The organism is Marinomonas spartinae (assembly GCF_016461715.1).
GTDB lineage: Bacteria > Pseudomonadota > Gammaproteobacteria > Pseudomonadales > Marinomonadaceae > Marinomonas > Marinomonas spartinae_A.
The window spans coordinates 1-115,343 of record NZ_JAEMUI010000016.1 but is presented as its reverse complement, the minus strand read 5'-3'; the positions used below and the strand labels follow the sequence as shown (position 1 = coordinate 115,343).

The 115,343-nt window shown below is 43.2% G+C and carries 110 protein-coding genes and 1 riboswitch (1 of these 111 running past the window's edge); of the genes, 37 read left to right on the top strand and 73 right to left on the bottom strand.

What is annotated here, in order from left to right; all coding sequences use genetic code 11:
• The 4 genes from hemL to JHD45_RS15285 all read right to left on the bottom strand — a co-directional run.
• On the bottom strand, nt 1-810 hold the 5' portion of the coding sequence (gene hemL / locus JHD45_RS15300) for a glutamate-1-semialdehyde 2,1-aminomutase (RefSeq protein ID WP_199477378.1). Its footprint begins 474 nt before the window's first position; the window shows 810 of its 1,284 coding nt (coding positions 1-810); it begins with the start codon at nt 808-810; its stop codon lies off the left edge, out of view.
• Nucleotides 811-875: 65 nt separating this feature from the next.
• Nucleotides 876-1,298, bottom strand: coding sequence for a protoporphyrinogen oxidase HemJ (gene hemJ / locus JHD45_RS15295; RefSeq protein ID WP_199477377.1), 423 nt, complete (start codon nt 1,296-1,298; stop codon nt 876-878).
• A gap of 1 nt (nt 1,299) precedes the next feature.
• Nucleotides 1,300-2,976, bottom strand: coding sequence for a chloride channel protein (locus JHD45_RS15290; protein ID WP_233407862.1), 1,677 nt, complete (start codon nt 2,974-2,976; stop codon nt 1,300-1,302).
• Nucleotides 2,977-3,103: 127 nt separating this feature from the next.
• A complete protein-coding gene (locus tag JHD45_RS15285; RefSeq protein WP_199477376.1) occupies nt 3,104-3,535 on the bottom strand; it encodes an Lrp/AsnC family transcriptional regulator in 432 nt (143 codons plus the stop codon).
• A gap of 179 nt (nt 3,536-3,714) precedes the next feature.
• On the opposite strand from JHD45_RS15285, the gene yjeH reads away from it, so the two are divergent.
• Complete coding sequence (gene yjeH / locus JHD45_RS15280; RefSeq protein WP_199477375.1) at nt 3,715-4,989, top strand: L-methionine/branched-chain amino acid transporter; 1,275 nt, start codon at nt 3,715-3,717, stop codon at nt 4,987-4,989.
• A gap of 65 nt (nt 4,990-5,054) precedes the next feature.
• Nucleotides 5,055-5,567, top strand: coding sequence for an S-ribosylhomocysteine lyase (gene luxS / locus JHD45_RS15275; RefSeq protein WP_199477374.1), 513 nt, complete (start codon nt 5,055-5,057; stop codon nt 5,565-5,567).
• Nucleotides 5,568-5,778: 211 nt separating this feature from the next.
• Here the strand turns inward: luxS and JHD45_RS15270 are convergent, their stop codons facing one another.
• The 3 genes from JHD45_RS15270 to JHD45_RS15260 all read right to left on the bottom strand — a co-directional run bounded on the left by JHD45_RS15270 (nt 5,779) and on the right by JHD45_RS15260 (nt 7,974).
• The gene (locus JHD45_RS15270; protein ID WP_199477373.1) at nt 5,779-6,414 is read right to left on the bottom strand and encodes a hypothetical protein; all 636 of its coding nucleotides are present in this window, start codon (nt 6,412-6,414) and stop codon (nt 5,779-5,781) included.
• A 107-nt stretch (nt 6,415-6,521) separates the two neighbouring features.
• Entirely contained in the window at nt 6,522-7,157 is a 636-nt protein-coding gene (locus tag JHD45_RS15265) for a LysE family translocator (RefSeq protein WP_233407861.1), read from the bottom strand.
• A gap of 181 nt (nt 7,158-7,338) precedes the next feature.
• On the bottom strand, nt 7,339-7,974 hold the full coding sequence (locus JHD45_RS15260; RefSeq protein WP_199477372.1) for a LysE family translocator: 636 nt from the start codon (nt 7,972-7,974) through the stop codon (nt 7,339-7,341).
• 402 nt (nt 7,975-8,376) lie between these two features.
• Between JHD45_RS15260 and JHD45_RS15255 the strand changes: the two genes are divergently transcribed.
• Complete coding sequence (locus JHD45_RS15255; protein ID WP_199477371.1) at nt 8,377-9,252, top strand: DMT family transporter; 876 nt, start codon at nt 8,377-8,379, stop codon at nt 9,250-9,252.
• 12 nt (nt 9,253-9,264) lie between these two features.
• On the opposite strand, the gene JHD45_RS15250 is transcribed toward JHD45_RS15255, so the two are convergent.
• From JHD45_RS15250 to JHD45_RS15240, 3 genes are all read right to left on the bottom strand, one after another.
• Nucleotides 9,265-9,720: an Lrp/AsnC family transcriptional regulator gene (locus tag JHD45_RS15250; RefSeq protein ID WP_233407860.1), complete on the bottom strand. Its 456-nt coding sequence runs from the start codon at nt 9,718-9,720 to the stop codon at nt 9,265-9,267.
• A gap of 110 nt (nt 9,721-9,830) precedes the next feature.
• Complete coding sequence (gene ilvN / locus JHD45_RS15245) at nt 9,831-10,322, bottom strand: acetolactate synthase small subunit (protein WP_067018597.1); 492 nt, start codon at nt 10,320-10,322, stop codon at nt 9,831-9,833.
• Between the two features lies 1 nt (nt 10,323).
• Nucleotides 10,324-12,036, bottom strand: coding sequence for an acetolactate synthase 3 large subunit (locus tag JHD45_RS15240; protein ID WP_199477384.1), 1,713 nt, complete (start codon nt 12,034-12,036; stop codon nt 10,324-10,326).
• 450 nt (nt 12,037-12,486) lie between these two features.
• On the opposite strand from JHD45_RS15240, the gene JHD45_RS15235 reads away from it, so the two are divergent.
• Nucleotides 12,487-12,747 (top strand): hypothetical protein, encoded by a 261-nt coding sequence (locus JHD45_RS15235; RefSeq protein WP_199477370.1) that lies wholly within the window; start codon nt 12,487-12,489, stop codon nt 12,745-12,747.
• A gap of 92 nt (nt 12,748-12,839) precedes the next feature.
• Nucleotides 12,840-13,916, top strand: a complete 1,077-nt coding sequence (gene queG / locus JHD45_RS15230) for a tRNA epoxyqueuosine(34) reductase QueG (protein ID WP_199477369.1) — start codon at nt 12,840-12,842, stop codon at nt 13,914-13,916.
• Nucleotides 13,917-13,963: 47 nt separating this feature from the next.
• Here queG and JHD45_RS22560 read toward each other — a convergent pair whose 3' ends face one another.
• The gene (locus JHD45_RS22560; protein WP_199477368.1) at nt 13,964-15,262 is read right to left on the bottom strand and encodes a GGDEF domain-containing protein; all 1,299 of its coding nucleotides are present in this window, start codon (nt 15,260-15,262) and stop codon (nt 13,964-13,966) included.
• 248 nt (nt 15,263-15,510) lie between these two features.
• A complete protein-coding gene (locus JHD45_RS15220) occupies nt 15,511-16,371 on the bottom strand; it encodes an acyl-CoA thioesterase (RefSeq protein WP_199477367.1) in 861 nt (286 codons plus the stop codon).
• A 191-nt stretch (nt 16,372-16,562) separates the two neighbouring features.
• On the opposite strand from JHD45_RS15220, the gene moaA reads away from it, so the two are divergent.
• From moaA to JHD45_RS15200, 4 genes are all read left to right on the top strand, one after another.
• Complete coding sequence (gene moaA / locus JHD45_RS15215; protein WP_199477366.1) at nt 16,563-17,558, top strand: GTP 3',8-cyclase MoaA; 996 nt, start codon at nt 16,563-16,565, stop codon at nt 17,556-17,558.
• Between the two features lie 13 nt (nt 17,559-17,571).
• Nucleotides 17,572-18,111 carry a molybdenum cofactor biosynthesis protein B gene (gene moaB, locus JHD45_RS15210; RefSeq protein WP_199477365.1) on the top strand — a complete coding sequence of 180 codons (540 nt, stop codon included), beginning with the start codon at nt 17,572-17,574 and terminating at the stop codon, nt 18,109-18,111.
• Between the two features lie 5 nt (nt 18,112-18,116).
• Nucleotides 18,117-19,322 (top strand): molybdopterin molybdotransferase MoeA, encoded by a 1,206-nt coding sequence (locus tag JHD45_RS15205; RefSeq protein ID WP_199477364.1) that lies wholly within the window; start codon nt 18,117-18,119, stop codon nt 19,320-19,322.
• 138 nt (nt 19,323-19,460) lie between these two features.
• On the top strand, nt 19,461-19,898 hold the full coding sequence (locus JHD45_RS15200) for a HepT-like ribonuclease domain-containing protein (protein WP_199477363.1): 438 nt from the start codon (nt 19,461-19,463) through the stop codon (nt 19,896-19,898).
• 24 nt (nt 19,899-19,922) lie between these two features.
• Here the strand turns inward: JHD45_RS15200 and JHD45_RS15195 are convergent, their stop codons facing one another.
• Both JHD45_RS15195 and serB read right to left on the bottom strand, forming a co-directional pair.
• Nucleotides 19,923-20,843: a LysR family transcriptional regulator gene (locus tag JHD45_RS15195; RefSeq protein ID WP_199477362.1), complete on the bottom strand. Its 921-nt coding sequence runs from the start codon at nt 20,841-20,843 to the stop codon at nt 19,923-19,925.
• Nucleotides 20,844-20,897: 54 nt separating this feature from the next.
• Nucleotides 20,898-21,818, bottom strand: a complete 921-nt coding sequence (serB, locus tag JHD45_RS15190) for a phosphoserine phosphatase SerB (protein ID WP_199477361.1) — start codon at nt 21,816-21,818, stop codon at nt 20,898-20,900.
• A 228-nt stretch (nt 21,819-22,046) separates the two neighbouring features.
• Between serB and JHD45_RS15185 the strand changes: the two genes are divergently transcribed.
• Nucleotides 22,047-23,492, top strand: a complete 1,446-nt coding sequence (locus JHD45_RS15185; protein WP_199477360.1) for an AhpA/YtjB family protein — start codon at nt 22,047-22,049, stop codon at nt 23,490-23,492.
• Between the two features lie 128 nt (nt 23,493-23,620).
• Here the strand turns inward: JHD45_RS15185 and JHD45_RS15180 are convergent, their stop codons facing one another.
• The 8 genes from JHD45_RS15180 to JHD45_RS15145 all read right to left on the bottom strand — a co-directional run bounded on the left by JHD45_RS15180 (nt 23,621) and on the right by JHD45_RS15145 (nt 33,504).
• Nucleotides 23,621-24,724 (bottom strand): MJ1255/VC2487 family glycosyltransferase, encoded by a 1,104-nt coding sequence (locus tag JHD45_RS15180; protein WP_199477359.1) that lies wholly within the window; start codon nt 24,722-24,724, stop codon nt 23,621-23,623.
• Nucleotides 24,721-25,236 carry a phosphatase PAP2 family protein gene (locus JHD45_RS15175; RefSeq protein ID WP_199477358.1) on the bottom strand — a complete coding sequence of 172 codons (516 nt, stop codon included), beginning with the start codon at nt 25,234-25,236 and terminating at the stop codon, nt 24,721-24,723. Before JHD45_RS15175 ends, JHD45_RS15180 begins: the two co-directional genes overlap by 4 nt.
• Before the next feature lie 189 nt (nt 25,237-25,425).
• Nucleotides 25,426-26,394: a phospholipase A gene (locus JHD45_RS15170; protein ID WP_199477357.1), complete on the bottom strand. Its 969-nt coding sequence runs from the start codon at nt 26,392-26,394 to the stop codon at nt 25,426-25,428.
• 53 nt (nt 26,395-26,447) lie between these two features.
• Nucleotides 26,448-26,783, bottom strand: coding sequence for a 5-carboxymethyl-2-hydroxymuconate Delta-isomerase (locus tag JHD45_RS15165; protein ID WP_199477356.1), 336 nt, complete (start codon nt 26,781-26,783; stop codon nt 26,448-26,450).
• 99 nt (nt 26,784-26,882) lie between these two features.
• The gene (locus tag JHD45_RS15160) at nt 26,883-27,818 is read right to left on the bottom strand and encodes a 2-hydroxyacid dehydrogenase (protein WP_199477355.1); all 936 of its coding nucleotides are present in this window, start codon (nt 27,816-27,818) and stop codon (nt 26,883-26,885) included.
• Nucleotides 27,819-27,962: 144 nt separating this feature from the next.
• Entirely contained in the window at nt 27,963-29,534 is a 1,572-nt protein-coding gene (locus JHD45_RS15155) for an FMN-binding glutamate synthase family protein (protein ID WP_199477354.1), read from the bottom strand.
• Nucleotides 29,535-29,699: 165 nt separating this feature from the next.
• Nucleotides 29,700-32,096 carry a putative bifunctional diguanylate cyclase/phosphodiesterase gene (locus JHD45_RS15150; protein ID WP_199477353.1) on the bottom strand — a complete coding sequence of 799 codons (2,397 nt, stop codon included), beginning with the start codon at nt 32,094-32,096 and terminating at the stop codon, nt 29,700-29,702.
• Between the two features lie 205 nt (nt 32,097-32,301).
• The gene (locus tag JHD45_RS15145) at nt 32,302-33,504 is read right to left on the bottom strand and encodes an MFS transporter (protein WP_199477352.1); all 1,203 of its coding nucleotides are present in this window, start codon (nt 33,502-33,504) and stop codon (nt 32,302-32,304) included.
• Between the two features lie 101 nt (nt 33,505-33,605).
• Here JHD45_RS15145 and JHD45_RS15140 point away from each other — a divergent pair, with 101 nt between their 5' ends.
• Nucleotides 33,606-34,484, top strand: a complete 879-nt coding sequence (locus JHD45_RS15140; protein WP_199477351.1) for a LysR family transcriptional regulator — start codon at nt 33,606-33,608, stop codon at nt 34,482-34,484.
• Between the two features lie 105 nt (nt 34,485-34,589).
• On the opposite strand, the gene JHD45_RS15135 is transcribed toward JHD45_RS15140, so the two are convergent.
• The 3 genes from JHD45_RS15135 to yegD form a co-directional block, all read right to left on the bottom strand.
• Entirely contained in the window at nt 34,590-35,264 is a 675-nt protein-coding gene (locus JHD45_RS15135) for an energy-coupling factor ABC transporter permease (protein WP_199477350.1), read from the bottom strand.
• Nucleotides 35,265-35,339: 75 nt separating this feature from the next.
• A riboswitch (cobalamin riboswitch) is annotated at nt 35,340-35,535 on the bottom strand.
• Between the two features lie 96 nt (nt 35,536-35,631).
• Nucleotides 35,632-36,693 carry an FUSC family protein gene (locus JHD45_RS15130; RefSeq protein ID WP_199477349.1) on the bottom strand — a complete coding sequence of 354 codons (1,062 nt, stop codon included), beginning with the start codon at nt 36,691-36,693 and terminating at the stop codon, nt 35,632-35,634.
• 137 nt (nt 36,694-36,830) lie between these two features.
• Nucleotides 36,831-38,195, bottom strand: a complete 1,365-nt coding sequence (yegD, locus tag JHD45_RS15125) for a molecular chaperone (RefSeq protein WP_199477348.1) — start codon at nt 38,193-38,195, stop codon at nt 36,831-36,833.
• A gap of 494 nt (nt 38,196-38,689) precedes the next feature.
• On the opposite strand from yegD, the gene JHD45_RS15120 reads away from it, so the two are divergent.
• Nucleotides 38,690-40,606, top strand: coding sequence for a methyl-accepting chemotaxis protein (locus tag JHD45_RS15120; RefSeq protein WP_199477347.1), 1,917 nt, complete (start codon nt 38,690-38,692; stop codon nt 40,604-40,606).
• Between the two features lie 90 nt (nt 40,607-40,696).
• Here JHD45_RS15120 and JHD45_RS15115 read toward each other — a convergent pair whose 3' ends face one another.
• On the bottom strand, nt 40,697-41,275 hold the full coding sequence (locus tag JHD45_RS15115; protein ID WP_199477346.1) for an NnrU family protein: 579 nt from the start codon (nt 41,273-41,275) through the stop codon (nt 40,697-40,699).
• A 554-nt stretch (nt 41,276-41,829) separates the two neighbouring features.
• Between JHD45_RS15115 and JHD45_RS15110 the strand changes: the two genes are divergently transcribed.
• From JHD45_RS15110 to JHD45_RS15090, 5 genes are all read left to right on the top strand, one after another.
• On the top strand, nt 41,830-43,302 hold the full coding sequence (locus tag JHD45_RS15110) for a diguanylate cyclase (RefSeq protein WP_199477345.1): 1,473 nt from the start codon (nt 41,830-41,832) through the stop codon (nt 43,300-43,302).
• Between the two features lie 222 nt (nt 43,303-43,524).
• Nucleotides 43,525-44,622 carry a carboxynorspermidine decarboxylase gene (gene nspC, locus JHD45_RS15105; RefSeq protein WP_199477344.1) on the top strand — a complete coding sequence of 366 codons (1,098 nt, stop codon included), beginning with the start codon at nt 43,525-43,527 and terminating at the stop codon, nt 44,620-44,622.
• A 59-nt stretch (nt 44,623-44,681) separates the two neighbouring features.
• Nucleotides 44,682-45,920, top strand: coding sequence for a saccharopine dehydrogenase family protein (locus tag JHD45_RS15100; RefSeq protein WP_199477343.1), 1,239 nt, complete (start codon nt 44,682-44,684; stop codon nt 45,918-45,920).
• 429 nt (nt 45,921-46,349) lie between these two features.
• Nucleotides 46,350-47,117: a phosphatase PAP2 family protein gene (locus JHD45_RS15095; RefSeq protein WP_199477342.1), complete on the top strand. Its 768-nt coding sequence runs from the start codon at nt 46,350-46,352 to the stop codon at nt 47,115-47,117.
• A gap of 258 nt (nt 47,118-47,375) precedes the next feature.
• Nucleotides 47,376-48,650: a hypothetical protein gene (locus tag JHD45_RS15090; protein WP_199477341.1), complete on the top strand. Its 1,275-nt coding sequence runs from the start codon at nt 47,376-47,378 to the stop codon at nt 48,648-48,650.
• A 49-nt stretch (nt 48,651-48,699) separates the two neighbouring features.
• Here the strand turns inward: JHD45_RS15090 and JHD45_RS15085 are convergent, their stop codons facing one another.
• Complete coding sequence (locus JHD45_RS15085) at nt 48,700-49,080, bottom strand: VOC family protein (protein ID WP_199477340.1); 381 nt, start codon at nt 49,078-49,080, stop codon at nt 48,700-48,702.
• A 282-nt stretch (nt 49,081-49,362) separates the two neighbouring features.
• Between JHD45_RS15085 and JHD45_RS15080 the strand changes: the two genes are divergently transcribed.
• From JHD45_RS15080 to JHD45_RS15065, 4 genes are all read left to right on the top strand, one after another.
• Nucleotides 49,363-50,634: a response regulator gene (locus tag JHD45_RS15080; protein ID WP_199477339.1), complete on the top strand. Its 1,272-nt coding sequence runs from the start codon at nt 49,363-49,365 to the stop codon at nt 50,632-50,634.
• 119 nt (nt 50,635-50,753) lie between these two features.
• Nucleotides 50,754-51,986: a tetratricopeptide repeat protein gene (locus JHD45_RS15075; RefSeq protein ID WP_199477338.1), complete on the top strand. Its 1,233-nt coding sequence runs from the start codon at nt 50,754-50,756 to the stop codon at nt 51,984-51,986.
• Nucleotides 51,987-52,104: 118 nt separating this feature from the next.
• The gene (locus JHD45_RS15070; protein WP_199477337.1) at nt 52,105-53,073 is read left to right on the top strand and encodes a serine/threonine protein kinase; all 969 of its coding nucleotides are present in this window, start codon (nt 52,105-52,107) and stop codon (nt 53,071-53,073) included.
• Complete coding sequence (locus JHD45_RS15065; protein WP_199477336.1) at nt 53,070-55,079, top strand: RecQ family ATP-dependent DNA helicase; 2,010 nt, start codon at nt 53,070-53,072, stop codon at nt 55,077-55,079. The genes JHD45_RS15070 and JHD45_RS15065 overlap by 4 nt, the downstream gene beginning before the upstream one ends.
• 49 nt (nt 55,080-55,128) lie before the next feature.
• On the opposite strand, the gene JHD45_RS15060 is transcribed toward JHD45_RS15065, so the two are convergent.
• The 5 genes from JHD45_RS15060 to JHD45_RS15040 all read right to left on the bottom strand — a co-directional run bounded on the left by JHD45_RS15060 (nt 55,129) and on the right by JHD45_RS15040 (nt 58,148).
• Nucleotides 55,129-56,253, bottom strand: coding sequence for a glycosyltransferase family 4 protein (locus JHD45_RS15060; RefSeq protein ID WP_199477335.1), 1,125 nt, complete (start codon nt 56,251-56,253; stop codon nt 55,129-55,131).
• 120 nt (nt 56,254-56,373) lie between these two features.
• Nucleotides 56,374-56,757, bottom strand: coding sequence for a VOC family protein (locus tag JHD45_RS15055; RefSeq protein WP_199477334.1), 384 nt, complete (start codon nt 56,755-56,757; stop codon nt 56,374-56,376).
• Between the two features lie 97 nt (nt 56,758-56,854).
• A complete protein-coding gene (locus tag JHD45_RS15050; protein WP_199477333.1) occupies nt 56,855-57,133 on the bottom strand; it encodes a GIY-YIG nuclease family protein in 279 nt (92 codons plus the stop codon).
• A gap of 125 nt (nt 57,134-57,258) precedes the next feature.
• The gene (locus JHD45_RS15045) at nt 57,259-57,921 is read right to left on the bottom strand and encodes a LysE family translocator (protein ID WP_199477332.1); all 663 of its coding nucleotides are present in this window, start codon (nt 57,919-57,921) and stop codon (nt 57,259-57,261) included.
• Complete coding sequence (locus tag JHD45_RS15040; RefSeq protein WP_199477331.1) at nt 57,921-58,148, bottom strand: DUF1127 domain-containing protein; 228 nt, start codon at nt 58,146-58,148, stop codon at nt 57,921-57,923. Before JHD45_RS15040 ends, JHD45_RS15045 begins: the two co-directional genes overlap by 1 nt.
• 209 nt (nt 58,149-58,357) lie before the next feature.
• Here JHD45_RS15040 and JHD45_RS15035 point away from each other — a divergent pair, with 209 nt between their 5' ends.
• Together JHD45_RS15035 and JHD45_RS15030 are read left to right on the top strand one after the other, a co-directional pair.
• Nucleotides 58,358-59,791 (top strand): PLP-dependent aminotransferase family protein, encoded by a 1,434-nt coding sequence (locus JHD45_RS15035; RefSeq protein WP_199477330.1) that lies wholly within the window; start codon nt 58,358-58,360, stop codon nt 59,789-59,791.
• Nucleotides 59,792-60,030: 239 nt separating this feature from the next.
• Nucleotides 60,031-61,929, top strand: coding sequence for a HAMP domain-containing methyl-accepting chemotaxis protein (locus tag JHD45_RS15030; protein WP_199477329.1), 1,899 nt, complete (start codon nt 60,031-60,033; stop codon nt 61,927-61,929).
• Nucleotides 61,930-62,056: 127 nt separating this feature from the next.
• Here JHD45_RS15030 and JHD45_RS15025 read toward each other — a convergent pair whose 3' ends face one another.
• On the bottom strand, nt 62,057-62,563 hold the full coding sequence (locus JHD45_RS15025) for a Spy/CpxP family protein refolding chaperone (protein WP_199477328.1): 507 nt from the start codon (nt 62,561-62,563) through the stop codon (nt 62,057-62,059).
• A gap of 195 nt (nt 62,564-62,758) precedes the next feature.
• On the opposite strand from JHD45_RS15025, the gene JHD45_RS15020 reads away from it, so the two are divergent.
• Together JHD45_RS15020 and cpxA are read left to right on the top strand one after the other, a co-directional pair.
• The gene (locus JHD45_RS15020) at nt 62,759-63,463 is read left to right on the top strand and encodes a response regulator (RefSeq protein WP_199477327.1); all 705 of its coding nucleotides are present in this window, start codon (nt 62,759-62,761) and stop codon (nt 63,461-63,463) included.
• Nucleotides 63,460-64,923 carry an envelope stress sensor histidine kinase CpxA gene (cpxA, locus tag JHD45_RS15015; RefSeq protein WP_233407858.1) on the top strand — a complete coding sequence of 488 codons (1,464 nt, stop codon included), beginning with the start codon at nt 63,460-63,462 and terminating at the stop codon, nt 64,921-64,923. Before JHD45_RS15020 ends, cpxA begins: the two co-directional genes overlap by 4 nt.
• 69 nt (nt 64,924-64,992) lie before the next feature.
• Here cpxA and JHD45_RS15010 read toward each other — a convergent pair whose 3' ends face one another.
• From JHD45_RS15010 to JHD45_RS15000, 3 genes are all read right to left on the bottom strand, one after another.
• Nucleotides 64,993-66,330, bottom strand: coding sequence for a PIG-L family deacetylase (locus JHD45_RS15010; protein ID WP_199477326.1), 1,338 nt, complete (start codon nt 66,328-66,330; stop codon nt 64,993-64,995).
• Nucleotides 66,331-66,364: 34 nt separating this feature from the next.
• Nucleotides 66,365-67,555, bottom strand: coding sequence for a glycosyltransferase (locus JHD45_RS15005; protein WP_199477325.1), 1,191 nt, complete (start codon nt 67,553-67,555; stop codon nt 66,365-66,367).
• Between the two features lie 232 nt (nt 67,556-67,787).
• The gene (locus JHD45_RS15000; RefSeq protein ID WP_199477324.1) at nt 67,788-69,170 is read right to left on the bottom strand and encodes an amino acid permease; all 1,383 of its coding nucleotides are present in this window, start codon (nt 69,168-69,170) and stop codon (nt 67,788-67,790) included.
• An 881-nt stretch (nt 69,171-70,051) separates the two neighbouring features.
• On the opposite strand from JHD45_RS15000, the gene JHD45_RS14995 reads away from it, so the two are divergent.
• Entirely contained in the window at nt 70,052-71,887 is a 1,836-nt protein-coding gene (locus tag JHD45_RS14995; protein ID WP_199477323.1) for an ABC transporter ATP-binding protein, read from the top strand.
• A gap of 243 nt (nt 71,888-72,130) precedes the next feature.
• On the top strand, nt 72,131-72,784 hold the full coding sequence (locus tag JHD45_RS14990) for a peroxiredoxin (protein ID WP_199477322.1): 654 nt from the start codon (nt 72,131-72,133) through the stop codon (nt 72,782-72,784).
• Between the two features lie 92 nt (nt 72,785-72,876).
• On the opposite strand, the gene JHD45_RS14985 is transcribed toward JHD45_RS14990, so the two are convergent.
• The 7 genes from JHD45_RS14985 to JHD45_RS14955 form a co-directional block, all read right to left on the bottom strand.
• Nucleotides 72,877-73,365, bottom strand: a complete 489-nt coding sequence (locus JHD45_RS14985) for an AAA family ATPase (protein WP_199477321.1) — start codon at nt 73,363-73,365, stop codon at nt 72,877-72,879.
• A gap of 121 nt (nt 73,366-73,486) precedes the next feature.
• Nucleotides 73,487-74,338 carry a DUF2076 domain-containing protein gene (locus tag JHD45_RS14980; protein WP_199477320.1) on the bottom strand — a complete coding sequence of 284 codons (852 nt, stop codon included), beginning with the start codon at nt 74,336-74,338 and terminating at the stop codon, nt 73,487-73,489.
• 129 nt (nt 74,339-74,467) lie between these two features.
• Nucleotides 74,468-75,370 (bottom strand): LysR family transcriptional regulator, encoded by a 903-nt coding sequence (locus JHD45_RS14975; protein ID WP_199477319.1) that lies wholly within the window; start codon nt 75,368-75,370, stop codon nt 74,468-74,470.
• Between the two features lie 50 nt (nt 75,371-75,420).
• Nucleotides 75,421-76,161: a LutC/YkgG family protein gene (locus JHD45_RS14970; RefSeq protein WP_199477318.1), complete on the bottom strand. Its 741-nt coding sequence runs from the start codon at nt 76,159-76,161 to the stop codon at nt 75,421-75,423.
• Nucleotides 76,154-77,611 carry a LutB/LldF family L-lactate oxidation iron-sulfur protein gene (locus JHD45_RS14965; RefSeq protein ID WP_199477317.1) on the bottom strand — a complete coding sequence of 486 codons (1,458 nt, stop codon included), beginning with the start codon at nt 77,609-77,611 and terminating at the stop codon, nt 76,154-76,156. The genes JHD45_RS14970 and JHD45_RS14965 overlap by 8 nt, the downstream gene beginning before the upstream one ends.
• 17 nt (nt 77,612-77,628) lie before the next feature.
• Complete coding sequence (locus JHD45_RS14960) at nt 77,629-78,348, bottom strand: (Fe-S)-binding protein (protein ID WP_199477316.1); 720 nt, start codon at nt 78,346-78,348, stop codon at nt 77,629-77,631.
• A 281-nt stretch (nt 78,349-78,629) separates the two neighbouring features.
• A complete protein-coding gene (locus JHD45_RS14955) occupies nt 78,630-79,658 on the bottom strand; it encodes an ABC transporter substrate-binding protein (RefSeq protein WP_199477315.1) in 1,029 nt (342 codons plus the stop codon).
• A gap of 463 nt (nt 79,659-80,121) precedes the next feature.
• On the opposite strand from JHD45_RS14955, the gene JHD45_RS14950 reads away from it, so the two are divergent.
• The 3 genes from JHD45_RS14950 (at nt 80,122) to JHD45_RS14940 (ending at nt 84,439) form a co-directional block, all read left to right on the top strand.
• A complete protein-coding gene (locus tag JHD45_RS14950; protein ID WP_199477314.1) occupies nt 80,122-80,583 on the top strand; it encodes an Lrp/AsnC family transcriptional regulator in 462 nt (153 codons plus the stop codon).
• 74 nt (nt 80,584-80,657) lie between these two features.
• Nucleotides 80,658-82,382, top strand: a complete 1,725-nt coding sequence (locus JHD45_RS14945) for an aminotransferase class V-fold PLP-dependent enzyme (protein WP_233407857.1) — start codon at nt 80,658-80,660, stop codon at nt 82,380-82,382.
• A 278-nt stretch (nt 82,383-82,660) separates the two neighbouring features.
• Entirely contained in the window at nt 82,661-84,439 is a 1,779-nt protein-coding gene (locus JHD45_RS14940) for a sensor domain-containing diguanylate cyclase (protein ID WP_199477313.1), read from the top strand.
• 19 nt (nt 84,440-84,458) lie between these two features.
• On the opposite strand, the gene JHD45_RS14935 is transcribed toward JHD45_RS14940, so the two are convergent.
• Nucleotides 84,459-84,926, bottom strand: a complete 468-nt coding sequence (locus JHD45_RS14935; protein WP_199477312.1) for an MOSC domain-containing protein — start codon at nt 84,924-84,926, stop codon at nt 84,459-84,461.
• 246 nt (nt 84,927-85,172) lie between these two features.
• Here JHD45_RS14935 and JHD45_RS14930 point away from each other — a divergent pair, with 246 nt between their 5' ends.
• The 5 genes from JHD45_RS14930 to JHD45_RS14910 all read left to right on the top strand — a co-directional run bounded on the left by JHD45_RS14930 (nt 85,173) and on the right by JHD45_RS14910 (nt 89,044).
• The gene (locus JHD45_RS14930; protein WP_199477311.1) at nt 85,173-85,433 is read left to right on the top strand and encodes a DUF4212 domain-containing protein; all 261 of its coding nucleotides are present in this window, start codon (nt 85,173-85,175) and stop codon (nt 85,431-85,433) included.
• Between the two features lie 4 nt (nt 85,434-85,437).
• Nucleotides 85,438-87,204 (top strand): sodium:solute symporter family protein, encoded by a 1,767-nt coding sequence (locus JHD45_RS14925; protein WP_199477310.1) that lies wholly within the window; start codon nt 85,438-85,440, stop codon nt 87,202-87,204.
• A 148-nt stretch (nt 87,205-87,352) separates the two neighbouring features.
• The gene (locus tag JHD45_RS14920) at nt 87,353-87,868 is read left to right on the top strand and encodes a hypothetical protein (protein WP_199477309.1); all 516 of its coding nucleotides are present in this window, start codon (nt 87,353-87,355) and stop codon (nt 87,866-87,868) included.
• Nucleotides 87,869-87,905: 37 nt separating this feature from the next.
• A complete protein-coding gene (gene bluB, locus JHD45_RS14915; protein ID WP_199477308.1) occupies nt 87,906-88,562 on the top strand; it encodes a 5,6-dimethylbenzimidazole synthase in 657 nt (218 codons plus the stop codon).
• Nucleotides 88,563-88,843: 281 nt separating this feature from the next.
• Nucleotides 88,844-89,044 (top strand): hypothetical protein, encoded by a 201-nt coding sequence (locus tag JHD45_RS14910; RefSeq protein WP_199477307.1) that lies wholly within the window; start codon nt 88,844-88,846, stop codon nt 89,042-89,044.
• A gap of 225 nt (nt 89,045-89,269) precedes the next feature.
• Here JHD45_RS14910 and JHD45_RS14905 read toward each other — a convergent pair whose 3' ends face one another.
• The 6 genes from JHD45_RS14905 to JHD45_RS14880 all read right to left on the bottom strand — a co-directional run bounded on the left by JHD45_RS14905 (nt 89,270) and on the right by JHD45_RS14880 (nt 92,431).
• Nucleotides 89,270-89,761, bottom strand: a complete 492-nt coding sequence (locus tag JHD45_RS14905) for a DUF962 domain-containing protein (protein ID WP_199477306.1) — start codon at nt 89,759-89,761, stop codon at nt 89,270-89,272.
• Nucleotides 89,762-89,840: 79 nt separating this feature from the next.
• The gene (locus tag JHD45_RS14900) at nt 89,841-90,077 is read right to left on the bottom strand and encodes a glutaredoxin domain-containing protein (RefSeq protein WP_199477305.1); all 237 of its coding nucleotides are present in this window, start codon (nt 90,075-90,077) and stop codon (nt 89,841-89,843) included.
• 159 nt (nt 90,078-90,236) lie between these two features.
• Nucleotides 90,237-90,827, bottom strand: coding sequence for a uracil-DNA glycosylase family protein (locus JHD45_RS14895; protein ID WP_325097306.1), 591 nt, complete (start codon nt 90,825-90,827; stop codon nt 90,237-90,239).
• A gap of 4 nt (nt 90,828-90,831) precedes the next feature.
• Entirely contained in the window at nt 90,832-91,347 is a 516-nt protein-coding gene (locus JHD45_RS14890; protein ID WP_199477304.1) for a GNAT family N-acetyltransferase, read from the bottom strand.
• A 57-nt stretch (nt 91,348-91,404) separates the two neighbouring features.
• Nucleotides 91,405-91,854 (bottom strand): GNAT family N-acetyltransferase, encoded by a 450-nt coding sequence (locus JHD45_RS14885; RefSeq protein WP_199477303.1) that lies wholly within the window; start codon nt 91,852-91,854, stop codon nt 91,405-91,407.
• 163 nt (nt 91,855-92,017) lie between these two features.
• Nucleotides 92,018-92,431 carry a hypothetical protein gene (locus tag JHD45_RS14880; RefSeq protein ID WP_199477302.1) on the bottom strand — a complete coding sequence of 138 codons (414 nt, stop codon included), beginning with the start codon at nt 92,429-92,431 and terminating at the stop codon, nt 92,018-92,020.
• A 222-nt stretch (nt 92,432-92,653) separates the two neighbouring features.
• Between JHD45_RS14880 and JHD45_RS14875 the strand changes: the two genes are divergently transcribed.
• Nucleotides 92,654-93,505 carry an AraC family transcriptional regulator gene (locus JHD45_RS14875; protein ID WP_199477301.1) on the top strand — a complete coding sequence of 284 codons (852 nt, stop codon included), beginning with the start codon at nt 92,654-92,656 and terminating at the stop codon, nt 93,503-93,505.
• A 95-nt stretch (nt 93,506-93,600) separates the two neighbouring features.
• Here the strand turns inward: JHD45_RS14875 and JHD45_RS14870 are convergent, their stop codons facing one another.
• The 20 genes from JHD45_RS14870 to JHD45_RS14775 form a co-directional block, all read right to left on the bottom strand.
• A complete protein-coding gene (locus tag JHD45_RS14870; RefSeq protein WP_199477300.1) occupies nt 93,601-94,083 on the bottom strand; it encodes an FKBP-type peptidyl-prolyl cis-trans isomerase in 483 nt (160 codons plus the stop codon).
• 268 nt (nt 94,084-94,351) lie between these two features.
• Nucleotides 94,352-94,717: a DOPA 4,5-dioxygenase family protein gene (locus JHD45_RS14865; RefSeq protein ID WP_199477299.1), complete on the bottom strand. Its 366-nt coding sequence runs from the start codon at nt 94,715-94,717 to the stop codon at nt 94,352-94,354.
• Between the two features lie 144 nt (nt 94,718-94,861).
• Complete coding sequence (locus tag JHD45_RS14860) at nt 94,862-95,497, bottom strand: TetR family transcriptional regulator C-terminal domain-containing protein (protein WP_199477298.1); 636 nt, start codon at nt 95,495-95,497, stop codon at nt 94,862-94,864.
• A gap of 131 nt (nt 95,498-95,628) precedes the next feature.
• Nucleotides 95,629-96,102 (bottom strand): HugZ family protein, encoded by a 474-nt coding sequence (locus JHD45_RS14855; RefSeq protein ID WP_199477297.1) that lies wholly within the window; start codon nt 96,100-96,102, stop codon nt 95,629-95,631.
• A 209-nt stretch (nt 96,103-96,311) separates the two neighbouring features.
• Entirely contained in the window at nt 96,312-96,683 is a 372-nt protein-coding gene (locus JHD45_RS14850) for a DUF2750 domain-containing protein (protein WP_199477296.1), read from the bottom strand.
• Nucleotides 96,684-96,782: 99 nt separating this feature from the next.
• Nucleotides 96,783-97,472, bottom strand: a complete 690-nt coding sequence (locus tag JHD45_RS14845; protein WP_199477295.1) for a pseudouridine synthase — start codon at nt 97,470-97,472, stop codon at nt 96,783-96,785.
• Between the two features lie 32 nt (nt 97,473-97,504).
• Nucleotides 97,505-98,035, bottom strand: a complete 531-nt coding sequence (locus JHD45_RS14840) for a GNAT family N-acetyltransferase (protein WP_199477294.1) — start codon at nt 98,033-98,035, stop codon at nt 97,505-97,507.
• Nucleotides 98,036-98,161: 126 nt separating this feature from the next.
• Nucleotides 98,162-98,794, bottom strand: coding sequence for a YitT family protein (locus tag JHD45_RS14835; protein WP_199477293.1), 633 nt, complete (start codon nt 98,792-98,794; stop codon nt 98,162-98,164).
• Nucleotides 98,795-98,973: 179 nt separating this feature from the next.
• Nucleotides 98,974-99,267 (bottom strand): S24/S26 family peptidase, encoded by a 294-nt coding sequence (locus tag JHD45_RS14830; protein WP_199477292.1) that lies wholly within the window; start codon nt 99,265-99,267, stop codon nt 98,974-98,976.
• A gap of 75 nt (nt 99,268-99,342) precedes the next feature.
• A complete protein-coding gene (locus JHD45_RS14825) occupies nt 99,343-99,492 on the bottom strand; it encodes a hypothetical protein (protein WP_199477291.1) in 150 nt (49 codons plus the stop codon).
• Entirely contained in the window at nt 99,477-99,740 is a 264-nt protein-coding gene (locus JHD45_RS14820; protein WP_199477290.1) for a hypothetical protein, read from the bottom strand. Before JHD45_RS14820 ends, JHD45_RS14825 begins: the two co-directional genes overlap by 16 nt.
• 9 nt (nt 99,741-99,749) lie before the next feature.
• The gene (locus JHD45_RS14815; RefSeq protein ID WP_199477289.1) at nt 99,750-100,193 is read right to left on the bottom strand and encodes a tetratricopeptide repeat protein; all 444 of its coding nucleotides are present in this window, start codon (nt 100,191-100,193) and stop codon (nt 99,750-99,752) included.
• A gap of 313 nt (nt 100,194-100,506) precedes the next feature.
• Nucleotides 100,507-101,136 (bottom strand): cob(I)yrinic acid a,c-diamide adenosyltransferase, encoded by a 630-nt coding sequence (gene cobO, locus JHD45_RS14810; protein ID WP_199477288.1) that lies wholly within the window; start codon nt 101,134-101,136, stop codon nt 100,507-100,509.
• 23 nt (nt 101,137-101,159) lie between these two features.
• The gene (locus JHD45_RS14805; RefSeq protein WP_067018753.1) at nt 101,160-101,774 is read right to left on the bottom strand and encodes a trimeric intracellular cation channel family protein; all 615 of its coding nucleotides are present in this window, start codon (nt 101,772-101,774) and stop codon (nt 101,160-101,162) included.
• A 75-nt stretch (nt 101,775-101,849) separates the two neighbouring features.
• On the bottom strand, nt 101,850-102,440 hold the full coding sequence (locus JHD45_RS14800; RefSeq protein WP_199477287.1) for a histidine phosphatase family protein: 591 nt from the start codon (nt 102,438-102,440) through the stop codon (nt 101,850-101,852).
• Complete coding sequence (locus tag JHD45_RS14795) at nt 102,437-103,210, bottom strand: adenosylcobinamide-GDP ribazoletransferase (protein WP_199477286.1); 774 nt, start codon at nt 103,208-103,210, stop codon at nt 102,437-102,439. Before JHD45_RS14795 ends, JHD45_RS14800 begins: the two co-directional genes overlap by 4 nt.
• A 46-nt stretch (nt 103,211-103,256) precedes the next feature.
• On the bottom strand, nt 103,257-104,318 hold the full coding sequence (gene cobT / locus JHD45_RS14790; RefSeq protein ID WP_199477285.1) for a nicotinate-nucleotide--dimethylbenzimidazole phosphoribosyltransferase: 1,062 nt from the start codon (nt 104,316-104,318) through the stop codon (nt 103,257-103,259).
• A gap of 12 nt (nt 104,319-104,330) precedes the next feature.
• A complete protein-coding gene (gene rlmB, locus JHD45_RS14785; RefSeq protein ID WP_199477284.1) occupies nt 104,331-105,098 on the bottom strand; it encodes a 23S rRNA (guanosine(2251)-2'-O)-methyltransferase RlmB in 768 nt (255 codons plus the stop codon).
• 25 nt (nt 105,099-105,123) lie between these two features.
• Entirely contained in the window at nt 105,124-107,712 is a 2,589-nt protein-coding gene (gene rnr / locus JHD45_RS14780) for a ribonuclease R (RefSeq protein WP_199477283.1), read from the bottom strand.
• Between the two features lie 571 nt (nt 107,713-108,283).
• Complete coding sequence (locus tag JHD45_RS14775; RefSeq protein ID WP_325097305.1) at nt 108,284-109,090, bottom strand: pyruvate, water dikinase regulatory protein; 807 nt, start codon at nt 109,088-109,090, stop codon at nt 108,284-108,286.
• A 250-nt stretch (nt 109,091-109,340) separates the two neighbouring features.
• On the opposite strand from JHD45_RS14775, the gene ppsA reads away from it, so the two are divergent.
• Nucleotides 109,341-111,737 (top strand): phosphoenolpyruvate synthase, encoded by a 2,397-nt coding sequence (gene ppsA, locus JHD45_RS14770; protein WP_199477282.1) that lies wholly within the window; start codon nt 109,341-109,343, stop codon nt 111,735-111,737.
• A gap of 110 nt (nt 111,738-111,847) precedes the next feature.
• On the opposite strand, the gene JHD45_RS14765 is transcribed toward ppsA, so the two are convergent.
• The 3 genes from JHD45_RS14765 to wrbA form a co-directional block, all read right to left on the bottom strand.
• On the bottom strand, nt 111,848-112,882 hold the full coding sequence (locus JHD45_RS14765) for a succinylglutamate desuccinylase/aspartoacylase family protein (RefSeq protein ID WP_199477281.1): 1,035 nt from the start codon (nt 112,880-112,882) through the stop codon (nt 111,848-111,850).
• A complete protein-coding gene (rimK, locus tag JHD45_RS14760) occupies nt 112,882-113,787 on the bottom strand; it encodes a 30S ribosomal protein S6--L-glutamate ligase (protein ID WP_199477280.1) in 906 nt (301 codons plus the stop codon). The genes JHD45_RS14765 and rimK overlap by 1 nt, the downstream gene beginning before the upstream one ends.
• 300 nt (nt 113,788-114,087) lie before the next feature.
• Entirely contained in the window at nt 114,088-114,684 is a 597-nt protein-coding gene (wrbA, locus tag JHD45_RS14755; RefSeq protein ID WP_199477279.1) for an NAD(P)H:quinone oxidoreductase, read from the bottom strand.
• Between the last annotated feature and the right edge of the window lie 659 nt (nt 114,685-115,343).

Below are 115,343 nucleotides of genomic sequence, written 5' to 3'. Positions count from 1 at the left end.
GCCAGCGCCGATAACTTTACCTAAGGTTGTTAAATCAGGGACAACACCAAAGCGCTCCTGGGCGCCGCCCAAGGCCACTCGAAAACCTGTCATCACCTCATCAAAAATCAATACGGCGCCAGACTCATCACAAACTTGACGTAATGTTTCTAAGAACCCCTCAACAGGAGGAACACAGTTCATATTGCCAGCCACTGGCTCAACAATAATACAAGCAATTTGCTCGCCAATATCAGCAAAACATTCTTTAACTTCTTGGCTATCATTGTATTGCAGGGTAACAGTATGCTGAGCAAGATCTGCTGGTACTCCTGGCGAATTCGGCACGCCAAGCGTCAACGCACCAGACCCAGCTTTCACTAACAACGAGTCAGAGTGACCATGATAGCATCCCTCGAATTTCACAATTTTATCTCGCCCGGTGTAGCCACGCGCCAAGCGGATTGCACTCATGGTGGCTTCTGTCCCCGAGTTCACCATACGAACCATATCCATAGAGGGTACAAGCTCACAGACTTTTTCTGCCATAGAGATTTCTACTTCGGTTGGGGCACCGAAACTCAAACCGTCTTCAATTTGTTCGCGAACAGCCGACAAAACATCTGGATGTGAATGTCCCAAAATCATTGGTCCCCAAGAACCAACATAGTCGATATAGCGTTTTTTATCTTCATCATAAAGATAAGCGCCCTGCCCTTTTTGAAAAAACAAAGGGGTTCCACCAACACCGTTAAAAGCTCGTACTGGTGAATTGACGCCACCAGGAATACGGTGTTGGGCGCGTGCGTATAAATCTTCTGATCGACTCATAATTCCTCTAATTTATCAATTTAAATACAGTAATAGGTTAATGCAAAGTCACGCACCAACTTAACTTAAAACGGCTTAACAACCACTAATATAACAATAGCAATTAACAAAATAACAGGCAGCTCGTTAAACCAACGATAAAAGACATGACTTCGAGTATTACGGTCTTCTGCAAACTTTTTCAGTAACCGACCACAAGCATGATGATAACCTAACAATATCAACACTAACGCAAGCTTGGCATGAAACCAACCAGCGTGCATATAGTAAGAGGGATTGTATGATACCAGCCATACACCAAACACAATGGTCGCAATCGCTGATGGCGTCATAATGCCTCGGTATAACTTACGCTCCATTATTTTGAAGCGAGCAATACTTTCAGCGTCTGTACTGTTTGCGTGATAGACAAATAAACGAGGTAAATAAAACAGTGCTGCAAACCAGCACACTAAAGAAATAATATGAAACGCTTTAACCCACAACATCCTAACGATCCTTAAATAAAAACTGATCCATCGTCCGACGAGAAATGACACTGACTTGGTGAGATTTAGAAAATACCACCAAGACATCAGACGCTTGTGTTTGATGAAACCAATCCGCAACAGAGGCCAACGAGTCGGGATCCTCAATTTCATCGATAGAGGTAGACTCAACCGCTTCAAGAAGGTTCATCAGTATATGATCACCATCTGCAACAAGCCAAGGCTGGGGCCCCTGATTCAAGGCTTCAAGAGCTTCTAACATATGAGCGCGTCTGGCGATACGCCAATTATCATCCACTCTAAAAGCCGCGAAGTCTAGGGTACTTGCCCCTAAATCTTTTACTTCTTCTGGGGAAGCATAAGCAGGTAATACAACCACCTCCTCTGACACAGGCTGAACACTGTGTAACATAAGATGGTGCTTAAACGGATTTAATGTGTGGGACAAGCCTGCAAAATGCAGCCGCGACACAAATACCGACTCTTCTTGAAAGATCAATCTCATGATTAAGCAGGCTAATACAATCACGAATAAAGCAGGCACAATCGCCTCAGAAGAGTGGGTCATTTCCACCACGGTAATCAGTGCCGTTAAAGGGGCTTGGAAACAAGCCGCCATCATGCCTGCCATCCCCAACAAGGCAAACAAAGCTAACTCATGATGAATACCCATCCCCTCACCAAAGACGAAGGCCACTTGAACCCCCGCTACGCCCCCAATAATTAACGTCGGTCCAATCATGCCACCAGGAATGCCTAATCCAATGGTAAAAGACGTGAGCAGTGTTTTCGCTACTAAGAAAACCAACAAGGAATACATCAAGGTTTCACCTGACAAGACCTTAACCAGAGGATCATACCCTCCCCCCAAAATATCAGGTAAGTAATAAGCAGCCAAAGATGTAACCATCGCCACTAGAGAAAATCGTGTCCAGATAGGTAACCGACTTAAAGGCCATAGTATTTTTTGCACTCGATTAAAAAGCAATGCTAAAACAACGATGGAGAGTACCAACGTTAAACATGCCAGTAAGAGATCTAGATTTAGTAAGGTGGCAGAAAAGTTATTGACTCGAAAAACACTTAGTGCCCCTAAAAAGTATTGACTGACCAACATCCCCGCCACGGAGGAAAGTAAAACAGGCAGCACATATTGCACGCGGTATTCTAAAAAAATAACTTCAAAGGCAAATAAAACACCCCCTAAAGGGGTTTGAAAGGACGCCGCTATTGCACCAGAAACACCACAAGCCAATAAGGTTTCAACACCAAATTGGGGTAATCGATTACGTTGGGCTAGCAAACTACCAAAGGTTGCTCCTATATGAACAGCTGGACCTTCTTTACCGATGGATAATCCACCCGCTAAAGCAATGGCAACTGAGAAAAATTGCACAACGCCATTCACCACGGGCAATACTCCCTGATGATAATTCAAACGTTCAATGACATACGGAATGCCTAGCTTGTGATATTTAGCAGGCAGCCAAATGAAAAATACAACCAATAAAAAGCAGGAGATAATGGGTAATAAAGCTCGCTGCCAATCAGTCAATGCCGCAAAACCATCTCCGCCACCAAACATAAAATGTTCCGCAGGCCATTGAACAAGCCAATAAAGCAGCACCATCAGTAGGCCACTTAAGATGCCACACACAGCCCCTAGCCAAGACAACAAAAGTAAATCTTCATTGCCCTTAATGTTTTTGAACCATTTATCCTTTAGATTTAACGGAGTCAGAGCCTCACCTCACTCAGGAAGATATTACAAATGACAGACTAGCACACTTTATAATGATACAGATCTAATAACGATCTAATCGTTTTGCTAGACACATATGCGTCACTACTTTATGGATATTCGGCCAAGAATCAATATCACTACGAATATCATGAAGACGGCTCATAGTTGCTGCTTCTACTAATAGAATAAGATCTATATCCCCACTAATAGAATGTGCTAGCTTTATTTCAGGCACCCTATCAATATACGGCTGAACAAGCTGGCATGATAGAGGACGAAAGGTCAGTGCCAAATAAGCAGTAACAGTTTGGCTAGAGTCTGCTTTAATATGCGCATGATACCCCGTAATCATGCCATTTTCCTCTAAACGTCTAATTCGATCCGCAACCGCCGAACGAGACAAATTGATTTGTTTACTTAATTCAGTAACAGAACGTCTTGCATCATCAACTAACAGAGCAATTAACTTTTGATCGTATTTATCTAATTGCATATATTACAACTCTTTATATGTTCAACACTCATATCGGTAATCTTTCCGTAACCCGCAATATGAGCGCCATTCCGTGAAAATGACGGGATATCCCCTCTGTTTGCAAGGTCAACTATCACACTCATTCCCCTATGATGCTCTTATTCATTCATGTTCACCTTGATTATCAGGATAATCCCATGAAATACCAGAAAACCTTAGGGCCGATTCAAGGCATGGCAATGACTGTCACGACGTTTGTCGGAACTGGACTCATGCTATTACCTGCTTTATCAGTTACTCAGTCAGGGGCTTTTTCCTTCTATGCCTGGCTAATAACCGCATGTATTTCTCTTCCCATTGCGTTTGTCTTTGCGTTTCTCGGTAGCCGATTCCCCTCCGCCGGAGGCGCATCGCATTATATTGGTAAACAGTTTGGAGAAACAGCAGAGCGAGCTGTAGGTTGGCTATTTCTCAGCATTTTATTAGTTGGTCCAACCGTAGCAATCAAAATTGCAGCGGCGTATCTTGCCGTAGCACTCAACTTAGACGAACACTACATTTTTGCTCTAAGCATCGCGACCTTACTTATTATGACACTGTATGCCTTGGCAGGAGCTGAGAACTCTTCTAAAGCACAAGTCTACATTGTCGTCATGTTAATTCTCTGCGTTATTAGCCTTGCTTGGAAAGGCAACTTAAGCGCAGCCACGGCCTCTATAGAAACACCCCATGATTGGGTAAGTTGGAAAACAACGCTATTATCCATTGGTAGCATATTCTGGTGTTTTCTTGGTTTAGAAGTCATGGCTCACTTAGGAGCAGAATTTAAAAACCCTGCGCGGGATTTTCCGATCGCTCTATTTGGTGGTATGGCCATTGTAGTGCTTCTATATCTCATCGTCGTATTATTAGTCAGCTATCATCACACCTATGGCGATGACCTTACTAACAGTCAATCGCTCGCCTTATTAGTTGGCCATCTATTTGGTGAAAACAGTAAGCGCTTCTTTGCTGGCGCAGCCTTTATCATCGCCTTTACAAATGTCGGTATGTATCTGATCGGATTTGCTCGAATGGTTCAGACTCTGGCAGCAAAAGGAGCCCTTCCCTCAACCTTTGCCCCCTTATCGAAAAAAGGCTCCCCCACTCGGGCGGTCATCCTTGTTAGCTTGGTAAGCTTACTTTCCTTGCTTACCTTTCATTATACCGATGGCGCTATGAGTATGTTAATAGAGATGACCAATGGTGCATTTATTTTGATTTATGGTCTGACCTCGATCACGGGATTACATCTATTAAAAGGCAAATACCGACTCTTTGCCGTCTTGGCTTGCGTTTCCTGTCTGTTGATCGCTTCCTTCATGGGGACGAACCTGCTCTTTGCGCTCGGCGCCTTCTTATTCGCCATACTGTTTGAGCACTACAAAGACAGAAAAAGACGCATTCATGCCCCAAAAATTCATGTACAATAATCCCTATTAAGTAGAACATTTACCAGACATGTCTAAGGACATGACCCTATTAGCAGGAGAGTAATATGCCACTATTAGACAGTTTTCGCGTAGACCATACACGTATGCATGCCCCAGCCGTTCGAGTTGCAAAATCCATGTCGACACCAAAAGGCGATGATATCACCGTCTTCGACTTACGTTTTTGCGTACCAAACGAAGAAATCCTTTCTGAAAAAGGCATTCACACACTAGAACATTTGTTTGCTGGTTTCATGCGCGAACACCTAAATAGCAATAGTGTTGAAATCATCGATATTTCACCAATGGGTTGCCGAACTGGCTTCTACATGAGCCTTATTGGTACTCCCTCTGAAGAAGAAGTCGCAGCGTCTTGGAAAGCCGCCATGGGAGACGTATTGAAAGTAAAAAGCAAAGGAGACATTCCAGAGCTTAACGAATACCAATGTGGCACTTATGAAATGCACTCTTTAGAAGAAGCGCAAGACATTGCGAAGATGATTCTAGACCGTGATGTAAAAGTAAATAGCAACGAAGAGTTGTACCTGAGCGAAGAGTTCTTAAAAGAACACAGCTAAGATCTGTTGCTATGTATGCACAAATAAAAGGCGGCTCGATGTCGCCTTTTTTAGGTTGAAAAATCTAGGGGATAGAAAGAGGATTCTTTGCCCGCTATTACGAGTATAGCCTAAACAAAGAGCCCATTGTTATGATGACTTCCTGCAACATACAAAGCTGTCGTGTAACATCTGTGCAGATTGCGATACCTTTTATTCAGAGTTGACTAATTTACTGCCCTGCAGGCAAGAAGGCCCAGCGGATTTTGCACGATCCAGCATTGTCACCAATAGATATGGTTTTCATTGTACTGCTACTTGAAGATGAACCACAATCAACGGCTTCTAAAACAGTGTTTTTACCAATATTAGTCGGAGGGCAAGCGTAACCTTCCATGTTTCCAAAATAATAGCCAACAGAATAACCAGCTTCGTTCAAAGCCCTTACCCAATTATCTCTAAGTTCTTTTGCAGAGTCACTATTTGAATTAAGTGTAAGATAGTCCTGAACACTTTTTTCATCTAGCCACACAGTGATATTCTTAGGAAATCCAGATCTTCTCAGTTCATTTATTGCGGCTCTAATATCACCCCATGTGCCTGACCTATCTTCTATCACTGCGGGAACTTTAAATAGCGGCATTACAGATAAACCAGAACCTCCGGATAAATTACTCATCATACTATATAGTTCCGCATCATCTGCATCACGATTTGTTTTCTCGTTTGTATGATTTATAAGCCGTAAACAGAATAAATACCCTTGTTTTTTATACTCTTGTGCAAGTGAATAAGTGACTACCTGCTCCGCAACAAATCCTTTAGCATGCGCTGTTGCATTTTCAGTTAGTACTTTTAAAACTGACATATAAACGCCCTCATTTAAGTAATTTCTATTAGTCAAACACTACTTTTAAAGCTATATAAAAAACAATTAAATTCGACTGATTTATTTTCTTTCCATTGAAAGAAGCATTAATTTCGACTCGAAGAGGCCAGTAACATACTCGCGAGTACGAATAAGCTTCCCATTCCCTTATTTAACCTCAGCATGCCTTTTTGGCTTTTTATCAAACACCGAATCTGTTTACCACTCACCGCATAAATATAGGCAGCAATAAACTCACACAGAATAAATGTCATGCCAATTACAAAAAACTGAGGGGCAACTGGACTGTTCAAATCAAGAAGTTGTGGAAAAATCGCAGTAAAAATCAAAATGGCTTTGGGGTTACTGATCGCAATCATAAATTCTTGTCGAATTCTGGGAAAGTGCCCACGAGAAACGACACTGTTTTCTGACTCGTGTTCATCCAGCGTCATCGCAGCACTACGCCATGTTTTAATGCCAATATAGAGTAGATAAGCAACACCAGCCCACTTAACCATGTTAAACCAGAACATGGATGACACAATGACAGCGCCTAACCCCAAGGCGGACACTGTCATCAAAATCATAAAGGCAAGATTACGTCCAGATGCGGCAGCTACTGCTTTTCTCGGCCCTACCTGCATTCCGTTATACATGGCAGTAAAATTATTTGGCCCTGGAGACAAAGCCAACAATAATAAAAAAGGTGCAGTAACCAACCAAAGATGCCAGCTCATCATTTCTTCCCTTCTAGACCCTAGAAAATTGATCAATGATCAAACAATAACGAAATCGTTATAGGAGTGCAATTTGCTATTACTCCGTGAAGACATTACGACAAGCTTTATCCAACAAACTCGTATTTTGGACAAAAAAATCGGAGCCAATGCTCCGATAATTTAACTGCCTATAAAAAGGGAATTAAGCACGTGTTGCCATGGCTAGAAATGCGCTCGCCGCAACAAATATACCCCCCATACCACGGTTGAGGTTTTTCATTCCCTTAGGACTACGGATCAAACGTCGAATTTGTTTGCCACTCATAGCATAGACATAAGCCGCAATAAATTCTGTTATACAAAAAGTCAGTCCCATCCAAAAAAACTGCATAGGAACAGGCCGAGTTAAATCCAGCATTTGAGGGAAAATAGCGGTAAACAACAACACCGCTTTAGGGTTACTAATCGCCACTAAAAATTCTTGGCGTATTCTTGCCCTATGACCTCGTTTCGCCCTCGTACCATTTTCCATTTCATGTTCTTCAAGCACTACTGACGCACTGCGCCACGTTTTTACACCCACGTAAAATAGGTACAGCACCCCAACCCATTTCACAACGCTAAACCAAAATGCAGAAGAGACAATGATGGCCCCCAGACCCAGCGCCGAAATCAGCATCAAAATACTAAAGGCAACATTGCGCCCTACCACAGCAATTACCGCTTTCGTAGCACCCACCTGGATACCATTGTGCATAGCGGTAAAATTATTTGGCCCTGGCCCTAAAGAAAGCAACATCAACAATGGTGCCATAGCCAACCACATACTAAACGTCATAGAAATTTATACCCTATAAAAAGACAAACCGCAGTAAGAAGACTGCGGTTAGAATGATTTTTCACTTGAAGTCTAATAGCCGTTAAAACAACACATTAAAAACACCCATCAGACCTCTGAATTCGGGCGCAACTTTACCCTGTAATTCCGCCTGTGTCAGCCCACACGGGAGCCTTTTACTACAGAAAAAGTGCAGTTATTAAGGTTATTGAATATCGCGACAATAACAGCTAATGAGACGATGGAAACAAACCAAAGGAAGACAATGGATTTACTTTAGAATCAAAGGAAAACGCTCGGCAAAACTTTTTATTTTAACTTCTGGTGAGTCCTTCAAGCCTATAAAATAGGCTCTCCTATCCGCTCAAGAGCGACTTAACACTATAAGGATGATTCACCATTATGCTCATTTCACAGCTATTTTTATGGACAACCGCAGCAATTTGGGGCTTTGCTTTCGTTGCTCAAACAGTGGGGATGGACAGCTTAGGGCCATATAGTTTTAACGCCGCACGTTTTCTATTAGCCACCTTATCTTTACTGCCACTACTGTTTATTTTTAAATCAAAGCAGCAACAGGATAAGAAGCATTTGTGGTTAGGTGGTATTTTAGGAGGAACCTGTCTGTTCTTTGGCTTTACGTTTCAGCAAGTTGGCTTGCAATATACAACGGCAGGTAACGCGGGTTTTATCACCAGTATGTATATTGTCTTTGTGCCTATCGTAGGCATATTACTTAAGCATAAAGTAGAGCCTCATACTTGGTTGGGCATTATTTTAGCACTCATTGGCTTATATTGCTTAACGATTGGCCCGCACCTCAATATCAATAAAGGCGATGCGATTGAACTGATTGGTACTCTGTTTTGGACAGGGCATGTCATCATTATCGGCTATTTTTCTCGCTATGTTTCGGCCGTTCCGTTGTCCATCATTCAGTTTCTCATAGCAACCATCTTGGGAACTGTAACTGCTTTTTTCACAGAATCGCCGACTCTAGCTGACTTTGAAATGGCATGGTGGCCATTGGTGTACACCGGTGTTGCTTCATCCGGCATTGCCTTCACCTTACAAACACTTGGTCAACGTAATGTATCGGCCAGTATCAGCGCCTTAATCTTATCGTCCGAAGCAGTATTTGCCCTCATCGGCGGATGGCTTTTGATGAACGAAGTGTTATCAACACGCGCCTTAATCGGCTGCGGATTCATTTTATTGGGCATGATCATCAGCCAGTGGCCACGCCAAACTAAAGCTGCCGTTGTTCCGGTTTCTTAGGCCCCCCAAATCTCACTCTGTCACTTGATCAATACCAAGTGGCATTTTTCGATCAACGGGCGTCGATAAAATCATCATCGTATTGGTGTCACTTAAATCAATTAAGCGCTCTAGCAGTTCATCCAGCAAGGACATAGAGCGCACGGCCACCTTTAAAATAAAGGCATAAGGCCCTGTGACATTGTGACATGAGACCACCTCATCCAGACTTAAAACCAGCGCTTTAAATTCACGCTCTTTGGTTCGGTAAACCTGACATTCAACTAATGCTGTAATGGGAATACCAACTTTTTCCAAGTTGATTTTTGCACCATAGCCCGTAATAACGCCCGATTCTTCCAGTTTGCGCACTCGCTCTGCAACTGCTGGCGCAGAGAGGTGAACCAATTTTCCTAACTCGGCATAGGTTAGGCGAGCATTTTCTTCCAATGCTTTGAGTAACTTCCAACTCGTTCTATCGATCTCCATCCACCGTATCCCTTTACTATCAATAAATTTCCACCAGCCAATTCCGACATGACATATAAAAAAACCGCGAACAAGCGCGGTTTTTATGACAGTAATTTTATGCATCGCAGCTATAGAGACAATGTCTTTTCACCACGAGCAACACCGGATACACCAGTACGCACCACTTCCAGTAAATGCGCACCGCCCAATGCTTGTAAGAAACCATCTAGCTTGTCGGATTCGCCAACGACTTGAATCGTATAAATAGAGGGCGTCATGTCAACAATATTACCGCGGAAAATATCTACGGTACGTTTCACTTCCGCCCGTTGCGCGCCAGTGGCACGAACTTTTACTAACATCAACTCTCGCTCGATGTGCTGACCTTCCGTTAGATCCACCAGCTTAACCACATCGATCAACTTATTTAGCTGCTTGGTAATTTGCTCAACCACTTGATCTGAACCAAACGTTGTCAGTGTCAAACGAGATAAAGTGCCATCTTCCGTCGCGGCGACGTTCAAAGACTCAATGTTAAAGTTACGCTGAGAAAACAAACCAACCACGCGCGACAAAGCACCGGGCTCATTTTCCATCAATACAGAAATAATATGTCGCATGTTAGGTTCGCTCCGTCTTGCTCAAGAACATATCACGCATAGAGCCACGAGGCACTTGCATTGGATAAACGTGTTCTTCTGGGTCCACATAGCAATTGATGAAAACCAACTGATCGGTCATAGCAAAAGCTTCTTCCATCTTACTATCAAGCTCATCTTTACTACGAATTTCGACGTATTTATGACGATAAGCGTCCATTAATATTTTAAAATCCGGTAACGAATCCAAGTAAGAATTAGAATAGCGCCCTTCATAGTTCATATCTTGCCATTGACGAACCATGCCAAGGTAACCATTGTTTAGACACAGAATTTTCACTGGCAAACCGTACTGCAAGCAGGTAGAAAGCTCTTGAATATTCATTTGAATACTGCCTTCACCAGTGACACATACAACGGTTTCTTGCGGAAAACTCATTTTGATGCCCATCGCCGCAGGCAAACCAAAGCCCATCGTACCCAGACCACCTGAATTCACCCAGCGATTTGGTTTATCAAATTTATAATACTGAGCGGTAAACATCTGATGCTGACCAACATCTGAGGCAACATAAGCATCGCCTTTTGTTGCACGCCAACATGCTTCAATGGCTGCCTGAGGTTTGATTTTTTCACTGCTGGTATCATAGCGACCACCATGAACCGAACGCCATTCAGTAATTTGTTTCCACCAATTAACCAACGCCTCTGTATTCGAAGTTTGCCCCTCTATTAAGGACAACATTTCTTCAAGTACCTGCTGTACAGGGCCAACAATAGGCACATCTGCACGAATAGTTTTTGAGATCGCCGCAGGATCAATATCAATATGAATGATTTTGGCACTAGGGCAAAACTTATCAGGATCATTGGTGACACGGTCATCAAAACGAGCACCCACAGCTAAAATGACATCGCTGTGATGCATGGTCATATTAGCCTCATAGGCACCGTGCATACCTAACATCCCCACAAACTGACGATCTGTTGCTGGATAACACCCCAAGCCCATTAAAGTGTTGGTCACAGGGAAATTCATGGTTTTGGCAAGAGTCGTCAGTAAGTCGGACGCCCCCCCCATGATCACCCCACCACCGGCATAGATAATGGGGCGTTTTGCTGCCAACAACAGATCTACCGCTTTTTTAATTTGGCCACTGTGACCTTTTGTGGGCGGCGTATAGGAACGAATAGAAACAGATTCAGGATATTTGTACTCGTATTTGTCCCCTGGCATGGTCATGTCTTTTGGCACGTCGATGACCACTGGGCCTGGACGACCTGTGCTGGCAATGTGATATGCCTTTTTCATAATCATTGGAATTTCAGCAGGATGCTTCACGGTGAAACTGTGTTTCACAATAGGACGAGACACCCCTATCATATCGGTTTCCTGGAAGGCATCTTCACCGATCAAGTAACTCATTACCTGACCACAAATGACCACCATAGGAATGGAGTCCATATAAGCCGTTGCAATCCCTGTCACTGTATTGGTCGCACCAGGTCCGGAGGTCACAAGCACCGTGCCAGGCTTACCTGTTGCTCGCGCATAACCATCGGCCATGTGCGTTGCGGCCTGTTCATGTCTTACCAGAACGTGCTTTACATCGGATTGACGATGCAAGGCATCGTAAATATGAAGAGCGGCACCGCCCGGATAACCATAGATATACTCAACTCCCTCATCTTTAAGGAAGCGGGCGATCATTTCGCCACCAGATAATAACTCCACTTTGTTACCCTCTATAGTATTCATCTGTCTGCTAATTCTAATCATCACGTTAGTGCAGCTATTGTAACCGCATACGACAAACAGATTAAAGTTGATAAAACGAAGTTTGCTAAACTAATGAGGCAACCAGAACAAAAGTAACACTCAAACGCAATAAATCGCAGTTTTTACACTGTCCGCGTCTTTTCGCGAGGGGAATAAAATACGGTATACTTAACCCTATTCTATTTGTGCTAATCAGAGGTCTATCTGATTGAGATGGGCTGATTGGCCCATAGAAAGAAGTCATCGACAGGGTGTTGTCGAATAAATTGAACCCTGATTTTCGCAACACAACCAGAGACTGTCAACTAGAATATCTCTATACTAAGAAAAAGAGCGCGGATAAGACTTGCCCTAAAAAACACTTCGTGGTGTGATAGCGGCATAATTTGACTAGGAGTTTTGAACATGGCTAACGAACTGAGCCAACAACGAATTATTGATGAATTCTTACGTTGTTTCCGAAAAATGTTAATGGATCCTGAGCTTGCTGGGGAGTTAATTCGTATTGCGAAAGAGAATATTCGCGAACCGAATGCCTACCAACGCATTGCCGAAGAAGTCTCTAATCAAACGACCATAAAAATACAAGAAAATCACACCGAAGCCGACCGCTTGTTCATCAAGCTACTGATGGATGTAGTAAAAGGCGATTCACAGCTTTATTGATTGTTTAGTGATTGATTGCTTCTGGTTAGACGGCAAGATGGCCGTCTAACCCCATCGCTGTCTTACCTTACAAATACCGATTGGTTATTCTCTTGTTACCACCTGCACTTTCTCATCCCGACAATCTGACCAACTTAGTAGACCAGATAAAATGCTGGGCCACTGAACTGGGCTTTGCCGATGCTCGTATTGTCGCCCCCGACCTTGAACAATATAAAGAGGATTTTAACAAATGGTTGGACAGCGGCTATCATGCAGGAATGGATTATTTAGCCAACCATGGCGATATGCGCTTTCATCCAGAGCAGCTACATGTGGGGACTCGTCGGGTAATTTCCCTACGTATGCATTATTTGCCGCAGTCAGTCGAAACCGTTGAGCGACTTAAAACAAAAGAAAAGGCCTATATAGCCCGTTATGCCTTAGGGCGAGACTACCACAAACTCATCCGCAAACGTTTAACACAGTTAGCAAAAAAGATTCAAGAAGCAATCGGCGACCATGGCTATCGCGCTTTTGTCGATAGTGCCCCCGTGCTGGAAAGACAAATTGCTGAGCAAGCAGGTATGGGCTGGATTGGCAAAAACACCCTGTTACTCACACCTAAAGCGGGCAGTTGGTTTTTACTGGGGGAAATTTTCACCAACCTCCCCCTACCCGTCGATCAGCCCACCAACACTCGACATTGTGGCAGTTGTTCCGCCTGTTTGACTCAATGCCCAACGGATGCATTTGTTGAGCCTTGGGTACTGGATGCTGGCAAATGTATTTCCTATTTGACCATTGAGCATAAAGGTCCCATTCCTGTTGAACTAAGAAGCAAAATGGGCAATCGAATTTTTGGTTGTGACGACTGCCAACTAGTCTGCCCTTGGACAAAATTTGCCAAACACACCGAAGAAGACGACTTTCAACCCCGACATGATCTGGATTCAGAAGATCTGATCACGTTATTTGCTTGGGACGAAGAGACGTTTTTAAAAAATACTGAAGGGTCACCGATCAGGCGAACTGGCTATGAAAATTGGCGACGAAACATTGCGGTGGCATTAGGTAATGCCCCTACTAACAAAGAGACGATAGATGCTCTCAAGAAAGGGCTATTAAGCGGGTCTGAATTGGTCAATGAACACATTCACTGGGCCTTAAAACAGCATTTAAGCCAGTAACGCTAAGACAAAGACTTTGCCTTCTCAACCTTATGCATCTAACCTGGTTAAGAAACGCCCTTTTCGTCAGGCCCGGCGTCTACTATGACTTGGTTTCGCCCCATATTTTTGGCCTGATACATGGCTGCATCCGTACGTTTTAATAAACTCATACCGTTCTCTCCAAGCAATAGCTGGGAGGCCCCGACACTCATGGTGACTTGGATAGCAGGATCATCAAAGGACGCCATTTCCAAGCGCTGTCGCAGGGTTTCTGCAATATGTTGTGCCCGTTGGATAGCAATATGAGGCAACAACACAGCAAACTCTTCCCCACCCCAGCGGGCAACAATGCCATCGTTCATCACAACACTTTCAAGCAGCTTGGCGGTAACATATAAAACATGATCCCCCACCTGGTGGCCAAACTGGTCGTTTATTCGTTTAAAATTATCTAAATCAATTAACAAAAGCGATAAGGGCGTTTTTTTATGCTCCGCCATGGCCACATGTTCTCTGAACAGTAGGTCAAAACGCGTTCGATTATAGACCTGTGTTAAAGAGTCAGTATTGGCAAGGGTATAGAGTTTTTTATTTAGCTGCACTAAAGTCATATTTTTTTCTTCAAGACTTTGTGTCTTTTGCGCCACTTTTTCCTCTAACTGACTGTTTAACTCAGATAGCTCTCGACGCGAAGCCGCCAAACCATGGATGATTTTATTCATGCCATTAAGTATCCACTGATACTCTAAAAAATGCAGAAACTTGGTATTTCCATACAGCCTTTTTGGATCGTCTAAATTCATCTGACTAAGTTCTTGCTGTATTCCACTGACCGCCTTTCCTAACCCTCTAACGACAAAACAATGCAGTAAGAGCCAGATAACAGCAGTCTGAATGAAAAGTAACCCCATATACCAAAGCAACCGATGAACAAACATTCGCCACACTTTATCGTTAGAGACATACACGCAGAGCCGCACTGGTTGCTCTCGCACAGAAAAAGGATAGATCCATGTATCTAAAGCGGACGTTTCCTTATTAATATGATCAAAGATGGGAGTGGAATGATCTGCTGTTTGAAGAAAAACGCCCTTAACACCTTCGTGGTTTAACTGGCGACTCACCTCAAAAAAAAGTCCACTGCTATCAAGAGACAAATTTCCGACGTCTAATGAATTCACAGAAGAATCTTTCATTTCCTGAATCAACAAGGCAACCGTCTGATCAACGTGATGCTTCTGTGTTGCTTGTATTTCAACATGATTGGCAAACAGTAGAGCGCCATAGACAATAACACTGATGCAGACATAGCAACCCAATATATTACCTACAACAAAATGGGTAAAACGGGCACACCTAGTCACAGTAAATCCCCAACAACTTGCACCAGCATTAACATCTAGAAGACTGCCCTCTTAATCTTGACCTATCACCCTCTCCAAGCTGCGAAAAAGCCACTGCATTCATTTTGATAGAAACATTTGCATAAACCCAAGCTTGAGTGAACCTTAGCCTATGCACAATTGCCAAACAAAACCCTCTTATTTTCAGATCGTGCAGCCTATATTTGAATTGAGCTACACGATATAAAGTTTGATACCGTTACCCCCTATTATTCCCCGTTATACCTTATCAACCCTTCTTGGGCGGTCGAAGCCACTAATTGACCACTGCGATTAAAAATCTGCCCTCGCGCAAACCCTCTAGAATGGCTGGCAGATGGCGAGTCTGCCACATATAAGAGCCAATCATCTAAGCAAAAATCACGGTGAAACCAAATAGCATGATCCAAACTGGCAACGTTTAAATGAGGATTATTAATCGAAATCCCGTGTGGTAAAAGTGCGGTTTGAATAAAGCCATAGTCGGTCGTGTAAGCTAACATAGACTGATGTATTAATGGATCATCAGGGAGTGTTTCAACGCTGCGGATCCACATGTGCCGACGCGGCATATCAGGGCGTGGCCGAAACGGATTCTGGTTTTCCACCACTCGGTACTCTATTGGTCTATCCGCAGTAAACAAACCTCTGACCTTTTCAGGAATTTCATTGGCGTGAGCACGATATAAACTCAACTCGGATTGAAAACACTCTGGCCCTGGCACATTAGGCATCGCCACCTGATGATCCAAGCCCTTTTCTTCAATATGAAACGACACCGTCATGACCAAAATGCATTTACCAAACTGATTGGCCATAACACGCCGCAAGCTAAAGCTTCGTCCATCACGAACCACTTCGACATGATACTCTATGGGCTGACTGGAATCTCCAGGACGTAAAAAATAGCAATGTAATGAATGAGGTCGGCGATTTTCAACCGTCTGAGTCGCGGCACTCAACCCCTGACCAACCACTTGACCACCGAACACTTTGGGAAATCCAATATCTTGGCTACGCCCCAAAAAATGATGTTCTGATAAGCGCTCCAACTTTAATAAATCAATCAAATGATGAACGACATTATTCATATCACTTCCTCTTCTACCCTACATAGAATTTTAAGGGTATTTTACGACATTCTATAGTGGTAATTATCGAATGAACTGACAACCCAGTTAAATCTGATACACTCATCAATGATAATTCAATTATAAAGTGCATTGTATGACCTAACAGCATCAATGTTAGAATAATCAGGGATTTAATAGAGGTAATTCTGTTGGCTACATCATCGTTAATCGATCCATATGGTCGTCGAATTGACTACTTACGTATTTCTGTGACAGACCGCTGTGACTTCCGCTGCACTTACTGTATGGATGAAGACGTCACCTTCATCCCTAAAAGCCATATCCTCTCCTTAGAAGAAGTGGTTCAAGTCGCTAAAACCTTTATCAAAATGGGCACCAAACGCATTCGCATTACGGGTGGCGAACCACTGGTCCGTAAAAACCTTTTATGGGCTTTAGAACAAATCGCTAAGACCGATGGTCTTGAAGAGCTCACTATTACAACCAATGGCTCGCAATTAGAAAAAATGTCACAAGGTTTATTAGATGCTGGCGTCTCTCGTATCAACATCAGCTTAGACACACTCAATGCCGGACGATTTTTCAAACTCACTCGGCGTGATAAATTTCAACAAGTCATTAATGGTATAGACAAAGCGACGTCATTGGCATTCAAAAGACTTAAATTGAACAGCGTTATTCTGAAAAACCACAATGATGATGAGATCCAACCTCTTGCTGCGTTTGCTCTTGAACGGGGAATGGACATCAGCTACATCGAAGAAATGCCCTTGGGTATGATTCACGACCATAACCGTGCTGAAGCTTACCTGTCCAGTGATGATATTATCGACAGGCTGGGACAACACTTTGACTTAACAGAATCCAACTTAACCACAGGTGGCCCGACACGCTACTACAATGTAGCAGGCTATCAAAATAAAATCGGCGTTATTTCGCCTCATAGCCATAACTTTTGCAGTGACTGTAACCGTGTTCGTCTGACCGCAGAAGGCCGCTTATTACTGTGTCTTGGCAACGAACACTCAAAAGATTTAAAGCCTTTTTTACGCCCCTCATCCGTTACACAGGGCGCGTTAGAGGAAGGTATTATCAGCGCCCTTGCTTTAAAACCTTACCAACACCACTTTAACCTTGAAGATCCGCCACAAATCTTGCGTTTTATGAGCGCAACAGGAGGCTAACGAAGGAACCATTATGAGCAAACTTCCAACCCCTTTTCGTCCTTTAAATATCTGTGTCCTTACCGTGTCAGATACACGAACTTTAGCAGAAGACACCTCTGGTGATGCTTTGATCACTATGCTTGAAGCAGCAGGTCATCACTTTATTGAGCGAGCACTCGTTCGAGACGATATTTATGACATGCGTGCTGTTGTTTCCCAGTGGATTGCCGACAAAAAAGTACAGGTTGTCCTAATCACAGGAGGCACCGGCTTTTACTCTAGAGACAGCACTCCAGAAGCGATGATTCCTTTATTTGATAAGCAAGTTGAAGGCTTTGGAGAGCTATTTCGTCAGATATCCTATGAAGAAATCGGCACTTCCACGATACAGTCAAGAGCCGTTGCTGGACTGGCAAATAATACCTTAGTCTTTTGTCTGCCTGGTTCGACTGGCGCTTGTCGAACCGCTTGGAATGGCATTTTAAAAGAACAATTGGATTCGACACATCGTCCCTGTAATTTTGTTGAGCTTTTATTGGGGAAATTCAAGCCGAGCTTACATGAGGTCTAACAGGTATGTCTGAACTTTTACCCTTTGAAGAGGCCTTACATGCCATCGAGCATGGTGTTAGCCAGCAGGTAGCATGCGAATCCATTTTATTAGCGGCCGCATTAAATCGCATTGCGGCGCAGGATATTTGCGCCCAACAAGCGGTTCCCGCTTTTGATAACAGTGCGATGGATGGCTACGCCTTTCGTATTGAGGATTGGCAAAGCGATAAACGCCTCCCCATTAGTCAACGCATTCCTGCCGGTTACGCCCCAGAAAGATTAGCTCCCAATACCTGCGTGCGGATTTTTACTGGTGCTAATATTCCTGCGGGTGCCAATATTGTTGTCATGCAAGAAGAAGCAGACGTCTCAGAACAGGGTGTTCGCTTTCCTTTTTCCAATAACACCTCTCCTAAACAAGGGGATAACATCCGCCCCAAAGGACAAGACATCCAACTAGGGCAAACCGTTCTAGCCAAAGGGACAAAAATCACGCCCATGCACATTGGCCTTTTGTCTAGCCTTGGTCTCACCGAGCTCAAGGTTTTTACGCCGCTTCGAGTCGGCATATTAACCACAGGAGATGAATTAGTCCCAGCAGGTCACCCCCTCCAAGAAGGGCAAATCTACAACTCTAATGGCCCTATGCTAAGTGCCCTTGTACAGCACTCTGGTTACGTGGTTGCCGATTGTCTTCATGCCGAAGATACTCCTGAGGCGACCGAAAAAGCCATTATAAAATTGCTGCAATGCAGCGATGTGATCTTATCATCCGGTGGTGTCTCCGTTGGAGAAGAAGACCATGTAAAAAGCATTTTGCAAAAGCTAGGCTCAGTGCATCTTTGGAAAATTGCCATTAAACCAGGTAAACCATTGGTTCATGCAACCCTAAGTGGCACCCCATTTTTAGGATTACCCGGCAATCCCAGCTCGACATTAGTGACGTATCATTGGTTTGCACGACGTTTATTGGCGAAAAGTGCAGGACAGGCCCTTGATTGTGATAGAGCTTACCCTGTGATCGCAGGTTTTAGTCGAGAAAAAACCATCAAACGGGATGAGTTTATTCGCGTTGCCATTGGTGACGATGGCCTAGCTTATGCTCACCCACAGCAAAGCTCTGGCGCGTTACTTGCCGCCTGCGAAAGCCAAGGCTATTTACATATCAAGGCGCATTCCAAAGTCGAATATGGCAATCACTACGACTTTTACCCTTTTACTGGCTTCTAAACGCCCCAGCATACGAAATAAGTGTAAAAGTGCGCTAAAAGATAGTGCTTACGATAATTTAAACTAAACTAGAAAGAGTCCATTAGGGCTCTTTTTATTATCACCCTACATTCGTAAGCAATCATGGAGAATGCACTTATGCGCGATATAGAATGGGAACAATCACTTTATCGTCATCAGCACGATATGATTGTTAGACTGGATAAATTTAGAAAGCGAGACAAAAGCCTCACGTTAACAAAAGACGAAAGCATGGCCATAGAACATGCCTTTCAACTGCTTGTTGCCTCCATGTTAGATCTAGCGCGCTATGTATTAAAGCACCACTACCAAGTCAGCATTTCTTCTCGTGATGAAGTATTTGCCCAACTGGTCTCACATAATGACGTCACCTTGCAACAGGCGGAACAAATACGTTTTTTAATCGAATTAAGAGATAAAATCCTACACGACTATTTGTCTGAAAATTTTGACATGTTAGAAGACGCCATGAGTTTACGGCGCTATAGTTTGGTTGAAACGCTCACACAAGAATGGCTAGCACAACTGGATAACAACCTAAAAGAAAAGGACTAAGAATAGGAAATAAACGTCAGAAGTTTATATTGCCTCATCAATAAATGCTTTTCTAAACAGACCACGAAACCACTGATGAGCAGGGTCATGCTGAAAACGCTCATGCCATATCATAGAATAATCAAAATCACGACTTTTAAACGGTAGTTGATGCATCGTTAGTCCTGGAATCGTCGCCATAATATCTTGAGCAAACAAACAGGGCACGGTTAACAATAAGTCACTGTCTTTCACCACTCTGGCCGCTGGCACAAAGGTTGGTAGTTGTAACGACACATGACGCTTATGTCCTAACCGCTCCAACTCCCTATCCACTGCAAAATAGGCACGACGTCCTAACACGACTTGCACATGGTTTGCTTGTAAATACCCTTCAAGTGTTAACGCCGTCTTAATATTAGGGTGATTCTCACGGGCCAAACAAACCATGCGGTCACTCTTTAACCGCATGGCACGTACCCCTGTAGGCGGTTCCTTAGAGAGTACCGCCACGGCTAAATCAATATCGACTTGATCCAGCTCTTGAGCAACATCCTCATTCCACGACTTCACATCCAACGTCGCATTGGGAGCGGACTGCTGAAAAACATCCAAAATTTTAGGTAAGACTGTCAAGGAGCCAAAATCGGTTGTCGAAAGAACAAAGCGGCGTTGGCTGGTTTGGGGAATAAAGTTAACTGGCTGCAGCAGTCGCTCTAAACCTGCTAATGTTTCTTTCAGAACGGGTGCCAGCTCTAATGTCTTTGTTGTGGCGGACAGCCCATGGGAAGTCCGAATAAATAACGGATCATCAAACACATCTCGTAATCGCGCTAACGAACGACTGACCGCAGGTTGCGACACATCCAATCTTATCGCCGCCTTAGTCACATTTAATTCTTCAATCAAAACCTGAAAAATATACAAAAGATTTAAATCAACATCTGATAACCTGACTTCCGACAAAAGAATACTCCGCTCACAGATACTCTGCTTATTGTATTGGGCAAAGCCCTATTGTTATTTTTCTAAAATCGCTCTTATATCATCACTAGACAAACCTAGAAGATATAAAATGCCATCTAATCCCAAGGTGTTTATCGGGCAAGGTGCTTGCTTTCTGACAAGAGGCTTAGCATGTAAAGCGACGCCTAACGCAGCTTTCTTCAGCATTAACAAGTCGTTTGCACCATCGCCACAGGCAATCGTTTGAGACCATCCACATCCCGTCTCTTCTACCAGAGCGTCTAACAAGTCAGCTTTACGCTGCGCATCGACAATAGGCCCCATATGCTTGCCCGTTAACTTGCCATCGACAATCTCTAGAACATTCGCATGAGCCTCATGCATTTGATGCTCGGCTCGCACTCGATCTGCAAAGAACGAAAAACCACCAGATAAAATTGCTGTACGCCACCCAAAGTGGTGCAACACTTTCATCAGAGGACCAATCCCTTCCATATGAACGATGCGTTGATACACGCCATCCATTACATCACAGCTTAATCCTTCTAATAAAGAAAGGCGCTGAACAAAACTCTCAACAAAATCAATCTCACCGCGCATGGCACTTGCCGTAACCGCCGCAACCTGTTCGCCGATGCCCATCTCTATCGCCAACTCATCCATGACTTCTGCTTTGATCAGAGTAGAATCCATATCAAATACGGCGACACCCGCCTGTCTAATATCCAGCGTAGACGATTGGTAAATATGATCAATTTGCGTGTCATCTGACCGCATAAGCAAGGCATTACGAAAGCTTTCTAGACGATCATCCCCTATGGGGTTTGCTAACGTCATTCGCACAACAGATACAGCTTCAGACTCTTGAGTTAGAAAAGTGGCATGACCTTCAACCGCTTGTTCTTTTAGCCATGTAGTAAACTGAGTCAAATAAGTTGCATCAAAGGCACCCATTAACGTGATATTGGCAGACATAACCACTCCTTAAAAAGAATCTGACCACTATAACAAATCAGTTTGCAGAAACTAAGTACTAGACACGATAACAAACGAACATCAATGATTTATTTTTGGCACTGACGGATACATCTATACTGAAAGGAACCTTTTTTTGCATTTTCCTTTACTCAAACAGTAAAGAAAAACAGAGCCTCCAAGTGTATACTTGACTGATTGTTTTATAAGTAAATTTAAAGGGCATCAATGCAGACGCAAATGAAAAGCAACAAAGCCATCGCTTTCCTTCATAAAAAGCTATCGGCGTCAGCAATTACCATCACAACGTTTATGTCTTTGATGATAATAACGGTGGGGCTTTTTTGGTTTACCATCACCCAAGCCTTAGAAAACTACTTGGATCAACAGATCGATGTATTAGGCAACAGCTTAGCCACTCAAGCCGCTTTCAACGCGACTCAATCGATTTTAACGAATGATTTACTCAGTCTGAATGTCCTGCTCAATCGTCTTGTATTGGATGATAATATTTTAAGTGCTCGTGTTTATAATAAAAAAGATGAGCTATTAGCCGAAGCCAGCAGCGGTAACGCTAAGCAGCCAACGAATGCCGATTTTCGCCCTTCTAAAACACACAGGGTGTATACCTCAAGCATTCGCTTTCAAGATGATGTCGTCGGCCATGTCCTCATCACGCTAGACAAAACACCAGCGCAAGAGACTCTTAAACACCTCACCAACTTATTAATCGGCGTCTCGATTTTTATATGCGCCATCGCACTATTGCTTGTGGTTTTAGTCACTCGCTGGCTATTTTCTCCCATCAATGATGCCACCGACGCCCTATACGCCTTAGCAAAGGGTCATCATGATGCGAAATTACCTAACGCAGCCTTCAAAGAAGCCAGAGCGCTGTGTCACGCAATTCATGAAGCGCAAAACCTTGAATGGCCCAAACCTGAACCGATAGATGAACCAATTTCTGACGACATCACAGGGATACCAGCGAAAACACAATTAGAAATCGATTTTGAAACCATTTTAGCAGAGTCAAAACGGCGCAGCTGTATGCTTTTCATCGACATTCTCAATATTAATGAATGGCACGAAAACATGACACCGCTTCAGGTTGCCAACTTACTTACTCCCATTTACCGTGCGATTTTCCAAACAACCGAACGCTTTCATGGGCAAGTCCACCAATATCAAGACGACTCCGTTCTCATCCTGTTTAATGCAGAGGACACAGGCGATCATTTATATATGGAAGCCATTAGTGCCGCCCACGTCATTATCGGTTTAACGGAAGCCCTATTAGAAAACGAATTATACCATGACGCTCCCGCCTTGAACCTCCACCTCGGATTACACAAGGGAACGCCTCATATTACAGAGATGATGAAAAATGACACGTTTGATGCAGATGAAATAGGCGAACTAATGGATGACATCACCAAACTCACTCAATCCACCAGCATTAATAAACTGGTCATCAGTGAACAGGTTTTCACCATGAACGATATACAAAACCGAGTGTTTACCAGTTTGCCAGAGATCATTGACATAGATGAAAATGAAATCTTAATTTATGAAGTAAAAGGTCTGGCTGAAAAATATCAAAAACGTGTCTATCAATATATCAAAGAGATCAACCGAGCTGATGAAAACTTAGCGTTAGATGCAAACAACTAATTCAGGCCTCCCCCGTTACAAACGTATAAAAAAAGGTTTTAGCAATACCGATAAGCCACAAAATACGCCTCCCTAGCACTGCTAAAGAGGCGTTTAATGCTCTTCTGTCCTGTAGTCCTGAAATAGGTTTACACTAGGACTGTACGTTGCCGCCGACGCAAGCCTGCGGTGGTCGAGCCATCAAAACTAAAATCAATATCACCGGACAAACTGGACGTTTGTGCCCACAACTGTTCACATAAAGTTGATAATTTCGTGTCATTTCCTTTCTGAAGCCAGCCCACAACAGCCCGCGCCACATTGGGATAATTTACCTGAACGACCCGACTACTCTCTAACCAATTCTGAATAATCGATGAACTCAATGTGCTACTGGTGTGTGCAAGTTTTAGATACTCCAAAGCAATAGCATTTGAATGTTGTTCTATTTGACCTTGAAGTGGTTTAGCTAAAATACGACGCCCCAACTGCAATGCCTCTGAGTTCAATTCAAACCCAGCATTGCACAAGACAGATTCACACTCACTTAAATTGTTATGAAACTCAATGCGACTGAAAGGAAAGACTTCTATATTGCCATAGACACCAGGCTCAATGTCTTTACAGTGCATACGAAAATGGTAATTCGGTACCCCTTCCAACCATTCCATGACTTCTTCGCTGTCCTCAAAAGGCAAATAGACTAAGACATGATCATCTTTAGGGTTATTATGTTTGTTATCCATGAGAATCAGAGGCGGCAAAATTGCATGATCAAAATGATGCCAGTGAGCACCAAGCTGAGTGGTCGCAGGAGCAAAATGCATCATAATCCATTGAGCGATACGACTCCCTTTGAATTGCGGAATGTTATGATGAAATGCATATTGGTGACCAAACCCAACACTAGGGGTTCCTTGGCGTTTCGCCGCCCAAGCAACAATGGGCTCAAAATCCGTAATTACCAAATCATAAGAGCGAGTATTAATAGTTCGAATGTCTTTCAGTAACTTCACGACATTGGCTTTTCGACATGTAGAGACAATGTCCAGCTTGCCATTTCGCGCCACAAAGCTCAAACCCTGAAAGGTTTGATACTCCCCAAAGACGTCCATATCAAAGTAATCTTTTGCGTCTCGTCCTGAAAAAATATAATCCACGTCAATGCCTGCTCGGTGAAACTCAGCTGCCATTGAACGTGCACGAGTAATATGGCCATTGCCAGTCCCTTGAACGCCGTACAAAATTCTCACACCAATACTCCTACCATGATGGCCGCGCAAGCTGTTCCAAGTAATGCTCCCATTACCGTATCCGTTGGAAAGTGAACGCCTAAAAATATCCGAGACAGTCCTACATGACTGGCCCAGACATACAATAAAACACTAAACTCGGGGAAAAATTTGCTTAAACAATAGGCAATAAAAAATGCTCCCGAAGTATGACCTGAAGGAAAAGAAAACTGGTCAGATGGGATAATAAAACTACTAAAATTCTCCAAAGCCTCTGCAGGCCGATTACGCTTAAATCCCCGCTTTAAAAGAAAATACAAACAACGCTCTAATATAAACCCCATCACCAAGATCAAAACCAAGGTATTAAATTCTAACCACCATAGGGATAAAGCTAACAGCGCATACAATGGGCCATCCGCGCTAAAGGAAATAGCACGTCCAATTCGAGTAAATCCAACACGATGTTTACGTGCCATACACCAAGAAAAAGTATGTACATCTACTGCGTGGATATTTTGAAGGATATTCATACGCCACCCCGCTCATTATTTGTCTACCCCTAACATAGAATAGAAAAATGTCAGTTTAGCGGCAGTTATATGACAGCTGTATGAAGTACATACTCACCGTAAAATGATGAGGGTTTCACGGACTAGAAAAAAATGCCTCGCATGATGCGAGGCATTGAAAAAACCATTCACAATAAACAGCCCGTTAACTCATAACCAGCTTGATAACATAATCCCCACTCCCAACGTTTGTGAACTGTGGTTATAATCAAGCAACGAATCACCGTAACCATTAAAGTACTGTATGTAACCTCTCGATTTACCCCAAAGAGGGAAGGTAAAACCTAATTGTACCGACCCCTTATTACCGGATGTGCGAAGATTGTTTCGTAAGGTCATATCAAATGTATAATCGTCAATGGTATGCACCATCGTCAATTCCCCATACCCCAAATATTTTTCAATATCGGGGTTATCATCATCGGCCGCATTTTCAGGAATACGGTACCAAGGCTTGATGGAATAAACGGTATTTTCAGTCTGAAACAAAAAGTTGACGTATATACGGTTCCAAGAACGAGATAAAGCCGTTGATTGCCCATTCGATTGATGAACAATACCGTAGCTTACATAAGTCGGTTTAATACCAAAAAGACCTTTTTTGGGCTCCGTCATTAGGAACATTTCTGGCTCATAGTTGGTGTCTCTAAAGGGCGCTGAAATGCTACTATTGTAAGCTTGCCAATAAGACAGCTGAGTGTAAGCCACCCATAAACTACTGTTTTTACCAACCACATCGTATAAAACAGGCACTTTAAAGCTGAATTGAAATTTAAATTCAACATCATTTAAATCATCTGAGCTGTTTTTATCCCCTAAAAATGCCCGACTGACAGGGTGAGGATTATAGTTAAAAGGTAAAAAATAATTGGTTTTATAGGGTGTTAATACAAACGGATTATTGGCCGTTGCTTGCTCTTGTTCCATGCGTTGCTGTATAAGGCCATGGGCCTTTTTAGCACGTTCCGAAATAGGTTCAGGAACTGCTGGTTCTTCCGGCGTCGAATCATCGGAAGTATCAGATTTAGCGTTAACAGACGATTGATCCGTCAGTGCTTTACTCTCTGTTGCCCACAACAAAGAAGGTGAAAATAATATCAGTACTAGCAACCATTTCATGTTTTTGTCCTAGGGTCTCTCAGAGAAAGAGGTCAGTATTGCAGTGACAGTACTCATTTTTTTGTATAGGTTTCTTTGTCAATTTCACATATGTCGACAGTGAAGCTCACATTCACCACCTTAAAACCCTGCAAAGCATCAAGAACCAAAGAGGAAAGCATTCTTCTGCTCTCAACCGAACGGCCAGATAGCATCCGAATGGTGACATGTACAAAGGCATCGTCCTTGCCACCCGTCACAAAATTTTTGTACGCAAGCGCCCTTAATTTCAGATCTTCCTCCGCAAAAAGGCCTGAAGTAAGGCAAGCCAACTTTACCACGTCTAGCCAATCAACCGGCGGCACTTCTTGCTCTAAATTTTGACTGTATTCAATAATGCAATGAGGCATACATTAGTCCCTTGTAATGTCCGTAAAAGAGTAGCGTTAGTATACTACGGTCTTATTGCAAGCCATTCAGAAAAGTGAAAACCTTTATTTATTTCATTATTAATAACCTAATGAGGCATTAACACCTTCTGGAATAAAACCATTAGCACGATAATGCCGAATCGCCTTAGCCACTATCTGACTGGCCGAAACAGGATTCGTTGGCGCGGAAATATGCGGCAAAACAGTCACCTTCGGGTGGGACCAAAAACGGTGTGAAGTTGGCAACGGCTCTTGGGCGAAGACATCTAATACGGCATGATCCAAATGTCCATTGTCCAAGTGTTCCAACAAAGCCATCTCATCAACGATAGGACCACGGGCAAAATTAATCAGCATGGCGCCATTGGGTAACAAGGCCAATCTTTCATGATTGAGTAAACCGCGAGTACTATCCGTCAAGGGCAACAAACAAATCAAAATATCGCTGTCCTCTAACAACGCATCTAGCCCTTCTTCGCCACAATAACACGGCACGCCCTCAAAACTTTTGGCCGTTCTACTCCAACCAGACACATAAAAACCATTATCCACTAAGCGTGTTGCACTGACTTGTCCTAACGCACCCAATCCTAACACCCCGACACGTCGCTCCTGTGGTGTCACCATTGCCCGTTGATACCATGTTTTTTCACACTGCTGTTGCCTATAAAATGGCATACCACGATGCAGATACATGGTCCACGCTAACACTGCTTCAGACATGGTCTTCGCTAACTCAGGGTCAATCAAACGGACAATGGTAAATGGCATCATCGTTAATTCATCGACCATACGATCCACACCAGCCCAAACACTATGAACCCACTTTAAATTTGGCAATTGCATGAGTTCTTGCGGGTCTGGGTTGGCTACAATTGCCACGTCACATTGCGACTTTTCCACATCGGACAAAAGACTAAAAGCCACAATGGTTTCTTCAGGAAGTAGAGTCGATAACTGCTTGAGCCAAGCCGCTTGTTCGACTTCGTCTATTCGACCAACAAATGGAATCATCACAGATAGCCTTGTTTACACCTTTTCACTACAGGTTATTTACGATCCCGCCAAGACTCCTTGGCTAACATCAACCGCCTATACTTCATAAAAGTCCCTTTTAGCGGCTCAGTTGACCTTCCCTGGTACATACACCTATAGGATTTATGAACGGACGATATTTTCCACTTTTTCCGTTGTTTCTGGGGTTTCAAACCCAACAAGGTTGATAAACTCGGGGCGCACATTGGGCAAAGGGTTTACTTCTGAAAAAAGTAAAGAATGGCTCTGGTTTTCGATAATCCGAACATGCTCACGAGTAAGCTCCCTTGGCTCTTTAACGCCACAAGAATGCGCAATCAATCCGATACCATGTAACAGACCATCAGCATAGTTAGCAACCCGCTCTGATTTCTCTTGAGCCTGCAGACCTTTTTGTAAATCAGCATTATGTGTGGTAATCCCGGTTGGGCAAGTATTCTTATTACACTGTAATGCTTGAATACAGCCTAGAGAAAATAAGAAGCCCCGCGCAGAGACAACAAAATCCGCTCCTGCACTTAAAGCCCATGCGGCTTTCCCAGGCACCACTAATTTGCCGGAGGAAATAATTTTGATGTATTTTCGAAGCCCATACGCTGTCACTATGTCCACCACTTTCGGTAAACTTTCACGCAACTGCATCCCCACGTAGTCCATCAATGGCTGAGGCGCAGCCCCCGTTCCACCGTCAGAGCTGTCTATGGTGATAAAGTCAGGGCAGTAAGGTAAGCCTTTTTTATGCACTAAGTCACACAACTTCTCGAAAAAATGAAGATCCCCTACCACCATTTTAAAACCAACGGGCTTACCCGTTAAAGAACGAACGTGATGAATCATTTCTAATAGGTCTTCAATGCTCTTAATATTCTTATGACCATTAGGACTGATGGAATCACGCCCTTTAGGAATCCCTCGAATATAGGCAATCTCTTCGGTCACTTTGGCCCCTGGCAACATTCCTCCTTTACCAGGTTTCGCCCCCTGCGACATCTTTATCTCTATCATGCGTACTTGTTCATGAGCCGCAACCTTCGTCAATTTATCATCGTCTAAATTGCCTTGCTCATCACGAACACCGTATTTTGCCGTCCCTATTTGAAAGACTAAGTCACATCCACCTTCTAAATGATAAGGAGATAATCCACCCTCACCAGTATTCATCCAAATACCAGCTTTGCGAGCCCCCTTCGATAAAGCCTGTACAGCCGGTTTCGACAAGGCGCCGAAGCTCATACCGGAAATATTCACAACAGAACTGGTACGATAGGGTTTTTTGGCTGTAAATTCACCAATACAAATTTCTTTTGGCAGAGCGGCATCTTCGTCCAATGTCGGAAAAGCGCAGTTTACAAAGAAGATATCACCGGGCGTATCTAAAGAACGAGTCGAGCCAAATGCAATGGTTGTATCGACTTTTTTCGCCGCACGATAGGCCCAAGAGCGTTCCGCACGGTCAAATGGTCGTTCTTCCCGATCCATAGCGAAAAAGTATTGCCGAAAAAATTCACCTAAATGTTCGAGGAGATAACGGAAGCGCCCCACAACAGGGTAATTTCGCCTTATGGTGTGTAAAGTTTGATGAGTGTCCACCCAATACATAACACCAATCGCGATCACAAGAATAAGTAACCCAAAAAGAAACAGGATGGCTCCCCAGTGTATTGTATCAGTAGCAAGTGACGACAACATATTCATCGATAATGACCTCTAATAGAGAAAAATGTCTTTAACCTACGCAAAGACGATAAACAGAACTCAAAGCCCCTATTCACAGCCATCAAATAAGAGCTATCGTTTTTATTATTGAATGAACTCTTTAACAACGCTCACTTCAATGCTAAGAGTAAGGGATTCAGTCTATTAATTCATCTTCAAACCATGCACGCATTCGTTAACAAATTGTGAAGAAGAGACGGGGCGGCTAAATAAATATCCCTGATAGAAGTAGCAGCCTATTTCCTGTAGCCGTTCAAACTGCGCCACACTCTCAACCCCTTCCGCTAATACACTCACATTAAAAGCTTTCGATAACGCAATAATAGAGAAAACAATGGCTTCGTTCCCCTTATCACTTAGCAGATCTCTCACAAAAGACTGATCTATTTTTAATCGATTAATTGGCAATATTTTTAAATATTTCAATGATGAATAGCCTGTCCCAAAATCATCAACAGACAAGTGAACCCCCATTTCACGAATCAGGTTCATTTTTTCTAAGGAGGACTCAAGATCGGTCAGTAACATGTTCTCAGTGATCTCTAAGTCCACGCAACTGGTCGGTAATTGATACTTGTCTATTTTCTCCTTGAGCATCGCTAAAAAACCATATTGCTGAAATTGCACAGGGCTCACATTGATCGAAATACGCCAGCTAGGGAACCAGACCCCTTCTTCTAACCACTTTGACACTTGAGAAAAAGCGGTATCCATTACCCATGAACCGATATCAACAATCAATCCCAGTTCCTCAGCCAATGGGATAAAATCATTAGGGGAAATAAAGCCCTGCTCACCATCGTTCCAGCGAATTAACGCTTCTGCTCCTATTAACTCCCCAAGATTATTCACCTGTGGCTGATAATACAACTCAAATAAACCGAGTTCGATCGCTCTATGTAAAGACTTTTCCTTTTCCAATCGAAGATCTGAAATGGCTTGCATGGTATTTTCATAGATAACATAAGTATTGCGTCCAGACTCCTTCGCTCGATAAAGCGCGGTATCAGCCTGCTTAACGATGGTTTCTACTTGCCAATTTTCACCTGAAAACAATACCACCCCAATACTGGCAGAAATATGCATAGAGTGCTGGTCAATCTCCTGAGACGTTGCACAGAGAACTAATACCTTTTGAGCAAAGGCTTTAATAAACGCCTCGACTTCCGTCTGCTTATCCATCCCCATTACAAAAAAAGCAAACTCGTCCCCTCCCATGCGCGCCAAAACAATCGAGTCTCGCTCCAGTAAAGACAACTCCTCAGCCACACGTATCAAGAGCTTATCACCTACGTTATGACCAAGCGCGTCATTGATGGTACTAAATCGGTCAAGGTCGATCAGTATCAGTGCACCAAATTGGCCTTCTTGGATGTCGTGATTGAGGTAATCATCAATTTTATCCATAAGAAGCTGTCGGTTCGGTAACTTGGTCAGAGGGTCGTAATAGGCTAACTGATGAATATGTTCTTGCGCTTCGATACGTTCTGTCACGTCTCGGACCAGTAAAAGAATTTCTACTTTTCCTTGCAAGTCAAACTGCGCTAAATGGATTTCAACTGGAATGTCCTTATCCGCTCCCTTGAAAAGAGTTTCCAACGTAAGGGGCATATCGGAGGGCATTGTATCAATATGGCGCTTAATGGTATTGAAGGTCTCATCATCTAACACCTTCTGTGCAGATTGACTCAGCGTTGACTTTGCCTGTTCACCCAACATCGTTCGTGCCGCTGCATTCAAATACACTACTTTAAAATCTTGGTCTAGCAATAATATGCCATCCGCTGCATGTTCTATCACCGCGATGGAATGTGTATAACTTCGCTCTAGTTCATCTTTTGTTTTCTTAAGCTTTTGCCACAGTCGTGCAAAGCTGACATATAAACGTCCAAATTCATCAAGGCGATGACGGCGAGATAAAATATCGGGAAACGGCCGATCTAAGTCTTCTTCAATAGAAGTAAATACTTGTGTTAAACGCTCTAAAGGATGAGTAATTAAAAAATAAAAAAATACCGAAATGATAAAAGCAAACAACAAATCTTTGACCAAGTTATACATCAGGATCGAAGCATGTTTAATTAAAAAATTTTCTGCTAGCACCTGCTTTTCGGGCCAAATAATTAACTGGCCCGCTTTAAAATAAGGTTTTCGTAGAATAAGACTGCGGTGATAAGAAGACAAATCGGGGAGCAAGAAATCAGCGGTGGATTGAGAGAGGAAAAAGTGTGTCTGCGTTGACTGACCAGAAACAAACACCTTACCCGACTCATCCTTTACCTCGACACGAGCGACACTAGGATTCAGTAACAAACTGTCTATTTGCTGCTTGATAAATGTTTTGTCTAATCGAAAAGTGGCTTCAGCAATTGGTTTTTCAACAATCGTTAAAATATCACCAAAAAAGCGATTGATATTCTGTTTTTCTGTGGAAATTCCCTCTAATACCTGAACAAAACTACTCAGCAAACTCAATACAACCGCTAAAGTGAGCGTCAACACCGCCTGTTTTATAAACAAAGACCTAGACAGTCGTCCCATTCGCTTCCTTCCGCAAAAGATATGATTAGTGTATTACTCTACCTATATTGCCCATCCTTGAGCAAAACATAAATACATTTTATAGATAATTCAATGGGCAATTGCTGAGACAAGAGGACTTGTTCACATCTTCCCTAGTAATAAGATTAACACACCAAAACACTCTTAGTAGCTAGATTTTACATAATGGAACGCTTTTGTTAGGCTATCTGGTCATTGTATTAAATCCATTAGCCTGATGTAATCTAATCAAGCTGGCACCTGCTAAAACAACTATCCCCAATACAATCAGGGAACCAATGATTACTCCTTGCCACTGGTCTGTTCGCCAAAAAGGATCTAGATAGTATCCCCCCATGCTGCCACCTAAATAGTAGCCAACCAAATATAAAGAAGACGCACTGGCTTTAGCATACTTAGCATTGCGACTCACAAAACTACTCGCCGTAGAATGGCATAAGAAAAAACCAAAACAGTTTATTGCTAAACCACAAAGGATGATTTCCAAACGCGCACTAAGCGTGATTACCGAGCCCAGCATAAAAATCAATGTCCCAATCACCATAATATAGGGCTGAGCTAGCCGTTGGGCTAATCGACCAGAAACGGCCGACCCGACGGTACCAGCAAGATAGGTTAAAAATAATAAGCCAATGTATTGGGAAGACAGCTGGTACGGCTTGCTTTCTAGACGAAAGGTAATATAGCTGTACTGATTAATGAAAACAAAGAAACTCAAGCCACCAATAACGTAAGCAGTCACCAGACGACGATTGGATAAATGCCCTAGCATATTAGAAACAATTGTTGACCATTTCAAAGGCTTCGATTCGAACTGTTTTGAGGCGGGTAATAACACAATAAATGCTATTAAAAAAACCAAACTGATGCCAGCCATGGCCGCAAAGGCAGCAGATCGCCCCATCCATTCGCCAACAAAACCACCAATTAAGCGACCACCAATCCCTCCTAGTGTATTACCACCAATATATAACCCAACCGCAACCATCAGCGCCTCAGGACGGTATTCATCCCCTAAATAAGCCACCGCAATAGCGGGCAACCCTGCCAAAAAAAAGCCCTGCAAACCTCGCAACAATAAAAGTGTTTCAAAACTATGCACAACAGATAAGGCATAGGTGGTGCAAGTTACCCCCAGCAATGTCATCACCATCAGCCCTTTTCGCCCAAAGGCATCAGAAATAGGACCATAAAATAGTAAAGATATCCCCAAAGTCAGCGTGGTAATCGTGAAGCTAGCAGAGGCCTGCAACGCACTCACGTGAAACTCATTAGCAATCATTGGCAACAAAGGCTGAGTCACATAGACATTCGCAAACACCATAAATGATCCGATCACTAAAGCAATCGTCCCACGCCAAAAAGTACGACTTCCCGTTTCAACCATACTGCCCCCTTATCAATACCTTCAACTATTGATCTGCACTATACGCCTTCAGCATTTATCAATAAAATATATGTTTCTTATTCAATGCATAAAGGTTGCTGATGGATATTAAACCGCTACGCTATTTTCTTGCTATTGCACGAAATGCCAGTTTCACTAAAGCCGCTGAACAACTCAATGTGGCACAGCCTGCTGTCAGCATGGCAATGAAAAAGCTAGAACAGGAATTAGGACTGACACTAATTCATCGCAAAGAGCGAACCATTACGCTAACTGATGAAGGGCAACGCTTGGCTTACCATGCCGAAAAAATTCTGCAAGCGACCGATGACGCTCTATTGGAAATGTCCGAACTCAAGGGATTGAGCAAAGGTGAAGTACGTATTGGCATTCCCAGTATGCTTGGCTCTTATTACTTCCCTCCTATACTGATGGCGTTTCGTCATCAACACCCCAACCTCTCACTCACCGTTGTCGAAGGCGGCACATGGCAATTACAAAAAATGCTGGAAAACGGCGAATTGGATCTCAGCGTCATTGTTGCAGAAAACCTACCGGATAACATCAACACACATCAGTTACTAAAAGAAGAGATGCTGGTTGCTGTCGCCAAAGACCATCCCTTTAGCCAACGGCAGAGAGTTACCGCCGAGGAGTTTTTCGATCAGGAGTTAGTCATGTTCAAGGAGGGATACTTCCATCGCAGAATCGTCAATCGGCTCGCCCAAGAAACCAACAAGAAGCCCAAAATAGGCTTTGAAACCAACTTAATTCCCTTGATTAAATCCATCACTCGACAAGGCTTTGGTATATCAACACTGCTTAGCATGGTGATTGAACCAAAAGACGATCTGATTACTCGCCCCTTTGATCCACCTATTTGGTTAAACTTGGAAATAGCTTGGCGCAAAGACGGTTATCTATCCCAAGCTAACCGCGCCTTTTTGGATTTTCTCAGCCACCAAGCGGATCACGAGTAAGAGAGAGACGCCCACACCTCTAGCGTTCATATCCCTAAACAATAAGTAAAAACGCCCAGCAAGCTGAGCGTTTTTAAAGTACAACAATACTATCGCCCTGACGCACTATCCTTGATACAAACGTCGCTCGACAAAAGAAGAACCTTTTAGACGATCCATGCCTTTAGCGCCCCACAAGATCGCTAAATCCAACAAAGGCTCAACTAAAACTACGCTCATATAAGCAAGACCAAAACTCGCAACAGAAGACAGGTTGGCAGCAGAAAAGCCTTGTCCATAGAAAGCCCAAAAGGCGACCCAAAGCACAATACCGCCTTGATAAGTAACCGACAACTTCAACGCTTGGGCATAATCTAAATCCACATAAGCGGTTTTTTCTGGAATAACACGACGCGCTACAGCCGCCATAACAAATAAAGGCACCAATAAAGTAGTGACATTCATACCATATTGCGGCAAATCAAAAGGAGCGAATAAAACACCCTGTATTAACAGCCCCATAAATAAGCCAATCGACCCAGCAGCAGGACCAAAGATTAAAAACAAAGTTGAGCCCAGAATTAAATGCACTTCCGAGACACCAACCGCATGATGAGGTAAAACTTCAAAAAAAACGAACACCAACAAACTTGTCATGACACTACGAGCTAATAAATTAATCGCACCATGCTCTTTAATCGCATTAATAGAATATTTTGCAGACCAACCTAACGCCCCTAACGCTGTCGCATAACTCAATACTATTTTGGCTCCAGTAACAACACCTGGTTCAATATGCATAACCCTTCTCCCTAAAACACCAAACACTCACCCGTGAATGACATTTCACATCCTAATAATAGAAAGAGGTATTTATACCTCTACCACCATAAAGGCCGGTCTCCGGACTCATAAGATAATCCCCTAATCCTTCCCATTTTCACAGTGGATTAGAGCCAATATTCCATCACTTATTTACCGTTGCGGGGGCAGTACAGGGGTTGTTTCTTCCTAAAAACGCACCTGTTTCCCGTTTCACCAGTAAGCTGGCACCTTTATGAGAGGAATCGTACGTAAGAAACGAACAGTAGGCAATCAAAAACAAATCGCTAAAAGAAGAGAAATAGTCATACTGCGAAGCCTTTCGGTTATGCTTTATTACAATGCGTTATCTCGTCCCTGATAACGATGTCCGCTCATTCATGCGAGCTTCGATTTTTTTCAATAAAGATGTCCGATGGAAAATAGCACCTCCCATACAACCAATAGCACTTCCGATACAAATATCAATTAAGCGATATTCGACCAATAAGCTAGCAGGGATATTATGATTGGTTACTTCCGCCATAATCACCGTCAACGGCGTAATAAAAATCACAGCGAATCCGTAATGCTTTACAATTAAAAACTCGGTGATAAATTGAAATACAAAAACACATATCGCCAACACCCAAAAATTTGGTTCAACGATAAAAACACACCACACAACCCCCATACCAATCGTCGTGCCAGCAATGCGATGAATATTACGATGCCACACCATGCGAAATGTTGCCCCTTGCAATATAGCAGCACAAGAAATAGGTACCCAGTAAGGATTATTTAAAGACAAAGACACTGCAAATGCGTAGGAACCACCGATCAATAAGGCCATCAAAGCGGCTTCTAAAATAATCGCATTTACCCGCGAATCGGTTTCGACTTGCGTAACCGCTAATCGATTCGCCCCAATGGCCAGACTGTAAAAAAACGCCAACATGCACGACAACATCCCTCCCAATGCCACCATACCAACATGGGTAGGCAAACGGTGTAAATCAAATGGTAGCGTAATCGCCACACAACTAATTAACACAAAAAAGAAACTACCAGGGGGAGGAAGTCGATAATAACGGGTAATCAGTACCGCTAAAAAGACCAAACAAACCAAAGCCATAGAGGCAATATAAGGATTGAAACTGGCAATGGAACCCAACGTAAAACAGACCATAAAACCAAACGAGCATAATGTAATGGTCAACATACGATGTGCCGTTCTAGTGGGCGGCATATATAAAATAACCATAGCACCCATACTGGCTAAGATAGCCGTCGCGAAATCATTACTTGCTGCACCAATAAAAGCGGGAATAGCAACGCATAAAGCTGCGACCAAAGGCAAATGCCACGGCCGACTTCCTTCATTCCACACCAACAACGCTTTAAGATGCAAAAAGACACGTTTTTTCAAAAGTGATGGCCTCTATATTCCTACATAAAAATCATCGAACCGTTATAGCCGACTATAACTTGGTTAAGATAATAGTTGTAACCTTTCTTTATACTAACATGGTTTCCTTACCTTGCTTTATCGAGGATCGGAACCATTTATTTAAAGATACGCTGAGCCCACACCGTTAATCCCGCCGCAACACTGCCAAAGTGATCACCATCTAAGACCGGAACATTCCCGATTCTGTCCTGAATGGCACTACGAATAATGGGAGATTTTGCCGACCCACCCGTCATATAAATAACATCTGGTTTCACTCCAGCTTGTTGGATGGCTTCAGTCATTAAAAGCAACATTTTTTCAAGAGGAGGTTGGATAGACAGCGCAAATTGCTCACGTGTCATCAGCGTGTGTAGACCTGTTTCTATATAATCCAATCGCACTCGGTGTTCTAATGCATCGGATAATACAATTTTGGCTTCCTCAGCGTTTCTCACCAAATGGTAGTTATGTTTTTCTTCTCGTAAATGTATAAACCGCTCAATCAAAGTGGGCTCAGTTGCATCCAGACGCAACTGTTCCATTTGTAACTTGGTTTCTAGACTATTAAATGTGGCCAATGCGGACACATCATTTGTCGTAATGGCATTCCAATACAATTGAGTCGGCATAGGCAACCCGGTTTTCAACGTCGACTCCATACCAAACAAGGGCATTAACTGCTTTCCTGCAATACGAATATCTAAATCATTCCCCCCAACTCGCTCCCCCGTATGGGCAAGGAAATCGGCAGATCGATCAGATTTGATGGCGTAATCAGGGCCCATACGAACCATGGCGCAGTCGGTTGTCCCACCACCAATATCAACGACCAAAACCGTTTTGTTTTCCGTCATACTCGCTTCAAAGTCCAACCCTGCCGCAATCGGCTCATATAGGAATTCAATCTCTTTAAAGCCAGCACGCTTTCCTGCTACCGTCAGAATATCCAAAGCTTGGCGATTACTTGCTTCAGCGTCAATCCCTTGAAAATTTACCGGGCGTCCAATGACAGTATGAGTCAGTTCTTTTCCCAAACTGAGCTCTGAGCGACGCTTAATATTCTGCATCATCGCAGTGACGACGTCCTCAAAAAAGCTAATATGCTGCTCACGGAGCCCAGTTCCGCCCAAAAAAGATTTAGGAGACTTAACAAAATACCCTTCATCTGGCCATTGAAAATATTCAGCAAAGGCTGCACGCCCAAAAAACAAAGTTTGCTCATCGTCGTCTAAATCTTCTTCACGACGGACACGCTGAGCCCGAGTCAAAATATTACGACGTAATGTAACAAAGTCTTGACGCTCCTGCTCAGAGCCAATATGACGCGCTACAAACTCCGTAATCAGATCTCGATCCAATGCATAAAGCGTCGAGGGTAAAAAAGTATTGGAGCCTTCAAGCGGCACTAATTGCACGCTTGCCTCGTGCTCGATACCAATGGCACAATTTGATGTACCGTAATCAAACCCACAAATCATGACTCACCTAGAAATCAACAATAACAAACAAATAAAAGGGGGCGGAAGATAACATATAACGTCAAAAGCCGTCAGCTAATAAAACGAAAACATCGATTTCGAATAACAGAAGGCAAAAGGTTTAGAAAGTTTAGAAAGTTTAGAAAATGGTCGACTTTGACTACAATGCGGGCCTAATGCTATGTTCAAAGTACGGCATTAAGGTCTATTATTCACTCTGTATAGGCTTGCAAAGCAACCACATACAGAAAAAAGGCACTCAAAATAATAAAAAAAGCATTGTTTAAGGATTAAGAAAGGCTGATCAAGGACTCTCAGTTCTTAGTGACACTTTTATGGAGACATCATCGAAAGATGGGACTCCTACGTGTTTCTAGACTAGCGCTGTTTCTACAACTGAATAGCGTCGTCTCTCTTAAGATACCCACACACTAGTATGGGTATTCATAAGTGCTTATTGAGTCACTATCAATTAGTTTATTAATGGAGTCATCATGAAGCTTTCTCTTCAGACTAAAATTGCATTGCAGTCAATTATAGTTGCTATCGTCGTCACTCTCGGTGTCGGGATACTCTCCTATTACGAATTTCAGTCAGCGAGTCAGAATAAAGTTCGCAAAGAAGCCGCACTACAAGCCGATGCCATTTCCACTTATATAGACAGCTGGTCTACAGATAGAGCTAACGCTCTAAAAGCCATGCGCAACAAGGTGGAAGCCCTACTAAAAGCCCATCCACAGGCGGAGAACGACAATAAAGCCATTTTAGACATCCTACAGCAAGCTCAAACCAGCTTAAATTTTGGTATGACTTTTTTAGGATTAGAAGACGGGGAAATGTTTCGTCATGACCCATCTTTAAACAGCGCTGGCTACGATCCACGAGTTCGCGACTGGTATAAGGAGGCGAAAAGCAAACAAACAGCCTATGTGACAGCCCCCTATATTTCAGCATCCACCAAAAAGCTGTCTATGACATTTGTTGAACCCGTCATTGTTGACGGAGAATTTAAAGGTGCACTTGGTGGCCTTGTATTCCTGAATGATGTCATGGACAGTATACTTGCCCTAGATGTTCAGGGAGACGGTTACAGTACGCTATTTGATGCAAACGGAAAAATCATTGCCGCCCCTGATCAGTCCTTGATTTTAAAGAATGCAACCGATATATCACCCGCCTTGGATAGTAACTTCTTCAACAGTATCAACCAAGGCCCTCAGTTTAAAGCGTTCTCCCTCAATGGGAAGCCAATGCTGATGTACGCCAGTAAAATCAAAGGAAGCCCTTGGGTTTTGGGCATGATCATGCATGAAAACGTATTGAATGCCCCCATTAAAAGCCTCGGCTATAAAACGATCATTATTTCGTTAATTATCATCTTGATCGCCGCTCTCGTCGTGACACAAGTGACTCGTTTATTGTTGAAAGATTTACGCCGAGTATCCGACAGTATGGGGCAAATAGCGAATGGTGATGGGGACTTAACACAGCGCCTAACCGCCAGCTCTAAGGATGAAATTGCCGTATTGGTCGATAACTTTAACCAGTTTGTCGAACTATTGCATAGTACCATCTCTCATTTAAAAAACATTGGCCAACAACTCGCACTACAAGCCAATCAAGCCCATGAGTCCTCTAGCAACAGTGCGCTTAAACTTGAAGAGCAACAGCACAACATTACAATGGTCGCGACTGCAGTTCATCAAATGGCTCAAGCCACTCAAGAAATTGCCAATAATGCCACCGACACAGCACATAACGCGGATGAAACGGTCAATGCCAGCCGCCTAGGACAAGATCAAGTCATCAAGAGCCAAAACAGCATCCTAGCGCTCGCCACAGAAATCCAAGAAGTGGCTGAGGTCATTAACAATGTCAGTGATAATGCCAATGGCATTAGCTCGATCCTAACGACCATTTCAGGCATTGCAGAGCAGACCAACTTGCTAGCACTAAATGCTGCCATTGAAGCGGCTCGAGCTGGCGAACAAGGTCGGGGGTTTGCCGTCGTCGCCGATGAAGTGCGCGAACTCTCTCAACGCACCTACAGTTCTATTGAAGAAATCCAAAGAATGATCGAATCATTGCAAAGTACCACACAAAATGCGGTTAGCAAAATTCAGAAAAGCCATGGACAAGCCGAAGGCAGCGTCAATGATGTGAATGAGGCCAAGCAAAGCTTAGACAGTATTCAACAATCCATCAATTTGATTAATGATCGTGCAGCCCAAATCGCCACCGCCACGGAAGAACAAACGAGTGTTACATCAGAAATTAACCAAAACACTAACGATATTCAGCAGGGTTCAGTTGAGCTGGTTGAGTTATCAACACAAAGTGCGAAACGAGCCGAAGAGCTCAAAGCCTTAGCGGACGATCTCACGAAAAACATTAATAGATTCCGTACCTAAAATCATACCGTTAAGAAACTGACCCTTAAAAACAAAAATCCCCACAGGCAAGTGCCAATGGGGATTTTTTTATTATCCTTATGGCAACCATTAAACCAATGGCGCAACACCAAACAACAATTTATGAAAATAAAACACCATACCAAACCAAGCAATCATGGTGATGGTAAACGCTGCTAAGTCCATATGAATGCCGATATACCCATGCTTTACACCTTCAGCTCTATCACGACGTCGAAGTACCGCATAAGCCACGATCGACCACACCAAAAAGCTACCAAAAATAATAATATCTTCTAATTTTCCATTACTGATTAAATGAGCAAACGCCCATAATTTCACCGCTAACAGAAAGGGGCGCCCCGTCATGGCTTTCAATTTTGTACCAGGTATCAAAGCACATGCAGCGAAATAAAAAGAAACCAACATGAGCAATGAGGAGACCTGACGAATCCAACTAGGTGGCAACCAGACCCACGTCGGATCCAAGCGAACCTGTGTAAACCCCATCCAAATGAAAGCAACGGCAATCAAAGCCCCCATACCAAACCGCATTTGCCAGCGCATTTTACCATGGCGCAAGATGCCCTCTTCCCGCCACTTCGGCGCTATAATTTGCACTGAATGCAGTACAAAAAACATGACCAGACCAATCACTAAAATCAACATAAAACGCAATTCCTAACTGATAAACAAAAATCCACACCGTGTTTTATTAAAAAAGGGCGAATGACAAGTTTTTGCCACCTACTGACTCTGACGAGGATGTAGGCAATTAGGGCAATGCAGGAGCAATTGCCAAGACAAAAGAACTTGTTCGCCCTTTTTTTAAAGGAAAAACAAACACATTATACAGCGAGCACAAGAGTACCTTGTTTTCACTTATTTAAAAGCCCTTTTCTCAACCCAAACAGTGACTACTAGCAATCGACTTTATGGAAATAAGTTCAGCCACATTGTAGTGTCGCGCTAACAAACCTCAAGCCTAAAGACCAACTCTTCCGCCTATTCAAAGGAAATAACACAGTAAGACGATAAATAGTTACTCTAGAACGTTCTCAATCACTACTACTTTAGGGTACATTAAGTAACAACACCCAGACAAAAAATGTATGACAGAAGCGTCTGTATGAAAAACATGCTCTTTATTAATAGTGATCCACTAATACGAATAGTGGTCTACTAGAACGAGGCACAATGTATGTGTGGTGGCTTTTTTCTCAATGGTAATCAAAACAGGCAACTTAAATAAGCTTGTAGACAGAGAAGTAACAAGCCTTGGAAACGACATACTCGCTGCTATTTTATATAGCGCCGAGGAACTCATGACAGGCAAAGGCTGGCTGGAAGGCATCAATAAACTACTGGCTGAGCTTGGCAGAGCCACTTCAGTAAGCCGCGTATGGGTTTTTCAAACCTTGGAGCTTCAACACGATTACATCCTCCAAGACTATGCCTTTGAATGGCATGCTCACAAAAAATACAAACAAATTGGTTTACCTCATTTCAACCGTTTCAAATCTCCTATTGTTGAACCTGAATACATCGCATTAATTGAAAGCCGAAAACGAGGCGAATATCAAAGCGTCATGACCCGCACTCTCCCCGATGACTGGCTAAAAAGTCATTTAGTCAGTCAAGGTGTCAAGTCTATGCTTACCCTTCCTATCATCATAGAGAATCAGTGGTGGGGCACAATAGGTCTCGATGACTGTGAAAGAGAATATAAGTGGACTGCTAACGACATCACACTACTGAGAACGGCCAGCTATTTTATTTCCAGCGCGATTGTTCGAGATAATTATCGGGCAAAGCAACATCAGCTCGATATACTAAAAGAAAATATTGCCTGCAGCAGTTGGGAGTTAGACTGGCGGCGAGGGCATCTATGGTGTACCTCAGAAGTCCTCATCCCAAACGAAAAACAAGTGACTCGCCAACTCTTTTCCCTACGCCAATGGCTAAGACGCATATACCCACCACACAGAAAACCTTTCCTTAAAACCACGCTCCAGTTTCTTAAATCGGATACATCAACATTACGTTGTGACCTTAAGATCCTACGTTTAGATGGTCAATATTGTTGGGTCGAAGTATCCAGCAGTATGGCAAAAGGCAATGGTAATATAAACAATGTTATTGCAGGTATTTGTTGGGACATTACTGCTCGAAAACGCGATGAAGAACGACTGCAACATGAAGCCACTACCGACCCTCTAACGGGGCTGGTGAATAGACGTAAGTTCGAGATACTTATGAAAAGCCATTTTATGGCATGCCCTCAACCACCACGTCCTTTCTCTTTCGCGATTCTCGATATTGATTTCTTCAAAAGCATCAATGATCGATATGGACATGCAGTGGGCGATTATGTACTAAAGCAATTTACCCAAACCATTCGTCAAATTATTCGTCCATCAGATCACTTCGCTCGCATTGGCGGGGAAGAATTTGCAATTCTTCTGCCAGACACTCCCCCAAACGACGCAACCAGCCTATTAAAAAAGATATGCCGGCATATCTTTACGCGCCCAATAACTCACCAAAACGATATCATCCATTACTCCGTCTCAATTGGCGTTGCTGTTATTGAATCCCCTAAAGCAACCGCCGATGAAGCATTTAAAGCCGCCGATCGCGCCTTATACCAAGCCAAACAAACAGGACGTAACAGAGTTATAACTGTCTTTTTATAAAAACGTCATATTTATTCTCTATTATCAATAATTTGTGAACAGTCTCTGGCTAGCCATAGACACAGGAGAACCAGAGAATATGTTATCAAGCCCAACTTAACTGAAAAAAAGACGGGGAAATAACTAAGATTGCAAAATTGCCCCAAAAAAGACTTCTCGCACGGTGGAAAAACGCCCCTTATTTGCACTAAAATACGCCCTTTTGCGGACAGGCAAGCAGCCATGATCAAGACACCTTATTACCTCATTGATAAAGCCAACCTTCTAAAGAACTTAGAAAAGATTGCTTATGTGCGAAAACAATCTGGTGCCAAGTCATTACTGGCGTTGAAATGCTTTGCCACATGGTCTGTCTTTGACTTAATGCAAGAATACATGGATGGCACGACTTCCTCTTCCTTATACGAGGTCAAACTCGGCAAAGAGAAGTTCCAGGGTGAAACACATGCCTACAGCGTGGCCTACGCCGATGATGAAATAGCCGAAGTGCTCGACAACAGTGACAAGATCATTTTCAACTCCATTGGTCAATTCTCTCGCTTTAAAGATATAAGCAAAGATAAGACCCGTGGGTTGCGAGTGAATCCACAAGTCAGCACATCAGAATTTATCATTGCTGATCCAGCACGCCCTTTTAGTCGTCTTGGTGAATGGGATCCCGAAAAAATCGCCACCATCATCGATGATATCTCAGGTTTTATGTTCCATAACAACTGTGAAAACAGTGATTTTGCGCGTTTCGATGAAATGCTCACACTGATCGAAGCACGTTTTGGCCATTTGATTGCCAAAATGCAATGGATCAGTCTAGGTGGTGGCATTCATTTTACAGGTGAAGACTACCCATTAGATCGATTCTGTCAACGACTCAAAAGCTTTTCCGAGCAATATGGTGTTCAAGTCTATCTTGAACCAGGCGAAGCGGCGATTACTAACAGTACCACTCTCGAAGTGACGGTGTTAGACACATTGTTTAATGGCAAACATCTCGCCGTTGTCGATAGTTCCATCGAAGCCCATATGCTTGATCTGCTAATTTATCGTGAAAATGCGAAAATGTCCCCATGTGAAGGTGACTATGAGTACATGATTTGTGGTAAATCTTGTTTGGCTGGCGATATTTTTGGCGAATTCAAATTTAACAAAGTGCTAGAAGTAGGAGACCGTTTGTCTTTTCAAGATGCCGCAGGTTATACCATGGTGAAAAAGAACTGGTTCAACGGTGTAAAAATGCCGTCTATTGCCGTACGCCAATTGGATGGCAACGTTGAGGTCGTTAAAGAATTTCATTACAACGACTTTATGCAAAATTTATCTTAATGACCGTTTATGAAAACGGCAAAAACACCGCGACACTAAACATTAAAGAGATTGTTACTATGAAAAAAAATGTCTTAATCATCGGCGGCGGAGGCGTGGCTCGTGTAGTAGCCCACAAATGCGCCCAACACAATGACACACTGGGCAATATCGCAATTGCTTCACGTAGCGTTTCGAAATGCGACGATATTGTAGCCAGTGTCCTAGACAAAGGCAGTATGAAAGTTGAGGGTCGTATTCAAGCATTCGCCCTAAACGCTCTGGACGTGCCAGCCACTGTAAAATTAATTCAAGAAACCGAATCACAAATCGTTATTAACGTCGGTTCAGCCTTCATCAACATGTCTGTACTTGAAGCCTGCATGGAAACAGGGGCTGCCTACTTAGACACCGCAATCCATGAAGACCCAACAAAAATTTGTGAAACCCCACCTTGGTATGCCAACTACGAATGGCAACGCCGTGACGCTTGTAAAGCAAAAGGTATTACTGCCATTCTAGGCGTAGGCTTTGATCCAGGCGTAGTAAACGCTTACGCTGCGCTTGCCTATAACGACTACTTTGATACCGTAAGTGATATCGACATCATTGATATCAACGCGGGCAGCCATGGCAAATATTTTGCCACGAACTTCGACCCTGAAATTAACTTCCGAGAATTCACTGGACGCGTCTATTCTTGGCAAAATAATGCATGGCAAGAAAACAAAATGTTCGAAATCAGCCGTACGGATGACCTGCCTGTTGTTGGCAAACAGACGGCTTATATGACAGGCCACGACGAAGTTCATTCACTTTCTCAAAACTTAGATGTACCAAACGTACGTTTTTGGATGGGCTTTGGCGAGCATTACATCAATGTATTTACTGTCTTGAAAAGCCTCGGATTACTATCAGAGCAGCCTGTCAAAACAGCAGAAGGCTTGGAAGTCGTTCCACTGAAAGTGGTGAAAGCGGTTTTACCTGATCCCTCCTCTCTTGCTCCTGATTACACTGGCAAAACCTGTATCGGCGATGTTGTCAAAGGCATTAAAGACGGACAAGAAAAAGAAGTCTTTATCTACAACGTAGCGGACCATAAAGACGCCTATAACGAAGTCGGTAGCCAAGGGATTTCTTACACCGCAGGCGTACCACCGGTGGCCGCCGCTATTCTTGTTGCCAATGGCACATGGGATGCAAAAGAAATGCGTAATGTTGAGCAGCTTGATCCTAAACCTTTCCTAAATCTGTTAAACACCATGGGATTACCAACTCGTATTAAGGATGAAAACGGCGACCGCCCTTTTACACCTTAATCCAGTCTATCCCCTGATTAGCAAACAGATGAAATAGAAAAGCTAGAAAGTCTACATCCAAAACGATTTTCTAGACCAACAAGATGGCAATATACACACCATCCTGCTGCTTTGTTAATGGATTTAAAACCACTTTAGTGAAAAGCTAAGGTGGTTTTTTTGTGCCTTCCCCCAACAAACACGTACTTCCCTTCTTCTAACGAATTATTCCACCTCACAAAAAAGCATATCGAATTACAAAAACACACAATCCCACCTAAAAAAACACAAAAAGCGCATAAAAAGTTCATGAAATTTTCACCTAACTAAGTGTATGCTTAATAATAATTTCAAATATTCCTACTTTTTATGGAGATGGTCGGTTTGTTTCACATACCTAAATTTTTTCGGTGTCATTTGCTATCAAACACAGAGTCAAGCAAGACTAGTATGATTCCCCTACGTTTTGTATTAACGCTAAGTGGTGTATTGTTTATTACCGCTTTAGGACTCTGGCTGATGGGCGGCTACCATTCCAGTTTCCTCGTGCTTAACTCATTAGGCAGCGTTATCCCTGATAATATATGGTCTTCCATCACGCTGTTAGGCGATACTCAAGTAGCTATCGCTCTATTGCTTTTTGTGATTTATATTCACCCCAAATTGCTATCAGCCACCATTATTGCCATCATTCCAACCACCTTGATTACCCATGGTATGAAAGCCTTTTTTTCTATGGAGAGACCTGGCAGCGTATTACCAGAAGGAAGCTTTCATCTAGTTGGTAAACTGCTACATACCAACAGTTTTCCTTCGGGACATTCGGCAACAGCAGGTGTTATTGCCACTTTTTTCCTCGTGATAGCAAAAAACACACAACAGCGTATTGCTATTGTTTGCGTCTTACTGCTCATTATGTTCAGTCGCGTGATGGTAGGGGCTCACTGGCCAATTGATGTTCTAGTCGGAGGCGCTATTGGTTTATTGTGTGGCCTAGCTTGTTATAAGGTTGCAAAGCACTATCATTTTTGCAAATCCGCATTGTCCCAGTGGATTGCCATGGTTATCCCTCTGTATTGTGTTGTCACCTTACCGTTTCACAATGGTGGCTACCCACAAGGACATTTTGAAGTCACCCTAATTATCGCTATTGCTTTTCTCTTTTATTTGAACCAACTTCGCAATCAATGGCTTATTAGTAAAAAAACTGATTCTTAGTAGAAAATAGAAGTCATGAGTACTATCCAAGCACCATCAGTGCTAACAGAGGACTCGGTAGCCTTCATGTATTATGACAGCCCATAAGAGCCAGTATACGAATAAAAAGACCCAGCGAATATTGTAAATTTAAAGCAAATTGAAGTGGTTTTTATGCTTTAATTTACCTAGTGCTTAAAATGATCATGACCATACCGTCATATGATCATTTTGCACCAATCACATCTTATTCAAATAGGCTTTTCTAACGGAGTACACATGAGACACGAGCTGAAAATTGCTGCCCTCGTCACAACACTCACCTTTACTTTAGTGGGTTGCGCCTCTAATCCAGACTCAACCGCCAGCCTAGCAAAGGATGCAGCGAAATCAAAAACTGCCTCAGATATTAACACAGTAAAAAACGCCTTAGATCAAGCTGACATGGCATTAGAATCCGCCAAAAGCGATGAACTCGATTGGTTCGCAACAGAACAAATGAAAGAGGCAAGAAAAGCCCTTGCTGAGGCGAAAGAGTACTATGGTGAATTTGCCTTAGACCCATCTAAAGCAAACAGTAGCAGTGGTTTTTTCAGCTCAAAAACCAACCTGGAAGCGGCTCAGTCAGACATAACCAAATTCAACGCCCACTTAACGAAAGCTCAAAATATCCGCAGCAATGCAATGAGCACTCTCGAAAGTGCATTCGACTACAAAGCACAGCTCACCAAAATTGGGGCAGATAAGTACTACCCCAATACGGTCAAACAACTGAATAATGAATTGAAAAACCTAGTTGACGACATTGCAAACGACAAAATGAATGCCGCCATCAGCGCCCAACCTGATTTGCTTGTAAAACAACGTGCTCTAGAAGTGAAAACGATCACTAAAATCTATTTAGCCGATGCGAACCAACAACTCAATCAGTTAAAAAAAGACCAGATTGGTGATTATGCACCAAAAACCTTGGCTCAAGCTGCCGCGTCTGTGACGGCTGCAGAAGCCTTTATTAACGCTGAGCCGCGAGCCATTAGCAAAATCAAAGAAAAAGCAGAAGAAGCCATCTTTGCTATCCAACATGCTAAGCAAGTCGCCATTGCAGTCAAACAATTACAAGCCTTACCAAGCAGTGCTTATGAAAATTACATTGTAAATATCGAAGATATTCTCTTAACGATTTCGAGTAAACTGGGGGCTGCAGACAAACGTAATGAACCAATCAGCCAACAAGGCAAAGCCATTGCTACTTTTATTGATCACAATATGAAAAACGAGCAAGCATTAGAACAACAGAACATGGCACTAAGTGAGCAAGTAACAAAGCAAAAAGATCAACTGGAAGAACTGGCGGCACAAATCACATCGCTAAACACCAAGCTGTTAAACAAAACAAGCTATGCAAACTCATTAGAAAAAAGGCTATCAGAACTGTTGGCAACAATAAATCCAACCAAAACGACACCGTCATCGCCACAAACAATAACAACATCAGTGAAACAAAGTGACACTCAGAAAATAGAGACCACGTCACCTCAAAGTAACAGCAATTAACCCACTTTCAGTAAAAAGGTCTAGGAACCTTTTTACTGAAAAAAGTTTTTTACGATATGCTGTGTAATGCACATATTTTATTACCAGCGGGGTCACGTAAATACGCAATATAGTACTGCCTATCCTCAAAATCACGTACTCCTGGTGGATCCTCGCAAGGAACACCACCATGAGCCACTCCAACCTCATGCCAAGTATCAACCAACTTGGTAGACTTTGCTAAAAAGCCAATGGTCGTGCCATTACCATGGGTTGCAGGTTGACCGTTTAGCGGTCTTGTTAATGCAAAAACATTATTATCCGCAAAGTAAAAGCATTGTCCTTCGGGGTTAATCGATCCGGGAGGGTGCCCTAACACTTGAAAAACAGCATCGTAGAATGTTTTTGACTCTTCAATATCGTTCGCGCCAACCATCACATGACTAAACATTCATTTTTCCTCTTTTAAAAAATTGGAAATACCACGAAAAACACTTATAGAGTGTGATTCAGTTCTTAGTACAAACAAAGTAGCATGCCTAAGCAGACTATGAGAAACGTATTATCGCCAATTTCAGTGAATCAAAAGTGACTTTGCGTAGAAATTGACGTAATCGTTGCTCGTTTGATATAACAAATGTGTAAAAATATGTTATAAACAGAGTCATAGAATTACCGCTCACCCTACCCGTTTATTGGCAATAGGGTTAGAATGCTAACGTCAGAGAGTCGTATGTCAGACATAACTCAGGTTGACTTCGCTGCAACCAGCTCCATAACAGTAGACACACCTAAAAACAGCATTACCGACAAGCGCGTTCTTATTATCGAAGACATTGCGGAAATGCGCTTAATGCTTAAATCTTTAATGACCTCGCTGGGTTATGAAAAAATTGATGTAGAGCCATCAGGACAAGGTGGGCTTAAGCGTATCTTGAACTTTAAATACGATATTGTTTTATCGGATTACAACCTAGGTGGCAACATTGATGGGCAACACATTCTTGAGACCACTCGTAAAAATTACTCCTTGGACCATTCTGCTATTTTTATGATGATTACCGCTGACACCGCTTACGAAAGTGTTGTCAGCGCCGTAGAATATGAACCCGATAGTTATTTGGTTAAGCCTTTCCCGCCTTCGTCATTTCATCGTCGTTTTAACAAAATTATCGGCCAGAAAAAGATCTTTTCCGTGGTCGATCAGGCAAGAAAAAAAGATGACTGCGAGGCCATGGAAAAGCATGCTCGTGACATTCTAAAACAATATCCACAATACGCCAGCATGTGCTTGAAAGTGATAGGTGAATCCCTTTATAAACGCAAGCAATATAAGCAGGCTAAACAGCACTATGCTATGGTGGTCGAAGGTAATAGCACACTGGCATGGGCTTATTATGGGATGGCACAATGTGATGTGGAATTTGACGAATTTCCTTCTGCCATAAATCACCTTGAAAAAACCGTTGCCCTCAGTAAACATTTTCTCTCAGCTTACGACCTACTTGCCGATGTCCATAGCAAAATGGGAAACCTCGAAAAAGCCCAATCAGCGATACTGAGAGCCTTGGAAAATTCACCAAGATCCGTTGAACGATCCCATAGACTAGGACGCATTAGTGTCGAAATACAAGATTGGACCATAGCAGAACAATCGCTTTCCCGAGCCATTCGCCTCGCGAAAGATACAAGTTCAGAAAATGTTGAATTATATTACGACTATTTAAAGACACTTACTTCCATGCTCGAACAAGGCATAGAATGCACAAGATTGCAGGATAAATTTAGACGTGCGTTATCTCGACTAAGAAGTTTAGGTCAATCTAATCCCAATGTCTTATCCAATTCTTTTCGTCTTGAAATCCAACAATTGCTATATAGAAACCATCTTGGCGAAGCGATTCGCTCCTGGCAGCTATGGAGCAAACTTATTGAAAAGGGAGAAGCATCTGCGCTAACCCTTGCACAAGAGTTAACGTTAAAAAAGCGACTCGGCTTACTCTAATAAAGCGTTTATTTCCCCCTAGCAAAAATCGAATGCGAGCAAAAAATAGGAGAGAGGTCTGTATTTTCTTCTAGACTATATAGACGTCTAAACTAACCTCATCCATATCAAGGTTGACCATGGAAGTGATTACAAAATCCGGTGCAGCAGCAGAACAACGCGTCCTTATCATCGAAAGCATTGCTGAGATGCGCTTTTTACTGAAGTCATTAATGGTATCGTTAGGCTATGAGAAAATAGATTTTGAAATATCTGATCAATCCGCCATTAAACGCATTCAAGCCATCCAATACGATATTATTCTTTCTGACTTTAATGCTGACAATAAAATCAATGGTCAGCAGATACTTGAAGCCACACGTAAACATTACAGCCTTGATCATCCCGTGATTTTTATGATGATTACAGCAGACCGAGCCTATGAAAGCGTAGTCAGTATTTTAGAATACCAGCCCGACTGCTATTTAGTGAAGCCCTTTACCCCGGCGGCATTCCATCGCCGTCTAAAACGCGTCGTTAAACAAAGAATCATCTTTGACCTTGCCCATCAAGCCAGAAAACAGAAGGATTACATTACGCTTGAACGTGTAGCAAAAGCCATTATTAAACACTACCCTCAATATGCCAGCCAATGTCTTCGAGTGATGGGGGAAAGTCTCTATCAGCGAGGAGAATACCAAGCTGCCAGTACTCATTATACTAAGGTTTTGCAACGTAATAACGAGCTGTCATGGGCCCATTTTGGTATGGCACAATGTCATATCAAGCTCAATCAACTCAAGCAAGCGGTTGTAGCACTTGAACAGACGATTGAATTAAACCAATACTTTTTCTCTGCTTATGATCTACTAGGCGACCTATATTTAGAGCTTAATCAACCAAAGGATGCTCAAGAAATCATTATTAAAGCGCTGATCGTCTCTCCTCGCTCCTATGAACGCTCCTTGCGGTTAGGAAGAATTAGCATCGATTTAGAGGACTGGCTCACAGCAGAGCAAGCCTTCTCAAAAGCCATCCGCAGCACCAAAAACAATAATAGTGATACGCCAGCGCTTTACTACGATTATTTAAGGACCATTACCGAGCTAATCGAAAACAATATTGAAGCCCCAAGACTGATCGAAAAATTTAATCGAGCACTGACTCGGTTACGAAAGATTGGACAGAATAACCCTGAGGTTATCACCAATTCTTTCCGTCTAGAAGTTCAGAACCTACTGGCAAGGGGACTACAAAAAGACGCCGTCAAAGCATGGTATACTTGGGGAAGGCGTATCAGCATGGAAGAAGCTGAACCATTAACGCCCCATCAAGAAATGACCCTAAAGAGAATGTTAGGCTTAAGACTTTAATCAAACACAGGTAAGCTTGCCATTGGAGAGCGTCCCCGTTATCGTCCCCTATTGATTTGCTATTTTTTGCTGGTATGACACAGCAGCAAGTCTTTTTTATTTCACCAGAGAGTTAACTATGTCTGCTTCCCACGCTTTTTCCCGCCTTGTTCCCGACGTGATTCTCGATGCCGTCGAATCTACTGGATTATGGAGCGACTCGCGAATTTACCCATTAAACAGCTATGAGAACCGAGTTTATCAAATTGGGATAGAAGATGGTCCAACAGTGATCGCCAAGTTTTACCGACCAGAACGCTGGAGTGAAGCCCAGATCAAAGAGGAACATCTCACCCTATTAAGATTACAAGAGGAAGGCGTACCCGTTGTCGCTCCCATGGTCTTTAACGGTGAAAGCCTGTTTAGCCATAATGGCATACACTTTTGCCTATCCCCAAAACTCATTGGACAGCACCCCGAAGCAGACAACCTTGATCAGCTGTATCAACTGGGAGAATTAATTGGCCAAGTCCATCAAAAAATGAACGCCCCCTTTACCAAACGCATCAGTGTATCACCTCTTGAGCAAATGGCTCAGGCGGCTAAGCACATTTTAGCAGCGGACTATCTACCACAAAAACTCAAACCCATTTATCAGACTCAAATAACCAAGCTGATTGACATGAGTTCCACTCGCATTCAAGCCTATTGGCCCACTCAACTGAGAGCCATTCATGGAGACAGCCATCGAAGCAACTTGATGTTGCATAACGGTCAGTTTCATTTATTGGACTTTGACGATTGTCAAAACGGTGTGGCCGTTCAAGATATCTGGCTCCACCTGACACAAACGGAAAACCCAAGACAGCAATTGAGTGAAATGATTGAAGGATACGAAGCGTATTTGCCTTTTGAAACCCGCGAATTAGACCTGATCGATGTCTTCAAAAGCGCTCGCGTTATCCAGTATGCGGCCTGGTTACAGCAACGTTGGAGCGACCCTGCGTTTGTTAAAGCCTTTCCTTGGTTTGCCAGTGAAGAATATTGGCTCAATCATTTGAACGAATTACACAGCTGTGAACAAGAATGGGGGCAGATTTCTCAATGAAAACAAGTACACCGTTAGCCATTACCCCAACTTTTCAAGCGCGCGATTTACAAGGGACATTACACGCCATATTTGGTTTCGAGCACTTTCGCGAAGGCCAAGGCCAAACCATTACTCAGTTGTTATCAGGGCATTCTTCCCTTGCCGTTTTCCCAACGGGTTCAGGAAAGTCCCTTTGCTATCAATTTACCGCCACACAGTTACCCAACCTGACCTTAGTCATTTCACCGCTAATCGCACTGATGCATGACCAATTAGCTTTTTTACAAAGTAAAGGCATTCCCGCTGCCTGCTTGGATTCCAGCCAAGCCAAAGAAGACAGTCAGGAGATCATGAGACAAGCCCAAAGTGGTGCCATTAAAATTCTCATGATCTCGGTCGAGCGTTTTAAGAACGAACGTTTTCGTCGCTTTATTAAGCAAGTGCCAATTTCTATGCTAGTGGTGGATGAAGCCCACTGCATTTCTGAGTGGGGACACAATTTTCGCCCTGACTACTTAAAACTCCCGCAATACAAACAAGAGCTAAACATCCCTCTCGTTTTGCTCTTAACCGCCACGGCCACTCGTCGAGTACAAAGAGACATGGCACAAAAGTTTGATATTTTCCCTGAGCACATTGTGCAAACAGGCTTTTATCGCCACAACTTAGACGTGGATCTTATTCCTGCACAAGGCCATGAAAAACTCAATAAGCTGACGGCGATTTTAGACGACACCCAAGGAGCCAGTATTGTCTATGTGACTCAGCAAAAAACCGCAGATGATATCGCTCAAGCACTAAGATCAAAAGGCTACTCAGCAACCTCCTACCATGCTGGGCTCGGCAACGACCTTCGTAGCCAAATTCAAGCAGATTTTATGGCAAGTCGCACGCGCATCATCGTCGCCACCATCGCTTTCGGCATGGGCATAGACAAAGCGGACATTCGGTTAGTCATACATTATGATTTACCAAAATCCATTGAGAATTACAGCCAAGAAATCGGCCGAGCGGGACGTGATAACCAAGCCAGCCGTTGTGTATTGTTAGCCAGTCTAGAAGGCCTACACACGTTAGAAAACTTCGTTTATGGCGATACACCGGAACGCCAAGACATTGCCTCCCTGCTCGCTACCATTGAAGAACAAGCTGAGATCAATGACGACCAACAAACACTTTGGAAAACTCAGCTATACGGCTTATCCAACCAAATCAACATTCGCTCACTGCCGTTAAAAACCCTCTTGGTTCAACTCGAAATCCTCGGAGCTATCACTCCTAAATACAGTTATTACGCAGATGTGCGTTTAAAGTGGGAAGGTGATCGCTATGCCTTTGCGGCACAAGTTCCTGACAACATGCGCGCCGCTTACGATGCTCTTCTTAAAGGCATTCAATATAAGAAAATCTGGGGCACACCAAATTTCGATTTAATTTATCAGCAATCAGGGTTTTCTCGCGGCGATGTTCTACAACTATTAGAATACGCTGAGTCTCACCATGTGCTCACACTAGAAAGCAAGCAACTAACCGAGGTCTATCAAGTCAATCTAGAGCGGTTTCATCTAGATACCTTACTGAATGTCTTAGATCAATACGTAACGGAAAAACAAACTGCAGAAATCGAACGCATTGCTACCATGATTCGCTTCTTTGAACTCAATCGCTGCTTGAACCACAACCTAGCTCGCTATTTTGGTGATAAAAATGCCCCAGAACATTGTGGACATTGCTCTGTATGCCGTGGAAAAGTGCTTGTTTTCCCCGAACCAATAGCGCAAAAAGAGTCGCTGGAGGAACAGCGTCAACAAATGGCTCACTATGTCACTGAATTCGCACAACAGCTGCAAAACAAAAGCCCAGAGACAACGCTCACACCGGTTCTAATAACACGTTTTTTAACTGGACTAGCACAACCAATTTTTACGAAGATCAAAGCCCGTCAATTAACAGGCTTTGGGGTTTATGAAGAGAAAGCCTATAAAGACGTTATTGCTGCGGTAAAAGCGCTACTAACACAATGACTCCTCAACAGGGCCTTATATGGCTATGGCATACTAGACGAACAGACGACTAGGCAATATAAGGCCCAAAAACGGCATCAAATTTTTCTTCTAATGCGGATTCATAGACTTCTTTGGCAGAAGTTTGATTGGCTAGGGAAACTCGTTCCCGCAGCGCTTTATCACTGAGCAAAGCATCCATCAAATTGGCGAGCGTTTGGTTGCTTTCACCATCATAGACAAACTCAGCCGATTCATCTTTCATTATTTCACTCGCCCCCACCCATTTCGTCGTGATCACAGGGGCACCACAGGCCATCGCCTCAGCCACAACACGCCCAAACTCTTCAATTCTGGCTGGCAGTACAAATACATCCAACGCATTAAAGTACCCCTCCACTTTATTGATGATTGGCAGCTGGCGCACTCTATCTTTATAAGGAGAACGGTCTAGAATCGCTTGATATTCAGGAGACAACTTATCTTTACCAACAAAGACAAAATGCGTTTTCTCAGCCACCTCTTTTGGCAATAAGCTAATGGCCTCAAAGAATCGATCAACACCGCGTTTTTTAAAATTTCCAGACGTCACTAAGCCCACCAGAAGCTCATCGTCTTTCACTCCTAGGTCGGCGCGAATCGCATTTCGCTCCTCAATGGGTAATAGCTTAAACTGGTTTTCATCAATTGCCGGATAGATCACAGAAATATCGTGCTCTGGTATCGAAAAACGAGACATCAATTCATTTTTGGCCAAGTGTGAGTTGGCAACAATATGTTTAAACTGATGATTTTGGAAAATGGGGGTATGCGTTAAATACATCTCATCGTCTTTCGCCAAGGACTTGCCATGGATTTTCTCGGATGCTAAATGCACACAATTATGAATAAAGTGCACATCCGGCTGTTGTAAGTCCCCTTGACCTATCAACAAATCGACCTTGAGTTTTTTCGCCAACTTCAGCGCTTCATTACTAAACTGCATTCTGCGGTTAAATTTTTTCTGCCAAAAAAATCGCCTAGACTTATGCGAAATTCCACCGCTGTTTTCAATATCCGCGACATTAGCATTTTCAGAAATAGTATGCACTTCACAGCCTTTAGAACGAAAATATTTGATTTCCTCATGCACACTACGACAAGCACCAGAATAGGTCTTCTCAAGGTTTTGTTTCGCAATTAAGATAGTTTTCATAGCCGAAAAAGGATCCTTGACGGTCATTTGAGGGAACAAAATTAAAGCAACAATGATAACAATAAGTGAACAAAAAAGCGGTTCTAAACAAGAAAAAATAACCCAATAGGACGAAATGCGTTATTCAGAGAGATTCTTAGGATAGACACTCACCTCGATAAGATTATTATCAAGGTCATTGAAATAAACAGATTGAATCTCACCCTGGGCGCCCGTTTTGCTGACAGGACCTTCAAGAATCGGCACCTGACAGGCGTTAAGGTGAGCAATGACTTCATCCAGAGACCAATCGGTGATCAAACATAGATCACCAGAGCCTTCAAGAGCATGATTACGTAGCTCATCACCTACACATTGAAAGTTGATTTTTTGCTGTCCAAAATGCACGGCACGACGACCGTTAGCAAAGGTAACAGGCTTCATTTTCAATACTTTTTCGTAAAAGGCGACGGATTTTTCAATATCAACAACGGTTAACACGATATGGTCAATGTGGCGAATCATGTACCCTTGTCTCCCTTTACAAGTCACGATTTAATCTGTCTTTGCTAATCAAGTAATGCTAGGAGCAAATGGCCTGAAAGACAAGTTAAAAACCTGCTTATTCTCGTAAAGAATGTAAATCAATCTGACCGCTAATCAATTGTAATTTCTGATATTTCTTAAGTTTTTTGACACGATACTCAAGTCTTGCGGCGTCCCTTTTCGAGTCAACCAATTGATGCCAGACAAGTTCCAAAGGACCTTTTCCTTTAAGGTATTTCGCCCCCGTTGTGCCCTGCTTTGAATGCTCATGAAAGCGCCTTTCCACATCGGTGGTAATACCCGTATAGAGGGTATTTAAACGAGTTCTAATGATGTAGATATACCATTCACTCACGCGTTACTCAGCCTTATTGATTGTCCTACCATAGTGATAAAAGCCATCCCACGATACTGATCAGATCTGCTATTGCATACGCCCCCCATAACGACTAACAGTAGAGTGCCATCCGCAAAACAAGACTAGCCTTTGATTATTAATAACAACGTCGAAGCAGTCAGCACACCCATAACAATATTAAATAGACGTTGACGCTTTACACTCGTTAGCTTTCGTCGGATAGCCTCACCTGCTAACACCCATATTGTGATCGCGGGGAACCCCATGCACGCAAACAGCATAATAATCCAAAAGCCAGACTGAACATACAGATCGCCCGCTAGAGAAAACGAGCTGACACAGCCAATAGACATCATCCAAGCTTTAGGGTTCGCATACTGGAATAAAGCAGCTTGCCACCAGCGCATTGGCACCATTTGCTTATCGATATTTTCTGGTTGTAAATCACTGCATTGTCCTGATGGGACTAAGTTTGGCTTTTGCGTTGACATCTTGTCCGTTGGGGCATTCGCAATTTTCCATGCAAGCCAAAGCAAATACGCCCCACCCACCCATTTTAAGACACTGTAGAGTGGAGGGTAGAGTATAAACAACGAGCCAAGCCCCAATAAAATAGCCAACAATAAAGACGCCATGCCAAGAATAATCCCTAACATATGCGGCAAGGTTCGACGAAAAACAAATTGTGCCCCAGAGGCCAATAACATCATATTGTTTGGTCCCGGCGTGACAGACATAACAAAGGCAAATACAGCAACACCCAGAAAAAAAGAAAGATTCAGCATTAGACATCCCCATACACTTTTTTTTCAAAGGATTTGCTAACACGTTTAAACATCAATATCTCTTTCCCCATTCCCAATAAACTCGCTTTAGCAGTCTGCTTTCTTCTATCCCCTTCACTGATGCCGACATCCTTGAGTTCATCAGCTGTTAAGTACAATAAGACTTTGCGTGTTCGATAGCTTTGCACACACTGTTTTATATGAACCAATAATGCAATCATCAACATAACCCTTCTCCTTCTTAGCCAACTCACCTAAGGCATCAGATTAAAAGGAAAGTAAAAAGCATAACAGTGATAAAAATAGACATTTTTCACCATACAGACTATAAAAAAAACCGCCTGTATGGTGAAGAAAACTCCCATCTGTATGGTTACAGTAGGTATGTATTCATTTCTAATAAAATAAAGTACTTTAAAGTAAGGGAAAATCGATCATGACACTGTATCAAGATTTAGCGCTAAGACTAGGGGAACATATTAAACATGGCTTTTACCAAATAGGCGACAGACTGCCTTCGGTCCGTCAATTAGCACAAGAATACAGTGTCAGTATCTCCACCGTACAAGAGGCCTATCGCCAGCTAGAACAAGAAAGATTGGTAGAAGCTCGCCCTAAATCAGGCTACTTTGTTAGTCAGCCTTATCAACACGATAATTTGCCCACTATTTCGCGACCACCTCAACGCCCATTAGAGGTCTCACAATGGGAAGAAGTGCTTAATATGCTGATGATTCGTAGTGAAAAGCTTGGCATACAACTGCAACATGCCATGCCTGATATGCAGGCTCCTACCCTTAAACCCTTGCTTAAAACATTAGCAGATTTATCCAAACAACATCCGCAGTTAGGACTAGGTTATGGTGATGTACGGGGGACGATCGAATTACGCGAACAAATTTGTCGTCTCACCGTTGCCTCAGGATGCCAACTTCATCCCGATGACTTAGTTATTACCTCAGGCTGCCAAGAAGCACTCTCAGTCTGTCTAAGAGCCGTTGCCGAGCCTGGCGACATTATTGCCATTGAATCACCTGGCTTTTATGGCGCGATGCAAGCCATTAAGGCCGCTGGACTAAAAGTCATGGAGATACCCACTCATCCAGAAACAGGCATTAGCCTAGAAGCATTAGAATTAGCCTTAGACCAATGGCCAATTAAAGCGATTTTAGCCACGCCTACCTGCAACAATCCTATGGGCTATACCATGCCTGAAGAGCAAAAAAAACGTCTATTTAAACTGGCTCAAAGTTATGATATTACCATTATTGAAGATGACATCTATGGGGATATTTCTTATCAATTCCCTCGTCCAAAGACAATCAAATCGTTTGATACCGATGGGCGTGTATTAATGTGCTCTTCTTTTTCTAAAACCATTGCACCAGGCATGCGTGTTGGATGGATAGCACCTGGCCGCTACCGAGACAAAGTAACCCATATCAAATACGTCAGCAGCTCCATGTGCCCGACCTTGCCGCAATTAGCCATCGCCAAATTTATTCGTCTGGGAGGCTATGACAAACACATTAGACAAATGCGGCAACACTATGAACAACAACGAGATCATATGCTCACTGCCATTAATACCTATCTGCCAAAAGGCACTAGAGTGAGTTTTCCTAGTGGAAGCTTTGTTCTTTGGGTGGAACTCAATCTACCGATAGATTGTTTAGAGTTGGTCAAAACCTGTCGCGAGCACGGTATTAGCTTTGCACCCGGACCCATTTTTTCATCCACAGGTAAATATCGTAATTGCTTACGAATCAACTATAGCCAATTACAACCAAACGAACGAGAAGAAGGCATAAAAAACCTTGCGCTTTTAATTGATGAATTCACCTCAACGAAAAGTCAAAGGGCCAGTTAAAATAGACTGGATGCTATAAAGAAGATAGTTTTCTGTTAAAGTAGTCGTCACAATGGTGATGTGGACATTGCTGCGCCACTCATTACATTTTAAAACTTTCCTCCACGGTTGTACTATTAAAAACAGTTTCCTATCTTTATATTTGTCTATATCAACTATCAAAATGAGATGGACTTATTAGTCATTAATTTTTTACTAGACACCCTAAGTTCAATCTACGTCTGCTAAGGAATCACCAGATGATGAATTTTTTAGAAAACCGATTAATTGGCACCAAATTAGCTTTAGGCTTTGGTTCCGTACTGATACTAACGCTTATTGTGGGAATAACAAGTCTGTATGGTGTGAGTTCACTACTCAGCCGAGCAGACAAAGTCCGGTTATCCAACGAGTTAGATCACAATATTGTTGATATGCAGGTTGCTCGCGAGCACTTTGTTACTTCCGGCTCTGAGGCTGACAAAGCCAAGCTAATGGATCTCACTCGACAACTTAGTGACAAATTAGCCAAATCAAACCAGCTCTATAATGGCCCAGATGTATTAGACCTGATCCAGAAAACCAGCCAGAGCATAGCAGAGTATGAAAAGACATTAACGCCACTTGCTGAGGCCCGTAAAAAATGGGATGACGTTGACAAACAGGCAAAGAATCTTCTTAGCAATATTTACAACCAATACGACCTTGTTGCTCAAGCACTTAAGAAGAACAATGATCAGAACAATGCGTCAGAAGTGCTAACCATTGAAACTAGTTTTTATTCCTTAACGTCTTTTATTGATAGCATTATCACAAAAGGACAACCTATTCCTGTGGATGAGGTCACCTCTAGACTAAATACAGTTATCGAAAAAACAAAAGCATTACAGCTACCTGATAATTTACAAAGCAATCAGCAAAAAATATTAACACTGCTTGATCAATATCGTGAAATGGGCAAGCGTAATCCTGAGGTTACATCCAAGCTTTACTCAGTTAAAGACCAATTGTTAGCCCTATCCAAAAGCATGAATAACAACATTGATGCCATCACTCATCTACAAGAGCAAAAGAGCAAAGCGGATGGTTCTGAAATTAACAGTCTAGTGATTGCTGTCACTGTCATTGCCATTCTCATTGGTATCTTTTTTGCCTTATTGATTCGTCACATGATCACCAAACCTATGAGCACAGTGATTCAAGCGGTCGAAAAAATCTCCAGCGGGGATTTCACTCAACAGCTTCACACGGAAAGAAGGGACGAGCTTGGTAAACTGTTAAATCATATCGGTGATATGAGCAAAACCCTAAACCGCTTGATCTCCGAGGTCGTCTCAGGGGTGATGAACTTAAGCTCAACCAGTGAGCAACTGGAAGCCATTTCGAAGCAAGGGCAATCCATGATGCAGTCACAGAGAGATGAAACTGATCAAGTGGCCACAGCCATTAATGAAATGGCCTCTACGGTCACCGAGGTTGCGCGCAATACTGAAACCGCTGCTGAGGCCTCTACAAAAGCGGATGAAATTGTCGGGCAAGGTAATGTCATGGTCAATAGTGCGGTCAAACTCATTGAGTCTTTAGCGGAAGATCTAAATGTAACCAGCCAAGCGATGGAACAATTAAAATCCCGTACCGATAACGTTGGCAATGTATTGGAAGTCATCAAAGCGGTTGCGGAACAAACTAACCTGCTCGCCCTAAACGCGGCCATTGAAGCAGCACGGGCTGGGGAGGCTGGCCGTGGGTTTGCAGTGGTTGCTGACGAGGTGCGTGGACTGGCCAGTCGCACCCAAAGCTCTGCAAAAGAAATCGAAGATTTGATCATTGAACTGCAAAATGGCGCACAAGAATCTCTGACTAGGATGATGAGTAGTCGCGATATGTCAATGGAAAATGCGGAAAAAGCCAAAGGCGTTCTAACCCTATTCAAAGACATAAATGAACAAGTAGGCTACGCTCAGGACATGAACCAACAAATTGCGACGGCTGCTGAAGAACAATCTCATGTCTCCGAAGAAATCAGCCGAAGCGTTGAAAATGTCCGAGAACTGGCCGATCGAACTAACGAAGGAGCACTAGAATCTGTTCGAGCGGTTACCAATTTAAGGACCATCAGCCATCAATTAAAAACCTTAACAGACCGCTTTAAGATTTGATCCTACTCTGTTTTCAGCGATGACCCCATCGTCATTAAACAAAAAGCCGCTGTTCGATTACTAGACAGCGGCTTTTTACTGTTAAACCGTTTAACAGGCATCATCATTTATTGTCAGTAGCACTCTACTAATAGACCAACGGCCTATGTTCTTTTGCTAAACGGTGACGCATTCTTTCCTCACATTGATGCCGATGCTCTCTCTTCAGTTTCATATATTCTGCCTTTTGCTCCGGTGTTAATATATGAAGTATTTTGTATTGTCTTTCCAACATCGCAACTTTGCGGTCAATTCGTGTGCTCTCCATTGCGGTAGCAAGTTCCCTTGCTGCCACTTTATCAAACTTATCAGCATTCAATAGACTATTGAGCCTCTTTTCATGGTCTATTTCGATTGCTCTCATCTCTTTTATTTCAGCAAGACGAAACGCTCTCAGTTCCTTTTGTTGAACCTCACTAAAATGCAATTCTCTCATCATATGCGGATCTAACCCAACCATCATATCAGGTCGGCACATTGGCGGCTTGGGGCCTCCTAGGTGTCCTGGAGGAGCCTCGGCAAAAGCACTGGCTGCCCCCATCATGAAAGGTAATGTCACCGTCGCTAATATCAGTTTTTTCGTCAGATTTCCCATACCCTATTACTCCTAACTATAAAGTGGTTAATTTGCTGACGCTATCGTCAACCTGTAGAAGTAGCATAGAATCTGACGAGTAAAGTGGCGTATAGCTAAGGTAAAGCTAAGTAAAAACGTCACCGTTTGATACATTTAACAGTAAAATACGAGTAATCCTATTATTCTTGACACATCATTTTTCAAGGAATAACGATGCCACATATTTTGATCATCGATGACGATACAGAGCTAAGTGACCTACTTAAAGAACTGCTAGCCTTTGAGCATTTTACCGTCACCACCGCTTATGATGGAGAAGAAGGGCTAACACTCATGAACGAATCGGTCGATATGATTCTACTGGATGTCATGATGCCCAAACTGAATGGCTTTGATACCCTCAAAAAGTTACGAGAACAATGGGACATCCCCGTTCTTATGTTAACTGCCAAGGGTGATGAAATAGACCGAGTGATAGGATTAGAACTAGGAGCAGACGATTATTTACCCAAACCCTTTAGTGAGCGTGAATTACTCGCTCGCATTCGGGCTATTTTACGGCGTACCAATGGCAAAAGTGACAAGGAAAAGACTGGCAAAGGCCAAGGTAGCCAAGACAAAATAGAATACGATGATCTTGTCATTTACCCAGGCAAACTAGAAGCGTACCACAAACAAGAACTGATCGACCTTACCAGCACGGAATTCGCACTATTGCACTATTTTTTATTGCATCCTGGACAAGTTGTCACAAAAGAATCTCTCAGTCTTGAAGTGCTGGGAAAACGGCTCGCCGTCTTTGATCGTGCCATCGATATGCATGTCTCTAACTTACGCAAAAAACTGCCAGACTCTGTCGACAACAAACCACGCATTAAAACATTACGTGGACGTGGTTATCTGCTGGTGGCTGAATGATTCGCCTACCGAAAATAACCAACCTTTATGGTCGAATTTTTGCCATTTTTTGGTTTACCATGCTATTGGTATTGCTTACGGTACTATCTTTGCCCCATTTAGACCCTAGAAAAATCCATAATATCGACAGGGAACGGCTAAAGCACCTTCAAGCCATCAAACATCGCCTAGAGAAACGCTTTGCCGCACAAACAGATATCAGTCACATTCTACTCAAAATGGAACCCAAACCACCAAAACGACATCCATCTCCTCCCCCACCACCAGCGCAAAAGGACGATCCACAAGGTGTGGAACATGATTCCAAACACATCAAAAAACCGGAGCACATTAGAGAACAGCCCATTTTATTTATAACCAATCTCAACGGATTGATTTTGTCTCCTATCAAGGGACCCGACTTTATTTTTCGCGCTCTACGAAATTTCATTACTTCGATGGACAGTCCAAGTAATCCGCAACAAAAGCTTTATGGTCGATTGATGCTATCTGGGCCATTATCCATCCATCTGGCAGGCAATGACTATCTGTTGTATGTTGGCCAAGAATGGCACCGTCCACCACCATTATTATTACGTTTATTTGATCATCCGTTACAACTTCTTCTGGCTGTCATGCTCGTCAGTACCCCCTTGTTACTATGGTTAGCTTGGGCTCTTAGTCAGCCAGCTCGGCGTCTAGAGAAAGCCGCACAACGCGTTGCTAGAGGTGAATTTGAAGTGGATCCTACCTTAGAAAGAGGCAGCTCGGAATTTCGTCAAGCTGGTGCCAGTTTTAACAAAATGGTTGAAGCAGTGAATGAAATGATCAGTCGGCAACAACGCCTACTTTCTGATATATCCCATGAACTGCGTTCTCCGCTTACCCGACTTCGTATGGCACAAGCTATTGCTATTCGAAAACAAGGAGAGAGCCATGAGTTAACTCGCATCGATACCGAAGCCCAGCGCCTCGAAATCATGATCGCAAAACTATTAGAATTAGCTCAACAACAAGTGAATAGCCACAATCATTGGGAGGAACACGCACTGGATAGTTTGTGGGAAGCGATGCTCGACGATGCGCAATTTGAAGCAGAACAATTGAGAAAACAGCTAACCTTTACTCCCATTCCAAGCTACCGAATTCGTTGTTATCCAGCATTGCTCATTAGTGCTTTAGAAAACCTTGTGCGCAATGCCATTTATTACAGCCACCATGCCATCCACATCTCAATACACGAACAAAATAGCTCAATACAAATTGTAGTAGAAGACGATGGCGAAGGCGTACCGGAAGGAGAGTTGAGTGCAATATTCCGTCCGTTTTATCGTGTGTCTACTGCCAGAGACAGGCATAGTGGTGGTACGGGGTTAGGGTTGGCAATATGTAAAAATGCCATCATCCAACACAATGGCACAATTAGCGCATCGAAAAGCCCTCTGGGAGGCTTACTGGTCAAGATCCATTTACCAAAGTGAAAGCTCAAATCCTAAGTCGATTAATTCGTCGATGAAACGTCATAGCTCATTGGCATCTATACGGCCTTATCAAGGTGATGCTTTGCCAATCAAAGCCTCACTAAACACACCACCATCTACTAAAGTAAACACTTCATTCGACTTAATATGGGTTTGAAAGTACACATGATCACCATAATACTGGTAACCATTCTTCAATACCTTTTTGTTCCACCACTTTTTAAGCATTTTACCAACTCGCGGCTTACTTCTTAGATCATGCATCGTATCAAAAGAGACAACTTTTTCCTTTTGCGTTGCGATATCCAACTGATGGCTATAACAAGAAAACGTGCCAAAAACAGACGTTTCATCAAACCAAGGTGGTAAGGCTGTTTTGGCATGCTCAGGACCATAAGGAAAGGTCTTTGTGTGACGCAGGTGGTTCACATACATTAGTACTCGCTCTGGCGTATGTGTACTTTCACGAATCGCCAATGCCAAGGCATGAGCAGACATAATATGCTCTGGATGCGGGTCGATTTCTGGCTCTGTCACCAATACAGTGGTGGGTTTGATTTGTTCTAATAAGCTAGTCAAATCCATGACTAGGGCTTCCCCTGAACTCTTATTCGACAAATCATTCGGTAAGAAAATGCGATTCCATTGACGACTCACTTGCGGCGTTAACTCCGCCAAGACCGGATCCGTTTGAGCCTCTTTCGCGGTATCATAAAGCGCATTTTTGGTTAGCCCAAAGTAGCCAAGGGAAGATAGCTGCTCTAGAGGAACACCTGCAAGCAGCGGTGTCGTCATACTGTTCCAGGCTCTAATGGCCGCTTTGCGAGCAACTGCCGCATGCATGCTATCGTCCAAACTAGGAATATACTGTTTCTCTAGTTTCTGAACATTTTGCCCTGCATTAATGGTTGTTATCCAAGTCGACTCAGCAAAATCATGATAAAAACCATAAGCCGCCAACTCCGCATCATCGGCATGTGGGGCTAGGATTAAAATTGGTCCATCACTAAAATCCGGTTTTTTAAACGCCAATAATTTTCCATAATTAGGCATATGGCAATGTTTAAATACCAAGGTCGCCACCGATTTGGCATTATTGTTCAACACCCCACTCAAATTGAGATAACGAACCCCCTCCTCACCCGACTCAAAATACTGAGTATTGAAAACCGACACCACTGAATCATCCGACTCAACAATTGCAATAGAGCCTTGCTTTTTCTTATGAGTCGACTGATAAGAAAACGCTAATAGCCAAGTGAAATCCTCAATATTTAACTCACTAAAGCCTCCGCCATCCGCTAAATTAATAGTGACGCAGTGTTGATGTTTCGATTGGGTGTTTTCCAGTATCACCTCACTTTGCCAATCAGGCTGTAAAGCGTATTGATAATCCGTTTTCTTCATAGCTAACTCGTATCGGTGCAATCATCTCATCGCGTTACAGGGTATTCTCTGTCGCGAAGTAGGCTTGGATATATTGTTCAACAATGTGTGCTTCATCAAACTGCTGTAATGCTTTGGCAATGTCTGTTGTCAACTCTGGGGTTCTCTCTTCTTGTAGCGCCAAGACCATTTTCTCTGCCAAAGACTTCGGTGTTTGCTGCGCTAAAAAATCGCTTAACTTGCCTCTCATGATATCGCTCACACCGCCAGGACAATTTGTCGCCACCACGGATGTGCCACAAGCCAACGCTTCAATCAACACCATCCCTAAACCTTCGCTCGTTGAACTTAATACAAAAAGGTCCGCTTGCTGATACCAAGGAAACGGGTTGTTTTGTTGGCCTTTTAAAAAAACATAATCTTCTAAAGCAAACTGTGTAATGGTCTGTTTGATTTTTTCACGTTCACGACCTTCCCCAACAATTACCAAATCATGCTGTATTCCATAGTGTTGACGAGCGTAATGATACGCCTCAATCAACAACGGAAAGTTCTTACCCGGCACCAAGCGTCCGAGCCCTAAAATATAGGTTTTTTTATGATAATCCACACCATCAACTAGACGTGCCGCTTCCTGACGAATTTTGTCATAATCATTAGGATTGGTAATCGTGTGAATGCTCTGACAAGGAATCTGGAAAGATTCAATTAAGTCCTCAAAAGACTCACGCGCCCCATCCGACACACACACCATACGACGATGAGAAAACAATAAGGTGAAGATACGTTTAGAATACGCACCAAAATGCACTTTGTTTTGTGTGCTTTCACAGACAAACACGAAACGCTTGTCTTGCAAAGGCCAAACATGACTGAATGTTCCATGCCCTCGAAATACAATCAGATCAAAACGGCCAATACGTTTTTCCAGCCGACTTAGTTTATAAGTAAACACCGCCGCCTCTGCATAAGCAAAAAACATAGCAAACGTCTTACGAAATAGCACATTCAATAAGCGACAGATCACTAGCCAAATGAGACCTATACCACTCAATAACACCCATTTTTTTAAATCAAATAAATGCATCGTCGTATTGGGATGACTGGGGGTAACCTCGACTTGACGATTTTTAAGGTAGATTAGATGAGCATCATGGCCTTGTTTTGCAAACGCATCAGTCAAACTGCAAGCCACCCGTTCCATACCGCCCAATTTTAAAGAATTAACAACTACTGCGACTCTCATCCCACATCCTAAAGATCACTATCATACCAATGCATCCGCTTGCAAGTTTCACTATCACTCTATAGAACACTATAAATTGACCAAAAGAGAGCATAGTTTAGCGGTTTGTCTTGTAGAGATCTAACTTAAATGCGACTCACAAAAAAAGCACGATAGGATCATCGTGCTTTTTCAAGGCAATGTTTATGGCTCAGCTTATATGAGCGGCGTCGACAGCATTAGCCATCCACTGTTATTCCGTTACTAGGTTTCTGTCCGTGGAACGTTTACCAGTAACAATAAAGCTAAAGATTAGCATAATCGCGGTTACGCCAACGGTTGCAAAGGTTTCTGGTCGGTAGTCTGGAGAAATACACATATAACCCAAAACCACCGCAATAACGGCAATAGTTAACCAGGTTAACCCTGGAAACAACCACATTTTAAAGGCCGGCGATTTTCCTTCTTTTTCCAGTGCACTACGCATTCTCAACTGAGATACAGCAATAACCAAATATACAATAAGAGCGATAGCCCCCGTGGTTGATAAAAGGAAGCTAAATACTTCACCAGGGAATACATAACTGGCAAAACACCCAGCAAACCCTGCCAACGTTGAAGCAATTACGGCCACGCGAGGCACACCAGTAGAAGAAAGTGTTGTTGCTACCGCTGGCGCATCACCACGACAGGCCAATGAATAAAACATACGTGAAGCCGTATATAACCCAGAGTTCATACAGCTACATACCGCAGTCAACACGACAATATCAACCAATAATTTTGCATGAGGTAAATGAAGTGAACTGAGAACAAACTGGAAAGAGCCCGTTTTTAACGCAGGGTCATTCCAAGCCACCAGAGACACAATGACAAAGATAGACAAGAGATAAAACAGTGCAATTCGATACACAACGAGTTTTGTTGCTTGGCGAATCTTGTCTCCTGGGTTTTTGGATTCTGCCGCTGCAATAGTCACAATTTCCGCCCCGAAGAAAGAAAAGATCGTCACTAATACACCTGCGAGCACGGTGCCAAACCCTTTTGGCATAAAGCCACCATGGGCATACAGATTCGACACGCCGCTAACATCCTTAGCCAATGGCCAAACACCGAAAATCGCCATGCCACCAATAATGATAAACGCAATGATCGCGACTACTTTAATCAGCGCGAACCAAAACTCAAACTCACCATAGCTTTTTACATCCCATAAGTTTGAGATTGTCAGAATCACCATGATCCCTACCGCAAATTCCCATGAAGGAATATGTTGGAACCAAGCATGCAGTATATTCGCCCCAGCAATGGCTTCAACAGGGATAACCAATACCCAGAACCACCAATATAACCAACCAATAGTGAAACCAGCCCATGGACCAATGGCACGGGACGCGTATGTCGAGAAAGACCCTGAATCGGGATTAGAGACCGCCATTTCGCCCAACATACGCATGACAAGCAGTACGAGTACCCCTGTCATCGCATAGGAAATCAGAATAGCAGGCCCTGTGGTTGCAATGGCATTGGCGGAACCAACAAATAGCCCCGCTCCAATGATCCCCGCAATTGAAATCATGGAGACTTGTCGATTTGACAACCCTGCCCCCAAATGCTTTGCATGTGTTTTACTCATAGTTACCCCCAGTGATTTATAATCTATTTATTTTATAAAAGTGGATTCATCCACATGTTTCGGTACACCGCCATTGCTATGTTTACAGACTCCTCAGTGGTTTGAAGCATCTATAATACGGAAATGACAAGGTACTGAAGTGATATCCTTGTTTGTAATCATTAGTAAATTTTTGGAGTGAAAGCCCCTCGAAAAATCGAATAGGAAAGATGTTTCACAAAAAGTACAATCTTCAGTAGTACATTTTTTTTTGATCCATCTCAAGTAACAGCAATGTTAAACACACCATTACACCATCCAAAAAACCAGCATCTTGACGATTTCTTTGTAATTGACTGACTTACATTTGACCGGTGCAAAGCATTCAAAGAAACGAGGGGAGTGTATTCTCTTCTAAAAATTTATATGGACTATTGAATCATGTATAAACAATCAAAAAAGTCTTTTTAAAACAATAAAATAACAGAAAATTTATAAAAAAATATAATGATGTTGAAGACCGTAGCAGAAAAAAGTACTTCAAACACGAAAATACTACCCATTTTTATTGCAAAATAGTCTGGTGAAACTTTCAAAAAAATCTTGCTGGAAGTAACGATTATGGTTAACAAAGAGAAATTTAAGAATGATTCATTTTTCTCTTAGTGAATCGTGGATATATTAAGGATAAGAACTAGAATTTCATTAAATCGTCATAACTGAACAAAATCCAAACAAAATGAATATTGTTCATTTTTTAATAAACAGCCTATTATCTAGAAGACTAGGCAATTATCTTGCAACGCGGCAATCCTAAAGCTCTGCTTATAATAATCAAGCCACTTATAATGATTTAGGAAACGAGCTAACCAACCACTCTGACGAGGCAAATAGAACGATCCATGATTCCCGCTGCCAAACCTAACAACAACGTTGATAAAAACATGTTAGGTGTTTTTCGATATAGTCAGCGTGCCATTGAGCTCGTGTGGCAAACCTCACCAGCTCTTACCATCGGGTTAGCTATTGCCACCTTAATCGCTGGTATTCTTCCTGCCGCCATGGCCTATGTGGGACAACTCATCGTTGATGCCGTGATGAGTGCAATGCATACCTATAAAGAAAGCCAGATTATCCATTATCAGGCCGCGTTTAATTATGTGTTGTTGGAAGGGGTTCTGGTACTTACTATTGCTGGTGCACAACGCTCAATTACCGCACAACAAGCGATCTTAAGAACCCTGTTAGGACAAAAGGTCAATATGCTTATTTTAGAAAAAGCACAGACCTTAACCTTAGCTCACTTTGAAGACTCAGAGTTCTACGATAAATTAGTGCGAGCACGCCGCGAAGCCTCTAGTAGGCCTCTCGCCTTAGTCAATAAAACTTTTTCTATCATTCAAAACACCATCTCCTTAGCCAGTTTTGCAGTCTTACTTTGGCAATTTTCTCCTTGGGCCTTGCTTATACTGATTCTCGGGGCTTTTCCTTCGTTTATTGCTGAAGCAAAATTTTCAAGCGATGCCTTTATGATGTTTCGCTGGCGTTCACCAGAAGTGCGCCAACAAAACTACTTAGAAACCTTGCTTGCTCGTGAAGACAACATTAAAGAAGTGCGCCTTTACCAACTAGGGGAGCGCTTTCTAAAGCAGTATGGCAGCATTTTTGCTGTCTTATTTAAAGAAACCAGACAACTTATCCTACGTCGAGAAACCTGGGGGTTTGTACTGGGAATTATTAGCACATTGGTTTTTTATGGCGCTTACGCTTGGATTGTTAGCGATACCATCATTGGCGCGATTAGTCTCGGCCAAATGACCATGTATCTTTTACTTTTTAAACAGGGCCAAGGTTCGGTATCGGCCTCGCTTACCGCCATTAGTGGCATGTATGAAGATAACCTTTACCTCTCCAATCTATACGAATATCTGGAACAACCAACCAATCAACGGTATCAAGGGTTACAGGCTGGCCCGACTCCTAACGACGGTATTCGTTTTGAAAATGTATCTTTCCAATACCCAGGTAGCCACCAGTTCGCTTTATTGAACATAAACTTACATATACGCCCAGGTCATAGTCTAGCAATTGTAGGAGAAAATGGCTCTGGCAAAACCACACTCATTAAATTGCTAACTCGCCTTTATGAACCTAGCAAAGGCCGCATTTTACTGGATGGTCTAGACCTAAACCAATGGGATGAAGCGACGCTACTGCAACGCATCGGCGTCATTTTTCAAGACTTTGTTCGCTACCAATTCACCGTTGGCGAAAATATCGGAGCGGGAGACAATGAGCATTTTAATAATGAAACGGGCTGGCAAATGGCAGCAGAACTGGGCAAAGCCACCGACTTTATCAACCAACTAGATAAAGGCTACCAAACCCAATTAGGACGCTGGTTTAAAGACGGACAAGAGCTCTCTGGCGGTCAATGGCAAAAAATCGCTCTAGCACGAGCATTCATGCGCAAAAGTGCGGATATTTTAGTACTTGATGAACCCACCGCTGCCATGGACGCTCAAGCCGAAGCCTCTATTTTTCAGCACTTCCAGGAACACACCAAAAACAAAATGGCCATCCTCATCTCCCATCGTTTTTCAACAGTACGTCTTGCTAACGAAATCATCCTCATAGAGCATGGTCAAATTAAGGAACGAGGTACACATCAAAGCCTACTAGAGCAACAAGGACGATACGCTCACTTATTTACACTACAAGCTCAAGGCTATCAATAGAATCCATACCAACCTAACAACCAACCTAAGAAGACAACCAGCTATTTTCGATGACGTGCCCCAACATACTCAAACGAGCTGTGTTTAGCGCCATATACTCCAAAAGTGTCTTTTCAATACATATAGCATTTATTTATAAGCTTAGTAGATAATTACATATAGAAGTAAATTTTAGGACATCCTAATATGTTTAACACAAGCTTAGGCTTGTTTCGTACTTCAACCAATATTAAGGAGAATCTAATGTCTTTACGCATTAACGATACTATTCCAAACCTAGAACTTGAAACGGATCAAGGGACTTTTAAGCTTCATGATTGGATAGGTAACAGTTGGGCAATTTTGTTTAGTCACCCTAAAGACTTCACACCAGTTTGTACTACGGAGTTTGGAGCAGTAGCCCAGTTGTCTTCAGAGTGGGAAAAGCGTGGTACAAAAGTGATTGGTTTATCTGTTGATGGCATTGAAGAACACAAAGAATGGAAAGCCGATATCGAGTCTTTCTCTGGTGCAAAAGCAAGTTTCCCTATTATCGCAGATGAATCTTTAGAAGTCTCTAAAGCATTGGATATGTTACCTGCTGACGCTTACCTTCCCGATGGCAGAACCGCAGCGAATTCAGCCAGTGTTCGAGTCGTTTTTATCATTAGCCCAGACAAAAAAATACAACTATCCATGACATATCCGATGTCAGTTGGTCGTAATTTTGCGGAGGTTTTGCGAGCCCTTGATGCGTTACAATCGAGCTATGGTGTACCGATTGCAACGCCTGCAAATTGGGTTGCAGGCCAAGATGTTATTGTTGCTTTGTCTTTAAATGATCAACAGGCGAAAGAAAAATTTGGTGAAGTTAATACTATTTTGCCCTACCTTCGTACCGTTAAGATGCCATCATAATTATTTCTTGCACTGGCGATCCACTCCTAAGTTCATTATGGACCGCCTTTAGAAAGCTATAAATAAAGCCAGACGACAGACGACGTCAGGCTTTATACATCATTTTGCCAGTTCAATCCCTCTTCTAGGGTCGGTACTTCAAAATACTTGGTCACTTGATGGAATACCGATTCAGTATCAAACGCCGCTCGCGTGGGCTCTTCTTTGCGTCGCTGCGCAATGCGTTTTAAACACAGCTCATCACTGACATCTAAATAAAAGAATTCATGAGGTGCATTGATTTTTGCGACTAAACTTAAAAACCATTTACGCTGTACAACAGTATTAGCAGGAAAATCCATGACGACATTGGTCCCGGTGGAGAGAATATTCTGAACATGCTCTCTTATTAAGGGTTTTAACCGTGCCGAATAAGTTAAATAGTCCTTAAAAGAAAGAATCAAATTCGGATAAAGTGCCGCTAACCACACATCTTCTGACAGCAAAACCGCATTTCTTTTTTCAGCCATTTGCTTAGCTTGTGTTGACTTACCGGCCCCCATTTTCCCACAGAAAAATACTAAACAGCCCTTTTCTTTCATACCGGCTCCATCCTTATCGCACCTCTTAATATCATCTTTAATCACTATTAAGAGACTAGAACCAAGAAAAGCAAGGCGCAAGATATTTTCACTAGGATCGTCGCATTACGCCTCCTAAAGTTTAGCTATAATCATCAAAATCCCCGCCAAAGTCATCAAAACCACCGGCATCGCCAAACCCGCCTTGGTCAAATCCCCCTTGGTCAAACCCACCTAGATTTGAATTAAACCCATCGGGATCCATGCCACCTTGGTCAAAACCAGCTTGCCCAAATCCACCTTGCCCCATGCCATTGTCAGCGAAGCCCCCTTGATCCATGCCATTATCAGCAAAGCCATCTTGGTCCATGCCATTATTAGCAAAATCTGATTGCCCCATATCTTGTGGAGGTGTTTCATTAATAATGTCGACCATCTCGGTTGGCGAATGGTGACTAAACATATCCATCAACATATTCCCTACAACCAAACCGCCAGCCACGCCTGCCGCTGTTTTTAACGCTCCGCCTAAAAAGCTGCTACCGCCGCCACCGCCAAACATACCACCCGCAGCCGGTCCTCTTGCTCCATTCCCTTGGTAGTTAGCTTGTTGCCCATAAGCCGAACCAGCGCCATAGCCTGGTCCCGCTTGTTGTGCACTTCCGCCCCAACCAGCCCCAGAGTTGCCTTGTCTGCTTTCCTGTTCATTTCGAGTGTTTTGGCTTCCACCACCAAATAAGCCGGATAAAAATCCACCAGAACTTGGCTTGCTAGCCACTTCTTTTTCCAGCGCTTCGACCTTCGCTTTTAGCTGTTTTAATCCAGCTTCTTGCATAATAATGGTTTGCGCCATGTAGTAAGGCGCGGATGGGTTATTCACTAGATGTTTATTAATATGAGCTTCAGCGTCCTTATCCCGCTCGCCAGTTTGCTTTTCTGCTTGTGAAATACGTTCAAACAAATTGTCGATTAAACGTTTTGCATCATCACTCATGGCATAGGCCTCTTTGTCTAACAATTCAATTGGATCAGTTTATAAATACAACCCTGTTACCCTCATGATAAGGTCAGTAACAGGACTAACAAGCCATTAAAAAGTCAGGAAAAAGGAAAAAGTTAGTGGTTAGAATCGCTCTTTCATGGCTAAGTAGCCTTCTCGAATATGCTCAATGAGCGCTTGTATGCGTTTAGAGGGCGTCCGAGTGAAGGGGTAGACAGCATAAATACCAACAACTTTCCCAACATGACCTGCTAGTATTTCGACGAGTTCGCCCTTTTGTAGTTCGTCATAGACGAGACAAGTGGGAAGATACGCCACCCCATTACCCGCCAGCATAGCTTTTTTTAATGCGGCGGCATTATTAGAGGCAAAATTTCCCGACACTTTATGAGTGTAAAGGCGATTGTCATGAGAAAACTGCCAGTCAAATGTACCGGTACTTTGATGGGTATAACCCAAGCAGTTATGCCTTGATAACGCCACAGGCGTTTGAGGAACTCCATTGCGGTCAAGATAAGCAGGCGACGCACAAATCACCCAACGGGAATTGAATATATGTCGAGCAATCAGGCTGGAATCTTCCAGATACCCAGTTCGGATAACCAAATCATAATTCTCCGCCACAAGATCCACAAAATGATTGTCCATGGACATATCCACCGTCAATCCAGGGTGGCGATTACAGAAATCGGAAACGACATTAGCCAATAACAGTTCACCAGAGATGGTTGGTACCGACATCCGTATATGCCCCGACATGGATTCACTGTAACCTGTAATCGCATCAAAGGCAGATTGCGCCACTTGATTAAGATTCTTCGCTCGACGGTTCAGTACTTCTCCCGCTTCAGTAAGAGACAATTTTCGAGTGGTACGATACAGCAATTGAACACCTAGCTCTTTTTCTAACTTGCTGATGCGCTTACTCACTACGGATTTGGTAATACCGTTCAACTCAGCAACCTTACTAAAAGAACCGTGTTCAATAACTTGGGTAAACAGGATTAAATCGTCTATTGCGGGCATGCGAAAGATACTCTTTTATAAGCCGTTTCAGAGTGTTTATCATCGAATGATTATTGATCATCCAAAATAATATAGGTCGCAAAAATGGGACCATGAACTCCGACTACTTTAATTAACTCTATATCCGCCGTCGAGCTTGGCCCTGAAATAAAGTTAATGCAGGATGGCATCCGCTTACCAGCTTTGGCTTTCTCAGTCAGTACTGCAGTCGCCTGAGTTAACCTTGGCACAATGGCACTTTTTGGTACGATAAATACCGACGCCTCAGGCAATAAACTAATCACGCGCCCCTGTTCAACCTGACTATAGAGTACCATAGTGCCTGATTCTGCTAAGGCTTGTTCTGCAAACACAACCCCCACCTTAGCTCGCTCACAAGCACGGATATTGGCGTCGTATCCAAGAGATGAATCCCATACATATAGACTTAACCCTGCTTGAGTAAGCTGGTTAATATCGATGCCGGCCTGTAATCGAACGTCAGCAGATAACACAACATCTTTACCATCATCCGACAATGTATTTTGTTGATAAGCGAGGCAAGCCTCAGACAACACCCGACTCAACTGGGCTTTTGTTGTGACAATGGCCTTAGCACCCAGTGCATTTTCGGTATAATCCACCAAGCGATCTCTCAGTTGATCTGGCGACCACCCAGCCATAACTTCTTGATGACAGCGGTATTTAAGAGCAGGCCGAACCGGTGCCTGCGTGCGTCTAGGCCGATCTAATACCTTAGCAATGTTCTCCAAAAAAGCGGTACGGTTCTGTAATCGCGCTGGGTTAGTCATGATGATCTCCTGCCTCATTTTTCTGCTGATCCCCTTTTGTTTGCTGTCGATTTTTAAACCAACTTCGGAAAGATTCACCATCGGGTTGAGGCAAATCTCGTGAATCCGTCCAATCTTTTAAGGGACCCACATTAAAAGGCATTTTACCGTCTTTTATCGTCGCGTTAGCCACTTTGGCACCCGCTTTAACGGTTTTACCCCACAATGCTGGGCGAGCATTTACAAAGTTAAAGAACCCTGCTGCGGCACGTTCACCCAGCGGAGTTAATTTACTTTCCGCCATAACTCTACGATGCTTGAGCAATAAATCAGATAAAGGAATTTTCACAGGACAGACGTCATTACAGGACTGGCATAAACTACACGCATAAGGCAATTCTTTAAAATCCTCATAACCCCCTAATAGCGGTGACAACACCGCCCCAACAGGACCTGAATAAATGGAACCATAGGATTGACCACCAATGTGGCGATAGGCTGGGCAAGTATTCACACACGCCGCACACCTTATACAACGCAGAATGTCTTTAAACTCAGAACCTAAAATGGCGGAACGTCCATTATCGACTATCACCAAGTGGAATTCCTCTGGTCCATCACATTGATCACTCTCTCTTGGGCCAGTCAGGGCCGTCACGTAACCTGTTAACGGCAATCCCACTGCACTTCGGCATAACAAGCTCACCACAATATCCAATTCTTCAAAAGTGGGTACCAGACGCTCCATGCCCATCACCGCAATATGTGTTTTCGGTAAACTGGTAGCCAATCGTGCATTACCTTCATTCGTCACTAAACTGACCGTGCCCGTTTCTGCCACGGCAAAGTTACAGCCTGTAATACCGATATCAGCTTCTAAAAAATCATGACGAATATGTTGACGGACAAAGCGCGTCATCTCTTCAGGGTCATTTGTCCCTTGATACCCCACTTTCTCTTTGAAAATATCGCGAATCTGAGTGCGGTTTTTATGTAATGCGGGCACCACAATATGGGAAGGCGGATCGCAATCATCTACCTGTAGAATATACTCACCAAGATCCGTTTCAATGACTTCGCAGCCAAGGCCTATAATAGCCTTATTTAGATCAATTTCTTCGGTCACCATGGATTTGGATTTAACGATTTTTTTTGCTTTTTTCTCTTTGAGAACGCCTTCAATGTAACCTCTAGCCTCTTCGGCCGTGCTAGCAAAAAACACATTGCCACCGTTTTCCACGACCTTGTCACTCAATTGTTCTAAATAGTAATCAAGATTCTCCAAAACATGCTGACGAATCTCTTTCCCCATTTCTCGCCATTGCTCCCAATTACCTAATGCCTCGGCGGCTTTAGCACGGTTAGTGAACATGCGCTCTTGAGCATTGGCAACAGATTGGCGCATATAATCATCTTGCATCTGAATATCAATGCGCTCTTTAAACGTCGCATGACTGGTTTTCATCGACATGTCTATCCCCTTATAAACTAACGGCTCGCCAACACTTCTGCAATGTGCATAACCTTGATCGCCTTCCCTTCACGATGAAGACGTCCTCCTATGTTCATCAAACAACTGATGTCGGCACCAATCAAATAATCGGGTGTAACCTCACTCATATGGCGCACTTTTTCTTTAACCATCTCTCCAGAAATCTCACCCATTTTGACAGAGAAGGTTCCCCCAAAACCGCAACAGGTTTCTTGATTATCAATGGGTAATAACGTCAGACCTTCTACCTCGGCCAACAAGGACAAAGGTTCATCCCGTACACCTAACTTACGGATTAAACTACAAGAAGGATGGTAAACGGCCGTTCCTACCAGCTTCGCTCCCAGCTGCACTACCCCTAATTCGCGAACCACAAATTGGGTTAATTCAAAAAGACGGTCGGCAACGGCTTGTGCACGCGAGGCCCATTCTGGCTCGTTTCTTAAATATTCAGGATAGGCCTTGACCATGGCTGCACAAGAACCCGCTGGGGTAACGATGGGATAATCATTGCACTCGAAAGCACGAATAAACGACTTCATTGCTGGTTTACTGCTTTCTACATAACCACTGTTTATGGATGGCTGACCACAACAACTTTGGGCCTCAGGAAAAATTACCTCGCAGCCTAACTGTTCTAATAGGGCGACGGTGCGCTTCGCGACATTGGCTTTCACTGTGTCACATAAACAGGTGACAAAAAAATTAACCTTCATACTGGCTCCTAGGGCCTTGTTATTAGAAGGCCCTAACATAAAGTGATGGTATAAGAATTACCTTATAATGGCGCTTTATGGCAAAAAGTATAGAAGCAGATTTGTCTTCAAGAGCGGATAGAAAACAATAAAAGCCAGCACGAAAACTTATCTCACTATTTTTCTAATAAAATTCAACACGTTAAAATTAAAAGGAAAAACAGGATAATTTTAATTACATCATTTTAAGAAACAATCTATCGTCACATGCGAAATAATGAGAAATGTAGCGGTTATATGGCTTATTTTTCAGCTCCCTTAAGGCGACCTTGTACGGCATCTAAAGCAATGGCCATTTGCTCCAATCCATCGAACAAGCGAGTTGAGGCCCTCATAGCTAAAGCATCCATAATAACAAAGCGATTTTCTTTCACTGCAGCCATATTACGCGTATAAGGATTACTTTTAAGAAACGCAATCTTCGTTTTATAGTCATCCGCAGCCCAACGACGGCGATTCATTTTCGCCAGCACAATAACAGAAGGGTTCGCCCTAGAAATGGCTATCCAATCCATAAGGGGCCATTCCTCATCAGAATGTGCAATGTTCTCTATCCCTAAAGCATTCAAGATGTAGCCAGCCGGGCTATTTCGACCAGCAACATAAGCAGGGCCATCCAGCTTCGGACTAGAATACCAAAACACCGCTGACACATTATTTAACTCATCCTTTTTCGCCCGCGCAATTGCATTCGCTTCTCTTTCTTTTAAAGAAGCAATAAACATGGCTCCTCTTTCCTGCTTATCAAAAATCTTAGAAAGTTCTTTAATCCCCTGATACAGGGAGTCGGTATTGAATATATTGGCCCGAGTTCCATCGTTACCAACAGCATTATCTTTGTTAATACAGTCTGTCGGCAATACATAGGCGGCAATGCCATGAGACGCAAACAGCTCTCGAGTGCCTATTACCCCCTCCTTACCAACATACCACTCAAATTGTGAGCCAATAAAATCTGGCTTTTGCTGCAAAACGGATTCAAGGGTTGGCGTATTATCTGATAAGCGAGGAACGATTTTATCTAGCTGTGCAAATTGCGGAGCAACGTCATTCAACCAGACACCTGTGCCGACCATTTTGTCCCATACTCCCAGTTGATAGAGGGTTTCAGTGACATCCTGACCAATTGATACCACCGCCTTGGGGGCCTCTAGATAAGTATGTTTATATCCACAATTATCTATTGTTAATGGATATTGAGTCTGCGCAAAAGACGACGCACTCACTAAACCAGCCATTAAGCTCATAACAACACAGAATGAGTGACGCAAAAGAGGCCTCCTTCGTTTTAAAACGCTTTAAAACGCTCACTTGAGACCTTTTCATGATGTCATGAGTCCAGACAAAACAAAGCAAAAACAGACGATAAAGTGGAGTTTATGGGTGATATAAGAGCATTTTAAGTCTGTTTTCCACAAAGTATTGACGAAAGCAGTCGTCATGCAAAGATCTCTATTTACAGAAACGCATGCTTCTTCCCCAAAAGTCACCAATGTGAGACCCACTCTAAGTATTGTCTAGATTCTGGTAACCATCATGCTCATTTTTTCTCCCTACTTCATGAAATATAGACCGCTATTTAATAAATATTAGATTTTTTGGCATTATTTTTTCGTCTGTCATCGAACTATGATTCCTAATATGCCCTCTTTTTAGAAACTAGGTTGCATAGGCCTTAAAAAAAACACATCATTTGAAAAAATATCCCAAAAACAAACACAAAAAGAGAACAAAATGACTTTAGATAACATAGATATGCAACTTCTTGCCTTAATTCAAAGTAATGATAGTATTTCTAATGATGCTCTTGCTAAGCAAGTTGGGCTCTCAAAAACCCCATGCTGGCGCCGCATTCAAAAGCTCGAAAACGCTGGCTATATTAAACGACGAGTGGCGTTATTGGATGCAGACAAACTTGAGCTTGCGGTATCAGTGTTTGTCCAAGTGAAAACGAATCAACACGACGTAAATTGGGCCACGAACTTTTCTCAAATTGTGGCGGAATTTCCAGAAGTGGTGGAGTTTTACCGCATGGCAGGAGAATACGATTATTTATTACGGGTGGTGGTAAAAGACATCCCCGCTTACGACCGATTTTATAAACGCTTAATCAGCGCAACCGCTCTGACTGACGTGACCTCAAATTTTGCGATGGAACAGATTAAGTATACAACGGAACTGCCTTTATCTATCTAAAAGCAGGCCATTATTGCAGCAAAAATAGAGAGATCCGTCACAGGTAAAACATTTATTAATAAAGGCAATCTCGAATGCAATCTACTGTCAAAACCACTCCTCAAAAAATGACAACAAACGCCACTATAAAGACTAAAGAGAAAGAGGCACTACTCGAACGTATTCGACAAGGCATCATTGGTAAAGAGACCTTGATCGACACCCCGTTTGGAACGCGTAGGCTCACTTATGCAGACTACACCGCCTCCGGACGCAGCTTGCAATTTATCGAAGATGCCATCCAGCAGTATGTTATGCCTTACTATGCGAACACTCATACGGAAGCCAATGCCACAGGCCAACAAACGACGTGCTATCGTGAGCAAGCTCGTGAACAAATACGACAAGCGGTCAATGCCAGTAGCGATGACCTTGTTTTATTTTGTGGTAGTGGTGCAACCAGTGCAGTGAACACCTTGATCACCCAGTTGGGGCTAAGAGACCTTACCACTCAAGAAAAGCACAATACCATCATTTTCATCGGTCCCTATGAGCACCATTCGAACGAATTGCCATGGCGTGAGCTAGGCCTAAAAGTGATTCGCATTCCCCAAGCGGAGGAAGGAGGTGTGTGCATCAAAACACTGGAAAATCAGTTGCAAGAACATCATGGTAAACGCCTTATTGGATCATTCAGCGCCGCTTCCAATGTCACAGGCATATTATGCGACCAAAACGCCATTACCGATTGCTTACATCGTCACAATGCCTTGTCTTTTTGGGATTTTGCCGCCGCTGCACCTTATATTGATATTGATATGAACCCCCAGCAGAATAAGCAACTCGCCAAAGACGCCCTCTTTTTCTCGACACACAAGCTAGTTGGCGGTCCAGGCACACCGGGGATACTCGTGGTCAAGCGCGCCTGCATTAAAAACCAAAAGCCAAGCCATATTGGTGGTGGTACGGTCTCTTTCGTCACCCCAGACTCCCATACTTTTTTACCGATTGGCGAACGTCGTGAAGAAGGCGGAACTCCCGCCATTATCGAATCCATTCGTGCTGGCCTCGTCTTCCAACTCAAACAAGCAGTTGGCGTCGATACGATCCTCAACAAAGAACACGCCTGGGTGCAAAAAATACACTCTCGTTGGAGCCATTCTTCAGCAGTTGAACGCTTAGGTCATGCCGATGCCCCCAGCCTTTCCATCACGGCGTTCCGTATCCGCACTGACTATGGCTATTTGCATCATGGTTTTGTTACCTCTTTATTGAACGATTTATTTGGCATCCAAGTTCGTGGTGGTTGTTCATGCGCGGGTCCATATGGACACCAACTATTAGGAATAAATGAAGCTCAGTCCAAGCGCATTCAAGAAGCCATGGCGAAGGGCGAAAAACTCGTCAAACCAGGCTGGGTACGCTTTAATCTCAATTACTTTTTAGAAGAAAGCGAGGTTGATTTTATTCTTGATGCAATTGATTTTGTCGCGGAACATGGGCTCGCTTTATTACCCTATTACGCCTATCTCCCTGAAAGTGACTTATGGCGTTTTCAAGGCAAAGTGGCAGCCACGACCAACGACCTTAACACTTTATTATCGGCAACGTTATCGACCACCCCTCAAGAGTCTTCTCTACAAACGTCGACGCTAGATAAGAAGCAAGATTGGATGAACCGATCAAGTTATTTCGCAGCGGCATTAGACATCATTTCAGATTGTCAAAGCGGCCATTATGCTCGTCAGCAACAAGCTTTTAATGAACAATATAAAGACATCAAAACATTCGTTTTGGCTGAAGATTTGCCACTCTCTTAAATATTTCAAGGCTTTACTTAAGTCCATATAATCAATGGTAAAGCCTTCTTTTTCTGACATATAATGGCCAATCAATTGCTTCATCGTCTCACACGGACAAGCTTACTTGTATTTTCAATATAACGATGTTTGCTTCTAATCATTATTTTTTCGGAGAATTACTAAAAAACATTACATGAAACACGACAATCTACATGACTTTAGCCAGTACATCAGGTTATATAGAGCAATAGAAGTACGTTATTTTTCATAAATAGAAGTACGTCAGGAGACGAAACATGGCAAATGAGGCTAATACAAAGCTCAAGCCGTTGAAACAATTAGGCTTTCGCCTAAATTTAGTTCTTTTAAGTGTTCTTAGCTTCTATGTTCTGACAACAGGTTACAGCCTCTTTACCTTACGAGAACAGTCCCAAGAGTTTGAAGCATTGTCTAACTCCTATTTTGACCGAGCAATGCATGCAGCAGAACTATCTCGAGAAGCAGAAGTCATTGCCTCTGACACTCTAGTCAATATGCTCAACCAAAGCTATGACGACAAATACATTCAAACGCCAACCATTGGCCTGCCTGAACAAAACAAAAATATTGTCAATAATGTTTCATTTGAACGTTCCTTCGAAGATATTCGTCAGCAATTAACCGCTAACACACCACATGAACAAGCCTTAATTGACAAGATAGATAGGTTAAAAAAACCCTACTTCGACACTATTCGTATCTTAAATAACTATCTGATTGAAAAAAGAAATATCACCCAGTTACAACGTAATATTGAGTCTCGTCTGCTAAGCCTACAAAAGAAAATCTACCTCCTCCCACAAACAACAGAACATCAAAAAAACCTTGTTGATGAGCTTATCAAAACCATCAATCTAAGTGTTCTGACATTGCACTCGACAACTTTCAATCAACTGATTACTCAGATGAACAGCATTTCCTCATTAATCTCAAACATGTCATATCAAGATAACTTGACATCATCTGAATGGCAAAACATTAGTCTTATCAGCAAGTTATCTAAGCAGGTATTCAACACAACACTTAAACGACAAATGCAACTCTCAGCCACGTTAATAGCAGTAAACAAAACGCGCATGGAAGCAAAAAAACTCAGCAATGCATGTTACGATCTTTATGTGTTATTAAAACAATCAACGCAAAAAGCCTCTTCGGCACACAAAGCATTTATCAGTAAAGTGATGCTAAAAATCGGCTTATTTAGTGTTATCTTTCTGTTACTAACAGGCATTGCATACTGGTTTATCCATCACTACCTGATTCGTCGTTTGAACCGATTAAATAGCGTGATGCTAGAACATGTCGAAGGCATAAAAACAAACATACCTCAGTCAGGGAATGATGAAATAGCAATGATGGGGAAAGCATTTTCTATTTTTGTCGAGGCGACCAATAAAGCGCAACAAGACTCCCTCGAAGCTCAACAGCGCACCGAAGAGGCCAATCAAAAGCTGACTCAGCTCAACCAGTCACTGCAGCAATTAAGCCATACCGACGAACTTACTCAAATGGCGAATCGCCGACATTTCTTCCACGAACTCACGAACATTTGGCAACTCGCCTGTGAGAAACAAATCAGCATAAGCATCATCATGCTTGATTTAGACTGGTTTAAAAATTTCAATGATTACTATGGTCACCAAGCTGGAGATAAATGTTTATTTCAAGTGGCACAATTGATTCTAGCGGAAGTAAAAAGCACACAGGGCATCGCAGCCCGCTACGGAGGTGAAGAGTTCATCATTCTACTGCCCTATTTTGACCTAGACCGAGCAATGGTGTTCGCTAAAAAACTACAAAGCAAACTCTACGAAGAAGAGATCGAACATCATAAGTCGCCTAAAAAATACATTACGCTCAGCCAAGGTATCACCAGCCATATACCAAAGGAGGGGGACAAATTTGACCACCTCATCCATCTCGCAGACCAAGCCTTATATAGGGCAAAAAACAATGGACGAGATCAAATTATCGCTCAAGCGAATGAGGAGTATGCTCCATTAAGAACCTTACCCAGCCCATCCGACTCCCTATAGGGTGCAGATCGGTGACCATTTAATAAGATAAGTCATTACTGACGATAAAAGGCATACCCGTCTTTAAAATCCCTGTGCTTAACACATTCGCTCTTAACCCACCACGATGCACCCAAGCTTTAACCACTTGTGGTGGCGATAGAGAATCATTGGCAAGCAACTGTCCCAAAAATGCACAAGGTTCACACAACTCCACTCCGTAAAAGCGCACATCGCCAATCATAAACTCTTTTCCAACTAAATGATTTAATCGCACTCCCTCCGTCACAATGTTTCGACGCGTGGCTGACAGTCCAATTTGTTGCTTAAAGTTCGTATTAAAAGCATCAATTTCTTCGCTTTCTACAAAGGTGATATTCTGACCTTCCTCTTGTCGTTTAGCATAGTTTCGATCACCGACAATGCCTTTTCCAGCATCCACTTTAACAGCTTCAATTTCAATCTGGGGCATTTTCGACTTTTTGGCGACAAATATGTTTTTGATCATCCTCTTTTCCTTTTTTAATCAAATCGGCCTAAAACGATTCTCTTCAAACCACAGTAAGCAATGGATCTTTTCGTCGTGTTTTATTCATAACAATGCGGCACCTCAGGCTTCTATGCTAACCATACCGCTCAATCTTACGCCACATCTTTAACACATATTTTTTAATTGTTTTTTACACAAAATAGACAAAACGCTGCTAAATTAAAAATGCGTTGTAAAACAATAATTATAAATAAGGAGATTACCGTGTCTAACCCCAAATCAAATGCTGAAAGATACTGGCAAGCTAACCTAAGACTCATACTAGGTTGCTTAATCGTCTGGGCATTAGCCTCTTATGGCTGCGCTATTTTACTACGCCCACTTCTATCAGGTATACACGTTGGAGGAACCGACCTTGGCTTCTGGTTTGCCCAACAAGGATCCATTCTTGTTTTTATCGCAATCACCTTTTTCTATGCTTGGAGAATGAACAAGTTAGACAAAGCATTTGGCCTAGAGGAGTAATGCTATGAGTCAATTTGTCATTAACTTCCTATTCGTCGGGGCTTCCTTTGCTCTTTATATTGGTATTGCTATTTGGGCAAGGGCAGGCTCAACCAAAGAGTTTTATGTCGCTGGTGGTGGCGTTCACCCAGTCTTAAACGGCATGGCAACCGCTGCAGATTGGATGTCTGCGGCCTCTTTTATCTCCATGGCGGGTTTAATAGCCGCAGGCGGCTACGCCAATTCCTCTTTCTTAATGGGCTGGACAGGAGGCTATGTTTTACTCGCCATGCTGTTAGCTCCCTATTTACGCAAATTTGGTAAATACACGGTACCTGATTTTATTGGTGATCGCTTTTATAGTAGCGGCGCAAGATTAGTGGCCGTTGCTTGCTTAATCATCGCCTCTACTACCTATGTTATTGGCCAGATGACAGGCGCTGGAGTGGCCTTCTCACGTTTCTTAGAAGTCAGTAATGACATCGGCTTACTTATCGCCGCCGTGGTAGTGTTTTTGTATGCAGTACTGGGTGGTATGAAGGGCATAACTTATACACAAGTCGCTCAGTATGTGGTGTTGATTATCGCTTACACGATACCCGCTATTTTCATTTCTCTGCAACTCACCGACACTTTCCTGCCCCCCATAGGCTTATTTTCAGACCATGTTGAATCCGGCATTCCGCTATTAGAAAAGCTTGATCAAGTTGTTCGTGAGTTAGGCTTTAGAGATTATACGGCAGACGTTGATAACAAACTCAATATGGTTCTATTCACTCTGTCTCTGATGATTGGTACCGCAGGTTTACCACACGTTATTATTCGATTTTTCACCGTACCAAAGGTGGCGGATGCACGTTGGTCAGCGGGTTGGGCTCTAGTCTTCATTGCATTATTGTATTTAACCGCTCCTGCCGTTGCTTCCATGGCTCGCTTGAACTTGTTAACCACCATTTACCCAAATGGCCCCACTGAACAACCAATAGAGTACGCTGAGCGGCCTGATTGGATCAAGAATTGGGAAACCACAGGTTTGATCAAGTTCCAAGATAAAAATGGCGACGGTCGCATCGAACTCTACAACGATTCGCCAGCTTTTGCAGCCACGGCAGCAGAACGAGGCTGGAATGGGAACGAGTTAAGTGTCAACAACGACATTCTTGTATTGGCAAACCCAGAAATAGCCAACTTACCAGGTTGGGTTGTAGGACTAATCGCAGCAGGAGGATTAGCGGCAGCCCTGTCTACCGCTGCGGGTTTATTGCTCGCCATCTCGTCGGCTGTCAGCCACGATTTAATTAAAGGCACCATTAACCCTAATATTTCTGATAGAGGCGAATTACTCGCGGCTAGGATCTCTATGGGGGTCGCCATTGCCGTAGCAACCTATTTAGGCATGCATCCGCCGGGCTTTGCCGCCCAAGTCGTCGCCTTAGCTTTCGGCATTGCGGCTGCGTCTATTTTCCCTGCTTTAATGATGGGAATTTTCTCCAAACGCATCAACAATAAGGGAGCCATTGCGGGTATGCTGGCAGGTTTAGGCTGCACCCTAGTCTATATCTTCCTATTCTTAGGATGGTTCTTTATTCCAGGCACAGCCTCGTACACTAATACACCGGATAACTGGCTCTTCGGTATCTCTCCATTATCATTTGGAGCCATCGGCGCAGCCATTAACTTTATCGTTGCATTCATGGTCTCTTATATGACAGAAGAACCACCCAAATCCATTCAAGATCTGGTCGAAAGTGTGCGTTACCCACAAGGTGCTGGTCATGCTGTCGACCATTAAGGCATCAAGCTCTATCCAATATTGAGGTTCAGGCAATAATTGAAGTGCAAGGAACAAGAAACCGAACACGACAATCGTGTTCGGTTTCTTTGTTTATAGCAACTTCCTGTATGATGATCACCAATCTAAAAAGAGTAAGAGAGAAACCATGTTTTGGGAATTCATTTCGACCATCTTTGCAGGACTAGGAGGGGCAGGCATTGCCCTTTTAATACGCCATTTGACAAAGAAAAAAGCCCCCGTCTGGTTTATTCCTGCCTTTGCAGGTTTAACCATGTTAAGCTTTCAAATACTGGGAGAATACGATTGGTATCCACATCAAGCCAGCTTATTACCAAAAGGCGTTGTCGTTGTAAAAACCGTGCAAGAGAAAACCCTGTGGCGCCCTTGGAGTTATATCTACCCTCAAACCGTGCGCTTTATCGCAGCAGATGTGGGTCATTCAGCCATCAATCAGCGCCACCCCAGTTGGGTATTAGTTGATCTCTATTTCTTTGAACGGCACCATAGTGCAAAACGCGTCACGCAAGTGATCGACTGTAAAAACGATGCTCGTTCCAACTTTTTCAAAACCGCGCAAGATTCCACCTTTGCGTGGCATAAACTAAAAAGTGATGACCCTATACTCACCACCGTGTGTGCAGGTATCGATACTGCCCACTAATTCCCACCATACAACGTAATGAATAAAAAACACCAAAATGAAAATTACCCAAGAAGAACGCGATGCCGTCTATAAAACCATTTTCGCCCGTCGAGATGTGCGTAAAGAATTCATAGATACCCCCATCCCTGATGACGTATTAGAGCGTATATTGATCGCAGCGCATCATGCCCCAAGTGTTGGTTTTATGCAGCCTTGGGACTTTATTGTGGTCCAAAACCCACACATCAAACGAAAAATAAAACAAGGTTTTCTCACCGCCCATGCGGAAGCCACAAACTTGTTTGAAGGGGAACGTAAAGAAAAATATCAAAGTTTAAAACTCGAAGGCATCGAAGAGGCACCACTGGGCATCTGTGTAACCTGTGATCGTAGTAGAACAGGTTCCGTCGTATTAGGACGCACAGCGAAACCAGAAATGGATTTATTCAGTGCCGTCTGTGCGGTACAAAACCTATGGCTGGCAGCGCGAGCGGAAAACATCGGGGTTGGTTGGGTCAGTATCGTTCACGACCATGTGATTCGAGAGGCCCTTCACATTCCAGAGAACATCAATATCATCGCTTATCTCTGTGTTGGTTACGTTGACCATTTTCAGACCACCCCCGATCTAGAACGTTTTGGCTGGTTACCAAGAAGGGAAGCCAAAAGCGCCATCCACTTTGAGTCTTGGTCTCATCCGATAAAAGAGTAAACTAGCGTCTATACTGACATCACACTCATCGGCAAGTAAAAAAACAGCTCTATTTTACAGCTGTTTTTTTACATCAAACGCTTTACCCTCCACTTCGTCATAAAGTTTCTTATTCGTAAATCAAAATAGTTGAGTTTAATTCATCAATAAGGATAGAAAACATCGTTTGTTATTTAGACAGCCGCCCTCTAATATTATCCTTGTAGTCAGAAAGTTGAATCAATTAAAGACTACATGATCTAAATAAGCTACTAGCTACTAAATGGAAAGAGGAATACATTATGAAAGCTCAAAAACCTATTGAAGAATTACTTGCTGGTGTCGATACTAAATATCTCTCTGAAAGTGAAAAAGCGACTTTAATTGCTCGTGTAAAAAGCACTGAGTACGCTTTAGATCTTGTCTTTGCTGCTGCCGCTTCTATGAAAAAAGTCGTCAGTAAATTTAACGTGTACGCATCTAAACTTGCGCACCTTGCTTAACTGTCACGTCAATAAAACATATTTCTAAGAGCAACTGAGCAAGCATTAATAACAGGCCTCTCATCCTAACATGGCCTTTTAAAAATGACTTACTCTTCGGGATCACGCGCTAGAATAACAATAAGCGCCAGCTCTCCCGCTTTATTTTCCCTCCTAATATTTTCATCCCTTTTTCTATTGCCTTCCTTATGATCAGACATAGCGTATTTTATTATCTATATGCTTCTAATCTGACGCTGACTTAATATCTTGCTCTAACGTTTTTTGCATCCCTAACAAAAAAAGAACTTCTACCAACACAAATAATGGCCCCACAATCAATCCTACAATATCGTCAATAAAAGCAGGTTTTCGACCTTCATAGTAGTGGCCCACAAACTGACACATCCAACCGGCAACAAATAAACCAATACCACTTACCAGCCAAGAGAATGTACCGAGATTAGCTACTTTATTCCCAATCCATAGGGCCATGAGCAACAATACACACATCAAGACGCCTAACACTCGATCAAGCCGTAAATAGAAAACGCCTGATAATACGGCAAGGAAAACAGCAGGTGATATAAACAGCCCGACTAACTCCCATTGGGGGCGAGACAACAAAACAGCGACGGCCACAACAATCACAGGTATTCCCACAAAATGTGTTGCAACATTTCGTCTATCTCGATGATAAGCAGCATATTGAGAAAGATGTTCGACGAGCGTTTTCATGATGACGTTCTCCTTGTGTTCTTATTGTTATAAGACCTAAGTAAAACGCATTTAAAAAACAAATCAAGCTAAATGACTATCAAATAATCGCGAAACGGCGCTGTAGGTCGTGAAAGCCACCGATATATTCATCGTCTAAAAATACCTGTGGTAAAGTATAAATATCGTGACCAATCAGCCTAGACAACGTCACTCTGGTCAAATTCTCACCCTTTATATCCACATAGTGATAAAGAACATTATTGTCCTCCAAGACTTGCTTCGCCCGGCGACAAAACAAACAGTCATCGTGCCCATACAATAAGTATTTTTTCATTGCCACCTTACCTCATAAAAAATCCACTCTATAAGAGTCACGAGGCTATATATAATCAATTGATTTTATTAAGTATATTGTAAAAAACTATTCGATATTGCGGATCATAACCGTAAACAAGCCAACATAATGTCGCCCTGTTTTATTACGAGTGTGCTTTTAGATAATACGAGTAACGCTCATTTTTAGCGCTGGCAAAACCTCTTCTTCAAACCAAGGGTTTTGCTTTAGCCAACGGTTATTACGAGGGCTTGGGTGAGGTAAAGGCAGCTTGCCTTGAGCTAAATATTCTTTCCAATGTTTTACTTGTTCTGTCACCGATGCTTTCCCTTTCACACCTAGATGATAGGCTTGGGCATAAGAACCCAGCACGATAACTAATTCAATGCTTTTAAGTTCAGCCAGTAGTGGTGCCCGCCATAAATCCGCACACTCTTTCCTTGGAGGCAAATCCCCAGATTTCCCCGTCCCAGGAAAGCAAAACCCCATGGGAACCAGTGCTATCTGCTTAGCATCATAAAAAACGTCTTTTGATACTCCCAGCCATTGACGTAGTCGATCACCACTTGGATCATCAAAGGGTCGTCCTGCTTCATGAGCTTTTTGCCCAGGAGCTTGCCCAGCAATCAAAATTTTTGCATCAGGATGGATTTGTAGAATGGGCTTTGGTGGCAAAGGAAGGCAAGCTGCGCAATGCTGACAACCAAGAATCGCTGTTTTTAGCTCAATAAAAGAGGAATGGATCATCATCGACTCACAGCGTTATCCAATACCGAGCAACAGGTTTCGGAAAAACCTTTCCTAGCCTAATATTTTCTAACTCGCCACCATTCGCTTCAATCACTTTTCGGGATGGCCAATTGTCTTCATCTGCTGTAATCAGAGCACGTTTAATCCCTAATGCTTTCGCCTTTGGTAAGGCTAAACACAACATGGTTTTTCCATACCCTTGACCGCGATATGAAGGCGCAATGTCATAACCAATATGACCACCCTCTACCTCTAAGAATTCACTCGCTATATTGTGGCGGATACGAATTGCGCCAATAATGGTGTTATCATTTTTCATAAACCAAAAACAGCTGCATGGCACATAACCATCTTTTAAGTTAATTCCTTTAACATTATCGCAAAGACGCTGAATATAATCAGAAAAACTCACTCGACCTTCAAAATAATACTGACCATTTTCAACATCATATTGTTCATAATCATTACAAAACGCAAAAAAGGCATCCTCCAGCTCTAATGAAGGAACAACTAACCTCATAAATACTCCTTAGTCCTCTTTATGGATAAATTAGTCATTTTGAAGGAAGATCACACATTATGACGCTGAGAGCGACAAAAGCATAGAAACAAAATCCTCTTCTTCCTCTATTATCACATAGCCAAGGCCTTGATAAAATTGAATCGCGTTTGCGTTACATTTAAAAGAGGATAAGGTCACGGCAGTACAACCATTTTCCCTAGCCTTTTTTTGAACAAAAGCCATGATAGAGGTGCCAATATTTCGTTGCCGCCACTCAGGGAATACAATTAGCCAATGCACATGACAGGAAGCATTATGATGCTTGTAACACAGTACACCAACACGATCTTTTTCTACTTTTACCCAATAGAACCAATCTAGGGAATACTCATTTTCTAAGCGCTGACGCTGAAATGTATCCTCCCAGCCAAATACCGCATCAACATATGGAAAGATACCTTCCTTAATACGAACAAACAAATCCTCAAATTCGCTTTCTACTATGGGCTCTAACACGAGCTTCATACAACTGCCTTACCCTATTCTGCCTTAAGACTGACCTTAGAATGCTTCTTTTTAAATGGCAATAAAAAGATTCTTTTATACGACTGGCAGCAATGAGAAGCTTTCACAGGGCAACAGGTTAGAGCCTATTTTGGCTATCGAATGCTTTTCTAATTAGCTCGACCTAAAAAGGTGTCCATGCTTCTGTTTGTTCGCTTAGCAACAATGTGTGCGCCAAATCCAGCGCCTCGTCCTTGTTGGCAACCATGAACATAGGATAGCCCCAGAATTTCTCATAAATAATAGCGAACGCTTTAGTTGCCAGCCTTTTGGCTGTATTTGGCTCGATGTAGATGGCAGCTTTAACAAAGGATCTCAATTCACTCTTATGACGTTTCATCCAAAGTGATGTTTGCTTCATTTCTTCCTGTGAATGTTCGTGATCACCTTTATCAAGCCCCTCGCTGTTGAGTAAAACAAAGACTTCTTTGCGAGCGAGCAATACCTCAAACTCGGCAAAAGATGAAGCCTCGGAATCGGTACCCGGCGTATTTAGTTGTATCCAAACTAGAGGGAACTGCGAAGTGTCAATTAACATGTCAATACTCCTTATGAATATAAGAAAAATCGCTAGCGGTCACACCTCGCCAGAAAAATATTCCTCTTTTTTGGAGGTGCCATGCTCTGATAGAGCAAAACAGCTAGCATGGTTAATCTCACAATACCTTAGGAATAACTGGACGTCATTTCATAATTTGGCCATAATATTTTTCAATTAGGCCAGAGCATTCTACCTTCAATCCGAGGTTCAGCACTTACTATGTCGAACATTGCCATCACAGATCTGAACGTAACCCGAGACGTTGATAACGTCCCTCGGCCCGTTGTCGCTTTAGGCGCCACATCGGTAACTAAGGATTGGGAACATGCGCGCCATCAGCACCATAAGGCACAGCTACTTTACTCCGTTCGAGGTATTCTCAACTGTGAAATCGAAGACGGTGTCTGGATCGTGCCACCGCAATGCGCGATATGGATACCGGGAAATTTACCCCACTCGGCCTGTGGGTCGGGTGAAACAGAGTGTTATTGCCTATTCGTCGAGCCCGATGCCGCACCCGATCTGCCAAAAACCTGTTGTACAATCTCTGTATCTCCGCTGTTACGTGAGCTACTTCTGAAGGTGTCAGGAGTTCCCGAGCTATATGCTCTGGGGGGGCGAGAAGAGCGACTGATTGCCACATTACTGGATGAGTTGGCGGCAGCGCCAGTGGAAGACCTTCACCTGCCAATGCCGCGCGACCCGCGATTGCGCCGCCTAGCAGAAATGCTATTGGCCGATCCTACAGACAAAACGTCAAAGGGCGATTGGGCTATCCGTCTAGGCATGAGCGAGAGAAACATGAGTCGGCTCCTGCTGCACGAAATAGGTATGAGCTTCGGACGCTGGCGTCGACAACTGCATGTGATCCTTGCACTGCAACGCTTGACCAAAGGGGAAAGCGTGCAAACGGTAGCATTAGAGTTGGGGTACGAAAATGCCAGTGGGTTCGTCACCATGTTCCGCAAGGCGGTTGGTAAGCCTCCAGCACGATACCTCTCGGATCGAACGATGGACACAGAGCCTGCCACTATACCCGGCATCATCATCACCGAGCAAATTTCCCTCTGAGTACGGTGCTAGTGTTATTTTGACATAAAAAAAACGGCCCTGATACCAGAAGCCGCCTTTTTTGCGTGTTATGTTGATTCAGCTTACGCCTAGTTCTAGTGGTGATGACCACCTTCACCATGAACATGCCCATGTTCTAGTTCTTCAGCTAAGGCCTCACGAACATCGACAATTTCAACATCAAAGTTCAATGTTTTACCCGCTAATGGATGATTGCCATCTAACATTACACCATCTTCTTCCACACCAATGACCGTTACAGGTTGCTGACCACCTGGTGTTTGAGCCATAAATTGCATGCCAACTTGAATGTCATCAACGCCTTGGAAATTCTCGTGCGGTACTTTCTGAATCAATTCTTGATGTACTTCACCGTAGCCATCGGCAGGCGCTACTTCTACATTTAATTTATCACCCGCCACTTTGCCTTGAATCGCTTTATCTAAACCATCAATAATGTTCTGAGCACCGCTCAGAAAGACAAGAGGTTCTTGACCGATAGACGAATCCAGTTGCTGACCTTGGTCATCAGTCAATGTGTAGTGCATGCTTACTACGGCGTTTTCAGAAATTTGCATTGTCTTCTCCTAATTAAAAGTGAATAAGGGAACGAGTGCTTGATACAAGCAAACAGACTTTGCGTAACACCGCCACAACACGAACCCAGACTGTAGTAGTTTGTCCAACTATGATAACGCGACATAGATTGAATAACTACCGTATAAGCAATCAAGTTTGGGACGTTCAATCATTTTTCTAGGGGGACTTAAAAAAACTTTTAATACGAAGCAAAAAATACGCTTAACACTGAAAACATAAGCATCTTTTTTATTGTGAACAATATCCTTAACTCGCATCGAACTGAGAAATATCCAACTTATGGGCATGACCTAACCAAATTACACCTTGAGTATGATCAAAATAATCATCACCTGTTACCGAATGAACAAACACATCAAGGGATTGACGATTCAGCATCAACCAGGGAATAAGGTCTGTAAATGTTTTGACAGCAAACGATAGTTGACAGCTCCAAAGCGGGTGAGGGCCGACAGGCTGTCGATGAAAACGACCGACCTGTACTTCAAACAAATTGCTCACCTGCTGTGCGACCTGCTTTGCCAATTCAAGGCCGGACTCATCTCGATAATACAAATGAGCATGATAAGCCTTGATATCTGATGCCTCTACAGTCCGTCTATTTTGTTTCATAGAGAGTCTTCTACTTCTATATAATGTCAGGCCTTCTGAAAAATATAAGGCCTTATAAATAGCAAAAGGCCAAAAAACAATCCCCTGTTTAAGGGAATTCTCCATCAGCCTTATACCATTATTACAACCAAGATAAGCAGTCGATCAGGCCACCTGAGATTGCGGTAAACTCAAGCCAACACCTTGTAAAATAATGCTACTTACTGTGTCGCCCACACGCTTTAGATCCACTTCATCCTGAGCCTCTTTATGAGACAGTGCCAGTATTTGAGCTTCAAAATCTGCATAGTGCTGAGTCGTTGCCCAAATCATAAATATCAAACTGGTTGGATCAACAGAGCGCATTTTTCCACTATCAATCCACGCTTGAATAACAGCCGTTCGAGAGTGAAACCAAGGACTTAACTCTTCCTTTAAATAGTCACGAATATGATTCGCACCACTAATGACTTCCATAGCAAAAATACGTGAAGACCGGCCTTGTTCAAAACTTTGCTTTAGCTTTATACGAATAAAACTATCCAGCACTTGCGCTGGATCATCCTCCACCGTAGCGCGATCAAACAGGTCATTCCAGCTGCGCACAATTTTATTCAGCACTTGTTTGTACAAGTTTTCCTTCGACTGAAAGTAATAGACAATATTCGGTTTTGGTAATTCGGCACGATCAGCAATATGTTGCAAACTGGCACCATTAAACCCCTTCAAGCCAAATTCCACTTCAGCCGCGTCTAAAATACGAGTAAAAATTTCTTCACGGTTACTTTGACGCTTACTCATTACTTTCATAAATCCTTGTTAACTGCTCTCTACATAAACCCTATGTTACTTAGTTCGCCACCCTATTTAGCCTAAGCATTAAAGTGCAACGAAAATTTCACAATAAAAATAATGAAAATCGTCCATACCTTTTAATAAAGCACACTATCATCAATGACATGGTCGTTTTTGAACTGTTGAATAAAGTTCACTTTCTCTGGGTCTAAACGAACCAAGTAAAAATCTTTCTGGGCAACTAACGTCGTCACCGTCTCGCCAAAGCGCTCAGTTAACAGCTGAATCCCTGTTGCCCACTCTTCACTATCTTGCTCAATAAACTCTGCGGTTACATCATATTGAACACGAGGACGTAGGTAAGGATTATTCGACTCGGACTCTTTTTGAACAATCATCACACAACCAATCGGATTATTATGCAAATGATGAGTGTGAGGAGAAAGCTCACTCACTAATAAATAAAAGCAGTTCTCACCCAAAGCATAGGGAGCGTAAGAAGAGAAAGGACGGTTCTGCAAAGATAGCGTCGCCAACTGTAACGCTGTGGCATTCTCTAAAATGGTTTTAATTTGATTGGATATTTTCGATGTATCGGTAGACATTGTCATGGTGTACTCCTTTTAAAGATGACACCTCATCCTACCACAGCCTTTATTAGCCGCATTAGATAGATATCATCTTTGTTAGTAAATCATCTAAAAAATACGCTTGCCTTTAAAAAAGTATTACCTTGTACTGTGCTTTGCCTTCTGACAAGTACAAACACGCAAAGCACTGAAGTTGTACCAAACCTAGCAGCCTACTTTGTACTGGTAAACTATTCCAAAAATGCTTTTAATTCTTGAGCAGTCGATAGTTTGCCTTCATCCTCGATATTTGGGAATACAGCAATCGTAATATTGTCCTGCATTAGGCTGGGTAACCATTGGCCTGTAAAGGTTGAAAGTTCAACCGCAACAGGGTCACAGTCATCCCAGTCTTCTACCGCCCATTGGCTAGCAAACTCTGCGTCAGGCCAAACCATAACACAATCACCATCATCTGTTTCAACCATAACGAATCCTTCTTCGTTACTAAGACTCCAAACGGTTTGTGTTTGTTTCGCTTGCTCAACAAAATACGCTAAACGCTCACTGTCTGGCGCAATCAGCAATTGGACACGTTCGTCCATCGTCAACTCTTTACTCATTTGAATTCTCTCTTACTCAATGATGGAACATGGCACTTATTAATTGATCGCTAGTCCTATTTCAACCGCTCTCTATGAAACCGGTAGACAGATACCGGTTTAAAAATACGCCACTTCGTTTTTTGTCAGCTCACGAAACTCACCTGGTTGCAGACCCTCATCCAATACCAAAGGGCCAATTTGATCACGGTGTAAGGTTTCAACTCGGTTTCCCACCGCCGCTAACATACGCTTGACCTGATGGTATTTTCCTTCCTGAATCGTCAAAAAAATCTCTGCCTCAGCAATACGCTGCGCTTTAGCAGGTAAGGTTGGAACCTGTTCACCATTGAGCATCACGCCTTCTTCTAATTGTTTAAGGGCATGATCATCAATCGGCTCAGCCAACGTCATACGATAACGCTTTTGACACACACTTTTGGGAGAGGTTATACGATGTAACCATTGTCCATCGGTCGTCAACAGCAATAACCCAGTTGTATCTTTGTCTAAACGCCCTACGACTTTCAAGGGCTGGCCTAAATGTGTCCCCAATAAATCAATAACAATGGGATGATCAGCATCTTGGGTCGCACAAACATAGCCCGACGGCTTGTTCATTAAATAATAGCCTTCAGAAGGCCAAGCCAGAGGTCGTGCATCCAAACAAACGACATCCTTCTCTTCTACTGGATGGTTGGCTTTTTTAATCACCTCACCATTGACCGTTACACGGCTTTTAGCGATCGCTACTTTAGACGCTTTACGAGCGAGGTTTGTCACATGGGATAAATAAAAATCAAGTCTCAAAAGATCGCCTATGGCTATGGGTGAATATACACTTACGAGAATACTTCGTGTGTGGGTTCAATTTCTTTATAAAAAAAAGTGGCATTGTGTAACGCACCATTGGCACTACGAGTGTAGCCAGGTACTTCTCCAAAGGGAACATAACCAAGTTTGATGTACATGTCATGGGCCACATCATCACTGCGCACTTCCAATATCAGCAATTGACGCTGCATGGCCGCCGCAACGCGCTCCACCCCTTTCATCAGCATGCTTCCCAAGCCATGTTCGCGAGCTTGAGTATGCACCATCAACTTTTCAACATCGCAGCGATGTAAAGCATTGGCTTTAGGCGACATACCAATTTGTACGCTACCGACGATTTTATGATCCTCACGAACCAGTAAAACTTGCTTCAGATTTACTTTTAAATCGTCATTCACGGTTAACCAATAAGACTTGGCCTCCAACTCACTCATAGGAGGTAAAAAACCGATGGGAGCCCCAGAATCAACTGCATCACACAGCAATTCAATTAGGTCATTGAGGTAAGGTTTAAGATCATCAACTTTGAGCAGCTCCAAACCAAGTTTCCTTCTTTTATCACAATGCTTCTATAATACCTGAGCGCGACCACATAGGAAATCGTCGCGCTCGTTTATTAAAAAACAAAATGAAATGGCTTTAGCGCGCTCAGTGCAAATAGCCGACTAAGCAGAGACATTCCCCAAATAGCGACCTGGTTTGTGATTCACTGCGATGATCATATTTAAAGCAACGGCACCAATAATCGATATGGCCACCAGAGACATATCAACAATAAACAATGAAGACATCAAAATGGTCAAGTCAACCAGCATCTGAAACTTACCAATAGACCAGCCATATTTATCCGCCAAGAAGCGCGACAATATATTAATGCCTCCCAAGCTCGCATCATGACGAAACAGCATCAAAAAACCGACGCCCATCAAAAAGCCACCAACCGCCGCCGCATACACTGGCTGAACACTCGAAAAAGAAACAAGCCGAGGCGTCACTTCAGAAAAAAAAGACAAGCAAAAAACTGACGCAAAGGTCTTTAACGTAAATTCCCAACCGATATGCCGAATGGCAATCACATAAAAGGGAATATTGATCAAAAAGAACGCCTCACCAAAATTCAACGAAGTAGTGTAATTTAATAGAAAAGCAATACCTGCTGTACTGCCTGTTAGCAAACCCGCCTGAGCAAATAAATTGACACCCAGCGAAATAATCAAGGTGCCAATCAGAACTGCTAGAACGTCTTCTAGGCGGGTATGGCGTTTAGTTGAAGCAGAAGCAACCGTAGAACGAGACATAGTTTTCTCTATTTAAGTCACATAATAAAAGGGGAAAATGAGGAGCGGATTTTAGTGAATACAACCAAAGAGACCAAGAGAGCGGAACAAGACAAAATCGCTTGATTTTTAAAAAGTGTACAGTTTTTTGTACACCTCTCTCAGGCGAGATGCCAACAGAAACCTCGTCATCCATTGGCCTATTTCATAGAATTCGCACATATGCGAAAAACAACTTTGCCCAGTACACGCCGAGGGGAAACCCAACCAATACGCTCTGATTCTAAACTAGTCGGGTGCTCTCCAATCAACCATAACTGACCGTCTGGTGCAATATGACGTATTTTTTTTATGATAATGCCATACAAAAAGTGATCAACTACGACAACATCTCCTACGCGACACGAGAGAAACAACCGACTTGTTAAAACAAAGTCATTATGGTGCAAGTAAGGCGCCATACTTTGCCCCTCGATTTTCATTAAGCGAAACATGAATAACCTCCTCTCTCACCATGTTTATCGTCCAACTCTATGACAAAAGGTGTTATTTAGCGGTAACAATCCTTGTCACTTCGCCTGACAAAAAGAAGATTGGCTCTGTATACGATAGCGTCTCTGTGCCGCCTGTATGGCCATGTCCGAGACCGTAATACGATGTGCTTTAGCGGTTTTAAAACCAATCACTTTATCTAACAAACAAATCACCCCATGCAACATACTCTATGACTCCTTTTTTGTTGGTGAGACCCATGCTTTTTTTCACGATGTTTGCGGCCTCGAATACACTGTTTATAGACAACACCAGAGACAATAAAAGCCCCGACAAGACACACTAAAAAATCATGCAGCAACGATGCCCATTGCCCTGTTTGTCCATGAGCTAATGCAAAAGACAAAGAGCTAAATCCCAGCATAAAGAGAAATAGGATGCCTTTTTCTCTACTCAAATCACTTCGCCTTTTCATATCATTCTCCTAATGGAAGGTAGTTGTTAACGCGGGAGGGGCTGCGTGGGAAAGTGGGCGTAACGAAACAGGATATTTAACCACTACCTCCTTTCCACAACTTTGTGTTAACAGCTCCCATTCAAAACGAATATGGTTCATTGTCTGCAAGATAAGATCACGCTGCTCCAAAGCTAAACCAGGACGTGCAATCACGTCTTGTAAAAAGTCAATGGCCTTCTCAAATTGTCTATTGGCAGCAACCACATCTCCTAAGCCTGTATAAGATTCTGCTATACTCAAGTAACTGACCGCCATTGCCGCCACGGCAGATTCGGGATCCAAACAGAAGTCTTCCTCAAAACCTTCTAATATTTGATCAAGCGCTTGTTGATTAAAATCCACCGCTTCTAAAAAAGCATGATTAGAATAGGCTTGATTCGCTTGTCTTGTTAGTTTTTCCCAGTACCGCATCGTCTTCCCCACCTGTCACTTAAGATGAATGTATCAAAACACTTAATGAGAATAATTATCATTTAAAAGTTAAGATAAATCCAGCTCTATTTGATAATAAATCTCATTTATTTTTGCTATCAGGAGCGAAACAAATCATCAAACACACCAATAATCAGATGTGTTTTTTAAGACGCATGTGTGCACGCAGGTGCTTAAAGCATGTAAGACAACGGATATAGATAAGTAAGATACTTTAGATAGGAAGGTAGTCCGTGAATAAGGCTCAGCCCTTGTTCACGGACTCAAGGCGATGGGGTCATGCACAAAAGTGCTACCACTCAATGCCTGCTTGCGCTTTTACCCCATTGGCAAATGCATGACGCTCATTGGCAATTTTACTGTGCGTGTCCACACTGTCTAACAAGGCTCTTGGTGCCGTACGACCTGTCATCATCACATTTTGATGCTGAGGACGATTTTTCAACGCCTCAATGAGGTCAGCATCATCCAAGTAACCATATTTGTACATATAAGTAATTTCATCTAATAGAACAAAATGAATATCCGGATTCGATAACACGCCTTTTGCCAATTGCCACGCTTGCTCTGCCGCTTCTTTTTCCAGCTCAGGGTTACGAGTTTCCCATGTAAAACCATGGCCCATCACATGAAACTCGACGCTAGGATGAGCCCCGAAAAACAGCTGCTCACCTGTGGCTTTGCGGCCTTTAATAAATTGAATTACGGCACAGCGCTGTCCATGCCCCAAAGCACGAGCCATCGTGCCAAACGCACTGGAACTTTTGCCTTTACCATTTCCGGTTAACAAGATCGTGACACCACGCTCCTGTGTGGCTGCTGCAATACGCTTATCAACCACCTCTTTCTTTTTTAACAACCGCGCTTCATTTTTGGCCGCTTGCTCGTCGGTATGGGCTGATGGTTTCTCTTGCTCTGGCATAATTGGTCTCTTTTTGATTCGCATTATTTCTTTTTATAAAGTAGCCAACTTGGGTAATACAACCCTTTGTGAATAGCAAACAGCCTCAGTATAAAGATCAAAGACGCCGCGTAAATCGAGTTATATTCATGATGAGGAATGTTTTTCTGCAAGATAACAAACAAAAGCGAGCCTAAGAAAGCAGGCGTGGCGTAAAACTCACGACCTAATATCAAAGGTGGACGATGACTCAATACATCACGAATAATGCCACCAGCCACCCCAGTAATCACTCCCATGGTAATCGCAATCATCGGAGAAAAACCAAGAGCAAGAACGCGCTGCGTCGCAATCACTGTAAATAAAGCCAAACCAAAAGAGTCTGCATAATGGAAAACCTGTTGACGATCTTCAATGATACGAACCGCAAAAAAAGCAAAGGCAGAAGACAAAAAGGCCACCCATAAATAGGAGGGATCTTTTACCCAATAAACCTCATCAACCCCTAAGATCACATCCCGAATTGTCCCACCACCAAGGGATGTCACCATACCAATCAGTGCTACACTGAATAAATCCATATCGCGCTTCCCAGAGGAAATCACGCCCGTGATGGCAAAAGCGGCGATGCCCACCATGCCTAAAATATATAGCAACATTGCTTTTTTAGTCTCTATAAAATATTCACTGGCTGGCAAGCGCAGACCAATGTTCGTTTCAAACAAATGGTGTGACTAATGAGGCACCCAATCACCTGCCCCTAAACGGTTAAGGGTAATAAACTCTCCACGAATGGTTAGTTCCGTCACACTGTTAAAGCCCACATCAATACGGTGACACTGAGCTAATGGCCACTGACACAATAAACTGACAAGTACCTTAATGACCCCTGAATGGGTCACCGCAATACAAACGTCCAGATCTTTATCCTGAACCGATTGCCACCAACCCGCGACTCGCTTCGCTAAGGATTGAAGTGACTCCCCTTGATAGGGGGCGGATTGAACCATGTCTTCCATCCATGAATCGATTGCTTCTTGTGATATCGTGTGCCAAGACTGATTTTCCCATTCACCAAAATCCAGCTCTTTCAACGCATCCACACAAGAAGATGTGCCTCGGCTTAACAGTTGACTCAACTCCGCCGCTCGACTTAACGGACTGTGATAAAAAGCCACCTTCTTATGCGCTAAACGGTCATCAAGGTAGGACTGCAATATGCGACTCTGCTCTTGCCAACCTTCCAATAGCGGCACATCGGTCGCACCATAACACAGCCCCGTTGGTACATCCGGCTTAGGGTGACGAATCAACAACAGCTTCACACAAACACTCCTAACACACATAGCAGAAGAATAACTTCGCCTATCTGCTCCGTCGCCCCCAATGTATCGCCATTAAAACCGCCAATTTTCTTTTTCAAATAAAAATGCGCACCGAGGGTAAATAGAGCTAAGATGCAAATCGCTTTCAGCAGGTAAGCAAAATCAAACAACACCAGCAGAATACAAGGCAGAAATACAATCCCCCATTCCTTCCCTTGTAGCGTTGCAATCATCGTCTGCGCTTTACTCTGTCCAGTGGACACATAGTCCAGCGAATTCATGAGCACAATCGGCACTACTCGTGCCATTGTATGTGCAGCAATCCAAATCAATAAGCTAGACCATGCCCCATCATGCAAAGAGGTGATCGTCGATAAAATTTGTGTTAACAACAGCCATTTCAGCATCATCACAAACCAAATGGCGAGAGCTGCATAGCTACCAATACGTGAATCCTTCATGATGGAAAGACGCTGTTCCTGAGTCCAGCCTCCAATCAGACCATCGCAAGCATCCATCAAACCATCTTCATGAAACCCGCCGGTCAACAGCACAGCGCTAAGTAACATGAACAAGGCCTGTAATGAGGCACTTAACCCATCAAACAACAAAGGCCAAGCACTTAATACCGCTACCAATACCCCAACCCACGGTAAAAAGCACACCGCTGGAGTGTGCTCTTTATCATCCCAATCCACCTTAAGTGGCAGGCGTGTGTAGGTAACAATGCTGCGTTTAAGCCCTTCTAAATAAGGAGTGAATTGACCCACTCACTGTCTCCTATAGACAATTTGTCTTACTGATATGGTTACTTCTCTAGGATTGGCCACTGACACCGGCACTTTCAAAGCTTGCCATTTTATTCAAAAAGACAGTGGCGCTTTGAATCAAAGGATAAGCAAGAATGGCACCAGAGCCTTCACCTAAACGTAAATCCAAGGATAAAATGGGTTCAACCTTTAGCTGTTCCAGTAACAATCGATGGGCTTTTTCATTCGATTGATGCGCAAACATCGCGTAGTGACGCACATTAGGTTCAACTTTTTGAGCGAATAAGAACGCCACAGTACAAATAAAACCATCCACCACAAATGCGGTTTGTCTATGGGCAGCTTGTAGCATAGCGCTTGCCATGGCAATGATTTCGAAGCCACCAAGCTGCTCAGCTAAGGTTTGTGGACTCCACTCTACCGCAGCCATGCCTGTTTCTTCTTGTGCACGCTTAATAGATGCCTCAATGACTCGCGCCTTATGCGACACGCCCGCCTCATCCAGCCCCGTTCCCCGACCAGAACATTGACTCGCTGACAGGCCAGTCATTGCACTCATCAAACAAGAGGAGACACAGGTATTACCAATACCCATTTCACCGAACATAAGCAGATTACAGCCCGCATCAATTGCTAAATCAGCTTCATCCACTCCTGCGCTGATCGTTCTTGCTAGCTCTTGGGAGGTCATCGCTGCTTGTTGACTAAAGTCTTTCGAGCCAAACGCCACTTTGCGCTGACCAAGCAAAGGGTGATCATCAATGCTTGACTTAACGCCCACATCAACCACTCGCAGAGGTACACCATGCTGCTGACAAAAAACACTGACTGCAGCCCCACCCATTAAGAAGTTCATCACCATTTGCGGTGTCACTTCTTGTGGAAACAAACTGATCCCCTGATCAACAACGCCATGGTCAGCAGCAAAGACGATCATTTGGGGTCTTGAGACATCCGGTGTCAGGCTATTTTGAATCGTCCCCAATTGAAAAGCGATGCTTTCCAACTCCCCCAACGCCCCAACGGGTTTGGTTTTGGAATCGATTTTATGTTGTAAAGCTGCCTTTAACTCCAACGAAGGCAACGAAATATCAAATTGCTCGAACACCGAACCGTCTCCTTAAGCCAGCGCTTTCACAGCGCGTTGACGAACCACTTCATATAAACAAACCCCCGTTGCCACAGAGACATTCAAGCTTGACACCACACCGGCCATTGGTAGTTTCACCAGATAATCACACTGTTCACGGGTCAGACGTCGCATGCCTTCTCCTTCTGCTCCCATCACAATGGCCGTCGGAATCGTCAAGTCTTGCTCATAAATTGTTTGCGTCGCTTCACCAGCGGTACCAAATATCCACACCCCTTGGTCTTGTAGCTTTTTCATGGTACGAGCAAGGTTGGTAACCGCAAAAACAGGAATGCTTTCAGCGGCCCCACAGGCAACTTTACTCACGGTAGCATTCATCGGAGCAGAGTTGTCTTTTGGCATAACCACCGCATGAGCCCCGGCGGCGTCGGCGCTACGTAAGCACGCCCCTAAATTATGAGGATCGGTCACACCGTCTAAAATAATAATCAACGGATTTTCATCTAAGCCAGCAACTAAGCTATGCAGATCCGCCTCATTGCCCGCTTTGGTCATAGTTGTATAGGCCACAACCCCTTGATGAACCACTCGCTCTTTGGTCTTCGTAAACAACTGATCTAACTCACGACGAGCCACCAAGCTGTAACGTACTTTATGGGTTTTACACAATTGGACAAGACGCTGTGTCTTTTTATCATCTCGGCCTTCTTGAAAACGTACTTCTTTGACCCGTTCAGGCTGTTGTAACAAAGCATTTTCAACAGCGTGAATACCATAGATCCATTCTAAATCAGACATTTTTACCTTTTACTCGATCAATCAATTAATCACGCGCACGTGGCTTAGCATTGTTCTTTTTGACTTTTTTCTTAGCTTTTTTCGGTTTTTTCACCGCAGAGGTGGTGGACTTTGCAGCGGCAGCCGACGACGATTTTTTCTGACGAACACGTTTGCCTTTAGATGGCGTGCGGCGCTTTTTCGATTTTGCCTGCACACCGTCTTTCTCCCCTTTACCTTTACTCTCTTTAGAAGAGGCGATCTTCTCGTCCTTGGGAAGATTTTTTGGTTTACCGCGGCCACCTAATTCTATTGGCGGCAACTGGGCAAGCTGCATTTCCAACTCAGTTAAATCATTACGCTCTACTTTTTGACGTTGACGTGGCTTGGTTTCATCTAGGCTTAAATCAATCTTACGTTGCTCAAGGTTGACACTGGATACACGCACTTTTAATGTATCGCCAAGACGGAATACCCGACCAGTCCGTTCACCAATGATCGCCTGATGCTCGATATCATGAACAAAGTAGTCCTGACCGAGCCCAGAAATATGCACCAACCCATCAACGAACAAACCTTGTAATTCCACAAACAAACCAAATGAGGTAACGGCCGTCACTACCCCTTCAAATGCATCACCTAAATGCTGCTCAACGTATTGGCATTTTAACCAGGCTTCCACATCGCGAGTGGCTTCGTCTGCGCGACGCTCTGTCATCGAACAGGAGTCACCTAAACCATCCATATCCGCATGGTCATAACCATAGATTTTGCGCTCTTTAATCGTTGGGCTACCTGCCACACGATATGCTTGACGCACCACAGGGCGACCTTCGCCACGAATCAAGTAGCGAATGGCACGATGGGTCAACAAATCAGGATAACGACGAATCGGCGAGGTAAAATGGGTATAAGCAGGGTAATTCAGACCAAAGTGGCCCATGTTATCCGCTTGATATACCGCTTGGGACATAGAACGCAGCATCATGGTTTGAATACTACGAGCATCCGCCCGATCTTTAATCTGTTCTGCTAACTTGGCGTAATCATCCGGAGTTGGCTTCAGACCACCCGTTAATTCCAAGCCAAGCAAACCAAGATAAGTACGCAGGGTTAATAGGCGCTCTTCTTTTGGTCCCTCGTGGACACGAAACAAGGCAGGCAAATCCGCTTTGATCAATAACTCTGCGGCAGCCACATTGGCACACAACATACATTCTTCGATCAATTTATGGGCATCGTTACGCTCTACCGGAACAATGTGCTCAATCTTAGAATCCTCATCGAATACCATACGCGTTTCAATGGTATCGAACTCCATCGCCCCCCGCTCATCACGTGCTTCTTTCAACACATGATACAAGCCGCTTAAATCATCAATATGTGACACGATGGAGGCATAACGCTCACGCAGCTCTATACCTTGTTCACCGGGCTCTGATGAAATCATTTTCGCGACCTTGGTATAGGTCAAACGGGCATGGGAGCGGATCAAGCCTTCGTAAAACTTGTAACCACGCATCTTACCGCGAGACGTCAACGAAATTTCCGCCACCATCGCCAAACGATCTACATCTGGATTCAAAGAACACAGACCGTTCGACAAAATCTCCGGCAGCATAGGAATCACACGACCTGGGAAATATACCGAGTTGCCACGCACAATCGCCTCTTCATCCAAGGCTGTGTCTTTTTTCACATAGTGGGACACATCGGCAATCGCCACCAGTAGCTTCCAACCACCAGGCGTCTTTTCACAATAAACGGCATCGTCAAAATCCCGCGCGTCTTCGCCATCAATAGTGACAAATGGAGTATCACGGAGATCCACACGATGCGCTTTGTCTTCTTCGGCTACTTCGCTACTAAAATGCTTAATCTGCTGTTCCACGGCAGCAGGCCACTCGTTAGGGATTTCATAACGATGCATTGCCACTTCAATTTCGACCCCTGGTGCCATAAAGTCACCGAGAATCTTCTTCACTATGCCTTGTGCTGGTTTGCCGCGCTCTGCATAACTGACAATTTCTGCCAACACATATTGTCCGTGAGAGGGAGTTAAACCAGAATCTTTGGTAATGAGAATATCTTGAGAAATGCGCGGGTTTTCTGGAGTGACAAAAGCCGTACGACTTTCCTCGCCATTTTTTTCTAGATAATAGCGTCCAACCAGCTGACTGTGCTTACGTTCTAATATCTCAACCACAACACCATCTAAACGGCCTTTTACACTTCGGCCAGACAGGCGCACTTTCACCTTATCGCCATCCATCACATTTTGCATCTGACGGGCCGATAAGAAGATATCATCGTCACTAGGGCGCAATAAGAAGCCATGTCCCTCTTTATTACCTTGCACATAACCTTCAATCAGGTCGCTTTCTAAAATAGGGGTGTATTCATCTTGCTGATTACTAACTAGTTGACTATCGCGACACATGGCGATCAAGCGACGGCGAAGGGCTTCTATTTCATCTTCCCCTGTCAGACCAAAGGCTTTGCACAGGTCAAAATGACCAAGGCTTGTGTTCTGGGTCGCCAGAAACTCTAGAATAAACTCTCGGCTCGGTACCGGATTATCGTATTTAGAGGCTTCGCGCTGCTGATGTGGGTCGTTAATTTTTTTATTACTCAATGTATTTTTATCCTTGATTTGTTCAATAAGATGCAGCCTTATGAAAATATGGGTATTGGCATCTTATACTCTGCAGCGCCCTGTTCCTCTATAGTCTTATGCCGTCTAGTGTTTCTTCTAGTTAGCCGCTTAACAAGTCGCTGACCTGTCTAGGGAAGGTACAAACAAGTCCTCCTGTCTCGGTAATTGCTCCTGCATTGCGATGCTTCGAAAGCTACACTCCTCAACATCACGCCTTAATTGACCATCTTTCTGAAAGCCTGAGTCTTAGACAACTTATTCGCACCTTCCCTGATAAGGCATTATTATAGAGTATTATCCGCCAATACTCTTTAGCTTAACGCACTTGTTCACATAAACTGCACAAGCAGCTCGAAATAGCCAACCTCACGTTATTGCTCTATGTGTAATTTCACAACAAAACGCACTCATTCGCTAATCTTAAGGGTTTTTATACCGATTGATTGTGATAGTTTTAAGGTGACGTCGCACCTTTTTGCGTCAAATCCAGTTAAATAACCCACAAAAAACAAGAACCCATCGAATAAGTTGATAGGTTTTTCGACAAAACTCACTGTCTATGACGCACCAAATGCATTTCGGCCATGACTTTGGCGGAAATTTCTTCCACCGATAACCGCGTAGAATTCAAGAAAGGAATCCGTTCTTGTCGATATAAAGACTCCACTTCTTCTAACTCATAACGACACTGACGTGGCGAAGCATACTTACTAGATGCCATGCGTCCTGTACGAATTTCGTGCAATCTATCGGGATCAATGGTTAAACCAAACAACTTTTTCTTATGAGGACGAAGCACTTTTGGCAAGCCTGGCGCGGAAAAGTCATCTTCTGTAATCGGATAATTCGCCGCCTTAATACTGTACTGCATGGCAAGGTACAAACTGGTGGGGGTTTTCCCGGACCGAGATACACCCAATAAAATGATATCCGCTTGATCGAAATTTTTGATTGATGCGCCATCATCATTCGCTAAGGCGTAGTTAATCGCCTCGATGCGAGCATCATAGACCCCCGCTTTCATACCATGGGCCTTTTGAGCCGTCGGCAGGGCTTTCACTCCCAAGGCTTTTTCAATGGGTAACAGCAAGTCACCAAACACGTTATAACAGTGAGCATCACAAGATTGAATAATCTCACGGATTAAGATGTCAGAAATCGTATAAAACACCAGTGGAGCATTGCCATTCACCACTTCTAAATTGATTTGTCTTTTTAAACCATTGGCTTGGTCATTGGTATTTACAAAAGGCACACTTTGCATTTCGATTGGGATATCAAAAAAGGACAATATCGCAGAACCGAACACTTCAGCTGTAATCGCCGTTCCATCGGAAACAAAATATACTTTCATCATTTTTTTCTCTTTTTTGTTGTTATACAACAACATTGAATTTTTAAATTGAAATAAAACAACATCGAATAATCGATTTTATTCCTCAGCACTCCTCTACATACAATGATCTCATTCGCTGCACTTTGACAAGCGCAGGCTAGAAAAATATTCCGGCTGTCTTGTCTTGATATCTCAGCGATGTCGAACAGCACGATGATATGAAAGACACAATAAAAAGAGCTTTTACGTTTAACAATTTCTGGAGTGCCTTGTGAGCAAATTTATTAAGTGGTTTAAAGATCTTCGTTTAGAAGATGTCGGTGAAGTCGGCGGTAAAAACGCATCTTTAGGTGAAATGATTTCCAACCTGACGGACCTTGGTATTCAAGTACCAAATGGGTTTGCAACCACTGCCTATGCTTATCAAAGCTTTCTAGAAGAAAGTGGCTTGGATGCAAAAATCCATGAAACCCTAGACAGCTTAGATGTCGATGATGTTCATGCCCTTGCTGAAGCTGGCGTGCAAATTCGAGGCTGGATTGAAAGTGCATCTTTCTCTGCTGAATTTGATCAAGAAATCAAAGACGCCTTTGCTGTACTGTGCGATGACAACCCTAGCGATACGTCTTTCGCTGTTCGCTCTTCGGCAACCGCTGAAGATCTACCAGATGCGTCTTTCGCAGGACAGCAAGAAACTTACTTAAACGTCAAAGGCTTGGCAGATATTAAAGCCTCCATTAAACGCGTCTTTGCTTCACTATTTAATGATCGCGCGATCTCATACCGTGTGCATCAAGGCTTTGAACACAAAGGGGTGGCACTGTCTGCTGGCATTCAAAAGATGGTTCGCAGTGACATTGGCGCCTCTGGCGTACTGTTCACATTAGACACCGAATCAGGCTTCAACGAAGTGGTCTTCATCACAGCCGCTTACGGTCTCGGTGAAATGGTCGTACAAGGCACCGTCAACCCAGATGAGTACTATGTACATAAAACCACATTGGCCGCTAACCGCCCTGCTGTTGTGCGTAAGTCTCTTGGTTCTAAAGCGCAAAAAATGCAATACGCGGAAGCTGGCAGCGAAGAATTCGTCGAAATTGTTCCTGTCGAGTTGAATGACCAAAACCGCTTCGCACTGAGCAATGAAGAAATCGAAGATTTGGCACGCCAAGCTTGCATCATTGAACAACATTACAAACGCCCCATGGACATAGAATGGGCAAAAGATGGAGTAGACGGCAAAATTTACATCGTTCAAGCCCGTCCTGAAACCGTCCGCAGCCAAACCAATGCACAAAGCATGGAACGTTATTCTCTAAAAGAAACCTCATCTGTTCTCATCACTGGGCGCGCGATTGGTCACAAAATAGGCACAGGCGAAGTCAAAGTGCTGTCGTCTATTACCGAGATGGATCGCATTCAACCAGGTGATATTCTTGTAACCGACATCACGGATCCCGATTGGGAACCTATTATGAAACGTGCCTCGGCCATCGTCACCAACCGTGGTGGACGTACGTGTCATGCTGCGATTATTGCTCGTGAGTTGGGCATTCCCGCTGTCGTCGGTTGCGGTGATGCCACAGAGGTTTTAAAAGATGGACAATCCGTCACAGTTTCTTGTGCCCAAGGGGATATGGGCTTTGTCTACCAAGGTCAGCTCAAGTTCGATGTGATCACCTCAGAAGTGGGCAACATGCCTAACCTACCAGTGAAAATCATGATGAACGTGGGCAACCCAAACCGTGCGTTTGATTTTGCCATGTTGCCTAATGCTGGTATCGGATTGGCTCGTCTTGAGTTCATTATTAACCGTATGATTGGCATTCACCCAAAAGCGCTATTGAATTACGATCAAATGGATGCCTCTCTGCAAGAAGAGATCAACCATCGTATCGCGGGGTACTCGGGCCCTGTGGAGTTCTATGTCGACAAGCTGGTAGAAGGGATCGCCACGTTGGCTTGTTCTTTCTCTAAAAAGCCCGTCATTGTTCGTTTATCTGACTTTAAGTCAAACGAGTACCACAACCTCGTTGGTGGTCCATTGTTCGAACCAGATGAAGAGAACCCAATGCTAGGCTTCCGTGGAGCGGCTCGCTATATCGACGATTCGTTCCGTGATTGCTTTGCCTTGGAATGTGAGGCCATTCGCCGAGTACGTAACGAAATGGGCTTAACAAATGTTCAGATTATGATCCCATTTGTGCGCACACTCGAAGAAGCTCAACAAGTCACCGAACTATTGGCAGAACAAGGCCTAGCACGCGGAGAAAATGGCCTGAAAGTCATCATGATGTGTGAACTTCCATCCAATGCCTTACTTGCTGATGAGTTCTTAGAATACTTTGACGGCTTCTCTATTGGTTCAAACGATCTAACCCAGTTAACCCTTGGATTAGACCGAGACTCCGGTCTCATCGCGGATAAGTTCGATGAACGCAATCCTGCGGTGAAAAAATTATTGAAGATGGCAATTACCGCCTGTCGTAATAAAGGAAAATACGTAGGGATTTGTGGCCAAGGGCCTTCGGATCATGCGGATTTTGCAGACTGGCTGGTCGGTCAAGGTATTGAGAGCATGTCTCTTAACCCAGATACTGTCATCGAAACCTGGCTGCATCTTAATGACGTGTTGGAAAACTCATCATTAAGTCAGAATGCCGTTTAACGACGGCGCGTTACGTTTATTGTAGCGTCACTTTCTAGTTTGATAGCCCTGCTTTGCAGGGCTTTTTTTGCTACCTAACAAATGATCTCGCCCAATGGGCCTAAATACAGTTAATCTAAAGGAAAAGCTTGGTCGTTCTCCATCAATTCATCCTGCATACTTTCCACGTATTCAGCGACCTCATCTGGCGAAGAAAAATGAGCAATGTGATACATCGCATCCCCTTCTTGAACCAGTGGAATGTTTTGCTTACCAATGATGATGCCACCCTTTTTACACACCACCTCATCCAGCACTTCCCCATAAGGATCTTTAATTTGAGCCAGCAACTCGTTGTTTTCAACAAGATCACCCAAGGCTTTCAAATGCGTTGTAAAACCACTATCGGTTGCTCTAATCCAACTGCTGCTTCTGGCAATTCTGGGCTCTGGCAATGACTTTTTACGACGAGATTTCGATAGCATACCAAGGTGTCGCATCACACCAATAATCCCTTTTACCCCCGCTCGGATAGATAATTCATCGAAACGTAGGGCCTCACCCGCCTCATACAAGATCACTTTTGCACCGACATCATTTGCACACTCTCGCAAAGAACCGTCCCGGGAATTAGAGTTTAAGATAACAGGGACGCCAAAGGCCTTTGCCATCCCTAAAATGTCTTGATCATCCAAGTTGCCACGTATCTGCGGTAAATTAGAGCGATGCAAACTCCCAGTGTGCAAATCAATTCCATAGTCCGCTTTTGACACCACTTCCGTTAAAAACCGATCCGCCACTCGTCCAGCCAAAGAGCCACGTTTGGAGCCTGGAAAGCTACGATTCAAATCCCGTCTATCTGGCAAATAGCGGCTTTGGCTGAGTACACCATAGCCATTGACCACCGGTACGGCAATTAAAGTGCCACGAATTTTATCCATATACTTACTATTAATCAGGCGGCTAATGATCTCAATACCGTTCAGTTCATCGCCATGAATCGCAGCACTGACAAAAAGCGTCGGGCCAGGACGCTTACCACGTCGAATATAAATCGGCATGGACATGTTCGTATCGGTATACAGCTTAATAATTGGCAACTCAATTTTAATGGTTTCGCCAAGTGAAATATCAATTCCATCTATCGATAAAATATCATTACTCATCAACCCTTCCCTTTCGTCTTCGTCGTCCCGGTAATCGATGCTTTTTCCAAGTATTGAATAATCATTTTAGCCACATCTTTTTTGGTTGCAGACTCAATACCTTCAAGACCTGGGGATGAGTTAACTTCCATGATCAAAGGGCCATTATTAGAGCGCAATATATCGACGCCGCACATATTCAGCCCCATTACTTTCGCCGCATCAATGGCCGTTTTACGCTCCTCTGGCGACAACTTAACGAGAGTAGCCGTTCCACCACGATGCAAATTAGAGCGAAACTCCCCCTCTGCACCTTGCCGTTTCATCGCAGCCACCACTTTGCCACCAACGACCAAACAACGAATATCCGCACCGCCAGCTTCTTTGATGTATTCCTGCACCAAAATATTAGCCTTTAACCCCATAAAGGCCTCGATAATAGATTCAGCGGTTTTATTAGATTCCGCCAACACCACGCCAATCCCCTGTGTACCCTCTAACAATTTAATCACCACTGGTGCCCCGCCAACATTTTTTAGCAAGTCACCAATTTTATCTGGATGGTGAGCGAACCCTGTTTTGGGTAAACCAAGACCTTTACGGGACATTAACTGTAAAGAGCGTAACTTATCTCTTGAGCGACTAATCGCCACAGATTCATTAATACTGTAAGTGCCCATCATCTCAAACTGACGGACCACGGCCGTACCATAAAAAGTAACAGAAGCACCGATCCTTGGAATAACAGCATCGTACATAGGCAAAGGCTGACCATCGTAACGAACCGACGGACTGCTACTGGTAATGTCCATATAACAGTGCATCGTGTCTATCACATCCACCTCATGGCCCAGTTCTCGACCAGCTTCCACTAAACGTCGAGTAGAATAAAGGTTGGGATTGCGCGATAAAATAGCGATTTTCATAGGTATTCCTTGGACAAAAAATAAAGCCGCTTTGATCAAAAACAACAGAAAAAAATATGGTGGTACCACGAGCGCGAGAATAGAGAATAACCTCATACGAGGGAAGCGATATTTGATCTAAAACACAAAATATTCATCGTCATCACAAGTGACAAAAATACATCAGTATTCCCTCTTTCCCGTTTCTAACACTCGCTTTAGCAAAAGAGAAGAAAAACCGTGCATTTACTGGAGAACAGACAAAAAAAGTAGGCGTTCAAGGCCTACCTTTTTTGTCAATAAATCTACGAGCAAGCCGAGTTATGCACTTAGCTTCGCGGCAATTTCTGCAACATGCTTACCTTGGAAGCGTGCCATCGCCACTTCTTTCTGAGATGGCTGGCGACTACCGTCGGCGCCTGCAATCGTACCAGCCCCCAATGGAGAGCCCCCTTTTACTTCACTCACATCCGCCAACTCTGGGCAAGAATAAGGCAAACCAACCACAACAAAACCATGGTGAAATAGCGTTGTATGAAAAGATTGAACCGTCGTCTCATTACCACCACCAGTACCAGTAGACGTGAATACACTGCCAACCTTACCGACTAACTTACCTTTGGCCCATAATCCCCCCGTCATATCCAGAAAATTTCTCATCTGAGCGGCCATATTCCCAAAGCGAGTGGGTGAACCAAAAATAACGGCATCATACTCTTCCAAGTCTTCAGGCTTGGCGATAGGAGCCGCCTGGTCAAGCTTTATTCCCGCGTTTTTTGCCACATCCTCTGGCATCAACTCGGGTACTCGCTTAATGTCAACCTGAGCACCTGTGCTTCGCGCTCCTTCAGCTACTTCATTCGCCATCGTTTCTATATGACCATAACTTGAATAGTACAGTACTAATACTTTTGCCATCTTCGTCTCCTTCCATTGTTATTCAACCATTAATGCTAGTACTTAAATCTGAGAATAAAAGACATACAGATAAGACTACAAAATTCTTTGAATTTTTTTGGATAATCTTGCAACCATACTTATAGGTTATTGGTTCTATTTCATATTTCCAATATATGCTAATTTGCCGACAGACCTTGCCATCGGCTGTAATTTATAACAATAGTGAGAAGTTTTGCGTTTAATTCTCGCAGATGCATTGAGTCTAAAAAACAGTGAGAGAACCTGAAAGAGTGAACACTTATGATGAGTAAAAGGTGGATAGAATTCCTTGATCTAACGCTCCACCTTTGAAAAGATTAACTCAGATCAATCGTCTTGCTATGGGATTCGCGCCGACGCGTTAAACCTACGAAACAGGCAAAGCGAATACGATGGCAAGGTGACAATCTGCTAGTCTGCCATAAAAAGCCCATCACGACCATCGGCAATGGTGATTTCCCATAACGAAAAAAACCATCCTACTTAGCAGGATGGGGCTTCTCTTAATTAAATCTTGATAACGACCCTCTCACATGACTTTGCGAGATGGGATCAGGTGCTTCAACCCGGCTGATGGTTTAAAACGTTTCTTGAAACGAAAAAAGCCCCGACCATTTCTGATCAGGGCTTCCTATTTA

Bases quoted from the DNA above. Each gene is read 5' to 3' on its own strand.
- JHD45_RS14885 (WP_199477303.1), bottom strand. From the start codon at position 91,854: ATGAAGCTCGTGTTAGAGCCCATAGTAGAAAGCGAATTTGAGGATTTG.
- JHD45_RS15255 (WP_199477371.1), top strand. From the start codon at position 8,377: ATGCTCATTTCACAGCTATTTTTATGGACAACCGCAGCAATTTGGGGC.
- JHD45_RS14945 (WP_233407857.1), top strand. From the start codon at position 80,658: ATGCAATCTACTGTCAAAACCACTCCTCAAAAAATGACAACAAACGCC.
- JHD45_RS14985 (WP_199477321.1), bottom strand. From the start codon at position 73,365: ATGAAAGAAAAGGGCTGTTTAGTATTTTTCTGTGGGAAAATGGGGGCC.
- JHD45_RS14970 (WP_199477318.1), bottom strand. From the start codon at position 76,161: ATGACTAACCCAGCGCGATTACAGAACCGTACCGCTTTTTTGGAGAAC.
- serB (WP_199477361.1), bottom strand. From the start codon at position 21,818: ATGTCTGCCAATATCACGTTAATGGGTGCCTTTGATGCAACTTATTTG.
- JHD45_RS15040 (WP_199477331.1), bottom strand. From the start codon at position 58,148: ATGTTGATGATTGCATTATTGGTTCATATAAAACAGTGTGTGCAAAGC.
- JHD45_RS15035 (WP_199477330.1), top strand. From the start codon at position 58,358: ATGACACTGTATCAAGATTTAGCGCTAAGACTAGGGGAACATATTAAA.
- JHD45_RS15165 (WP_199477356.1), bottom strand. From the start codon at position 26,783: ATGCCTCATTGCATTATTGAATACAGTCAAAATTTAGAGCAAGAAGTG.
- JHD45_RS14980 (WP_199477320.1), bottom strand. From the start codon at position 74,338: ATGAGTGATGATGCAAAACGTTTAATCGACAATTTGTTTGAACGTATT.
- JHD45_RS15030 (WP_199477329.1), top strand. From the start codon at position 60,031: ATGATGAATTTTTTAGAAAACCGATTAATTGGCACCAAATTAGCTTTA.
- JHD45_RS15120 (WP_199477347.1), top strand. From the start codon at position 38,690: ATGAAGCTTTCTCTTCAGACTAAAATTGCATTGCAGTCAATTATAGTT.
- JHD45_RS15185 (WP_199477360.1), top strand. From the start codon at position 22,047: ATGCAGACGCAAATGAAAAGCAACAAAGCCATCGCTTTCCTTCATAAA.
- JHD45_RS15140 (WP_199477351.1), top strand. From the start codon at position 33,606: ATGGATATTAAACCGCTACGCTATTTTCTTGCTATTGCACGAAATGCC.
- JHD45_RS14975 (WP_199477319.1), bottom strand. From the start codon at position 75,370: ATGCCCGCAATAGACGATTTAATCCTGTTTACCCAAGTTATTGAACAC.
- JHD45_RS14855 (WP_199477297.1), bottom strand. From the start codon at position 96,102: ATGACAATGTCTACCGATACATCGAAAATATCCAATCAAATTAAAACC.
- JHD45_RS15170 (WP_199477357.1), bottom strand. From the start codon at position 26,394: ATGAAATGGTTGCTAGTACTGATATTATTTTCACCTTCTTTGTTGTGG.
- JHD45_RS14925 (WP_199477310.1), top strand. From the start codon at position 85,438: ATGAGTCAATTTGTCATTAACTTCCTATTCGTCGGGGCTTCCTTTGCT.
- JHD45_RS14775 (WP_325097305.1), bottom strand. From the start codon at position 109,090: ATGATGAAAGTATATTTTGTTTCCGATGGAACGGCGATTACAGCTGAA.
- JHD45_RS14900 (WP_199477305.1), bottom strand. From the start codon at position 90,077: ATGAAAAAATACTTATTGTATGGGCACGATGACTGTTTGTTTTGTCGC.
- JHD45_RS15070 (WP_199477337.1), top strand. From the start codon at position 52,105: ATGTCTGCTTCCCACGCTTTTTCCCGCCTTGTTCCCGACGTGATTCTC.
- JHD45_RS14865 (WP_199477299.1), bottom strand. From the start codon at position 94,717: ATGAAACAAAATAGACGGACTGTAGAGGCATCAGATATCAAGGCTTAT.
- JHD45_RS15090 (WP_199477341.1), top strand. From the start codon at position 47,376: ATGAGACACGAGCTGAAAATTGCTGCCCTCGTCACAACACTCACCTTT.
- cpxA (WP_233407858.1), top strand. From the start codon at position 63,460: ATGATTCGCCTACCGAAAATAACCAACCTTTATGGTCGAATTTTTGCC.
- JHD45_RS15235 (WP_199477370.1), top strand. From the start codon at position 12,487: ATGGCTAACGAACTGAGCCAACAACGAATTATTGATGAATTCTTACGT.
- JHD45_RS15100 (WP_199477343.1), top strand. From the start codon at position 44,682: ATGAAAAAAAATGTCTTAATCATCGGCGGCGGAGGCGTGGCTCGTGTA.
- rlmB (WP_199477284.1), bottom strand. From the start codon at position 105,098: ATGTCTGATTTAGAATGGATCTATGGTATTCACGCTGTTGAAAATGCT.
- JHD45_RS15000 (WP_199477324.1), bottom strand. From the start codon at position 69,170: ATGAGTAAAACACATGCAAAGCATTTGGGGGCAGGGTTGTCAAATCGA.
- JHD45_RS15055 (WP_199477334.1), bottom strand. From the start codon at position 56,757: ATGATTCGCCACATTGACCATATCGTGTTAACCGTTGTTGATATTGAA.
- JHD45_RS15110 (WP_199477345.1), top strand. From the start codon at position 41,830: ATGGTAATCAAAACAGGCAACTTAAATAAGCTTGTAGACAGAGAAGTA.
- JHD45_RS14940 (WP_199477313.1), top strand. From the start codon at position 82,661: ATGGCAAATGAGGCTAATACAAAGCTCAAGCCGTTGAAACAATTAGGC.
- JHD45_RS14960 (WP_199477316.1), bottom strand. From the start codon at position 78,348: ATGAAGGTTAATTTTTTTGTCACCTGTTTATGTGACACAGTGAAAGCC.
- JHD45_RS14765 (WP_199477281.1), bottom strand. From the start codon at position 112,882: ATGAGTAATGATATTTTATCGATAGATGGAATTGATATTTCACTTGGC.
- JHD45_RS15005 (WP_199477325.1), bottom strand. From the start codon at position 67,555: ATGAGAGTCGCAGTAGTTGTTAATTCTTTAAAATTGGGCGGTATGGAA.
- JHD45_RS14895 (WP_325097306.1), bottom strand. From the start codon at position 90,827: ATGATGATCCATTCCTCTTTTATTGAGCTAAAAACAGCGATTCTTGGT.
- JHD45_RS15160 (WP_199477355.1), bottom strand. From the start codon at position 27,818: ATGATTCCATTTGTTGGTCGAATAGACGAAGTCGAACAAGCGGCTTGG.
- JHD45_RS15080 (WP_199477339.1), top strand. From the start codon at position 49,363: ATGTCAGACATAACTCAGGTTGACTTCGCTGCAACCAGCTCCATAACA.
- JHD45_RS15260 (WP_199477372.1), bottom strand. From the start codon at position 7,974: ATGACGTTTAGTATGTGGTTGGCTATGGCACCATTGTTGATGTTGCTT.
- JHD45_RS14805 (WP_067018753.1), bottom strand. From the start codon at position 101,774: ATGTTGCTATATATTTTAGGCATGGTGGGCATCGCCGCTTTTGCCATC.
- JHD45_RS14870 (WP_199477300.1), bottom strand. From the start codon at position 94,083: ATGCAAATTTCTGAAAACGCCGTAGTAAGCATGCACTACACATTGACT.
- JHD45_RS15020 (WP_199477327.1), top strand. From the start codon at position 62,759: ATGCCACATATTTTGATCATCGATGACGATACAGAGCTAAGTGACCTA.
- JHD45_RS14995 (WP_199477323.1), top strand. From the start codon at position 70,052: ATGATTCCCGCTGCCAAACCTAACAACAACGTTGATAAAAACATGTTA.
- bluB (WP_199477308.1), top strand. From the start codon at position 87,906: ATGAAAATTACCCAAGAAGAACGCGATGCCGTCTATAAAACCATTTTC.
- JHD45_RS15285 (WP_199477376.1), bottom strand. From the start codon at position 3,535: ATGCAATTAGATAAATACGATCAAAAGTTAATTGCTCTGTTAGTTGAT.
- JHD45_RS14875 (WP_199477301.1), top strand. From the start codon at position 92,654: ATGTCGAACATTGCCATCACAGATCTGAACGTAACCCGAGACGTTGAT.
- rimK (WP_199477280.1), bottom strand. From the start codon at position 113,787: ATGAAAATCGCTATTTTATCGCGCAATCCCAACCTTTATTCTACTCGA.
- luxS (WP_199477374.1), top strand. From the start codon at position 5,055: ATGCCACTATTAGACAGTTTTCGCGTAGACCATACACGTATGCATGCC.
- ilvN (WP_067018597.1), bottom strand. From the start codon at position 10,322: ATGCGACATATTATTTCTGTATTGATGGAAAATGAGCCCGGTGCTTTG.
- wrbA (WP_199477279.1), bottom strand. From the start codon at position 114,684: ATGGCAAAAGTATTAGTACTGTACTATTCAAGTTATGGTCATATAGAA.
- JHD45_RS14835 (WP_199477293.1), bottom strand. From the start codon at position 98,794: ATGTCTCGTTCTACGGTTGCTTCTGCTTCAACTAAACGCCATACCCGC.
- JHD45_RS15155 (WP_199477354.1), bottom strand. From the start codon at position 29,534: ATGAATATGTTGTCGTCACTTGCTACTGATACAATACACTGGGGAGCC.
- JHD45_RS15065 (WP_199477336.1), top strand. From the start codon at position 53,070: ATGAAAACAAGTACACCGTTAGCCATTACCCCAACTTTTCAAGCGCGC.
- JHD45_RS15045 (WP_199477332.1), bottom strand. From the start codon at position 57,921: ATGCTGAATCTTTCTTTTTTTCTGGGTGTTGCTGTATTTGCCTTTGTT.
- JHD45_RS15265 (WP_233407861.1), bottom strand. From the start codon at position 7,157: ATGATGAGCTGGCATCTTTGGTTGGTTACTGCACCTTTTTTATTATTG.
- JHD45_RS14830 (WP_199477292.1), bottom strand. From the start codon at position 99,267: ATGTTTCGCTTAATGAAAATCGAGGGGCAAAGTATGGCGCCTTACTTG.
- JHD45_RS14825 (WP_199477291.1), bottom strand. From the start codon at position 99,492: ATGTTGCATGGGGTGATTTGTTTGTTAGATAAAGTGATTGGTTTTAAA.
- JHD45_RS14950 (WP_199477314.1), top strand. From the start codon at position 80,122: ATGACTTTAGATAACATAGATATGCAACTTCTTGCCTTAATTCAAAGT.
- JHD45_RS15150 (WP_199477353.1), bottom strand. From the start codon at position 32,096: ATGGGACGACTGTCTAGGTCTTTGTTTATAAAACAGGCGGTGTTGACG.
- JHD45_RS14920 (WP_199477309.1), top strand. From the start codon at position 87,353: ATGTTTTGGGAATTCATTTCGACCATCTTTGCAGGACTAGGAGGGGCA.
- yegD (WP_199477348.1), bottom strand. From the start codon at position 38,195: ATGATTTGTGGGTTTGATTACGGTACATCAAATTGTGCCATTGGTATC.
- JHD45_RS14935 (WP_199477312.1), bottom strand. From the start codon at position 84,926: ATGATCAAAAACATATTTGTCGCCAAAAAGTCGAAAATGCCCCAGATT.
- JHD45_RS14910 (WP_199477307.1), top strand. From the start codon at position 88,844: ATGAAAGCTCAAAAACCTATTGAAGAATTACTTGCTGGTGTCGATACT.
- JHD45_RS15175 (WP_199477358.1), bottom strand. From the start codon at position 25,236: ATGAATATCCTTCAAAATATCCACGCAGTAGATGTACATACTTTTTCT.
- JHD45_RS15200 (WP_199477363.1), top strand. From the start codon at position 19,461: ATGCGCGATATAGAATGGGAACAATCACTTTATCGTCATCAGCACGAT.
- JHD45_RS15220 (WP_199477367.1), bottom strand. From the start codon at position 16,371: ATGAATAATGTCGTTCATCATTTGATTGATTTATTAAAGTTGGAGCGC.
- JHD45_RS14860 (WP_199477298.1), bottom strand. From the start codon at position 95,497: ATGAGTAAGCGTCAAAGTAACCGTGAAGAAATTTTTACTCGTATTTTA.
- JHD45_RS15085 (WP_199477340.1), bottom strand. From the start codon at position 49,080: ATGTTTAGTCATGTGATGGTTGGCGCGAACGATATTGAAGAGTCAAAA.
- JHD45_RS14965 (WP_199477317.1), bottom strand. From the start codon at position 77,611: ATGTCGATGAAAACCAGTCATGCGACGTTTAAAGAGCGCATTGATATT.
- yjeH (WP_199477375.1), top strand. From the start codon at position 3,715: ATGAAATACCAGAAAACCTTAGGGCCGATTCAAGGCATGGCAATGACT.
- JHD45_RS15010 (WP_199477326.1), bottom strand. From the start codon at position 66,330: ATGAAGAAAACGGATTATCAATACGCTTTACAGCCTGATTGGCAAAGT.
- JHD45_RS15135 (WP_199477350.1), bottom strand. From the start codon at position 35,264: ATGCATATTGAACCAGGTGTTGTTACTGGAGCCAAAATAGTATTGAGT.
- JHD45_RS15115 (WP_199477346.1), bottom strand. From the start codon at position 41,275: ATGTTGATTTTAGTGATTGGTCTGGTCATGTTTTTTGTACTGCATTCA.
- JHD45_RS15145 (WP_199477352.1), bottom strand. From the start codon at position 33,504: ATGGTTGAAACGGGAAGTCGTACTTTTTGGCGTGGGACGATTGCTTTA.
- moaB (WP_199477365.1), top strand. From the start codon at position 17,572: ATGAGCAAACTTCCAACCCCTTTTCGTCCTTTAAATATCTGTGTCCTT.
- JHD45_RS15095 (WP_199477342.1), top strand. From the start codon at position 46,350: ATGATTCCCCTACGTTTTGTATTAACGCTAAGTGGTGTATTGTTTATT.
- hemJ (WP_199477377.1), bottom strand. From the start codon at position 1,298: ATGTTGTGGGTTAAAGCGTTTCATATTATTTCTTTAGTGTGCTGGTTT.
- JHD45_RS15250 (WP_233407860.1), bottom strand. From the start codon at position 9,720: ATGGAGATCGATAGAACGAGTTGGAAGTTACTCAAAGCATTGGAAGAA.
- JHD45_RS14820 (WP_199477290.1), bottom strand. From the start codon at position 99,740: ATGAAAAGGCGAAGTGATTTGAGTAGAGAAAAAGGCATCCTATTTCTC.
- JHD45_RS14815 (WP_199477289.1), bottom strand. From the start codon at position 100,193: ATGCGGTACTGGGAAAAACTAACAAGACAAGCGAATCAAGCCTATTCT.
- JHD45_RS14990 (WP_199477322.1), top strand. From the start codon at position 72,131: ATGTCTTTACGCATTAACGATACTATTCCAAACCTAGAACTTGAAACG.
- cobO (WP_199477288.1), bottom strand. From the start codon at position 101,136: ATGCCAGAGCAAGAGAAACCATCAGCCCATACCGACGAGCAAGCGGCC.
- JHD45_RS14905 (WP_199477306.1), bottom strand. From the start codon at position 89,761: ATGAAAACGCTCGTCGAACATCTTTCTCAATATGCTGCTTATCATCGA.
- JHD45_RS14850 (WP_199477296.1), bottom strand. From the start codon at position 96,683: ATGAGTAAAGAGTTGACGATGGACGAACGTGTCCAATTGCTGATTGCG.
- JHD45_RS15060 (WP_199477335.1), bottom strand. From the start codon at position 56,253: ATGAAAACTATCTTAATTGCGAAACAAAACCTTGAGAAGACCTATTCT.
- JHD45_RS15270 (WP_199477373.1), bottom strand. From the start codon at position 6,414: ATGTCAGTTTTAAAAGTACTAACTGAAAATGCAACAGCGCATGCTAAA.
- JHD45_RS14880 (WP_199477302.1), bottom strand. From the start codon at position 92,431: ATGTTAATTGACACTTCGCAGTTCCCTCTAGTTTGGATACAACTAAAT.
- JHD45_RS15025 (WP_199477328.1), bottom strand. From the start codon at position 62,563: ATGGGAAATCTGACGAAAAAACTGATATTAGCGACGGTGACATTACCT.
- JHD45_RS15075 (WP_199477338.1), top strand. From the start codon at position 50,754: ATGGAAGTGATTACAAAATCCGGTGCAGCAGCAGAACAACGCGTCCTT.
- JHD45_RS15205 (WP_199477364.1), top strand. From the start codon at position 18,117: ATGTCTGAACTTTTACCCTTTGAAGAGGCCTTACATGCCATCGAGCAT.
- nspC (WP_199477344.1), top strand. From the start codon at position 43,525: ATGATCAAGACACCTTATTACCTCATTGATAAAGCCAACCTTCTAAAG.
- JHD45_RS14890 (WP_199477304.1), bottom strand. From the start codon at position 91,347: ATGAGGTTAGTTGTTCCTTCATTAGAGCTGGAGGATGCCTTTTTTGCG.